General features: G+C 69.4%; 115 protein-coding genes, 2 tRNA genes and 2 pseudogenes (2 of these 119 running past the window's edge). 49 read left to right on the forward strand and 70 right to left on the reverse strand.

Features of this window, described 5'->3' with window-relative positions; genetic code table 11:
• Both dapA and KBZ08_RS05110 read right to left on the reverse strand, forming a co-directional pair.
• Window positions 1–775, reverse strand: partial view of a 4-hydroxy-tetrahydrodipicolinate synthase gene (gene dapA / locus KBZ08_RS05105; RefSeq protein ID WP_106222103.1) — the 5' portion only. 155 nt of this gene lie to the left of the window's left edge; 775 of the gene's 930 nt are visible here — the first part of the coding sequence; the start codon lies at window positions 773–775; its stop codon lies beyond the left edge, outside the window.
• Window positions 772–1,854, reverse strand: a complete 1,083-nt coding sequence (locus KBZ08_RS05110; RefSeq protein WP_254971873.1) for an aspartate-semialdehyde dehydrogenase — start codon at window positions 1,852–1,854, stop codon at window positions 772–774. The genes dapA and KBZ08_RS05110 overlap by 4 nt, the downstream gene beginning before the upstream one ends.
• 269 nt (window positions 1,855–2,123) lie before the next feature.
• Here KBZ08_RS05110 and tig point away from each other — a divergent pair, with 269 nt between their 5' ends.
• The 5 genes from tig (at window position 2,124) to KBZ08_RS05135 (ending at window position 7,687) form a co-directional block, all read left to right on the forward strand.
• Window positions 2,124–3,578 (forward strand): trigger factor, encoded by a 1,455-nt coding sequence (gene tig / locus KBZ08_RS05115; RefSeq protein ID WP_254971875.1) that lies wholly within the window; start codon window positions 2,124–2,126, stop codon window positions 3,576–3,578.
• Window positions 3,579–3,719: 141 nt separating this feature from the next.
• Complete coding sequence (gene clpP / locus KBZ08_RS05120; RefSeq protein WP_106222299.1) at window positions 3,720–4,361, forward strand: ATP-dependent Clp endopeptidase proteolytic subunit ClpP; 642 nt, start codon at window positions 3,720–3,722, stop codon at window positions 4,359–4,361.
• 143 nt (window positions 4,362–4,504) lie between these two features.
• Window positions 4,505–5,878 (forward strand): ATP-dependent protease ATP-binding subunit ClpX, encoded by a 1,374-nt coding sequence (gene clpX / locus KBZ08_RS05125; RefSeq protein ID WP_106222109.1) that lies wholly within the window; start codon window positions 4,505–4,507, stop codon window positions 5,876–5,878.
• Between the two features lie 9 nt (window positions 5,879–5,887).
• The gene (locus KBZ08_RS05130) at window positions 5,888–6,910 is read left to right on the forward strand and encodes a hypothetical protein (protein WP_254971879.1); all 1,023 of its coding nucleotides are present in this window, start codon (window positions 5,888–5,890) and stop codon (window positions 6,908–6,910) included.
• A 39-nt stretch (window positions 6,911–6,949) separates the two neighbouring features.
• Window positions 6,950–7,687 carry a lecithin retinol acyltransferase family protein gene (locus KBZ08_RS05135; protein WP_106222113.1) on the forward strand — a complete coding sequence of 246 codons (738 nt, stop codon included), beginning with the start codon at window positions 6,950–6,952 and terminating at the stop codon, window positions 7,685–7,687.
• Here KBZ08_RS05135 and KBZ08_RS05140 read toward each other — a convergent pair.
• Window positions 7,678–8,391: a hypothetical protein gene (locus KBZ08_RS05140; RefSeq protein WP_254971881.1), complete on the reverse strand. Its 714-nt coding sequence runs from the start codon at window positions 8,389–8,391 to the stop codon at window positions 7,678–7,680. The genes KBZ08_RS05135 and KBZ08_RS05140 overlap by 10 nt on opposite strands.
• A 192-nt stretch (window positions 8,392–8,583) precedes the next feature.
• On the opposite strand from KBZ08_RS05140, the gene KBZ08_RS05145 reads away from it, so the two are divergent.
• Window positions 8,584–9,522 carry a hypothetical protein gene (locus KBZ08_RS05145; protein WP_254971882.1) on the forward strand — a complete coding sequence of 313 codons (939 nt, stop codon included), beginning with the start codon at window positions 8,584–8,586 and terminating at the stop codon, window positions 9,520–9,522.
• Between the two features lie 65 nt (window positions 9,523–9,587).
• The gene (locus KBZ08_RS05150; RefSeq protein WP_254971883.1) at window positions 9,588–11,507 is read left to right on the forward strand and encodes a DNA polymerase III subunit gamma/tau; all 1,920 of its coding nucleotides are present in this window, start codon (window positions 9,588–9,590) and stop codon (window positions 11,505–11,507) included.
• 36 nt (window positions 11,508–11,543) lie between these two features.
• Here the strand turns inward: KBZ08_RS05150 and KBZ08_RS05155 are convergent, their stop codons facing one another.
• The 3 genes from KBZ08_RS05155 to KBZ08_RS05165 form a co-directional block, all read right to left on the reverse strand.
• Window positions 11,544–12,482: a glycosyltransferase gene (locus tag KBZ08_RS05155; protein WP_254971884.1), complete on the reverse strand. Its 939-nt coding sequence runs from the start codon at window positions 12,480–12,482 to the stop codon at window positions 11,544–11,546.
• A 99-nt stretch (window positions 12,483–12,581) separates the two neighbouring features.
• Window positions 12,582–14,000, reverse strand: coding sequence for a glycosyltransferase family 2 protein (locus KBZ08_RS05160; RefSeq protein WP_254971885.1), 1,419 nt, complete (start codon window positions 13,998–14,000; stop codon window positions 12,582–12,584).
• A 25-nt stretch (window positions 14,001–14,025) separates the two neighbouring features.
• Window positions 14,026–15,615, reverse strand: coding sequence for a SpoIID/LytB domain-containing protein (locus tag KBZ08_RS05165; RefSeq protein ID WP_254971887.1), 1,590 nt, complete (start codon window positions 15,613–15,615; stop codon window positions 14,026–14,028).
• 71 nt (window positions 15,616–15,686) lie between these two features.
• Here KBZ08_RS05165 and rpmI point away from each other — a divergent pair, with 71 nt between their 5' ends.
• The 3 genes from rpmI (at window position 15,687) to KBZ08_RS05180 (ending at window position 16,910) form a co-directional block, all read left to right on the forward strand.
• On the forward strand, window positions 15,687–15,887 hold the full coding sequence (gene rpmI / locus KBZ08_RS05170; protein WP_015109851.1) for a 50S ribosomal protein L35: 201 nt from the start codon (window positions 15,687–15,689) through the stop codon (window positions 15,885–15,887).
• A gap of 74 nt (window positions 15,888–15,961) precedes the next feature.
• Complete coding sequence (gene rplT, locus KBZ08_RS05175) at window positions 15,962–16,309, forward strand: 50S ribosomal protein L20 (protein ID WP_015109852.1); 348 nt, start codon at window positions 15,962–15,964, stop codon at window positions 16,307–16,309.
• A gap of 37 nt (window positions 16,310–16,346) precedes the next feature.
• Window positions 16,347–16,910, forward strand: coding sequence for a tetratricopeptide repeat protein (locus KBZ08_RS05180; RefSeq protein ID WP_106222125.1), 564 nt, complete (start codon window positions 16,347–16,349; stop codon window positions 16,908–16,910).
• 64 nt (window positions 16,911–16,974) lie between these two features.
• Here the strand turns inward: KBZ08_RS05180 and KBZ08_RS05185 are convergent, their stop codons facing one another.
• Window positions 16,975–17,562: a hypothetical protein gene (locus KBZ08_RS05185; protein WP_254971890.1), complete on the reverse strand. Its 588-nt coding sequence runs from the start codon at window positions 17,560–17,562 to the stop codon at window positions 16,975–16,977.
• Window positions 17,563–17,628: 66 nt separating this feature from the next.
• On the opposite strand from KBZ08_RS05185, the gene KBZ08_RS05190 reads away from it, so the two are divergent.
• From KBZ08_RS05190 to KBZ08_RS05205, 4 genes are all read left to right on the forward strand, one after another.
• Window positions 17,629–18,450, forward strand: a complete 822-nt coding sequence (locus KBZ08_RS05190) for a thiazole synthase (protein WP_396103676.1) — start codon at window positions 17,629–17,631, stop codon at window positions 18,448–18,450.
• A 57-nt stretch (window positions 18,451–18,507) separates the two neighbouring features.
• Window positions 18,508–18,672: a photosystem II assembly protein Psb34 gene (gene psb34, locus KBZ08_RS05195; protein ID WP_106222129.1), complete on the forward strand. Its 165-nt coding sequence runs from the start codon at window positions 18,508–18,510 to the stop codon at window positions 18,670–18,672.
• A gap of 65 nt (window positions 18,673–18,737) precedes the next feature.
• Entirely contained in the window at window positions 18,738–19,934 is a 1,197-nt protein-coding gene (locus KBZ08_RS05200; protein WP_106222131.1) for an NAD-dependent epimerase/dehydratase family protein, read from the forward strand.
• A 10-nt stretch (window positions 19,935–19,944) separates the two neighbouring features.
• Window positions 19,945–21,081 (forward strand): glycosyltransferase family 1 protein, encoded by a 1,137-nt coding sequence (locus KBZ08_RS05205; RefSeq protein WP_106222133.1) that lies wholly within the window; start codon window positions 19,945–19,947, stop codon window positions 21,079–21,081.
• A 6-nt stretch (window positions 21,082–21,087) separates the two neighbouring features.
• Here the strand turns inward: KBZ08_RS05205 and mrdA are convergent, their stop codons facing one another.
• The 5 genes from mrdA to cbiD form a co-directional block, all read right to left on the reverse strand.
• Window positions 21,088–22,869 carry a penicillin-binding protein 2 gene (gene mrdA / locus KBZ08_RS05210; RefSeq protein WP_254971894.1) on the reverse strand — a complete coding sequence of 594 codons (1,782 nt, stop codon included), beginning with the start codon at window positions 22,867–22,869 and terminating at the stop codon, window positions 21,088–21,090.
• A complete protein-coding gene (locus KBZ08_RS05215) occupies window positions 22,869–23,279 on the reverse strand; it encodes a hypothetical protein (protein WP_106222137.1) in 411 nt (136 codons plus the stop codon). The genes mrdA and KBZ08_RS05215 overlap by 1 nt, the downstream gene beginning before the upstream one ends.
• 52 nt (window positions 23,280–23,331) lie before the next feature.
• Window positions 23,332–23,913, reverse strand: coding sequence for a hypothetical protein (locus KBZ08_RS05220; RefSeq protein ID WP_254972346.1), 582 nt, complete (start codon window positions 23,911–23,913; stop codon window positions 23,332–23,334).
• Between the two features lie 125 nt (window positions 23,914–24,038).
• Window positions 24,039–25,658, reverse strand: coding sequence for a glutamine-hydrolyzing GMP synthase (guaA, locus tag KBZ08_RS05225; protein ID WP_254971896.1), 1,620 nt, complete (start codon window positions 25,656–25,658; stop codon window positions 24,039–24,041).
• 48 nt (window positions 25,659–25,706) lie between these two features.
• Window positions 25,707–26,831: a cobalt-precorrin-5B (C(1))-methyltransferase CbiD gene (gene cbiD, locus KBZ08_RS05230; RefSeq protein ID WP_254972347.1), complete on the reverse strand. Its 1,125-nt coding sequence runs from the start codon at window positions 26,829–26,831 to the stop codon at window positions 25,707–25,709.
• A gap of 89 nt (window positions 26,832–26,920) precedes the next feature.
• On the opposite strand from cbiD, the gene KBZ08_RS05235 reads away from it, so the two are divergent.
• On the forward strand, window positions 26,921–28,072 hold the full coding sequence (locus KBZ08_RS05235) for an alanine--glyoxylate aminotransferase family protein (RefSeq protein ID WP_254971897.1): 1,152 nt from the start codon (window positions 26,921–26,923) through the stop codon (window positions 28,070–28,072).
• Between the two features lie 134 nt (window positions 28,073–28,206).
• Window positions 28,207–28,278, forward strand: a tRNA-Gly gene (locus KBZ08_RS05240).
• Between the two features lie 182 nt (window positions 28,279–28,460).
• On the opposite strand, the gene KBZ08_RS05245 is transcribed toward KBZ08_RS05240, so the two are convergent.
• The 3 genes from KBZ08_RS05245 to KBZ08_RS05255 all read right to left on the reverse strand — a co-directional run bounded on the left by KBZ08_RS05245 (window position 28,461) and on the right by KBZ08_RS05255 (window position 29,524).
• Window positions 28,461–28,658, reverse strand: a complete 198-nt coding sequence (locus KBZ08_RS05245) for a hypothetical protein (protein WP_106222146.1) — start codon at window positions 28,656–28,658, stop codon at window positions 28,461–28,463.
• Between the two features lie 264 nt (window positions 28,659–28,922).
• Window positions 28,923–29,174 carry a hypothetical protein gene (locus KBZ08_RS05250; protein WP_106222148.1) on the reverse strand — a complete coding sequence of 84 codons (252 nt, stop codon included), beginning with the start codon at window positions 29,172–29,174 and terminating at the stop codon, window positions 28,923–28,925.
• A gap of 47 nt (window positions 29,175–29,221) precedes the next feature.
• Window positions 29,222–29,524: a hypothetical protein gene (locus KBZ08_RS05255; protein WP_106222150.1), complete on the reverse strand. Its 303-nt coding sequence runs from the start codon at window positions 29,522–29,524 to the stop codon at window positions 29,222–29,224.
• A gap of 28 nt (window positions 29,525–29,552) precedes the next feature.
• On the opposite strand from KBZ08_RS05255, the gene KBZ08_RS05260 reads away from it, so the two are divergent.
• The 3 genes from KBZ08_RS05260 to KBZ08_RS05270 all read left to right on the forward strand — a co-directional run bounded on the left by KBZ08_RS05260 (window position 29,553) and on the right by KBZ08_RS05270 (window position 31,059).
• Entirely contained in the window at window positions 29,553–30,158 is a 606-nt protein-coding gene (locus KBZ08_RS05260) for an AbrB family transcriptional regulator (RefSeq protein WP_106222152.1), read from the forward strand.
• Between the two features lie 63 nt (window positions 30,159–30,221).
• Window positions 30,222–30,674: a DUF6554 family protein gene (locus tag KBZ08_RS05265; RefSeq protein WP_254971902.1), complete on the forward strand. Its 453-nt coding sequence runs from the start codon at window positions 30,222–30,224 to the stop codon at window positions 30,672–30,674.
• Window positions 30,658–31,059 (forward strand): hypothetical protein, encoded by a 402-nt coding sequence (locus tag KBZ08_RS05270; protein ID WP_106222156.1) that lies wholly within the window; start codon window positions 30,658–30,660, stop codon window positions 31,057–31,059. Before KBZ08_RS05265 ends, KBZ08_RS05270 begins: the two co-directional genes overlap by 17 nt.
• A gap of 14 nt (window positions 31,060–31,073) precedes the next feature.
• On the opposite strand, the gene KBZ08_RS05275 is transcribed toward KBZ08_RS05270, so the two are convergent.
• A complete protein-coding gene (locus KBZ08_RS05275; protein WP_106222302.1) occupies window positions 31,074–32,660 on the reverse strand; it encodes a DEAD/DEAH box helicase in 1,587 nt (528 codons plus the stop codon).
• Between the two features lie 96 nt (window positions 32,661–32,756).
• Between KBZ08_RS05275 and KBZ08_RS05280 the strand changes: the two genes are divergently transcribed.
• On the forward strand, window positions 32,757–33,194 hold the full coding sequence (locus KBZ08_RS05280; RefSeq protein WP_094587030.1) for an HNH endonuclease: 438 nt from the start codon (window positions 32,757–32,759) through the stop codon (window positions 33,192–33,194).
• Here KBZ08_RS05280 and KBZ08_RS05285 read toward each other — a convergent pair.
• Window positions 33,140–33,403: a hypothetical protein gene (locus KBZ08_RS05285; RefSeq protein ID WP_254971904.1), complete on the reverse strand. Its 264-nt coding sequence runs from the start codon at window positions 33,401–33,403 to the stop codon at window positions 33,140–33,142. The two genes, KBZ08_RS05280 and KBZ08_RS05285, sit on opposite strands and share 55 nt — an antisense overlap.
• A 35-nt stretch (window positions 33,404–33,438) precedes the next feature.
• Here KBZ08_RS05285 and KBZ08_RS05290 point away from each other — a divergent pair, with 35 nt between their 5' ends.
• A complete protein-coding gene (locus tag KBZ08_RS05290; protein WP_254971907.1) occupies window positions 33,439–34,374 on the forward strand; it encodes an SDR family NAD(P)-dependent oxidoreductase in 936 nt (311 codons plus the stop codon).
• On the opposite strand, the gene KBZ08_RS05295 is transcribed toward KBZ08_RS05290, so the two are convergent.
• Complete coding sequence (locus tag KBZ08_RS05295; protein WP_106222162.1) at window positions 34,332–34,514, reverse strand: hypothetical protein; 183 nt, start codon at window positions 34,512–34,514, stop codon at window positions 34,332–34,334. The two genes, KBZ08_RS05290 and KBZ08_RS05295, sit on opposite strands and share 43 nt — an antisense overlap.
• Before the next feature lie 27 nt (window positions 34,515–34,541).
• Between KBZ08_RS05295 and pdxA the strand changes: the two genes are divergently transcribed.
• Window positions 34,542–35,570, forward strand: a complete 1,029-nt coding sequence (pdxA, locus tag KBZ08_RS05300; RefSeq protein ID WP_254971909.1) for a 4-hydroxythreonine-4-phosphate dehydrogenase PdxA — start codon at window positions 34,542–34,544, stop codon at window positions 35,568–35,570.
• Here pdxA and accB read toward each other — a convergent pair.
• Both accB and efp read right to left on the reverse strand, forming a co-directional pair.
• Window positions 35,557–36,051, reverse strand: coding sequence for an acetyl-CoA carboxylase biotin carboxyl carrier protein (gene accB, locus KBZ08_RS05305; protein ID WP_254971911.1), 495 nt, complete (start codon window positions 36,049–36,051; stop codon window positions 35,557–35,559). The two genes, pdxA and accB, sit on opposite strands and share 14 nt — an antisense overlap.
• A gap of 5 nt (window positions 36,052–36,056) precedes the next feature.
• The gene (efp, locus tag KBZ08_RS05310) at window positions 36,057–36,617 is read right to left on the reverse strand and encodes an elongation factor P (RefSeq protein WP_015109877.1); all 561 of its coding nucleotides are present in this window, start codon (window positions 36,615–36,617) and stop codon (window positions 36,057–36,059) included.
• 111 nt (window positions 36,618–36,728) lie between these two features.
• On the opposite strand from efp, the gene KBZ08_RS05315 reads away from it, so the two are divergent.
• Window positions 36,729–37,832: a peptidylprolyl isomerase gene (locus KBZ08_RS05315; protein ID WP_254971914.1), complete on the forward strand. Its 1,104-nt coding sequence runs from the start codon at window positions 36,729–36,731 to the stop codon at window positions 37,830–37,832.
• Window positions 37,825–38,844 (forward strand): thiamine-phosphate kinase, encoded by a 1,020-nt coding sequence (thiL, locus tag KBZ08_RS05320; RefSeq protein ID WP_254971917.1) that lies wholly within the window; start codon window positions 37,825–37,827, stop codon window positions 38,842–38,844. The genes KBZ08_RS05315 and thiL overlap by 8 nt, the downstream gene beginning before the upstream one ends.
• Before the next feature lie 41 nt (window positions 38,845–38,885).
• Here thiL and KBZ08_RS05325 read toward each other — a convergent pair whose 3' ends face one another.
• Complete coding sequence (locus tag KBZ08_RS05325; RefSeq protein WP_106222171.1) at window positions 38,886–39,908, reverse strand: type I glyceraldehyde-3-phosphate dehydrogenase; 1,023 nt, start codon at window positions 39,906–39,908, stop codon at window positions 38,886–38,888.
• A 182-nt stretch (window positions 39,909–40,090) separates the two neighbouring features.
• Here KBZ08_RS05325 and murC point away from each other — a divergent pair, with 182 nt between their 5' ends.
• The 3 genes from murC to KBZ08_RS05340 are packed head-to-tail and all read left to right on the forward strand — an operon-like array spanning window position 40,091 to window position 42,806.
• A complete protein-coding gene (gene murC / locus KBZ08_RS05330; RefSeq protein WP_254972349.1) occupies window positions 40,091–41,539 on the forward strand; it encodes a UDP-N-acetylmuramate--L-alanine ligase in 1,449 nt (482 codons plus the stop codon).
• A 4-nt stretch (window positions 41,540–41,543) separates the two neighbouring features.
• Window positions 41,544–42,437 (forward strand): UDP-N-acetylmuramate dehydrogenase, encoded by an 894-nt coding sequence (murB, locus tag KBZ08_RS05335; RefSeq protein WP_254971918.1) that lies wholly within the window; start codon window positions 41,544–41,546, stop codon window positions 42,435–42,437.
• A gap of 27 nt (window positions 42,438–42,464) precedes the next feature.
• Entirely contained in the window at window positions 42,465–42,806 is a 342-nt protein-coding gene (locus KBZ08_RS05340) for a YbaB/EbfC family nucleoid-associated protein (RefSeq protein WP_094587050.1), read from the forward strand.
• Between the two features lie 133 nt (window positions 42,807–42,939).
• Here KBZ08_RS05340 and rsgA read toward each other — a convergent pair.
• From rsgA to grpE, 4 genes and pseudogenes are all read right to left on the reverse strand, one after another.
• Window positions 42,940–43,851, reverse strand: a pseudogene (gene rsgA, locus KBZ08_RS05345) (ribosome small subunit-dependent GTPase A); the annotation flags it as partial.
• Window positions 43,841–44,089 carry a sulfurtransferase TusA family protein gene (locus KBZ08_RS05350; RefSeq protein ID WP_106222177.1) on the reverse strand — a complete coding sequence of 83 codons (249 nt, stop codon included), beginning with the start codon at window positions 44,087–44,089 and terminating at the stop codon, window positions 43,841–43,843. The pseudogene rsgA and the gene KBZ08_RS05350, both read right to left, overlap by 11 nt.
• A gap of 5 nt (window positions 44,090–44,094) precedes the next feature.
• The gene (gene dnaJ / locus KBZ08_RS05355; RefSeq protein WP_254971921.1) at window positions 44,095–45,219 is read right to left on the reverse strand and encodes a molecular chaperone DnaJ; all 1,125 of its coding nucleotides are present in this window, start codon (window positions 45,217–45,219) and stop codon (window positions 44,095–44,097) included.
• Window positions 45,219–45,953, reverse strand: coding sequence for a nucleotide exchange factor GrpE (grpE, locus tag KBZ08_RS05360; protein ID WP_254971923.1), 735 nt, complete (start codon window positions 45,951–45,953; stop codon window positions 45,219–45,221). The genes dnaJ and grpE overlap by 1 nt, the downstream gene beginning before the upstream one ends.
• A gap of 14 nt (window positions 45,954–45,967) precedes the next feature.
• On the opposite strand from grpE, the gene KBZ08_RS05365 reads away from it, so the two are divergent.
• From KBZ08_RS05365 to KBZ08_RS05375, 3 genes are read left to right on the forward strand one after another with little or no spacing between them, the layout of a single operon-like run.
• Complete coding sequence (locus tag KBZ08_RS05365; RefSeq protein WP_219904360.1) at window positions 45,968–47,560, forward strand: GspE/PulE family protein; 1,593 nt, start codon at window positions 45,968–45,970, stop codon at window positions 47,558–47,560.
• A gap of 5 nt (window positions 47,561–47,565) precedes the next feature.
• Complete coding sequence (locus tag KBZ08_RS05370) at window positions 47,566–48,645, forward strand: type IV pilus twitching motility protein PilT (RefSeq protein WP_254971926.1); 1,080 nt, start codon at window positions 47,566–47,568, stop codon at window positions 48,643–48,645.
• An 8-nt stretch (window positions 48,646–48,653) separates the two neighbouring features.
• Window positions 48,654–49,904 carry a type II secretion system F family protein gene (locus KBZ08_RS05375; RefSeq protein WP_106222187.1) on the forward strand — a complete coding sequence of 417 codons (1,251 nt, stop codon included), beginning with the start codon at window positions 48,654–48,656 and terminating at the stop codon, window positions 49,902–49,904.
• 3 nt (window positions 49,905–49,907) lie between these two features.
• On the opposite strand, the gene KBZ08_RS05380 is transcribed toward KBZ08_RS05375, so the two are convergent.
• On the reverse strand, window positions 49,908–51,218 hold the full coding sequence (locus tag KBZ08_RS05380) for an NAD(P)/FAD-dependent oxidoreductase (RefSeq protein ID WP_254971929.1): 1,311 nt from the start codon (window positions 51,216–51,218) through the stop codon (window positions 49,908–49,910).
• A gap of 6 nt (window positions 51,219–51,224) precedes the next feature.
• Here KBZ08_RS05380 and dusA point away from each other — a divergent pair, with 6 nt between their 5' ends.
• Window positions 51,225–52,247, forward strand: coding sequence for a tRNA dihydrouridine(20/20a) synthase DusA (dusA, locus tag KBZ08_RS05385; RefSeq protein ID WP_254971931.1), 1,023 nt, complete (start codon window positions 51,225–51,227; stop codon window positions 52,245–52,247).
• Between the two features lie 43 nt (window positions 52,248–52,290).
• Here the strand turns inward: dusA and KBZ08_RS05390 are convergent, their stop codons facing one another.
• The 7 genes from KBZ08_RS05390 to KBZ08_RS05420 all read right to left on the reverse strand — a co-directional run bounded on the left by KBZ08_RS05390 (window position 52,291) and on the right by KBZ08_RS05420 (window position 59,492).
• The gene (locus KBZ08_RS05390) at window positions 52,291–52,845 is read right to left on the reverse strand and encodes an RNA-binding protein (protein WP_254971933.1); all 555 of its coding nucleotides are present in this window, start codon (window positions 52,843–52,845) and stop codon (window positions 52,291–52,293) included.
• Window positions 52,846–52,938: 93 nt separating this feature from the next.
• Window positions 52,939–54,339 carry an argininosuccinate lyase gene (gene argH / locus KBZ08_RS05395; protein WP_254971935.1) on the reverse strand — a complete coding sequence of 467 codons (1,401 nt, stop codon included), beginning with the start codon at window positions 54,337–54,339 and terminating at the stop codon, window positions 52,939–52,941.
• 38 nt (window positions 54,340–54,377) lie between these two features.
• Window positions 54,378–55,811 carry a PP2C family protein-serine/threonine phosphatase gene (locus KBZ08_RS05400; RefSeq protein WP_396122372.1) on the reverse strand — a complete coding sequence of 478 codons (1,434 nt, stop codon included), beginning with the start codon at window positions 55,809–55,811 and terminating at the stop codon, window positions 54,378–54,380.
• 20 nt (window positions 55,812–55,831) lie between these two features.
• Window positions 55,832–57,421: a signal recognition particle-docking protein FtsY gene (gene ftsY / locus KBZ08_RS05405; RefSeq protein WP_254971936.1), complete on the reverse strand. Its 1,590-nt coding sequence runs from the start codon at window positions 57,419–57,421 to the stop codon at window positions 55,832–55,834.
• 11 nt (window positions 57,422–57,432) lie between these two features.
• Window positions 57,433–58,059: a transcription antitermination factor NusB gene (gene nusB / locus KBZ08_RS05410; RefSeq protein ID WP_015109896.1), complete on the reverse strand. Its 627-nt coding sequence runs from the start codon at window positions 58,057–58,059 to the stop codon at window positions 57,433–57,435.
• Complete coding sequence (locus KBZ08_RS05415; RefSeq protein WP_015109897.1) at window positions 58,059–58,790, reverse strand: DUF502 domain-containing protein; 732 nt, start codon at window positions 58,788–58,790, stop codon at window positions 58,059–58,061. Before KBZ08_RS05415 ends, nusB begins: the two co-directional genes overlap by 1 nt.
• Before the next feature lie 51 nt (window positions 58,791–58,841).
• Complete coding sequence (locus KBZ08_RS05420) at window positions 58,842–59,492, reverse strand: HpsJ family protein (RefSeq protein WP_219904361.1); 651 nt, start codon at window positions 59,490–59,492, stop codon at window positions 58,842–58,844.
• Window positions 59,493–59,531: 39 nt separating this feature from the next.
• On the opposite strand from KBZ08_RS05420, the gene queG reads away from it, so the two are divergent.
• The 3 genes from queG (at window position 59,532) to KBZ08_RS05435 (ending at window position 63,975) form a co-directional block, all read left to right on the forward strand.
• Window positions 59,532–60,503 (forward strand): tRNA epoxyqueuosine(34) reductase QueG, encoded by a 972-nt coding sequence (queG, locus tag KBZ08_RS05425; RefSeq protein ID WP_254971937.1) that lies wholly within the window; start codon window positions 59,532–59,534, stop codon window positions 60,501–60,503.
• Window positions 60,504–60,527: 24 nt separating this feature from the next.
• A complete protein-coding gene (locus KBZ08_RS05430; protein WP_106222203.1) occupies window positions 60,528–61,442 on the forward strand; it encodes a tetratricopeptide repeat protein in 915 nt (304 codons plus the stop codon).
• Window positions 61,443–61,506: 64 nt separating this feature from the next.
• A complete protein-coding gene (locus KBZ08_RS05435) occupies window positions 61,507–63,975 on the forward strand; it encodes a DNA topoisomerase (ATP-hydrolyzing) subunit A (RefSeq protein ID WP_254971938.1) in 2,469 nt (822 codons plus the stop codon).
• On the opposite strand, the gene KBZ08_RS05440 is transcribed toward KBZ08_RS05435, so the two are convergent.
• The 8 genes from KBZ08_RS05440 to KBZ08_RS05475 form a co-directional block, all read right to left on the reverse strand.
• The gene (locus KBZ08_RS05440; protein ID WP_094586332.1) at window positions 63,972–64,154 is read right to left on the reverse strand and encodes a DUF4177 domain-containing protein; all 183 of its coding nucleotides are present in this window, start codon (window positions 64,152–64,154) and stop codon (window positions 63,972–63,974) included. The genes KBZ08_RS05435 and KBZ08_RS05440 overlap by 4 nt on opposite strands.
• 78 nt (window positions 64,155–64,232) lie before the next feature.
• Complete coding sequence (locus KBZ08_RS05445) at window positions 64,233–64,721, reverse strand: GNAT family N-acetyltransferase (protein WP_106222207.1); 489 nt, start codon at window positions 64,719–64,721, stop codon at window positions 64,233–64,235.
• Window positions 64,722–64,757: 36 nt separating this feature from the next.
• Window positions 64,758–66,038 carry a 4Fe-4S dicluster domain-containing protein gene (locus KBZ08_RS05450; RefSeq protein ID WP_254971939.1) on the reverse strand — a complete coding sequence of 427 codons (1,281 nt, stop codon included), beginning with the start codon at window positions 66,036–66,038 and terminating at the stop codon, window positions 64,758–64,760.
• A gap of 5 nt (window positions 66,039–66,043) precedes the next feature.
• Window positions 66,044–66,682, reverse strand: a complete 639-nt coding sequence (locus KBZ08_RS05455; protein WP_254971940.1) for a TetR/AcrR family transcriptional regulator — start codon at window positions 66,680–66,682, stop codon at window positions 66,044–66,046.
• Window positions 66,683–66,798: 116 nt separating this feature from the next.
• Window positions 66,799–67,014 carry a 4-oxalocrotonate tautomerase family protein gene (locus KBZ08_RS05460; RefSeq protein WP_254971941.1) on the reverse strand — a complete coding sequence of 72 codons (216 nt, stop codon included), beginning with the start codon at window positions 67,012–67,014 and terminating at the stop codon, window positions 66,799–66,801.
• 49 nt (window positions 67,015–67,063) lie between these two features.
• Entirely contained in the window at window positions 67,064–67,372 is a 309-nt protein-coding gene (locus KBZ08_RS05465) for an NIPSNAP family protein (protein WP_254971942.1), read from the reverse strand.
• Between the two features lie 90 nt (window positions 67,373–67,462).
• Window positions 67,463–68,095, reverse strand: coding sequence for an NAD(P)H-dependent oxidoreductase (locus KBZ08_RS05470; protein ID WP_315861247.1), 633 nt, complete (start codon window positions 68,093–68,095; stop codon window positions 67,463–67,465).
• 245 nt (window positions 68,096–68,340) lie between these two features.
• Window positions 68,341–68,919, reverse strand: a complete 579-nt coding sequence (locus tag KBZ08_RS05475; protein WP_254971944.1) for an O-methyltransferase — start codon at window positions 68,917–68,919, stop codon at window positions 68,341–68,343.
• Window positions 68,920–69,150: 231 nt separating this feature from the next.
• Here KBZ08_RS05475 and KBZ08_RS05480 point away from each other — a divergent pair, with 231 nt between their 5' ends.
• Window positions 69,151–69,690: a DUF3592 domain-containing protein gene (locus KBZ08_RS05480; protein WP_216915689.1), complete on the forward strand. Its 540-nt coding sequence runs from the start codon at window positions 69,151–69,153 to the stop codon at window positions 69,688–69,690.
• Between the two features lie 45 nt (window positions 69,691–69,735).
• Here the strand turns inward: KBZ08_RS05480 and KBZ08_RS05485 are convergent, their stop codons facing one another.
• From KBZ08_RS05485 to KBZ08_RS05505, 5 genes are all read right to left on the reverse strand, one after another.
• Window positions 69,736–70,041, reverse strand: a complete 306-nt coding sequence (locus KBZ08_RS05485; protein WP_106222222.1) for a hypothetical protein — start codon at window positions 70,039–70,041, stop codon at window positions 69,736–69,738.
• Window positions 70,041–71,102, reverse strand: coding sequence for a dihydrofolate reductase family protein (locus KBZ08_RS05490; RefSeq protein ID WP_254971947.1), 1,062 nt, complete (start codon window positions 71,100–71,102; stop codon window positions 70,041–70,043). Before KBZ08_RS05490 ends, KBZ08_RS05485 begins: the two co-directional genes overlap by 1 nt.
• A gap of 107 nt (window positions 71,103–71,209) precedes the next feature.
• Window positions 71,210–71,800: a GrpB family protein gene (locus KBZ08_RS05495; protein WP_254971950.1), complete on the reverse strand. Its 591-nt coding sequence runs from the start codon at window positions 71,798–71,800 to the stop codon at window positions 71,210–71,212.
• 21 nt (window positions 71,801–71,821) lie between these two features.
• The gene (locus KBZ08_RS16590) at window positions 71,822–72,370 is read right to left on the reverse strand and encodes a GNAT family N-acetyltransferase (protein ID WP_396103738.1); all 549 of its coding nucleotides are present in this window, start codon (window positions 72,368–72,370) and stop codon (window positions 71,822–71,824) included.
• Window positions 72,371–72,385: 15 nt separating this feature from the next.
• Window positions 72,386–72,886, reverse strand: a complete 501-nt coding sequence (locus tag KBZ08_RS05505) for a MarR family winged helix-turn-helix transcriptional regulator (RefSeq protein ID WP_106222223.1) — start codon at window positions 72,884–72,886, stop codon at window positions 72,386–72,388.
• Window positions 72,887–72,953: 67 nt separating this feature from the next.
• Between KBZ08_RS05505 and KBZ08_RS05510 the strand changes: the two genes are divergently transcribed.
• The 5 genes from KBZ08_RS05510 to KBZ08_RS05530 are packed head-to-tail and all read left to right on the forward strand — an operon-like array spanning window position 72,954 to window position 76,046.
• Window positions 72,954–73,457, forward strand: coding sequence for a DMT family transporter (locus KBZ08_RS05510; RefSeq protein ID WP_254971953.1), 504 nt, complete (start codon window positions 72,954–72,956; stop codon window positions 73,455–73,457).
• The gene (locus KBZ08_RS05515; RefSeq protein ID WP_254971955.1) at window positions 73,454–73,903 is read left to right on the forward strand and encodes a DMT family transporter; all 450 of its coding nucleotides are present in this window, start codon (window positions 73,454–73,456) and stop codon (window positions 73,901–73,903) included. Before KBZ08_RS05510 ends, KBZ08_RS05515 begins: the two co-directional genes overlap by 4 nt.
• The gene (locus tag KBZ08_RS05520; RefSeq protein ID WP_254971957.1) at window positions 73,896–75,050 is read left to right on the forward strand and encodes a sugar MFS transporter; all 1,155 of its coding nucleotides are present in this window, start codon (window positions 73,896–73,898) and stop codon (window positions 75,048–75,050) included. Before KBZ08_RS05515 ends, KBZ08_RS05520 begins: the two co-directional genes overlap by 8 nt.
• Window positions 75,043–75,465 (forward strand): VOC family protein, encoded by a 423-nt coding sequence (locus KBZ08_RS05525; RefSeq protein ID WP_254971958.1) that lies wholly within the window; start codon window positions 75,043–75,045, stop codon window positions 75,463–75,465. The genes KBZ08_RS05520 and KBZ08_RS05525 overlap by 8 nt, the downstream gene beginning before the upstream one ends.
• A complete protein-coding gene (locus KBZ08_RS05530; protein WP_254971960.1) occupies window positions 75,462–76,046 on the forward strand; it encodes a DUF1349 domain-containing protein in 585 nt (194 codons plus the stop codon). The genes KBZ08_RS05525 and KBZ08_RS05530 overlap by 4 nt, the downstream gene beginning before the upstream one ends.
• On the opposite strand, the gene KBZ08_RS05535 is transcribed toward KBZ08_RS05530, so the two are convergent.
• From KBZ08_RS05535 to KBZ08_RS16600, 12 genes and pseudogenes are all read right to left on the reverse strand, one after another.
• Window positions 76,022–76,486 (reverse strand): AAC(3)-I family aminoglycoside N-acetyltransferase, encoded by a 465-nt coding sequence (locus KBZ08_RS05535; protein WP_254971962.1) that lies wholly within the window; start codon window positions 76,484–76,486, stop codon window positions 76,022–76,024. The two genes, KBZ08_RS05530 and KBZ08_RS05535, sit on opposite strands and share 25 nt — an antisense overlap.
• Window positions 76,483–77,259: a DUF3592 domain-containing protein gene (locus KBZ08_RS16475; protein ID WP_315861244.1), complete on the reverse strand. Its 777-nt coding sequence runs from the start codon at window positions 77,257–77,259 to the stop codon at window positions 76,483–76,485. The genes KBZ08_RS05535 and KBZ08_RS16475 overlap by 4 nt, the downstream gene beginning before the upstream one ends.
• 55 nt (window positions 77,260–77,314) lie before the next feature.
• Window positions 77,315–77,893 carry a GNAT family N-acetyltransferase gene (locus tag KBZ08_RS05545; RefSeq protein ID WP_254971966.1) on the reverse strand — a complete coding sequence of 193 codons (579 nt, stop codon included), beginning with the start codon at window positions 77,891–77,893 and terminating at the stop codon, window positions 77,315–77,317.
• A 45-nt stretch (window positions 77,894–77,938) separates the two neighbouring features.
• Window positions 77,939–78,307, reverse strand: coding sequence for a bleomycin resistance protein (locus KBZ08_RS16595; protein ID WP_396122373.1), 369 nt, complete (start codon window positions 78,305–78,307; stop codon window positions 77,939–77,941).
• A 107-nt stretch (window positions 78,308–78,414) separates the two neighbouring features.
• On the reverse strand, window positions 78,415–79,170 hold the full coding sequence (locus KBZ08_RS05550; protein ID WP_254971969.1) for a UPF0489 family protein: 756 nt from the start codon (window positions 79,168–79,170) through the stop codon (window positions 78,415–78,417).
• Between the two features lie 224 nt (window positions 79,171–79,394).
• Window positions 79,395–79,498: transfer RNA gene (locus KBZ08_RS05555), tRNA-OTHER, on the reverse strand.
• Window positions 79,477–80,298 carry a hypothetical protein gene (locus KBZ08_RS05560; RefSeq protein WP_254971971.1) on the reverse strand — a complete coding sequence of 274 codons (822 nt, stop codon included), beginning with the start codon at window positions 80,296–80,298 and terminating at the stop codon, window positions 79,477–79,479. The genes KBZ08_RS05555 and KBZ08_RS05560 overlap by 22 nt, the downstream gene beginning before the upstream one ends.
• 120 nt (window positions 80,299–80,418) lie before the next feature.
• Window positions 80,419–81,561: an abortive infection family protein gene (locus KBZ08_RS16480; protein WP_254971973.1), complete on the reverse strand. Its 1,143-nt coding sequence runs from the start codon at window positions 81,559–81,561 to the stop codon at window positions 80,419–80,421.
• Window positions 81,562–81,728: 167 nt separating this feature from the next.
• Complete coding sequence (locus tag KBZ08_RS05570) at window positions 81,729–82,280, reverse strand: hypothetical protein (RefSeq protein ID WP_254971974.1); 552 nt, start codon at window positions 82,278–82,280, stop codon at window positions 81,729–81,731.
• A 154-nt stretch (window positions 82,281–82,434) separates the two neighbouring features.
• Window positions 82,435–82,845 (reverse strand): hypothetical protein, encoded by a 411-nt coding sequence (locus KBZ08_RS05575; RefSeq protein WP_254971976.1) that lies wholly within the window; start codon window positions 82,843–82,845, stop codon window positions 82,435–82,437.
• A gap of 187 nt (window positions 82,846–83,032) precedes the next feature.
• Window positions 83,033–83,179: a tyrosine-type recombinase/integrase gene (locus KBZ08_RS05580; protein ID WP_396122374.1), complete on the reverse strand. Its 147-nt coding sequence runs from the start codon at window positions 83,177–83,179 to the stop codon at window positions 83,033–83,035.
• Between the two features lie 22 nt (window positions 83,180–83,201).
• Window positions 83,202–83,282, reverse strand: a pseudogene (locus KBZ08_RS16600) (hypothetical protein); the annotation flags it as partial.
• Between the two features lie 131 nt (window positions 83,283–83,413).
• Between KBZ08_RS16600 and KBZ08_RS05585 the strand changes: the two are divergent.
• The 4 genes from KBZ08_RS05585 to KBZ08_RS05600 are packed head-to-tail and all read left to right on the forward strand — an operon-like array spanning window position 83,414 to window position 85,701.
• On the forward strand, window positions 83,414–83,668 hold the full coding sequence (locus KBZ08_RS05585; RefSeq protein ID WP_254971978.1) for a type II toxin-antitoxin system Phd/YefM family antitoxin: 255 nt from the start codon (window positions 83,414–83,416) through the stop codon (window positions 83,666–83,668).
• Window positions 83,622–84,053, forward strand: coding sequence for a type II toxin-antitoxin system VapC family toxin (locus KBZ08_RS05590; protein WP_254971980.1), 432 nt, complete (start codon window positions 83,622–83,624; stop codon window positions 84,051–84,053). The genes KBZ08_RS05585 and KBZ08_RS05590 overlap by 47 nt, the downstream gene beginning before the upstream one ends.
• Window positions 84,050–84,934, forward strand: coding sequence for a GNAT family N-acetyltransferase (locus KBZ08_RS05595; protein WP_254971982.1), 885 nt, complete (start codon window positions 84,050–84,052; stop codon window positions 84,932–84,934). The genes KBZ08_RS05590 and KBZ08_RS05595 overlap by 4 nt, the downstream gene beginning before the upstream one ends.
• 38 nt (window positions 84,935–84,972) lie before the next feature.
• Window positions 84,973–85,701: a phytochelatin synthase family protein gene (locus KBZ08_RS05600; RefSeq protein WP_254971984.1), complete on the forward strand. Its 729-nt coding sequence runs from the start codon at window positions 84,973–84,975 to the stop codon at window positions 85,699–85,701.
• Between the two features lie 48 nt (window positions 85,702–85,749).
• Here the strand turns inward: KBZ08_RS05600 and KBZ08_RS05605 are convergent, their stop codons facing one another.
• From KBZ08_RS05605 to KBZ08_RS05650, 10 genes are all read right to left on the reverse strand, one after another.
• Window positions 85,750–86,697, reverse strand: a complete 948-nt coding sequence (locus KBZ08_RS05605; protein WP_254971986.1) for a glycosyltransferase — start codon at window positions 86,695–86,697, stop codon at window positions 85,750–85,752.
• Window positions 86,698–86,701: 4 nt separating this feature from the next.
• The gene (locus KBZ08_RS05610) at window positions 86,702–88,315 is read right to left on the reverse strand and encodes an alkaline phosphatase family protein (RefSeq protein ID WP_254971988.1); all 1,614 of its coding nucleotides are present in this window, start codon (window positions 88,313–88,315) and stop codon (window positions 86,702–86,704) included.
• Window positions 88,316–88,456: 141 nt separating this feature from the next.
• On the reverse strand, window positions 88,457–89,572 hold the full coding sequence (locus KBZ08_RS05615) for a glycosyltransferase family 4 protein (protein WP_254971990.1): 1,116 nt from the start codon (window positions 89,570–89,572) through the stop codon (window positions 88,457–88,459).
• A gap of 20 nt (window positions 89,573–89,592) precedes the next feature.
• Window positions 89,593–91,152: an amidophosphoribosyltransferase gene (purF, locus tag KBZ08_RS05620; RefSeq protein WP_254971991.1), complete on the reverse strand. Its 1,560-nt coding sequence runs from the start codon at window positions 91,150–91,152 to the stop codon at window positions 89,593–89,595.
• A complete protein-coding gene (gene purL, locus KBZ08_RS05625; protein ID WP_254971992.1) occupies window positions 91,152–93,512 on the reverse strand; it encodes a phosphoribosylformylglycinamidine synthase subunit PurL in 2,361 nt (786 codons plus the stop codon). Before purL ends, purF begins: the two co-directional genes overlap by 1 nt.
• Window positions 93,513–93,549: 37 nt before the next feature.
• Window positions 93,550–94,452, reverse strand: coding sequence for an RNA methyltransferase (locus KBZ08_RS05630; protein WP_094586275.1), 903 nt, complete (start codon window positions 94,450–94,452; stop codon window positions 93,550–93,552).
• Window positions 94,453–94,456: 4 nt separating this feature from the next.
• Complete coding sequence (gene dnaN / locus KBZ08_RS05635) at window positions 94,457–95,614, reverse strand: DNA polymerase III subunit beta (RefSeq protein ID WP_106222261.1); 1,158 nt, start codon at window positions 95,612–95,614, stop codon at window positions 94,457–94,459.
• A 394-nt stretch (window positions 95,615–96,008) separates the two neighbouring features.
• The gene (thrC, locus tag KBZ08_RS05640; RefSeq protein ID WP_254972352.1) at window positions 96,009–97,067 is read right to left on the reverse strand and encodes a threonine synthase; all 1,059 of its coding nucleotides are present in this window, start codon (window positions 97,065–97,067) and stop codon (window positions 96,009–96,011) included.
• A gap of 94 nt (window positions 97,068–97,161) precedes the next feature.
• The gene (locus tag KBZ08_RS05645) at window positions 97,162–97,776 is read right to left on the reverse strand and encodes an alpha/beta hydrolase (protein ID WP_254971993.1); all 615 of its coding nucleotides are present in this window, start codon (window positions 97,774–97,776) and stop codon (window positions 97,162–97,164) included.
• 37 nt (window positions 97,777–97,813) lie between these two features.
• Window positions 97,814–99,706, reverse strand: coding sequence for an AarF/ABC1/UbiB kinase family protein (locus KBZ08_RS05650; protein ID WP_254972353.1), 1,893 nt, complete (start codon window positions 99,704–99,706; stop codon window positions 97,814–97,816).
• A 164-nt stretch (window positions 99,707–99,870) separates the two neighbouring features.
• On the opposite strand from KBZ08_RS05650, the gene recN reads away from it, so the two are divergent.
• Window positions 99,871–101,595 (forward strand): DNA repair protein RecN, encoded by a 1,725-nt coding sequence (gene recN, locus KBZ08_RS05655; RefSeq protein ID WP_254971994.1) that lies wholly within the window; start codon window positions 99,871–99,873, stop codon window positions 101,593–101,595.
• On the opposite strand, the gene KBZ08_RS05660 is transcribed toward recN, so the two are convergent.
• Complete coding sequence (locus KBZ08_RS05660; RefSeq protein WP_254971995.1) at window positions 101,561–102,958, reverse strand: glutamate decarboxylase; 1,398 nt, start codon at window positions 102,956–102,958, stop codon at window positions 101,561–101,563. The genes recN and KBZ08_RS05660 overlap by 35 nt on opposite strands.
• A gap of 71 nt (window positions 102,959–103,029) precedes the next feature.
• Window positions 103,030–104,661, reverse strand: coding sequence for an autotransporter outer membrane beta-barrel domain-containing protein (locus tag KBZ08_RS05665; RefSeq protein ID WP_254971996.1), 1,632 nt, complete (start codon window positions 104,659–104,661; stop codon window positions 103,030–103,032).
• A gap of 257 nt (window positions 104,662–104,918) precedes the next feature.
• Between KBZ08_RS05665 and KBZ08_RS05670 the strand changes: the two genes are divergently transcribed.
• The 4 genes in view from KBZ08_RS05670 to uvrA are tightly spaced (at most 51 nt apart) and all read left to right on the forward strand, a layout consistent with a single transcriptional unit that may run on beyond the window.
• Window positions 104,919–105,872 (forward strand): helix-turn-helix domain-containing protein, encoded by a 954-nt coding sequence (locus KBZ08_RS05670; RefSeq protein WP_254971997.1) that lies wholly within the window; start codon window positions 104,919–104,921, stop codon window positions 105,870–105,872.
• 38 nt (window positions 105,873–105,910) lie between these two features.
• Entirely contained in the window at window positions 105,911–106,465 is a 555-nt protein-coding gene (locus KBZ08_RS05675; protein ID WP_254971998.1) for a DUF4334 domain-containing protein, read from the forward strand.
• 37 nt (window positions 106,466–106,502) lie between these two features.
• On the forward strand, window positions 106,503–107,438 hold the full coding sequence (locus tag KBZ08_RS05680) for an oxidoreductase (protein WP_254971999.1): 936 nt from the start codon (window positions 106,503–106,505) through the stop codon (window positions 107,436–107,438).
• Window positions 107,439–107,489: 51 nt separating this feature from the next.
• Window positions 107,490–109,570, forward strand: the 5' portion of a protein-coding gene (uvrA, locus tag KBZ08_RS05685) for an excinuclease ABC subunit UvrA (RefSeq protein ID WP_254972000.1). The gene runs 946 nt beyond the window's last position; 2,081 of the gene's 3,027 nt are visible here — the first part of the coding sequence; it begins with the start codon at window positions 107,490–107,492; its stop codon lies off the right edge, out of view.

Consider the following 109,570-nt stretch of genomic DNA (forward strand, 5'->3'; position numbering starts at 1 on the left):
TGCACAGGGGCAGCAGCTGCTGGTGCTCGTCGAGGGCGGTGGCGACGTCGCCGCTCAGGAAGGCCTGGAGCATGGCCCGGATCCTGGGGCCCACCAGATGGCTGGCCACGCTGACCACGCCCACCGCACCCACCGCCAGCATCGGCAGGGTGAGGGCATCGTCACCGCTGTAGATAGCCAGGCGATCGCCACAGAGCTCCCGCAGCCGGCTGACCTCTTCGGTGGTGCCGCTGGCGGCCTTGAAGCCCACCACGTTGGCCTCATCGAGCAGGCGGGCCGTGGTGTCCGGGGCCAGGCTGCAGCCGGTGCGACCGGGGATGTTGTACAGCATCAGGGGCAGCTCAGGAGCGGCCTGGGCCACGGCCCGGAAATGGGCTTCGAGGCCCTCCTGGGGCGGCTTGTTGTAGTAGGGCACCACCACCAGGGCACCGTCGGCACCGAGGGCGGCGGCCTCGCCGGTGGCTTCCACGGCTTCGGCGGTGCAGTTGCTGCCGCTGCCGGCCAGCAGGGTGGCGCGGCTGCCCACCGCCCCCTTCACGGCGGCGAAGAGCTCGTGCTGCTCCCGCCAGGTGAGGGTCGGGGACTCGCCGGTGGTGCCGCACAGCACGAGGCCATCGGAGCCGTGGCGGACCAGATGGTCCGCCAGCCGCGCCGCCAGCTCCAGATCGACGGCCCCGTCCGGCTGGAAGGGGGTCACCATGGCCGTGAGCACCCGCCCGAAGGGCGCCTCGGGGGAGGGGGCCGTGCTCGGCGCCGGCAGGGTGGCCGTGCTCAAGCGGCACCTCCGGCGGCGGCATCGGGCGCGGCGGGATCCCGCAGCAGTTCGGCGATCTGGATGGCGTTGAGGGCGGCACCCTTGCGGATCTGGTCACCGCAGAGCCAGAGCTCCAGGGCGCAGGGATCGCTGAGGTCCTGGCGGATGCGGCCCACGGCCACCGGATCCCGACCGGTGACGTCGGTGGGCATGGGGAAGCGATTGGTCTCGAAGTTCTCGATCAGCTCGACCCCGGGGGCGGCCGCCAGCAGCTCGCGGGCCTCCGCCACGGGGAAGGGCTCCTCGAACGCGATGTTGACGGCCTCGGAGTGGGCCCGCAGGACCGGCACCCGCACGCAGGTGGCCGTCAGGCGCAGTTCGGGCAGACCCATGATCTTGCGGGTCTCGTGGAGCATCTTGAGCTCCTCCTCGCAGTAGCCGTTCGGCTGCAGGGGCGAGTTGTGCAGGAAGAGGTTGAAGGCCAGCGAATGGGGCAGCACCGCGCTCACCGGCTCACCCCCCTCCAGCACCGTTCGGCTCAGGTCGCGCAGTTCCTCCATGGCCCGGGCCCCGGCGCCGCTGGCCGACTGGTAGGTGCTGACCACCACGCGGCGGAGCGGCCGCCGGGCCGCCAGGGGGGCCAGGGCCAGGGTCAGCAGGATGGTGGTGCAGTTGGGATTGGCGATGATCCCGCTGTGGGAGAAGGCGGCCTGGGGGTTGACCTCGGGCACCACCAGGGGCACGGCCGGATCCATCCGGAAGGCACTGGAGTTGTCGATCACCACCGCGCCGGCGGCCACGGCCACCGGCGCCCACTGCCGGGAGACCGAACCGCCGGCCGAGGCCAGCACCAGGTCGATGCCCTCGAAGGCGTCGGCGCCGACGGGCTGGACCTGCAGCCGCTCACCCTGCCAGTCCAGGCCCTGGCCCGCCGACCGCGGCGAGGCCAGCGGCCGCAGCTCCGCCACCGGAAAGCCCCGCTCCTGGAGAAGCACCAGGAGTTCCTGGCCCACGGCTCCGGTGGCGCCGAGGATGGCGATGCGCAACGGCCGTGAAGGCAGGTGGCGCGGAGGGGAGGGAAGGGTCGCTGAGACGGTCAACGGGGGGAAACGGGACAGGTGGCGGGGCGGGAGCGGGCCTGCTGACTGGAGACGGGGCCCGGAGGGAAACCCTGGGAAGGGATCGTGGAACGGATGGGGCTGGAGGCTCCGGGAACGGGAGACTGAGACAAAACCTCCAGCCTGGGGGCCGGACGGAACTCTTCAGTTGGAGATATGGGCGCGCCGGTGCGTCGATCGCACAATACGTGGCGGAGGCCCGGAACGGCCAGTTTCTAGGATGGGGGGCTGCCCCGAGCGAGCCCCGTTTCATGAGCCCTGCCGCCAGCACCGAAGCCAACCTCCGGGTGAGCACCTCCCCGCGCCCCGGAAGCCGTCTGGCGGTGGAGGTCGCCGTGCCTGCGGGGCGCAGCCAGAAGAGCTACGAGGCCGCCCTCGAGAAGCTGAGCCGCAGCGTCAAGCTGCCCGGCTTCCGCAAGGGACGGGTGCCCCGGCCGGTGCTCCTGCAGCAGATCGGCCCGCTGCGGATCCGCGCCACCGCCCTTGAGGACCTGGTCGATGCGGTCGTGCGGGAGGCGATGCAGCAGGAGGCCATCGAGGCCATCGGCCGGCCCGAACTCAGCGAAGCCTTCGAACGGGTTCTGGAGCGCTTCACGCCCGGGGAGGAGCTCACCATCACCCTGGAGATGGACGTGGAGCCCACCCCCATCCTGCGCAGCACCAAGGGCTTCAAGGCCGAGGCGGAGCCCGTCCCCTTCGACCCGGCCCGGGTCGACGAACTGATCGAGCAGTCGCGCCGCCAGCTGGCCACCCTGGTGCCGGTGGAGGACCGGCCCGCCGCCGAGGGTGACGTGGCCCAGATCGCCTTCCGCGGCACCTTCGTCGACACCGGCGAAGCCATCGAGGGCGGCAGCAGCGACGGGATGGAAGTGGAGCTGGAGGAGGGCCGCATGATCCCCGGCTTCGTGGCCGGCATCATCGGCATGGCCGTCGGGGACAGCCGCGACGTCTCCTGCCGCTTCCCCGACAGCTACCCCCAGGAGACGGCGGCGGGCCGGGAGGCCCTCTTCGCCATCACCCTGCTGGAACTGAAGACCCGGGAGCTGCCGGCCCTCGACGACGCCTTCGCCCAGCAGGCCAGCGACAAGCCGACCCTCGCCGAGCTGCGGGCCGACCTGGAGACGCGCCTGCGGGAGGACGCCGAGCGCCGCCATCGCGCCAACCGCCATGAGGCCCTGCTGGCGGTCCTGGTGGAGGAGCTGGAGGTGGAGCTGCCCGAGACCCTCATCCAGCAGGAGGTGCGCAACCTGATCGAACAGACCGCCGGTCAGATCTCCCAGCAGGGCATGGACGTCAAGAAGCTGTTCACCCCCGACCTGGTGCGCAGCCTCATGGACACCTCCCGGCCCGAGGCCGAGCAGCGGCTGCGGCGCAGCCTGGCGCTCAAGGCCCTGGCCGCGGCCGAGAAGATCGACGTAGCCGCCGCCGACCTGGAGGCCAGGCTGGCCGAGATTCGCAAGGGCCTGAGCGACAGTGCCGCCATCGACCCGGAGCGGCTGCGGCTGGCGGTGGCCGAGGACCTGCTGAAGGAGAAGCTGCTGGAGTGGCTCGAGGCCAACAGCACCATCACCGACAAGGCCCCGGCCGCGGACGAGCCCGAGGCGGCGCCGGCCACCAGCGAAGAGCCGCCGAAGCCGGCCAGGGCCGCCAAGGCGAAGAAGGCCGCCGCGGGAGCCGATGCCCGGGAGGACGACGCCCAGCCATAGATTGAGGCCACTCCCCCCGTCCGCCAGCGAAACCGCGTGATCGACGCCCGACCGCCCCTGATCCCCGACGGGCTGCCCGCCGCCCTGGCGGGCCCGTCGGGGGCTCGGCCCCACCCCGTGAACAACCTCTGGCAGGGGCCGATGCCCTGGAACGGCCTGGGGGACTGGATGCCCTCGGCGGCTCCGGGGGTGCTGCCCACCGTGGTGGAGCAATCGGGCCGCGGCGACCGGGCCTTCGACATCTATTCCCGGTTGCTGCGGGAGCGGATCATCTTCCTCGGCACCGGCATCGATGACCAGGTCGCCGATTCCCTGGTGGCCCAGCTGCTCTTCCTGGAGGCCGAGGACCCCGAGAAGGACATCCAGATCTACATCAACTCCCCGGGCGGATCGGTGACCTCCGGCCTGGCCATCTACGACACCATGCAGCAGGTGGCGCCGGACGTGGTCACGATCTGCTACGGGCTGGCCGCCAGCATGGGGGCCTTCCTGCTCACCGGCGGGGCGCCCGGCAAGCGGATGGCCCTCCCCAATGCCCGGATCATGATCCACCAGCCCCTGGGGGGCGCCCAGGGCCAGGCGGTGGACATCGAGATCCAGGCCCGGGAGATCCTGTTCCTCAAGGACACCCTCAACGGCCTGATGGCGGAACACACCGGCCAGCCGCTGGACAAGATCGCTGAAGATACGGACAGGGACTACTTCCTTTCCCCGGCGGAGGCGGTTGAATACGGACTCATCGACCGGGTGGTCGATGACGCCCCAGCCCCCGTCGTCCCTTAGCGCCTCTGGCCAGGACGTCACCGATCACCGCTCCGAACTTCAGGAACGACTGACAAATCGACGGCTGGGGTCGATCCTGGGGGCAGGTCCTGCCTGCCGCCACTCCCAGGGCGACCACCGCCGCTCCCGCCGCCTCCTTGCCGATGGCCAAGTTCGACGCCCATCTGAAGTGCTCCTTCTGCGGCAAGTCCCAGGAACAGGTGCGCAAGCTGATCGCCGGGCCTGGCGTCTACATCTGCGACGAGTGCATCGATCTCTGCAACGAGATCCTCGACGAGGAACTGGTCGAGCACCACGGCCATGGCCCTCCGGGCCGGCCCATGGCCGATGGGGGCCGCAAGGCCCCGGCCAAGAAATCGGCCCGGCCCGCCCCCACCCTGGCCACCATCCCCAGGCCCCAGGAGATCAAGAGCTTCCTCGACCAGCAGGTGGTGGGCCAGGAGGAGGCCAAGAAGGTGCTGGCCGTGGCTGTCTACAACCACTACAAGCGGCTCGCCTGGCAGGGGGACGGCAAGGGCGAGACGGACCAGACGGCCACCCGCCTGCACAAGTCGAACATCCTCCTGATCGGCCCCACCGGCTGCGGCAAGACCCTCCTGGCCCAGTCCCTGGCGGAGATGCTGGATGTGCCCTTCGCGGTGGCCGATGCCACCACCCTCACCGAGGCGGGCTACGTGGGCGAGGACGTGGAGAACATCCTGCTGCGCCTGCTGCAGAAGGCTGATCTGGACGTCGAACAGGCCCAGCGGGGCATCATCTACATCGACGAGATCGACAAGATCGCCCGCAAGAGCGAGAACCCCTCGATCACCCGCGACGTCTCCGGTGAGGGGGTGCAGCAGGCCCTGCTGAAGATGCTCGAGGGCACCGTCGCCAACGTGCCCCCCCAGGGCGGCCGCAAGCACCCCTACCAGGACTGCATCCAGATCGACACCAGCCAGGTGCTGTTCATCTGCGGCGGCGCCTTCGTGGGACTGGAGGACCTGGTCCAGAAGCGGATGGGCCGCAACGCGATCGGCTTCCTGCCGGCCGATGGACGCAGCCGGGTGCGCGCCGGCAAGGAGAAACAGTCCAGCGAAGTGATGCGCCATCTCGAACCGGAGGATCTGGTGCGCTACGGCCTGATTCCCGAGTTCATCGGCCGGCTGCCGGTGAGCGCGGTGCTCGAACCCCTCGACACCAGCGCCCTGGAGGCGATCCTCACCGAACCGCGGGACGCCCTGGTGAAACAGTTCCAGACGCTGCTGAGCATGGACAACGTGCGGCTCGAGTTCGAACCGGGGGCCGTCGAGGCCATCGCCGCCGAAGCCCACCGCCGCAAGACCGGAGCCCGGGCCCTGCGGGGCATCGTCGAGGAGCTGATGCTCGACGTGATGTACGACCTGCCCTCCCGCCGCGATGTGCAGACCTTCACCATCACCCGGGAGCTGGTGGAGCAGCGCAGCAAGGCCAAGGTGCTGCCGATCAGCGCCGCCGCCGACCTCGACGGCCACCGGGGCGAACAGGCCACGGCCTGACACGGGGGCGTGCTCAATCAGGCGGTCTACCTCCTCACGGTGGGCGAAGGGTCGGAGGTCTACGCCGATAGGGCGCTGGTCTCGATTCTGTCGCTGAAGATCACCAACCCCTCCCTCCCCGTCCGCCTGGTCTGTGACAGCGAGAGCTCACGGCGACTTCAGGAGAGCGGCCATCGCCTGCCGGGGCTCTGCGACAGCCTCGAGGCGGTGGAGACGCCGGAGGGATCGCTGGTTTACCGCCATCGCTGGATCAAGACCCAGCTGCCCCGCTTCCTCGGTGGAGGCGGCATCCACCTCGACGCCGACACCCTCGTCCGGGGCTCCCTCACGGCCCTGCCCCAGGGCGACTGGGACTTTGCTGCCGTTCCCGACTACAACCGCTGGGACATGGCCGAGCATCTCCGGACCCTCCCCCATGTGATCCAGGCCCTGGAGCTGGGCTGGCCGCTGGACCTGACGCGGTACTTCAACAGCGGCGTCTTCTGCTGGAAGGACACCCCCGCCGTCCATGCCTTCTTTGCCGCCTGGCATCGGCTCTGGCAGGAGGGGGTGCGGGGCGGGGGGCTGCTGCAGGATCAGCCCTCCTTCAACACCACCCTGCAACGCGGCCTGGTGAGCCAGGCCACGCTGCCGAACGCCTTCAACACCATGGTCCTGCCGGCCTGGGACCTTTCTCCGGAGGCCGTGGTCTGGCATTTCTGGTCGGCGGGGGGCTGGAAGGGCCACTCCTTCGCCCAGCTGGTGGAGCAGGCGAAGCGCCTGGGCACGGAGCGGCTGACGGCGAACGTGCGGCGGGCGATCCGCTTTTCGAGGCCATGGCCGAACTCCGGCCGCGGTCTGGCCCGCCTGCTCGACTGGCGCGGCCACCGCTACGGCGGCTACCGGACGGCGGAGCGGCTCTGGCTCTCCGGGCAGCGGCGGGCCACCCTCCTCCACCTCCTCAGGCGCGTGCAGGGAGCCGCCAAGCGCAGCGGCCCACCCGGGCGAGCGGCTATCCCCACTCCCGGAGGGAATCCCCGGCCGCACCGGTGACGCGATGCTGAGCGGAGTCCCCCTGTTCCGCCCCACGCCTTGGCCGCCGCCGACCACCTGCAGGCCCCCCGCCAGCACGGCCTGTTCCTGCACCACGGCATCGACCTGGGGGACGGCACCGTGGCCCACTACCTGGAGGGCCGGGAAATCCTGCGCAGCCCCCTGCAGGAGTTCAGCCGCGGGGAGTCCGTCAGCGCCGTGACCTATCCGGAGGGGGCCTGCTCGCCGGTGGGGGTGACCCTGCGGCGGGCCATGGGCCGCATCGGGGAGCAGCGCTACAACCTGCTGTTCAACAACTGCGAGCATTTCGCCCACTGGTGCAAGACCGGTCGGCATCGCAGCGCCCAGGTGGAGGACTGGCTGCACACCGGCAGCCTCGGCGCCCTGGCCCTGGGCCAGTTCGTGCCGGCCGCCCTGCTCACCGGGGCGCGGGTGCTGCTGCGCCAGGGCCAGTCCCTCGCCGAGACCCTGGCCAGCGGCCTCGATCCCGAGCAGCTGGCCCGGGGTCGGGAGCTGGCCCGCCGCAGCCTGGAGCAGCTCGATGGCCTGCGGCAGCGACTGCAGGAGCGTCTGGAGGAGGAGCTGGCCCGGGCCGAACGGCGCTGGGGCGAAGGGGATCGGGATGGCAGCCTCGCCACCGGCAGCGACCCCTACGAGCGGCTGCGCCTGGCGGGGCAGAGCCTGGCCGACCAGCTGGCGGCGGTGGAGGAGATGGAGGACCGGCTGCAGCGCCTGCTGGAGCCGGGGGTGCCTGCCGAGGGCCCGGATCAGTCGTAACCCAGCGTCGCGAAATCCACCGCCCACAGCTGCCTCACGCGCGCCTCGGCCTCCGGCTCGAAGGCCTCGCCGGGCGGCAGGTGATCGGTGGCGTTCAGGTGCGGCAGGGTCAGCTGGCAGCCGAGGCGGCGGCTGACGCTCTCGAAGTCGGCCGCGAGGGTTTCGAAGCGGCCGATAAAGTCCACGATCACTTCGCCGTCGGGACTGCAGACGTAGGAGGTCTGGAACAGGGTCGGGGCCATCGGCAGTCCCCGATAGCGGTGCAGCTGGCCGTGGAGAAGGTTGACGTCCTCCAGCGTGAAGCGTCTACGGGCGACGGGCGGAGGCGGCTGGGCCGGGAGCGGGGTCGCCGGGCGATCGACCCGCCGGCCCGCCAGGCGCCGCAGCACCGACCTGGCCCTCCCGGGGGGCTCCACCGCCGGGGGCGAACCGCAGCGCGGCGCCAGGTTGTAGGCGAACTGGGAGGTGAACCAGTCGAGGGGATGGCGCACGAAGACGAACTTGAAGCAGGACTCCCAGACAGGGCCGGGCAGCAGGGCGCGCAGAACTGCCGGCGGCATGTGCTTGTTGGCCCAGAGACCCGGCAGACCGGTGTTGAGCCCATCCACATCACCGTAGGGGCCCAACTGATTCTCGATGGATGTTGTTCCGGTCTTGCCGTTGGAGATGAAGATGAACTTCTTTTCCAGGGAAATGATCGCCACCGGGAAAGACTCTGTCGGCCAAATGTCTCCGCCACCCTACAGGATCGGCCCGGTTCCGTCGGCCCTTTCTGTCGGCACCCATGGCAACGCCCCCGGCACAGAACGGTGGCCGCCAAAGTGAGAACACCCCCATGGATGCGGCCCGATTGCGAATGCGATGTAGGATCAAAGAAGGACCATCCTTTCGGATGCGTGAAGAATCTCATCATCACCTCTTCCTTCGGTTATCACCCTGTCCAGCTGATCCCGTTCCTGGAGTCAGCACAGCGGGCCTGCAAGGAAGCCGAGGTGACGATCATCACCTCACCGTCCGATGCGGTGCGCTACGCCATCCTCAACGAGCGCTATCCCAACCTCCGTTTCTTCCAGATCCCCGAAAGGAAGCGATCACGCCGGCCGGCAGAGAACGGAACGCCAAGCCAGGTCCGGCAACGTCTGAAGAAGGCCAAGCTCATCGCCCTGCTGCTGCTCAAGAGCAAGCTCGGCCTGCGGCCGATCATCCGCCACGACCGGCCGTCCGTTCTCGGCCTCAGCCTGCTCAACGTCCATGTCTGCCTGCGGCGTTACTTCGCCGCCCGGGACCTGCTGGCTGAGCGCGACAACGGGGACATGGGCTCCGTCCTGCTGGCCGATGTGCGTGATGTGATCTTTCAATCCGACCCGTTTGCCCATGTGGGTTCCGGTCGCTACACGGGGGACGAGATCCTCAAGGTCAGGGACTGCCACTCCAACGCGGTCTGGATCAAGGCGGCCTACGGCGAGGAGATCTTCCAGCAGCTCGCCGACAGGGTCTCCGTCTGCTCGGGGGTTTCGATCGGCACCATCGGGTCGATGCGGGAGTATCTCGACGCCTTCTGCCGGGAAACCATCCGGGTGATGCAGGACAAATGCCTCGACACCCTGCCGGTCTGGGATCAGGCCTTTCACATCAAGATGCTTCTCCTCGACGGCTTCCCCTTCCAGACGGTGCCGTGGAACGGCTTCGTCGCCACCGTCGCCCAGGCGGGGGGGGAGCACCTGCGGGTCAATGGCGACGGGCTCGTGGAGGTGGATGGTCGGGTCCCGGCGATCCTGCATCAGTACGACCGACATCCGCCGATCCAGGAGCACATCCACGCCACCTACCGCTGAGCAGCCCCGCCGATCCGCCCGAAGGCGGTCCGCCTTAGGCTCCCTGTCCGGTCAGGGCAGGGTGCATGGTCCAGGCCTACGAGCCCCTTCATCACAAGTACCGGCCCCAGCGCTTTGACCAGCTGGTGGGCCAGAAGGCGGTGGCCGACACCCTCAGCCAGGCCCTGCTCCAGAACCGGATCGCCCCCGCCTACCTGTTCAGCGGGCCCCGCGGCACGGGCAAGACCTCCAGCGCCCGAATCCTGGCTCGCTCGCTCAACTGTCTGGCCAGCCCGGGCCCGACCCCGGAGCCCTGCGGGCGCTGTCAGCTGTGCCTGGACATCGCCGCCGGCAACGCCCTTGATGTGATCGAGATCGACGCCGCCTCCAACACCGGCGTCGACAACATCCGGGAGCTGATCGAACGCTCCCGCTTCGCCCCGGTCCAGGCGCGCTGGAAGGTCTATGTGGTGGACGAGTGCCACATGCTCTCCACCGCCGCCTTCAACGCCCTGCTCAAGACCCTGGAGGAACCGCCGCCACGGGTGGTGTTCGTGCTGGCCACCACCGACCCCCAGCGGGTGCTGCCTACCATCCTGAGCCGCTGCCAGCGCTTCGATTTCCGCCGGATCCCCCTGGAGGCCCTGGTGGGGCATCTGGAGTGGATCGCCGCCGAGGAGTCCATCGGCATCACCCCGGAGGCCCTGCACCTGGTGGCCCAGCGCTCCCAGGGGGGTCTGCGGGACGCCGAGAGCCTGCTCGACCAGCTCAGCCTGCTGCCGGCGCCGATCGCCGCCGCCGCGGTGTGGGACCTGCTGGGCGCGGTGCCGGAAGTGGAACTGCTGCAGCTGGCCGAGGCCATGGCGGCGGCGGATCCCCTCCAGGTGGTGGAGGGCTGCCGGGAACTGCTGGACCGGGGGCGGGAACCGGCCGCCGTGCTGCAGGGGCTGGTCAGCCTGCTGCGGGATCTGCTGCTGGCGGGGGTGGCGCCCGACCGGCTGGAGCTCACGAGCGTGACACCCGAGCTGCGGCCGCGGCTGCCGGAGGTGGCGCGCCGGATCGGCAAGGCCCGCCTGCTGCGGTGGCAGTCCCAGCTCAAGGGCAGCGAACAGCTGCTGCGCCACAGCGTCCAGCCGCGGCTATGGCTGGAGGTGCTGCTGCTGGGCCTGCTCGCCGAACCGGCCGCCGTGGCCGCCGCACCCGCCGCCGCCCCGGCGGGACCGCAGCCGCCCGTCGAAGGCCAGCGGGTCAGCCGCAGCCCGGAGCCCGTGCCGGCCGCTTCCTCCCCACCACCGCCGGCACCCCCGGATCCGACCCCGGCCATGGCCCCGGCGGCCACCGCCGGGACCGTGCCGGCCGCTCCCCCACCGGATCCGGCGACCGCCCCGGAGGGACCGGCGCCCGCCGGCGAGGATCTGGCCGAACTGTGGCAGCAGATCCTCGCCGGGCTGGAACTCCCCTCCACCCGGATGCTGCTCTCCCAGCAGGCCCAGCTGCTGCGGCTGGATGAGCGGCGGGCGGTGGTGCGGGTGGCCGGAACCTGGATGGCCATGGTTCAGAGCCGCCTGCCCCTGCTGGAGAAAGCGGTGGCCAGCGCCCTGGGAAGCCCGCGCCAGCTGACCCTGGAGGCGGGGAGCGACGCCCCCGGCGCCCGGCCGACCAGCCCCCAGGCTCCACCGGCCCCGGCCCGCCCACCCGTGGCCTCCTCCGCCCGGCCCACCACAGCCACAGCCGCAGCCACGACCACAGCCAGCGTTGCTCCGGCCACCGCCGCTCCGGCCGCCGCCAGGCCCTCCACCCCCAGCCCCCCGGCGGCCGATCACCGGCCTGCCCCCCCGGCGACGCCGCCCCCGGCGGCCAGGGAACAGCCCGACGAACCCAGGGCCGCCACGGCGGCCGTGCCGGCGCCCATGCCCGCAGCCATCGATGCCCAGGCCACGCGTCTGGCCGAGTTCTTCAACGGTGAGGTGATCAGCGGCCTCAACGGCGATGCCGGACTGCTCTGATCACGAACGGCCGCACCGGCCCGGAACCTGAGGGCCTCAGGGCGACATCCGGCCACCCCGCAGCCGCCGTGGGACGTGGCCGGCCCAGCGCGCCACCTTGCCGGCGAGCAGCAGCAGGCGCACGACCGGGTTGATGGTGATCGGCGGGTTGCCGTAGACGTGCCCGGCCGGATCCCAGAGATACTCGACGATCATCAGTCGAATCGTCTCGCAGAGAGACAGAAACACCCTGGCCGCCAGCACGGGCTGCTCCAGTCGGGCCAGCAGGGCCAGCTTGAACTCCAGCAGGGCGAACAGCCGCCGCAGCTTGTGCCTGGCGAAGGCGGTGGTCTTGGAATCGGAATGGACCCGATAGCCGGTGAGGGGCTGGTCCAGATACAGAAAGCGCCCCCGCTGGGCCAGCAGAGCCCAGCACAGCCAGTCGCCGAAGCCCAGCACCAGATTCGTCGCCCAGGAGATCGATCGCAGGGCCTCCGCCCTGACGAGAACCGAGGAATTGCAGATCCTGTTTCTGATCAGATACTCGGAGAGATGGGAGAAGCGATAGGGCCCGTCCGGGTTGTTGTTGAAGTGGGACTGGAAGTAGCTGGACCGGCTGGTGTCACCCACCACCTCCACCGCCGTATGGCAGAGCACGACATCGGGGTGCTGGCCAAGGGCCTGCAGCTGACGCTCCAGCTTCCCAGGCCGAAACAGGTCGTCGGCATCGAGCACCGCGATGAACTGGCCCGACGCCCTGCCCAGCGCCAGGGCCCGGGCGATCGTTTCGCCCCGGTTCTCACGACCCGGGTGACACAGAACCAGCAGCTCCGGAAACGTGGTGGCCTGAAGCTGCTCCAGCAGCTCCCACGAACCGTCCGTCGAGCCGTCATCGACGACGATCACCTCCAGGGGCCGGTGCGCCTGCGCATAGACGGAGGCAATGGTGTCCTGGATGTAGCGAATCGCGTTGTAACTGGGGATGATCACGGACACCAGCGGTGCCGATGACGGCGGGGTCGGACTCTCCTTCCGCTCGCCGGGCCCCCGACCGCGGCTCATGGCGACCCGCCCGGCCAGCGGGCTGCCGCGCCCTCAGACATGGCTGGCTTCCGAGGCGAGCTCGGGATCGGAATCCACCGCCCCCTCGCCGGGGTCGGCCGGGGCCAGCGGATCGCCATGGTCCTGTCCCAGGTGCAGGGTCTTGACCCAGACCAGCTTCTTGGGCAGCAGGGCCATCTTCAGGGTCACCCAGGGGATCACCAGGAACCAGTGGACCAGGTAGAGGATGCCGAGCCCGGCACTGAGGGGGTTCATCGCCGGCAGGGGGGGACCCTCCGACGGCCGGCGGCAGCCCGTGGCGATCGCCATGCCCGAGAGGGCCAGGGCCACGATCGAGAACGGCCACATGGTGGGGGCCGTGCGGGTGAGCAGGGTGCCGATCAGGTCGGCGCTGGCCACCACCGGCAGCACGTACTGCAGCAGGAAGAAGCAGGTGAGATCGAGTTTCTGGCTGAACCCGAGCCGGTCGGACAGCAGGCCGGGGCCGTAGTCGAAGAAGCGCTGCAGACCGCCCTCGGCCCAGCGCTGGCGCTGGCGCCAGAGGGCCGGCAGGGTCAGCACGGCCTCCTCCTGCACCGGCGGATCCCAGAGCACGCCGATCGGCAGACCCTCGAGCAGCAGACGGAAGCTCAGGTCGAGATCGTCCGTCACCGTGTCCTCGTTGAAGCCGCCGACCGTCAGCAGCGCCTCCCGTGACAGCAGCTGGCCGTTGCCCCGCAGTTCGGCCACGCCGCCATTGGCCAGACGCCCCTCCTGGATCATGGCGTCGAAGGCCATCTCCATCGCCTGGGCGGTGGTGAGCAGGTTGGTCTGGGCATTGGCCACCGCCTTGCGCAGCTGCACCGCCGCCCAGCCCCCGGCCTCCGCCCAGGGCACGAGGCGCTCCAGCAGATCCGGCTGCAGATCGGCGTCGGCGTCGAGCACGAGCATCCAGCGGCCGCCCAGCTGCTGCAGCACCAGGTTCAGGGCCCCCGACTTGCCGCCGCCCGCATCCCGGGGCCGGCGCAGCACCCGCAGGAAAGGATGGCGTCCCTGGAGATCGGCCAGCAGCTCGGGCGTGCGATCGTCGCTGCCGTCATCCACCACCCACAGGGTCAGCTGCCCCTGGGGCCAGCGCAGGGCGGCGATGCGCTCCACGAGCCGGGCGATCACCGCCTGCTCATCACGGGCGGCCACCACCACATCGACGGCCGGGCCGTCCGCCGTCAGGGCCGCCGCCGCGGGAGCCACGCTGGGACTGCGGCGGAAGGCCTGCAGCAGAACGGTCCTGAGGCTGTAACCCCCGAGCAGGGTCGCCAGGGTGAGGGCCGGCACCAGGCTGCGGCCCGGCGGCAACCAGTGGGGGGCGATCCCCACCAGGCCGCAGCAGGCGAGGAACAGGGCCGCCTTGGCACGGCGTTGATCGCTGCCACTGCCGCTGTCACTGCCGCTGTCACTGCCGCCGGCAGCCATGGTGAACCTCACGCAGGCGGTGACTCTAGGGGGAATCGCCGCCGGCACCCAGGGGCTGCAGCGAGGTGCCGGGGTAGTAGTGCGCCAGGATCCGCCGGGCACTCCAGCCGCGACCGGCCAGATCGATCGCCCCCGCCTGGGAGAGCCCGGCCCCGTGGCCGAAGCCCCCGCCGGACAGCTGCCAGACCCCCTCGCCCGCCGGCCGCAGGGTGAACAGGGTGCTGGGCAGGGTGCGCAGGGTGCGCCGGATCGCATCCAGCCGCAGCACCGTGCGGCCCCCGGTTCCCTGCACTTCCAGGGCCAGCACCCGGCCGCTGGGGCCCCGCGCCAGCACCTTCAGGGCTGTGGGACGGCCCACCGCCCGCCCCGGCCCGAGGGCGGCGGCGATCTGGGCAGCCGTGAGCCGCCGCTGCCAGCGGAAGACGGGATGGTCGGCCCCCCAGGCCGCCTGGCCGTCCCGCAGCAGGGTCGGCAGGGCGGCGGCCGCCAGGGGCACCGGGAAGCGGGCCTGGAAGGGGGCAGGCCCATCGGGGAAGGGATTCAGGTACGGGACCGGCGGCCCGCTCCAGGCCTCCTGGTAGCCGGCGCTGATGCCGCCGTTGCTGGCGTGGTAGACGGCGTGGATGGGTCCATCGGCACCCATCAGCACGGCCAGCCGGGTGGCGGCGATGGCCTGGCGCACGGCGGCGCCGGCATCGCGCGGGTCGCTGTACACCTGGCACTGGGTGTCGGCGCAGAGGTGGTAGCCGTCCGCCGCGAAGCGGTGCTGGTTGCGCACCGCCCAGGTGCGGGCCAGCACGGCCTGGGCTTCCAGGGCCGCCGCCGGCACCCCGGCCCCGATCTCGTGGGGCACCACACCCTCCAGGTAGCGCTCCAGGGGGACCTGCTCCACCAGGCTCCAGCCGCCGTGGGCGTCACTCAGCAGCTGGAAGGGGCCGGCGTACACCCCCTGGTTCCAAAGCAGGCCGCCGGGGGCCTCGACCCGGATCGGCCCGGCCAGGGGCACCACCCCCTGGGCCCGGCGCAGCTCCAGGCCGACGCGCTCGCTGACCGTCCGTTCGTACGCCTGCAGGCGCAGCCCCTCGGGCAGCGCAGCGGGGTCGGGGGCCCCGACCGGGGCCCACACCTCCCACTCGCGGGGCCGGGCGATCACGGCCGCCACCCCCACCGAACGCCACAACCCGGCCGCCTGCTCGGCGCTCTCGAAGCTGGCGAACGGACCCAGCACCCGGCGCCGCAGCGCCACGGGCCCTGGCAGCGACTCCCGGCGCCAGTGCAGCACCAGGGAGGGCGCCTGGAAGCGCTGGCCATTGGCGTCGATCAGGGTGAGCAGGCCCTCGTTGCTGCGCAGGCGCAGGGGCGCCGCGGCGGGGGCGTCTCCTGCCGCCGGACCCAGGCGGGCCGCCAGGGCCACCGCCAGCACCGGACGGGCCGCCGTGACCGGTTCCGGCCGGGCCACCGGCCAGTGCATCAGGCTGGTCTCCCCAGGGGACCGGGCGTCCGGAGGGGGTGGCGGCGTCAGGGCGGGCGGCCCCTGCTCGGCCCGGCAGCCGACCGGGAACAGGAGCGCCGCCGCCAGCAGCAGCCGGGGCAGGACGCGGGGACGCAGCGACATCGACGGGCAGGGGGGTTGGAGGAGGGTTCACCCGCGTCGTAGTGTGCTTGTTTGTGCCTGCGCCTACCGAGATGCCGAAGCTCAAGACCCGCAAAGCGGCCGCGAAGCGGTTCAAGGCCACCGGCACCGGCAAGTTCATGCGCCGGCGTGCCTTCCTCAACCACCTGCTCGATCACAAGAGCCCCAAGCGCAAGCGCTACCTGGGGACGATGGCGGTGGTTGACGATCGTGACCACGACAACGTGGCCCGGATGCTGCCCTACGCCGGCTGAGTCCGGTCGGACTGCCTTCGGAGCGTCCGCCTTCCTGTTTCTCCACCCCGTTTCCTACCCCAAGCTCACCTCCCATGGCCCGCGTCAAGAGGGGCAACGTCGCCCGCAAACGCCGCAACAAGATCCTTCGCCTCGCCCGCGGCTTCCAGGGGAGCAACGGCAGCCTGTTCCGCACCGCCAACCAGCGGGTCATGAAGGCCCTCTGCAATGCCTACCGCGACCGTCGCCGCCGCAAGCGTGACTTCCGCCGCCTCTGGATCGCCCGGATCAACGCCGCTGCCCGCATGAACGGACTCAGCTACAGCAAGCTGATCGGTGGGCTCAAGCGGGCCGACGTGCGCCTGAACCGCAAGATGCTGGCCCAGCTGGCCGTGGCCGATCCCGCCAGCTTCACCGCCGTGGCCACCGCGGCAGGCCACTGACGCCGTCCCCCCAGCCCCGACCGTCCGGCCGGCACCGATGACCGATCTGCTGCCCCAGGCCTACCTGCTCGGCCTGATCGCCCTCCTGGGCGTGGCCGCCATCGTGGTCGGCCGCCAGATCCTGCGGGTGCGGCGGGATGAGCTTGCGCTGGCCCGCCTCGGAGGCAACGACAAGGCCGCTGGCGGCCCCAGGGATGCCTCCACCCTCTATGAGCTTGCCTCGGTGCAGCTGCGCAAGCGCCTCTACACCGAGGCCCAGGGCAACCTCAAGCAGGCCCTGAAGCTGGCCGACGCCGAGAAGGTCCCTGCCGAGGCGCGGGCCCTGATGGAGAACGCCCTCGGCTTCACCCTGGCGGCCCAGAACAACTACAGCGCCGCCGTGCGTCACTACCGGGCGGCCCTGCGGGCCAAGGCCGACTACCCGGTGGCCCTCAACAATCTGGCCTTCGCCCTCGAGAAGCAGTCGAAGGCCGACGAGGCCCGCAGCCTCTACGAGAAGGTGCTGGAGCTGGAGGCCACCAACAAGACGGCCCGCAAGCGGCTCGCGATCCTGGAACGGCGCAGTGGCCGGGAGGAGGGCGAGAAGGGCAAGGCCTCCTGACGCCCACCGGCCGGACTGGCTGCCGCCGCCATGGCCGGCCCGGTGGCCGGCGCCACGGCTTGGATCACCAGAGGCCGCGCACCGGGGCGGGATCGGCAGTGGCTGGGGCCTGGGCCGTGCGCTCCGGCACCAGCTGCAGCCGGCCGCCTGGGGTGGTCAGACGGGGCGCGCGCCAGCCGCTCAGCGACAGGCCCTGCACGCTCTGAAAGGCGCCACCGGGCTCCAGGGCGCCGCCGAGGGGGTCCCCCAGCAGCAGCAGGTCGAGCTGATCCGACTTGGCGTTGAGGTTGCCCTGCACCGGGGATTCGACCCCGCCGACGGCCATCGCCCCCCGCAGATCCACCATCTGGCCCATCGGGGTGGCCCCGTCGATCCGCAGCTGGACGGGCACGGCGGGCCCGCCGCTGAAGGACTGGTAGCGGCCGCTCCAGCGGCGGGGCATCTGCTCGGCGATCAGCCGGGCCCGGGCGATCGGATCGAAGGTCTCGACTTCGCCGTTGGTGCCGCCGTCCTGGTTGATGGCCTGGATCTCGGGGGCCGTGAAGGGCACGAATCCATCCGCCGGCAGGGGGCTGGCGGCAAGCACCGGGCTGGCGGCGAAGACCGGGCTGGCGGCGAGCAGCAGGGGCACGGCGGCCAGGGGCACCGGCATGGCGTGGGTCTCAGTGGCAGAAGGCAGACTAATCGGGATGCGCCCGTCCGCCGCAGGCCCCCGACCGTGACCGCCATCGCCCCCCTGACCTCCCGTGACGATCTGGTGATCGCCGGCCGCCACTTCCGCAGCCGCCTGATGACCGGCACCGGCAAGTACCCGAGCCTGGAGACGATGCAGGCCAGCCTGGAGGCCAGTGGCTGCGAGATCGTCACCGTGGCGGTGCGGCGGGTGCAGAGCGGCGCCCCGGGCCACGGCGGCCTGATGGAGGCGATCGACTGGAACCGCATCTGGATGCTGCCCAACACAGCCGGCTGCGCCACCGCCGAGGAGGCCGTGCGGGTGGCGCGGCTGGGCCGGGAGCTGGCGCGGCTGGCGGGCCAGGAGGACAACAATTTCGTCAAGCTGGAGGTGATCCCCGACTCCCGCCACCTGCTCCCGGATCCCTTCGGCACCCTCGAGGCGGCCGAGCAGCTGGTGAAAGAAGGCTTCGCCGTGCTGCCCTACATCAACGCCGATCCACTGCTGGCCAAGCGGCTGGAGGAGGCCGGCTGCGCCACGGTGATGCCGCTGGGGTCGCCGATCGGTTCGGGCCAGGGCATCCGCAACGCCGCCAACATCGCCCTGATCATCGAGAACGCCGGCGTGCCGGTGGTGGTGGATGCGGGGCTGGGGGTGCCCAGTGAGGCCGCCCAGGCCATGGAGATGGGCGCCGACGCCCTGCTGATCAACAGCGCCATCGCCCTGGCGGGGGACCCGCCGGCGATGGCACGGGCGATGGCCCTGGCCACCGAAGCCGGTCGCACCGCCCTGCTGGCGGGCCGGCTGCCGCAGCGGGCCGAGGCCCGGGCCAGTTCTCCCCTGGAGGGGCGTGTGACGAACCATTGACGATCGGGCCGATCGCCGGCCCGCTCCATAGGGTTTGCCGCAAACCGATCCCCAGCCATGCAGGTCACCGAAGAAGACGGCGGCAAGCTCAACGCCTTCGCCAAGGAGCCCCGCATGGTGCTCCAGGAGGCGGGGGAGACCAGCGGCGCCAACCGGATGCTGCTGATCGGCGGCCTGGTGCTGGTGGCCGTGATGGTGGCGGTGGCGGCCGGCATCAGCTGAGGGCTGGGCCTCTGAGGCCTGTAGTAGCTTGCCCGTCTGAGCAACTGCTCGTTCAGGAGTCTGGGGTGAAGGTTCTCGTTCTCGGCGGCGACGGCTTCTGTGGTTGGCCCTGTGCCGTGAACCTGGCGGAAGCCGGACACGACGTCGTCATTGTCGACAACCTGAGTCGTCGCAAGATCGACATCGACCTGGGCGTCGAGTCGCTGACGCCCATCGCCACGATCCAGGACCGCCTGCGGGCCTGGGAACAGGTGGGCGGCCGGGCCATGACCTTCGTGCACCTCGACATCGCCCGGGAGTACGACCGGCTGCTGGAACTGCTGCGCAGCGAGCGCCCGGCGGCGATCGTCCACTTCGCCGAGCAGCGGGCCGCCCCCTACTCGATGAAGAGCAGCGCCACCAAGCGCTACACCGTCGACAACAACGTCAACGGCACCCACAACCTGCTGGCGGCCATCGTCGACAGCGGCCTCGACGTCCACATCGTGCACCTGGGCACCATGGGCGTCTATGGCTACGGGTCCCACCGGGGCGCCACGATCCCGGAGGGCTACCTGACGGTGGAAGTGCCCCAGCCGGACGGCACCTGCTTCACCGAGAAGATCCTGCACCCCACGGATCCCGGCAGCGTCTACCACATGACCAAGACGCTGGATCAGCTGCTGTTCTTCTACTACAACAAGAACGACGCGATCCGGGTCACCGACCTGCACCAAGGGATCGTCTGGGGCACCAACACCGAGCTCACCCAGCGGGATCCCCGGCTCACCAATCGCTTCGACTACGACGGCGACTACGGCACCGTCCTCAACCGCTTCCTGATGCAGGCGGCGATCGGCTACCCCCTCACCGTCCACGGCACCGGCGGCCAGACCCGGGCCTTCATCCACATCCGCGATTCGGTGCGCTGTGTCCAGCTGGCGCTGGAGCACCCCCCCGAGCCGGGCGAGAAGGTGAAGATCTTCAACCAGATGACCGAGAGCCACCAGGTGGGCGAACTGGCCCGCAAGGTGGCGGCCCTCACCGGCGCCGAGATCAACTACCTCCCCAACCCCCGCAAGGAGGCGATCGAGAACGATCTGATCGTCGACAACCGCTGCTTCATCGAGCTGGGCCTCAAGCCCACCACGCTCGATGACGGCCTGCTGGCCGAGGTGGTGGACGTGGCCCGACGCTGGGCCGACCGTTGCGACCGCTCCAAGATCCCCTGCCTCTCCGCCTGGACCCAGCGTCAGGCCGAAGCGATCAAGGCCTTCGCCTGATCTCCCCCCCGTGAAGATCGCCTTTTTCACCGAAACCTTCCTGCCGAAGGTCGACGGCATCGTCACGCGGCTCACCAAGACGGTGCAGCAGCTGGTGCTGGCCGGCGACGAGGTGCTGATCTTCTGCCCCGAGGGCGCTCCCGATGGCTACATGGGGGCCCGGGTGGTGGGGGTGCCGGCCATGCCGCTGCCGCTCTATCCCGAACTGAAGCTGGCCCTGCCGCGGCCGGCGGTCTCGGAGGCCCTGGACCGCTTCGGCCCCGATCTGGTGCACGTCGTCAATCCGGCCGTGCTGGGGCTGGGCGGCATCTGGCTGGCCCGCAGCCGCGGCCTGCCCCTGGTGGCCAGCTACCACACCCATCTGCCCAAGTACCTGGAGCACTACGGCATGGGGATGCTGGAGCCCCTGCTGTGGGAACTGCTCAAGGCCGCCCACAACCAGGCCCAGCTCAACCTCTGCACCTCCACCGCCATGGTCGATGAGCTGGCGGCCCGGGGCATCCAGCACACGGCCCTCTGGCAGCGGGGCGTCGACACCGACCTGTTCCGCCCCGAACTGGCCTCCGGCGCCATGCGTGAGCGGCTCCACGGCGGCCACGACGACACCGGCCATCTGCTCCTGTACATCGGCCGGCTCTCGGCGGAGAAGCAGATCGAACGGATCCGGCCGGTGCTCGAAGCCATGCCCCAGGCCAGGCTTGCCCTGGTGGGGGACGGTCCCCACCGTCAGCAGCTGGAGCGCCATTTCGACGGCACCGCCACCACCTTCGTGGGCTATCTGGCCGGCCAGGAGCTGGCTTCGGCCTACGCCAGCGGCGACGCCTTCCTGTTCCCCTCCAGCACCGAAACCCTCGGTCTGGTGCTGCTGGAGGCGATGGCCGCCGGCTGCCCGGTGGTGGGGGCCAACCGGGGCGGCATCCCCGACATCGTCAGCGACGGCGTCAACGGCTGCCTCTACGACCCCGACCAGCCCGCCAGCCTGACCACGGCCGTGCAGCGTCTGCTGGGGGATCCGGCGGCCCGCCGCCAGCTGCGTCTGGCCGCCCGTGAGGAGGCCGAACGCTGGGGCTGGGCCGGGGCCACCGCCCAGCTGCAGGGCTACTACCGCCAGGTGCTCCAGCAGGGCCGTTTGCCCCAGGCCGCCTGAGGGTCCTCAGCCCGGCCGGGCCACCACCGGCGGCTTGACGCCGCGGAACCAGACGGTCATCAGGGCCTTCACCATCGGAGCGGCCACGGTGCCGCCGTAGCCGCCGGAGTTCTCGCCGAAGGCGACGATCACCAGGGTGGGCTTACCGGTGGCCGGGGCGTAGCCGCCGAACCAGGCATGGTCGGGACGGGGCGGATCCTCGGCGGTGCCGGTCTTGCCGGCCACGGGCGGCAGGCTGGGGTCGTTGAGGATGGTGGCCGTGCCGCTGGTGACCGCCTGGCGCAGACCGGCATGCAGCACCCGCAGGGTGGCCGGTTTCAGGCCGATCCACGTCCGGGGGTAGTCGCGTTCCACCAGGTGGGGGGTGACCAGCCAACCGCCGTTGGCCACGGCGGCATAGAGGCGGGCCATCTGGATCGGCGTCACGGTCACCGCCCCCTGGCCGATCGAGGAGGTGATCGTGTCGACCGGCGTCCAGGGTTCGCCCAGCACCTCCTTCTTCCAGGCCGGGTCTCCGAGCAGTCCCGGGGATTCCTCGGCGGACAGCTCGCTGCCGGTGCGGCGGCCGAAACCCATGCGCCGGGCGGCCTTGAACATCTCATCGGGGCCCACCATCAGCCCCACCTTGTAGAAGAAGCTGTTGCTGCTCACCCCGAGGGCGAAGGGGAAGCCGATGCTGCCGAAGGAGCCGTGGTCGGCGTAGCACTGGCCGTAGTAGCAGAAGGAGCCCACCGTCGGCACGGTGGACGTTTCGTTGAGCTTGCCGGACTCGATGCCGGCGATCGTGGTGATGACCTTGAAGGTGCTGGCCGGCGGGAAGCCCTGGAAGGCCCGGTTCAGCATCGGCGCCTCCGGCCGGTTGAGGGCGTTCCACTGGGCGGTGGTGGGGCCGTCGGAGAAGATGTTGGGATCGAAGTTGGGCCGGCTGGCCATCGCCCGCACGGCGCCGGTCTGGGGGTCCATGGCCACGATCGCCCCCTTGCGCACCCCATCGAGGGCCTTCTCCGCCGCCCGTTGCAGGTCAAGGTCGAGGGTGAGGCGCAGATCCTTGCCGGCCTTGGCGGGCTTGTCCCCCAGCACCCGCTGCACCTGGCCTTCGGCGTTGACCTCCAGCTGCTGGCCGCCCCATTCGCCGCGCAGGTGGGTTTCGTAGACCTTCTCCAGCCCGCTGCGGCCGATGCGATCGCTGATGCGGTACCCGTGGTCCTTGAGGGCGGCGTACTCCTCCTCGGTGATGCTGCTCGTGTAACCCATCACATGGGCCCCCAGGCTGCCGTCGGGATAGGCCCGCAGCACGTCCTCGGACACCTCCGCCCCCTGCAGCGACCCGGCCTGCTCCCGGAAGCGCAGCACCTGCACCGGCGTGAGCGAGAGGGCCAGGGGAATCCGGAACCCCTGGGCGTTGGCGCCGCGCTTCCGCGCGGCCTCAAGCCGGTCGGCGGGGATCGCCAGCAGGCCGGCCAGCCGGTCGCGCAGCCCGGGCCAGCCACGGTCGTCCACCTGGAGGGGCTGGAGGTAGAGGTTGTAGGTGAGCCGGTTGGTGGCCAGCACCCGCCCCTTGCGATCCAGCAGGCGGCCCCGCACCGGATTGCGCGGCAGCAGGCGGATCCGGTTCTCGTCCGCCATCGCCCGGTTCTCGGCCCCATGCAGCAGCTGGAGCCAGGCGAGGCGCCCGAGGATCGCCGCCAGCACCAGCAGCATGAACGTGAGCAGCAGGGCGGCCTGGTGGCCGGTTCCTGTGTGGCGGGTGGAGCCGGCCCCGACCCCGCCGCCGGCAGCGCGCACCATCAGCCGAGTCGGCTCTGGAGTAGGGCCAGGCGCGTCTCGATGCGCTCCAGGGCCGCCAGCAGCTCGGCCGGATCCGCCGGGTTGGGTGGCGGGGGGGCGTCCCAGGCGGCTGGGGCGGCCCCGGGGAACGGGCCAGCGGAGCCCTCTTCGGGGCCGACGTCGCGGACCTCCACCTTCATCACGGGGTTGCCCAGGCCGGGCTGGAAACGATCCAGGTTCTCCCTCACCTGGCTGGCCGCGGGCTCCCCCTCCTGGCGCAGCTGACCGAGGGGATCGGCACTGGTGCCGTCGAAGGCGGCGAGCACCTCGGCCGGGCCCCCCTTGCGGACCCGCTCCACCACCGCCAGTCCCACCGGCAGCACGTCCTGCATCAGGGCCAGGCGCAGGGAATCAAGGGGATCGGCAGCCATGACGTCGGAACCCGGACCGGGCTTTCCAGTCTGACGTGTGGGACGGCCCCGCTCAGGGTGCGGGTCGCTGCACCCCGGGATCGACGATCACCTGGCCGCAGAAGCGGGTGCTGCCCAGCCACCAGCCGCCACCGACGGCCAGCACCAGCAGCACGCTGAAGGGCAGCAGCGCCTGGCGGGTGCCCTCGAGGGACAGCCATTCCATCCAGCCCCGCAGCCAGCGGTCGCGGTCGAAGCGGCGCCGCTCCCTGAGGCTCTCCTTGCCGCGGCGGTCGAGGGCCCGGGCCACCCAGCGCTCGAAGGCCTTCTTCTTGGTGACGGCCATCTTGCGCTCCACCTCGAGCAGGTGGCCGGCGCTGAGGTCGGGGTTGAAGGTGCTGATCAGCTCCAGGCTCTTGAGAAACATCTCCACCGCCCCTTCCTTGATCGCCAGGTCGGCCGGATCGAGGGCGTCCCAGTCGACCTCGGGGTAGAAGCGCAACCGGTTGCTGCGGATCTGCTCCTCCGGCAGCTGGCCGGGTTCCCGCAGCCAGCGGTCGGTGTTGGCATCGAAACGACGCCAGTAGAGGAAAGGGTTGAGAAAGATGGTCTTGCCGGCCAGCACGATGCTGTCCTGCTGCAGGCGGCGGTGCATCTGGGGGTCCTGCTCAGCCCCGGCAGGGCTGCCAGCGACGGCGGGGGAGACGGGAGGCACGGAGCGAACGGCCGGGTGCCGAGATTATCGAAGCCGGCCCCTGCGGGCCAGCCCGGCACTCCCGCCTACTCCCACTCGATCGTGCCGGGGGGCTTGCTGGTGATGTCGAGCACCACCCGGTTCACCCCCCGCACTTCGTTGACGATGCGGTTGGAGATCAGCTCCAGCAGGTCGTAGGGCAGCCGCGACCAGTCGGCGGTCATACCGTCCTCGGAGGAGACGCAGCGCAGCACGATCGGGTAGGCGTAGGTGCGCTTGTCGCCCATCACCCCGACGCTGCGCACGGGCAGCAGCACGGCGAAGGCCTGCCAGATCTCGTTGTAGAGGCCGGCATCGCGCACCTCCTCCCGCACGATCAGGTCAGCGTCCCGCAGGATGTCGAGCTTGTCGTCGGTGACCTCCCCCAGGATGCGGATCGCCAGGCCGGGGCCTGGGAAGGGATGGCGGCCGACGATCTCCTGGGGCAGCCCGAGGCTGCGGCCCACCTTGCGCACCTCGTCCTTGAACAGACGCCGCAGCGGCTCCACCAGCTTGAACTGCAGGTCCTTCGGCAGCCCGCCCACGTTGTGGTGGCTCTTGATCTTCACCGCCACCCGCTCGCCCGTCTTGGGGTCCACGTTGGTGCCGGCGCTCTCGATCACATCCGGGTAGAGGGTGCCCTGGGCGAGGTAGTCGAAGGGGCCAAGGCGGCGGCTCTCCTCCTCGAACACGCGGATGAACTCGGTGCCGATGATCTTGCGCTTCTCCTCCGGATCGGTGATGCCGGCAAGCTTGGAGATGAAGCGCTCACGGGCATTGATGTACTCCACATTGATGTGGAACTGGCGATCGAAGAAATCCATCAGGAACTCCGGCTCGCCTTTGCGCATGAAGCCCTGGTCGATGAACATGCAGGTGAGGCGATCGCCGATCGCCTGGTGCAGCAGGAAGGCCAGGGTGGAGGAATCCACCCCGCCCGAGAGGGCCAGCAGCACCCGTTTCTCGCCCACCTGGGCACGCACCTCGCCGATGGCCTCATCGATGAAGGCGGCCGTGGTCCAGTCGGGGATGCAGCCGCAGATGTGGTAAACGAAATTGCGGATCATCACCATGCCGCAGGTGGAATGCACCACCTCGGGATGGAACTGCACCCCGTACAGGCGGCGGGCATGGTCGGCCACCGCGGCCTCGGGGGTGTTGTCGGTGTGGGCGAGGCGCACGAAGCCCTCCGGCAGCGACTCCACCGAATCGCCGTGGCTCATCCACATCGTCGAGCCCTCCTCGACGTTGGTGAGCAGGTCGACCGGGTCGTCGACGTGCAGCGGCGCCTTGCCGTACTCGGCCCGGCCGGCGGCCACCACCGATCCCCCCAGCTGCTGCACCATCAGCTGCATGCCGTAGCAGACCCCCAGCACCGGGATGCCCAGGTCCCAGAGGCCGGGGTCGCAGGTGGGGGCCCCCTCCTCGTAGACGGAGCTGGGGCCGCCGCTGAGGATGATTCCCTTCGGCTGGAGGGCCTTCAGTTCCGCGGCGCTGGTGGTGTAGCCCATCACCAGGGAGAAGACCTCCGTTTCCCGCACCCGACGGGCGATCAGCTCGGAGTACTGGGAGCCGAAATCCAGGATGACGATGGCCGGGTGACGGCGGGAACCGCTGGCGTGGTCCCGTTCCGAACCCGGTGGTGCGGTCTGCGTCGTTTGGGACATCGGCTCGAAGGAGGCCTGGGCCTGGGCCCGGTGATCGGTGCCAGCACCCTAGGTCGCGCCCCTGAAGCGTTCCATCAGCGCCTCCCCCACCGGCCCGCAGACCCGCAGCCGGCGCTGACGGTCGAACAGGGCCGCCCCCACGGCGGCCGGCGGGGCGCCATGGCTGGCCAGGTAGGCCCGGCAGCGGCTCTCGATGGCGGCGGCGATCCGGGCCCGCAGGCGTCCGGCCAGGTCGGGATCGGCCTGCTCCAGCCCGGCCAGGGCGGCCTCCACCGTGGCGGCCCCGTGCAGGGCCGCGAGGGTGGCGCCACCGGCCCCTTCCAGGGCGGCCAGGGCGGTGAGCACCTCGGCACGGCCGTCGGCCAGGTGGTGGTGGGTGTGGAAGATGCCGCCGGCCAGCTTGATCAGCTTGCCCTGGTAGCCGAACAGCAACAGCCGCTCCACCCCCGCCTCGGCGGCCGCCACCAACACGGGGCCGAGCCAGTTGCCCGCCTTGATCAGCAGCTCCGGCGGCAGGCCCAGCCGGGGGGCCAGATCGAGGCCGTTCTCGCCGATCACCAGCACCAGATCGCCGCCGGCCCCCGGCGCCGTCATGCGCTCGGCGAGGGCCGCCAGGGTGCGGGCCAGCTGGTCCGGGTCGGCGCCGGCCTGCACCTCGGCCTGGGTGCCGATCAGGGCCAGCCCGTCCACCACCCCGAAGGCGGCATTGCTGGTGCGCTCCGCCAGGCGGCGGCCGTCGGGGAGCACCAGAGTCAGCCCCAGGCGGCGACCGCCGGGCACCAGGGGCCGCAGGTTGGCCTCCAGTAGGCGCCGGGCATAGGCCGACAGGCAGGCCTCCCCGGTCGCCGCGTGGACCCCCACCCCCTCGCCGGGCTCCAGCTGCAGCCAGGGCCCGTCACCGGGGAGCCAGCGGGCCAGCACCCACACCACCAGGCCGCGGGTGAGGTCCAGCCCCTCGCCCGGATCACAGCAGCTTTCCCCCAGGGCCAGACCGTCCCCCAGCGGCGCGGCGGCTCGCACCGGGATCGGAACCACCCCCGGCGGCTGCAGGAGTTCCAGGGACACGGCGGCGTTGAAGGGCTCCCCTTGCAGAGCCCCGAGGGCGGCGCGGGCCGCGGCCGCCAGCCACACCGGCAGGGTGAAGCCCCGCGGGGCCGCGGAGGGGGGGCGCAGGGAATCGATGGCCGGCGGGAACGCTGTTTTTTATGGTGGTCGATCGCCTTGCCTTCGCCGGGCCCGCGCTCCTTCGTTCCCCACCGCTCATGCAGGACAAGCTCACTCTGATGATCCCCGGCCCCACCCCGGTGCCGGAGACCGTCCTGCAGGCCATGGCCCGCCATCCGATCGGCCACCGCAGCGGCGATTTCCAGAAGATCGTGCGCCGCACCACCGAGCAGCTGCAGTGGCTGCACCAGACGAAGGGCCACGTGCTGGTGATCACCGGCAGCGGCACCGCGGCGATGGAGGCGGCGATCGTCAACACCCTCAGCCACGGCGACAAGGTGCTCTGCGGCGACAACGGCAAGTTCGGCGAACGCTGGGTGAAGGTGGCGAAGGCCTACGGGCTGACCGTGGAGGTGATCAAGGCGGAGTGGGGCCAGCCCCTTGATCCGGAGGCCTTCCGCGCCGCCCTCGAGGCCGACACCGCCAAGGAGATCCGGGGGGTGATCCTCACCCACTCGGAAACCTCCACCGGGGTGATCAACGACCTGCAGGCCATCGCCGGCCATGTGAAGGCCCACGGCACGGCCCTCACCATCGCCGACTGCGTCACCAGCCTGGGGGCCTGCGACGTGCCCATGGACGCCTGGGGCGTGGACGTGGTGGGCTCCGGCTCCCAGAAGGGCTACATGATGCCGCCGGGCCTGAGCTTCGTGGCCATGAGCGAGCGGGCCTGGACGGCCTACGAGCGCTCCGATCTGCCGAAGTTCTATCTGGATCTGGGCAAGTACCGCAAGGCGGCCGACGACGACAGCAACCCCTTCACCCCGGCGATCAACCTCTACTTCGCCCTCGAGGCCGCCCTGGGGATGATGCAGAAGGAGGGCCTGGAGGCGATCTTCGCCCGCCACGAGCGCCATCGCCGGGCCACCCAGGCGGCGATGAAGGCCATCGGCCTGCCCCTGTATGCGGCCGAGGGTCACGGCAGCCCGGCGATCACGGCGGTGGCGCCGGAGGGCATCGATGCCGAGGCCCTGCGCAAGCAGGTGAAGGAACGGTTCGACATCCTGCTGGCCGGCGGCCAGGACCACCTCAAGGGCAAGGTGTTCCGCATCGGCCACCTGGGCTTCGTCTGTGACCGCGACGTGCTCACCGCCGTGGCGGCCATCGAGGCCACCCTGAAGGACCTTGGGCTGGCCAAGGCTCCGATCGGCGCCGGGGTGGCGGCGGCGGCGGCGGCGCTGGCCGGCTGAGCCGCTGGCCAACGGGGCGGGGGGGCTTGGCGGCGGGGTTCGTGCCCGCCCATCCCTGACCAGCCTTCTCCGGGGCTCCGGACCCCGGGGTGGTGACCGGAGCCTTGCTAAGGTCAAGCTGGGAGTGAAATAACGCGGGTGTAATTCAGTGGTAGAATGTCAGCTTCCCAAGCTGAACGTCGCCGGTTCGAGTCCGGTCACCCGCTTGATCAGCCAGTTCAGGATTTAACGCTCAAGCCTGACATCTGGCCCACTCTTTTCACTCCGGGCTTACCGGGCCTCAGCTTTGCTTGTGCGGCTTTGGCCTCTTTTGCTGGAGCCCAGGGATGGAGACCAACGGCAGAGGTGAACCCTGCCCTCCTTGGCCATCCCATCCCGGGGTCGGGAATCAGGCCCGGGGCTTGATCAGCTGCAGCACCTGCAGTCCAAGACCGCCGGCCCGGCGCTCGCAGTCGAGGGCCTGCAGAATCGCCCGGGCGGACCCTTCAATATCCCCTTCGCTGGCGGCCACACGGGCCTGCTCATTCAGTGCCGCCGCCTGCAGCAGCAGACGCTGACGCGCGGCCGGATCGGACAGGGGTGACACGCCGGACCTTGGCCGTGCGGGCGTTTCCAGCGTCAAGGTGACTGGGGTCGGTGGGCTGGCAACGATCATGACCGGCGAGGATTTCGCAGCTTCGAAAACAGGTAAAAAGGGCCTGTCGGCATCCAACGGCCCCTTTGCTGTTTACATCTTACGGGAAACAGTAACAGTCTGTCCCGCGGGGGCAGAAGAGCGGGGGAAAAGAGACGATCTCTCCGCACCCAGCGACGGATCGTTGATGGCGCTCGGCGCCGGCGGTCGGCCGGCTCAGGTGCCCGGCTCCTCCCGATTGCCGCCCAGGGCGGCGATCTGGGAGCGCAGCTGGTCGGAGCGCTGCAGGTCGCCCCGGGTGAGGGCGACGGCGAGGGCGAATTCCAGCTTCTCGAGCTGGTGATCGCCCTCTTCCTGGGAATGGGTGCGGAGCTGGCAGTGGGGCGCCGGGGTGGAGGCCCGTGGGGCGGCTCCCTGGCCGTGCAGAGCGGCTGAGGATGACTGGTAAGGGGAAGTGGGGAAGGCCATGACCCGCTTTCTTTTCATTTTGACACCCTTGACCAGGGGGCCGCGATTCAGGCCGCGGTGGGGTAAGCGACGTCCTCCTGGCTGTCGAACGCGGTGGGCGCCTCGGAGGCGGTGGGCGCTTCGGAAGGGGCACCGATCTCCAGCAGGTGGCGGCAGTCCTGCAGCAGCCGCTCAACGTTGTCGAGGCTGGCCAGCTCCTGGGGGTCCGGCCTGGCCTGGTTGGAGGCCTGCAGTTCCACCGCCGCCAGGCGCTGCTCCAGGGTCACCAGACGCTGGGAGAGGGCATGGATGGTTTCGGCGAGATCTTCGGCATTGCGGCTGATGCGGAACGACACCGAGGCGGGGGCCATGGCGGGGAAAGCGACTGGGCTGTGCCGCATGACAACACACCCGGAGCACCCCCTCAAGCACCTGTGGCACGGATCTCCCAGAGTGGGCCCTGTGGATCGGGCCCAACGTCGGATGAACCATGCCTGGCATCTGCTGATGTACGCGCTGGCGGGGCTTGCCGGCGGTCTGCTGGCCCTGCGCACCGGCATCCCGGCGGCCCCCCTTGCCGGCGCCCTGCTGGGGGCCGCCCTGGTCAGCGTCACGGGGCGGCTGGAGGTGGCCCAGTGGCCGGTCGGCACCCGCACCCTGCTGGAGATCGGCATCGGCACCGTGATCGGCACGGGCCTCACCGGCACGGCCCTGCTGGAACTGCGCCAGCTGTGGCGACCGGCCCTTCTGATCACGGTCACCCTGGTGCTCACCGGGCTGGTGGTGGGGCTGGGCTGCAGCCGGCTGATGGGCGTCAATCCGGTGGTGGCCCTGCTGGGGGCGGCCCCGGGGGGCATCAGCGGTATGAGCCTGGTCGGCGCCGAGTTCGGCGTCGGGGCGGCCGTGGCCACCCTCCACGCCGTGCGTCTGATCACGGTGCTGGTGATCCTCCCCCTGGTGGTGCGGCTGGTGCTGCCGGCGACCGCCACCCCACCGGGCGGCTGACCGCCCTGGACAGAGCCGCTGGGGTCGATACGTTGGGCCATCTCGTTCTTCCCTTCCGGTCCGATGGCCACACGCCACTCTCTCCATCACCGACTGGGCCCGATCGTCCTGGCGGCGGCGGCCGTCCTGCTGGGCGGTGCCGGCACCGCCCAGAGCGCCCGCGCCGGCAATGACATCGAGGGTCCCGGGGGCAAGGGGGCCCAGGTGTACTGCTTCATGCGCAACAACGGCAACGTCCACGAGGTGAGCTGGAACGCCGCCTATGCCCTGATCAAGCGCCAGAGCGCCGGCCTGTTCAAGACCTCTCCCGAACACGCGGCGGTGATGATCACCGAGGCCGTGGTCCAGAACCCCGGCACCTTCCCCGACTGCGGCCGCTTCCTGGGAGAACTGTTTACGCCGCGCACCTCCGGCAGCACCGCGGCCAGCCCGGAACCCGGCCCCACCTCCATCTCGGTCGTCGGCGGTGGTAAGGCTGGTGGCAGCGGCATGACCCGGAGTGAGCGTTACAACTGAGCGGGCCCGCCTGCAAGCCGCCGCCCGTCCCCTGGGCCTGCTGCTGATCCTGCTGCTGGGCGGCTGTGCCGAGGAGCCCCTTCCCCAGCGGCCGATCACCCGGGAGGACTGCCTGCGGACCGTGAAGCTGGAGGACCTGCCCGGGGCCCTGAGCCAGTGCGATCGGGTGGTGGCGGCCTTCCCCAAGGATCCCGGGCCCCTCAACGAGCGCTTCCTGCTGCATACCCTGGCCGGCAACACCACCGCGGCCTGCCGGGACATCGCCCGGGCCAAGGTTCTGGCCGCCGGGGTACCGAAGGGCAAGCTGGATCCGATCCTGCGCCAGGACCTGGAGGTGCGCAGCAGCAGCTGTGCTGACGACACCCCCGCCCGCCCGGGGGGCTGAGGGCCGGCTGCGACTCAACCGCTCTCCAGCCACTGGCGCACCAGCGCCGGCAGGGCCCGCTGGCGACGCAGGCTGTCCTGGCCCTGCAGCAGCAAGGAGATCCGCTCGGCCTTGCTGGCGATCAGGTCGTCCACCAGCCGGTCGGCCACACCCAGCTGCAGCCAGTGGCTGGTGAGCGCGGCCCCCATGCCGATCCGGTGGCAGCGGTCCTCCGCCTGCTCGGCGTCGCCCGGGGTCCAGGGCCGCTCCACCAGCACCACATGCCGGGCCCGGTGCAGGGTGAAGCCGAGGCCGCCGGTGCCATAGGTGGCGATCAGCACGGGGTTCCGGCCCGCCTGAAAGGCATCCACCAGCTGCTGCCGCCGCCGCGGCGGCACGGCGCCCACCAGGGGGCCCCCGTCCCCCGGCCGGCCGAGCTGCCGGTGCAGCGCCAGGGCGGTGGCCACAAAGGCCGTGAACACCACCACCGGCTCGCCGGCCGCCACCAGGTCGGCCACCAGCGAGACGGTGGCGTCCAGCTTGTGGTGCGAGGCGATCTGGCGCAGGGCCGTGAACACGGCCAGGGCCTCGGCGTCGCGGCGCACCTCGCCGGCCATGGCCCGGCGGCGGTAGTCGTCGATCCGCCCCTGCAGGGCCCGCTCGAAGGCTTCGGCGCCGGCAGGATCGAGGCTGACGGGCCGCTCGAGCCGCCGCTTCGGGGGCAGGTCCAGGCACTGGCCCTTGCGGCGATGCAGCACCAGGGGCCGCACCAGCCGCTGCAGCTCCTCCAGCTGGCTGGCGCCGCTGGCCTGCCAGATCCGCCGCCCCCCCTGCTCCCGCCAGTGCCCCTGGCAGTAGCGCTCCTCGAAGTGGCGCTGGTCGGCCGCCAGGGGATGGCCGATGGCGGCCAGCAGGGGAAAGAGCTGGACCGGCCGGCCGTTCTTCATCGGCGTGCCGGTGAGCAGCCAGATCGCCCGCAGGCGCGGATGGCGGGCCAGGCGCAGGAAGGCCTGGGTGCGAGCGGCCTGGAGCGACTGGGCGAAATGGGCCTCGTCGGCGATCAGCACCGTGCCGGCGGCCGGCAGTTCGGCCGGCAGCCGGGCCCAGCTGTGCAGCTCCAGGCGCAGTCCCAGGGCCGCCGCCTCCTGGCGCCAGTGGTGATGCAGCCCCGCCGGGGCCACCACCACCAGCCGGCAGTCGGCCAGGCGCACCAGGGCGCGGCCGGCCACCAGGGCACTGAGGGTCTTGCCGAGACCCATGGCATCGGCCAGCACGGCGCCGCGGCGGGCCAGAAGCCAGCGCACCGCCAGCCGCTGGTGGCGGAACAGCCGGCGGCCGTCGGGGAGTTCATCGGCGGCGGCCGCCGCCGCCACCAGGGCCCGGTGGGGGGGCAGCGGCGGCAGGGGCTGGCCCAGCCAGCCGAACCAGCGGGCCAGCTCCGGGGTGAGCGGGAAGCGGCCGGCGCACTGCTGCTGCAGCGCCGCGGCCGCCTCGAGGGGGAACTGCCAGCAGCCGCGGCGGCTGAGCCACTGGCCCCGGGGGCGGATGGCCCGCAACTGCGCCTGGGTGACCGCGTCGAACGGACTGACCACCTCGATCAGACCCGAGGCGCCCAGGCGCATCTGCACCAGGGGGGTGGCCAATGCGGCAAAAAGCAATCATGAACACATTGACACCCGGGACGCTGAGGGCAAACTTCCGCCAACCGAGGCGCGCTGATGCAGGCCAGGGATGGAGTCTTTCTCGAAGACCTCTGCCCCAAGCTGCGAGCGCGTCGATGGCGACAGTCGCTGCACCGGATGACGGGCCGCCGCTGCCTCTACTGCGGTGAGGCGTCGGAATCCATCGACCACGTGCATCCGCTCAGCCGCGGCGGCCAGAGCATCACCGAGAACTGCGTGCCGGCCTGCCTGGGCTGCAACGGCCGCAAGGGGGACAGCGATGCGTTCGTCTGGTACCGGAGCCAGCCCTTCTACGACCCGCGCCGGGCGATGGCCCTGCGGGCCTGGACCGACGGCGATCTGCGCCTGGCCCTGCGCCTGCTCCAGTGGGTGGCTCCCGCCGAACCGGAGACGGCCACGGCCGCCGAAGCGGAGGTGACTCACCAGACGCGGCAGGCCTCCACACCGTTGTGGCGGTGGCAGATGGCCTCCTGATCGAGGGGCTGCTCCGGCGCCAGCACCACGGCCCCCAGCATCAGCGCCACGGCCAGCAGCAGCGGGGCGGCGGCGCGGTGGTGGCGCGCCGGGGCCCGATGGCCGCGGCCGGCGAACGGCTGGTCGAGGGCCCGCTCGAAGGGGCGACAGAGGGGGCGGGAGGGCGCGGGGCCGACAGGGAGACTGGCACCGAACGACGAGGTGGTCACGGGATGGAGAAACGGATAGTGATACAGATGTACTGATGACGGTAGATTCTGTCAACCCGGGGGTCGACGGCGGCCGGATCGACCACCCGGCCCTGCCCGGGGCTGCCGCCGCCATCGACCGGATGCTGGTGCTCGGCGGCGGCTACACCGGCCGCCGCCTCGCCCTGGCGCTGGAGGCGGCCGGCGCGCCGGTGCTGCTCAGCCATCGCCAGCCGGCCCCGCCGGGCGACGACCGGGGCTGGCTGCACTTCGATCCCGACCAGGGCGCCCTGCCCAGCCAGGCGGACCTGGCCGGGGTCAGCCACGTGCTGGTGACGATCCCGCCCGATGCCGGCGGCCGCGATCCGGTGCTGGAGTCCCTCGAGACCCGCCTGCGTCAGCTGTCACCGGTCTGGGTGGGCTATCTCTCCACCACCGGGGTCTACGGCGACACCGGCGGCGCCTGGGTGGACGAGACCAGCCCCACCCGGCCGCTGCTGGAGCGCAGCCAGGCCCGGCTGACCTGCGAGCAGGCCTGGCGCCGCAGCGGCCTGCCGGTGCAGCTGCTGCGGCTGCCCGCCATCTACGGCCCCGGTCGCAACCCGATGGTGAGCCTGCGCAACGGCACGGCCCGGCTCATCCACAAGCCCGGCCAGGTGTTCTCGCGGGTGCACGTCGACGACATCGTCGGCGCGGTGCTGCACACCATCGCCCTGTCCCCCGAGGCCAGGCCCGACACCCTGATCCTGGCGGACACCTTCCCCTGCCCCTCCAGCGAGATCCTGGGCCTGGCCGCCCATCTGCTGGGCTGCCGGCTGCCGGACGTGCAGCGCTTCGACGACGTGGCCGCGGCGATGGGACCCATGGCCCGCAGCTTCTGGAGCGAGAATCGACGGGCCAGCAGCCGGAGGCTCAGGGACGACCTCGGCTACCGACTGCTCTACCCCACTTACCGGGAGGGGTTGGCGTCCTGCAGCGGCGACTTCTTCTGAGCGCCGAAGATCGAAGGATCGATCAGGGAGGACAGGCCCGTGTCCTTGCCCATCTTCTCCCAATCCACCACGACCCAGCTGTTCCGGAAGGCGAGTCCCCCACCCAGCAGCAACAGGCCCAGCACCAGCAAGCGGACCATGAACCGACCCCGACAGCGCCCGTTGGCATGAAAACTACTGCGGATCGCCTCGTCATCGCCCTGGGGGATCCCGCCGGCATCGGCGCCGAGGTGACCCTCAAGGCCCTTGCCCGGCCCCGGCCCGCCGGCCAGGAGGTGGTGCTGGTGGGCTGCGGTCGCTGGCTGCGGGAGTGCCACCGCCAGCTGCTGGCCCGCAGCGACGCGCCCCTGGCTGACCCGGAGGCGTTCGCCCTGGTGGACATCCCCCTGGAGCAGCCGGTGGTCCCGGGGGTGAGCAGCCCCGCCGCCGGTGCCGCCAGCTTCGCCTGGCTGAGCGAGGCCGTGGCGCTGGTGGGCGCCGGCGGCGGTCGGGCCCTGGTGACGGCCCCGATCGCCAAGGCCAGCTGGCAGGCGGCGGGCCATGCCTACCCGGGCCAGACCGAGCGGCTGGCGGAACTGACCGGCGCCAGCGACGCCGGGATGTTGTTCACCGCCGTGGCTCCCGCCGGCGGCTGGCGGCTCAACACGCTCCTGGCCACCACCCACATCCCCCTGGCGGACGTGAGCGCCCGGCTCGGCCCGGAGCTGGTGCACCAGCGGCTGGAGGCCCTGCTGGCCTTCTGCCGCCGCTTCCGCAGCCGCCCGCGGCTGGTGGTGGCGGGCCTGAACCCCCATGCGGGGGAGGTGGGCCACCTGGGGCGCGAGGAGCAGGACTGGCTGATTCCCGCCCTGCAGGAGTGGCAGGGCCGGCATCCGGAGGTGCGCCTGGAGGGGCCGGTGCCGCCGGACACCTGCTGGCTGGAGGCGGCCGCCGCCTGGAGGGGCCAGGGCGAAGGGGCGGACGGCTACCTGGCGCTCTACCACGACCAGGGGCTGATCCCGGTGAAGCTGCTGGCCTTCGACGCCGCCGTCAACACCACCCTGGGCCTGCCGTTCCTGCGCACCTCCCCCGACCACGGCACCGCCTTCGCCATCGCCGGCCGGGGCATCGCCAGGGCCGACAGCATGGCGGCGGCGATCCAGACCGCCTGGGAGCTGGGCCCGCCCCCGGAGGCGTTCGCCCTCAGCCGGCCTTGATCCGCATCAGCACCTGGCCGAATTCCACCGGCGTGCCGTTCTCCACCAGGATTTCCACCACCTCGCCGCTGAACTCGCACTCCAGCTCGTTCATCAGCTTCATCGCCTCAAGAATGCAGACGGGCTGGCCGGCGCTGATGCGGCTGCCCACCTCCACGAAGGGGGCCTCCCCCGGAGCCGAGGAGCGGTAGAAGGTGCCCACCATCGGCGCCGTGACGGCCTGCAGATCACTGCGCACGGAAGCGGCGGGCGGCGGGGGCGCCGAAGGCCCCGGGGCAGGCGCGACCGCGGCCGCAGGGGCGGGAGCCGGCGGTGGGGCCCCGGCGGGAGCCTGCACCATGGTGACCGTCGCCGGCGCGGGGGCCGGCAGGTTGCGGCGCACCTCGAGACGGAAGTCGTCGCCCTCGAGCTTCAGTTCCTGGATGTCGCTGTCCCCGAGCAGGGCCAGCAGCTGGCGCAGTTGGTCGTGATCGAGCTGCATGGCGATCAGGACTCCCGGCCCAGATAGCTGTCGGTGCGGGTGTCGACCTTGATCTTCTCGCCGATCGTGATGAACAGGGGCACCATCACCTGGGCACCGGTCTCGACGATGGCCGGCTTGGTGCCGCCGGTGGCGGTGTCGCCCTTGACGCCGGGGTCGGTCTGGGTGACCTCGAGCACCACTGAATTGGGCAGCTCCACCTCCAGGGGCTTGCCGTTCCAGGAGACGACGCTCACCTCCATGCCTTCCTTGAGGTACTTGCGGCCGTCACCGATCTGCTTGGCGGTCAGGCGGGTCTCCTCGTAGGAGGCCATGTCCATGAAGACGTAGTCATCGCCTTCCATGTAGGTGTGCTGGAGGGTCGACTTCTCCAGCAGGGCCTGGGGCATGGTCTCCCCGGCGCGGAAGGTCTTCTCCACCACGTTGCCGCTCTGGACGCCCTTGAGCTTGGTGCGCACGAAGGCCGAGCCCTTGCCGGGCTTGACGTGAAGGAATTCGACGACGCGCCAGACCTGGCCATCCAGCTCAATCGTTGTGCCGGTGCGAAAGTCGTTGCTGGAGATCATTCCGGCGGATCGGATCGGGGGATTGTACGTCTGGCTACAGGCCCACCCGCAGACCGCATCGCCGGAGGCCCGGGCCGGTTGTGCCAAAGTCCAGGCAGTCACAGGGGAAGCATGGACCGGCGACGCAGGCGCATCGGGTTCACCACCACGCTGGCCGCCCGGCTGGGGGCCGCCCTGACCCTCGTGCTGACCCTGCTGCTGGCGGTCCCCGCCGCCTGGGCCTACCTGCCCCAGGGCAATGCCGTCAGTGATCCCACCGCCCTGCTGCGCAACGCCCTTCCCATGGAGCAGGGCGACCTGCAGGGGCTCCAGCACCGCCTCGAGGACACCAGCGACGACCTGCGGGCCAAGCGCTGGAGCAGCCTCACCGGCTCCGTGCGCCGGGCCCAGTCCCAGCTGGGCGGCAGCCGGGAGCGGATCCTGGCCAGCTTCGATCCCGCCGACCGGCCCACCGCGGAAGCCCTGCTGGCCGACACGGAGGTGCATCTGCAGGAGCTGGCGGCCGCCGGCGAGGCCCAGGACCGGGACCGCTTCCTGACGGCCCGCCGGGAAGCCCTCGCGGACATCGGCGAGGCCGAGGCGCTGCTGGTGGGTCCCTTCCCGTTCACGATCCCGTCCGAGTTCGACGCCCTCCCCCGGCTGCTGGGCCGCGCCACGGTCCGGCTGACCACCACCAAAGGTGACCTGATCGCCGTCGTGGACGGCTACAACGCTCCGCTGACCGCCGGCGCCTTCGTGGATCTGGTGCAGCGGGGCTTCTACGACGGCCTGCCCTTCAACCGCGCCGAGGACTTCTACGTCCTCCAGACCGGCGACCCCGCCGGCCCGGCGACCGGCTACATGGACCCGGTCAGCAAGCAGGAGCGCACCGTGCCCCTGGAGATCATGGTGCCCGGCCAGGAGGCTCCCTTCTACAACCAGACCTTCGAAGATCTGGGGATGTTCAAGGCCGAACCGGTGCTGCCCTTCGCCAGCAAGGGCACCCTGGGCTGGGCCCACTCCGACGAGGCCCTCGGCGACGGCTCCTCCCAGTTCTTCCTGTTCCTGTTCGAGCCGGAGCTCACCCCGGCGGGCCTCAACCTCATCGACGGGCGCTATGCCGCCTTCGGCTATGTGGTGGACGGCTTCGACGTGCTCGAGGAGCTCACCGCCGACGACGGCATCGTCAAGGCGACGGTGGTCGAGGGGGCCGACAACCTGCGCCCCCATGCCTGAGGGGCCCACCCTGGCGCAGCTGGGGGAAGGGGAGCTGATCCGGCGCCTCGGCGCCTTCGCCCCCCCGGGGCAGTTCGACGATGACGCCGCCCTTCTGGGAGCGGCCCAGCTGGGAGCGCACCCGGCGGGGGATCCGCCGCTGGTGCTGAACACCGACGTGCTGGTGGAGGACGTCCACTTCAGTGCGACGACGATGGGGGCCGCCGATGTGGGCTGGCGGGCGGCGGCGGCCAACCTCTCCGATCTGGCGGCCATGGGCTGCCGCGGCGCCGTGGGCATCACCGTGGCCCTGGTGGCCCCTGGGGACACGCCCTGGGCCTGGGTGGAGGGGGCCTACGGCGGCATGACGGAGCTGCTGGCGGCCCATGGCGGCGTGCTGCTCGGGGGCGACTGCAGCGGCGGCCGCCAGCGCCTGCTGGCCGTCACCGCCCTGGGCCGGCTCCCGGCGGGGGGCGGCCCGATCCGCCGCGGGGACGGCCGGCCGGGCGATGTGGTGGTCAGCACCGGCCCCCATGGGCTCAGCCGCCTGGGCCTGGCCCTGCTGCGGGGCGAGGCGCTGCCGGACCTGCCCGCGTCCGGCCGGGAGCGGGCCATCCGTGCCCACCGCAGGCCCGTGCCCCGGTTCGATGCGGTGGCGGCCCTGGGGGCCTGTCGCCCGGCGGCCCTGGACTGGCGGGTGGCCGGCTGCGACAGCAGTGACGGCCTGGCGGCCGCGGCCTCCTGCCTGGCCGCCGCCAGCGGCTGCACGGCCCTGCTGTTCCGGGAAGCCCTGCCCCTGGCGGCGGAACTGGAGGGCCAGGACACCGGCGAGGACTGGTGCCTCTGGGGAGGTGAAGATTTCGAACTGGTGCTGGCCGTGGAGCCGACCTGGGCCGAGGCCCTGGTGGAACGGCTGGCGGGCGCCCGCCGGATCGGCCGGCTGGTGGAACCCCAGCCCTGCGGAGCCCTGGGATGGGCGGAGGGGGGGGACCCTGTCGCCCCCCCGGCCGCCGCTTTCCGCCATTTCGGCTGACGGAATCAGCGGACGGATTCAGCCGCCGGCAGGCCGCCGGTTCACTTCCAGTTGCGGGCCACCACCTCGGCCAGGTCGACGACGCGCTGGCTGTAGCCCCACTCGTTGTCGTACCAGGCGATGACCTTGACCATGTTGTCGCCCATCACCAGGGTGAGATCCGAATCGACGATCGCCGACTCGTCGGTGCCGGCGTGGTCGGTGGAGACCAGGGGCAGGTCGCAGTACTTGATGATCCCCTTCATGCCGTTCTCGGAGGCGGCCTTGAGGGTGGCGTTCACCTCCTCCTTGGTGGTGCCGCGGCTCACTTCGAGCACCAGATCGACCACCGAGACGTTGGGGGTGGGCACCCGCAGGGCGATGCCGTTGAGCTTGCCCTTCATCGGCGGGTACACCAGAGCCACCGCCTTGGCGGCGCCGGTGGAGGTGGGAACGATGTTGACGGCGGCAGCCCGGGCGCGGCGCAGATCGCGGTGGCTGGCGTCGAGGATGCGCTGGTCCCCGGTGTAGCTGTGGGTGGTGGTCATCGTGCCCTTGACGATGCCGAAGGCCTGGTCGAGCACCTTCACCACCGGCGCCATGCAGTTGGTGGTGCAGCTGGCGTTGCTGATGATGGCGAAGTCATCGTGGCGGTACTGATCGGCGTTGACGCCGACCACGAAGGTGCCGACGCCGTCGCCCTTGCCGGGGGCCGTGATCAGAACCTTGCTGGCACCGGCTTCGATGTGCTTGCCGGCCCCCTTTTCATCAATGAAGACGCCGGTGGCCTCGATCACCAGGTCGACGCCCCACTCCTTCCAGGGGAGGTTGAGGGGATTGCGGTCGGAGAAGCACTTGATGTGCTTGCCGTTGACCACGATGGTGTCGTCGGTGTGGCTCACTTCCGCATTGCGGATGTGGCCGAGCATCGTGTCGTACTGGAGCAGGTGGGCGTTGGTCTTCGGATCGGAGGTGTCGTTCAGGCCCACCACTTCGATGCCGGTGTTCTCACCGCGGCTCAGCCAGCAGCGCATGAAATTCCGACCGATTCGGCCAAATCCATTGATCGCAACGCGCAAGGTCATGGCAGAAAGCGGTGGAACCCGCTAGCAAGGAGGGATTTTGGCTGCCGATCATACAGAAATGGGGGTCCTGCTCTTTCCCGCAGCCACAGGCCCCGGATCGGACGGTCGGCAAAGCGAAGTATCCCGCAGAGGGGGGAGGGCCGATCTGCCGTTATTTTCGGCGTGGCCTGGAGTCCCCCTTGATCCCGAAGCTCGATCGCCGTCAGCCGCTCCATTTCATCGGGGCCGGGGGGATCGGCATGTCCGCCCTGGCAGGGATCCTGGCGGAGAGGGGCTTCCTGGTGAGTGGCTCCGACCCCCGTCCCAGTCCGGTGCTGGAGCGGCTGGGATCCGCCGGGGTGCGGGTGTTCCAGGAGCAGACCGCCGCGACGATCACCGCGGTGCTCGCCGGTCTCGACGGGACGGTGGCGGATCCCTTGGTGGTGATCAGCTCGGCGGTGCCCGCTGCCAACGAGGAGCTGGCCGAGGCCCGGCGGCGCGGGCTGGCGATCGTGCACCGCTCCGACGTGCTGGCGGCCCTGATCAATGCCCAGCCGTCGATCGCGGTGGCCGGCAGCCACGGCAAGACCACCACCAGCACCCTGATCGCCACGCTCCTGGAGGCCGTCGGCGAGGACCCCACCGCCGTGATCGGGGGGATCGTGCCCGCCTTCGGCAGCAACGGCCGCCATGGCCGGGGCCGGCTGCTGGTGGCCGAGGCCGACGAATCGGACGGCTCCCTGGTGAAGTTCCGGCCCCGGCTGGGGGTGCTCACCAATGTGGAGCTCGACCACACCGACCACTACCCGGATCTGGCCGCCCTGGTGGCCACCCTGCAGCACTTCGCCGACGGCTGCACCACCCTGCTGGCCAACCGCGACTGTCCGGTGCTGCGGGAGCACTTCCAGGCCGCCAGCTGGTGGTCGACCTGCAGCAGCGAAGGCGTCGACTTCGCCGCCATCCCCTTGGAGGAGCGGGGTGACGGCACCCTGGCCACCTGGTACGAGCAAGGGGAGGCGCTCGGCACCCTGGAGGTGCCCCTGCCCGGCCGCCACAACCTGAGCAACACCGTGGCCGCCATGGCGGCCTGCCGGCTGGAGGGCGTGCCCTTCGAGGACCTGCGGCTCGCGGTGGCCGGGCTGCGCCCCCCCGGCCGCCGCTTCGACTGCCGAGGCCTCTGGCAGGGCCGGGCGATCGTCGACGATTACGCCCACCATCCCAGCGAAGTGGCCGCCACCATCGCCATGGCCCGGCTGATGGTGGAGAGCGGCCGCAGCCCGCTGCCGCTGGTGCCGCGGCGGCTGGTGGCGGTGTTCCAGCCCCACCGCTACACCCGCACCGCCCAGTTCCTGGACGATTTCGCCGCGGCCCTCACCGAGGCCGACGCCGTGCTGCTGGCGCCCCTGTACGCGGCCGGCGAGGCCCCGGTGGCGGGGATCTCCAGCCAGGCCCTGGCGGAGTCGGTGCGCTCCCTCGCCCCCGACCTGCCGGTGGCGGTGGCGGCCAGCATGGAGGCCCTGGCGGAGCTGGTGGCCGGCGGCACCGGCCCGGGCGACCTGGTGCTGGCGATGGGGGCCGGCGACGTCAACAGCCTCTGGGAGCGCCTGGGGGCCCTCGACGAACGGGGTCGCCCCACCGCGCTGGTGGCCTGAGGGGATGGCGACGGCCCCGCTCAGCCAGCCCCGGGCAGGGGTCGCCCTGCGGGACTACACCACCTGGAAGGTCGGCGGGCCCGCCGCCTGGTTCGCCGAACCCGCCGACCAGGGGGAGCTGATCGCCCACGCCGCCTGGGCGGCGGCCTCGGGTCTTCCCTTCCGCTGCATCGGCGCAGGCTCCAACCTGCTGATCGCCGACGGCGGCCTGGACGGCCTCACCCTCTGCAACCGGCGGCTGCAGGGCAGCCGCCTGGATCCGGGCGAGGGCTGGGTGGAGGCCGAGGCGGGGGAACCGATCCCCACCCTGGCCCGCAAGGCGGCCCGCCGCGGCCTGCGGGGGCTGGAGTGGGCCGTCGGCATCCCCGGCACGGTGGGTGGCGCGGTGGTGATGAACGCCGGCGCCCAGGGGGGCTGCACCGCCGAGTGGCTGGTGTCGGTGCGGGTGCTGGATCCGCGCCGGCCCGACGCCCCCTTCGAGCTGGCCGCCGCTGACCTGGCCTTCGCCTACCGCCACAGCCGCCTGCAGGAGGAGCCACTGCTGGTGCTTTCGGCCCGCTTCCGGCTGGAGCCCGGCCACGACCCGGCGGTGCTCAGCGCCCGCACCAGCGCCAACCTGCAGAGCCGCACCAGCACCCAGCCCTACCAGCAACCCAGCTGCGGCAGCGTGTTCCGCAATCCCGAACCGCTCAAGGCCGGCCAGCTGATCGAATCCCTCGGCCTCAAGGGACTCGCCATCGGCGATGCCCAGGTGTCCCCGATCCACGCCAACTTCATCGTCAACACCGGGGCCGCCACCGCCTCCGACATCGACGCCCTGATCCGGCTGGTGCAGCAGCGGGTGCTGGAGAGCCGCGGGGTGCGGCTGCACCCGGAGGTCCAGCGGCTGGGGTTCTAGCCTGCCCCCAGACGACGATCCCCTGGCATGGCCGGCTTCGGACTTCCCAATTTCGGACAGCTGACCGAGGCCTTCCGCAAGGCCCAGCAGATTCAGCAGGACGCCCAGAAGCTCCAGGAGGAGCTCGACGCGATGGAACTGCAGGGCAGCGACCCCGAGGGCCGCGCCAGCGTCTGGCTCTCCGGCAACCAGCAGCCCCTGCGGGTCGAGCTGAGCCCGGAGCTGCTCGCCGAACCCGTGGAGACGGTCGAGGCGGCCGTGCTGGCGGCCCTCTGCAAGGCCTACGAGGTCTCCACCGGCACCATGCGCGAGCGCATGGAAACCCTCACCGGGGGTCTGGATCTGAATCTTCCCGGTCTGGGGAACTGAGGTCCCCCTCCAGTCCCGGCAGGTCCTGCTCCAGCCCCTGACGCCGGGTGCTGCGGGAGGACCGGCGCAGCTGGGGGTCGAGCAGGGGTTCGAGGCGGTCGCCCCGCTGACGCAGGCCCCGCTCCCCCTGGCGCCCCTGGCCGCTGCGGGAACGGGCCGCCGCGGCCTCCACCTCCTCGAGGCAGCGGCCGTAGATCAGCTGGCGGTCCCAGCCGTCCCCCATGGCACAGCCCGGGTCGCCCAGGTGGCGGCAGTTGGCGAAACGGCAGGGGATGGCCCTGAGGCGGGCCAGCAGCTCCGGGAAGGCCGCCGCCAGGATCTGGGGGTCGTCGGGGAGGGCGGGGGTGTTGAAGCCGGGGGAATCGGCCACCAGGGCCCCCGGCGCCACGGAGAACAATTCGACATGCCGGGTCGTGTGGCGTCCGCGGCGCAACCGGCCGGAGACGGCGGCGACGCGCAGCTCCAGGGCCGGGGCCAGGGCGTTGAGCAGGCTGCTCTTGCCCACGCCGGAGGGGCCGCAGAGCACGGCGATGCCCGGCGCGGCCAGCTGGTGGCGCAGGGTCTCGAGACCCTCACCGCTGCGGGTCGAAACCGCCACGGTGCCGTAGCCCCAGCCCTCCAGCCGCCGGCACCAGGCCCCCACCTCGTCCGCCGGCAGCAGGTCGGCCTTGCTGAGCACCACCTGCACCGGCTGGTCCGTGGCCTCGGCGGTGATCAGGAACCGGGTCAGCTGCAGGGGGTCAAGGCCGGGTTCGGCCACGGCCACCACCACCACCACCCGGTTCACGTTGGCGACCGCCGGCCGCTCCAGCAGGCTGTGGCGGGGTTCGAGGCCCACCACCGCCCCCCGCCGCGCCCGCCAGTCGACGGCGGCCACCGTCACCCGATCACCCACGCACACCTGCAGGCCGCTCTTGTCGAGGCGGGTGCGGCGGGTGCACAGCAGGCGGCCGTCGTCACCGAGCTCCGAGGGGCCATCGAGGCTCACCAGGCAGTAGTTGGCCTGCAGGGCCACCACCCGACCCGGCAGCGGCTCAGCCCCCATCCCGTCGCACCAGCAGCCGCACCCCCTCACCGGGGGCGAACGGCGACGGGTCGACCCGTTGCACCTCGTGCCCCTCGTTGCGCAGGCCCTCGCTCACCATCTGCTCCGGTTCCCCCCCGTCCAGGTCGATCCGCAGCCAGCTCCCCGGCGGCAGGGGCTCGAGGGCCAGGCGGGCCCGGATGAAGTTGACCGGGCAAGGCGTTCCCCGCAGATCGAGGACCGCCGGCGAGCCGCCCATGACGCTCAACCGAACAGGCCGCCGAACAGGCCGCTCTTGTGGTGGTGGCGCTGGCCCTTGCTGGTGTGGTGTCCGGCCAGCTGCTCGAGCAGCTGGCGCTCCTCGCCGTTGAGCTTGGTGGGCAACTGCACCTTGATGGTGAACTGGTGGTTGCCGCGGGCCACCGGATTGCCGAGCCGGGGCACCCCCTTGCCCTGGAGGGTGATGACGGCCCCGGGCTGGGTGCCGGCGGGAATCTCCAGCGGCTCGTGGCCGTCGACGGTCTCGACCTCGATCGTGTCGCCCAGGATCGCCTGGAGGTAGTTGAGCGACACCTCGGAATGCACCGTGACCCCATCCCGCCGCAGGTGGGGGTGGGACTGGACGGTGAGGAAGACGTAGAGATCCCCGGCCGGCCCGCCCCGCTGGCCGGCGTTGCCCTCCTGGCCCACCCGCAGGCGGGTGCCGGTGTCGACGCCGGCGGGAATGTTGATGCGCAGCTTCTTGCGCACCTGCTGCAGGCCCTGGCCGCCGCAGGCGTTGCAGGGGTCGGCGATCACCTGGCCGGTGCCGTCGCAGGTGGGGCAGGGCGCCACCTGGGTGAAGCTGCCGAAGGGGGTGCGGGTGGCGCGGCGCACCTGGCCGGCGCCGCCGCAGGTGCCGCAGGTGGTGGGGCCGCTGCCCGCCTTGGCGCCGGAACCGCTGCAGGTGGTGCAGGTCTCGAGGTGGCGGATCTGGACGTCCTTCTCGCTGCCGAAGACGGCCTCGCTGAAGCTGATGGTGAGATCCAGGCGCAGGTCGTCGCCCTGGCGGGGGCCGCGGCGGCGTGCCCCGGCCGCGGCGCCACCGCTGGCCCCGCCGAAACCGCTGAAGAAGGTCTCGAAGAGGTCGGCAAAACCGCCCATGTCGCCCATGTCGGGCATGCCGCCGCCGCCGCCCAGGCCGGCCTCGCCGAACTGGTCGTAGCGGGCCCGGGCCTGGGGATCGCTGAGCACCTCATAGGCCCGGCCGATCTCCTTGAAGCGGTCCTCCGCGGCCGGGTCCTTGTTGACGTCCGGGTGGTACTGGCGGGCCAGGCGCCGGTAGGCCTTCTTGAGGCTGTCGGCATCCACGTCCCGGCTGACACCGAGCAGCTCGTAGTAATCGGCCATCAGTCGGATGTCCCTTCGCTGGGTGGCGCCGATGCATCGGAACGGGACCCACCGGCCGGGCCGGGACCCATCGACACCTTGACCAGGGCATGCCGCAGCACGCGGCCGTCGAGGTGGTAGCCCCGCTGCAGCTCCTCGATCACCACGTCCTCCGGATGCTCCTCACTGGGTTCGCGCAGCACGGCCTCATGAAGCGAGGGGTCGAAGGGTTCACCCTCCACCCGCATCGGCGACACTCCCAGCTGCTTGAACACATCAACCAGCTGTTTATAGAGGTTCTGGTAACTGCGATGCAGGCTCTGGGCCTCCTCGCTCTGGGGGTTGAGCTGCTGGCGGGCCCGGTCGAAGTTGTCGACCACCGGCAGGATCTCGGTGAGGGTGGTGCAGGTGATGTGCAGGCGCTGGTCCTCCTTGTCACGGGACTGGCGCTTGCGGAAGTTGTCGAAATCGGCGGCGATGCGCATGTACTGGCCCTTCAGGGACTCGTTCTCGCTGCGCAGGGCCGCCAGCTCGGCCTCCAGCTGGCTGACGCGGTCAGTGCCGCTGTCGGCGGCCTCCGGCGCGGCGCCGGCGGCGTCCGGGGCCCCGGTGCCCTCGGCGGGGGGCGTGACGTCCGGGCCGACGTCGGGATTCACCGGCAGGGTCTCGAGGAGCTCCTCCACCCGGGCTGCGTCGACCGCGCCCTCCCGGGGATCGATCCGTTCCTCATGGGGGGGAGTGTTGTCGCCGGTCATGCGTTCTGGCAGGGATGTCAGATGCCGTTATGTTGAAGGTCGAGGAGCCCTCTCCACAAGCGGTGGAAGCCCGCACCTCAGCCACGCTCCACTCCAAGGCTCCACCCAAAGGCTCCACAGCCAGGCTTCGCTTCCGATCCTTCCCGTCGATGCCATCAGAAGGTCTCACCCAGCGCCCGCAGGTCACCGGTGCGGAGCACACCTCCCTCTTCCGGGACCTTGACCTGGGTCAGGCCGCCACCCCCCAGGGGCCGAGCACACCGGAAACCGAGGACCTGGAAGCCAGCAGCTCGGGCGAGGGGATCTCGCCGGTGATGAGCCTGGTGGATCGGATCCTGATCGAGTCGCTCACCAGCGGCGCCAGCGACATCCACGTGGAACCCCAGGAGGACGGGCTGCTGGTCCGCTTCCGCCAGGACGGCGTGCTGCGCAGCATCGACAAGCTGCCCCGCACCCTGATCCCCGCGGTCACCTCCCGCTTCAAGATCATGGCCGACCTGGACATCGCCGAACGGCGGATGCCCCAGGACGGCCGGATCCGCCGCAACTTCCGCGGCCGCACCATGGACTTCCGGGTCAGCACCCTGCCCGGCCGCTACGGCGAGAAGGTGGTGCTGCGGCTGCTCGACAGCGGCGCCACCCAGCTGGGTCTGGACACCCTGATCACCGACGAGGAAGCCCGCTCCACCCTGCGGGACATCGGCTCCAAACCCTTCGGCATGATCCTGGTCACCGGGCCGACGGGTTCCGGCAAGTCGACCACCCTCTACGCCCTGCTCTCGGAGCGCAACGACCCCTCGATCAACATCTCCACGGTCGAGGATCCGATCGAATACACCCTCCAGGGCATCACCCAGACCCAGGTGAACCGGGAGAAGGGCTACGACTTCAGCTCCGCGCTGCGCGCCTTCATGCGCCAGGACCCGGACGTGCTGCTGGTGGGGGAGACCCGCGACCTGGAGACCGCCCGCACCGCCATCGAGGCGGCCCTGACCGGCCACCTGGTGCTGACCACCCTGCACTGCAACGACGCCGCCAGCGCCTTCGCCCGGCTCGATGAGATGGGCATGGAGCCCTTCCTGGTCAGCGCCTCGCTGCTGGGGATCGTCTCCCAGCGTCTGCTGCGCCGCCTGTGCAGCGAGTGCCGGATCCCCTACCACCCGAACCACAGCGAACTGGCCCGTTTCGGCCTGGTGGCCTCCGACGAGACCGACATCTCCTTCTACCGGGCCAACACGGTCCTGCCGGGCTCGGAGGGCTGCTGCAGCGCCTGCCAGGGGCGGGGCTACAAGGGCCGGGTGGGGGTCTACGAGATCCTGCGCATGAACGAGACCCTCTCCGCCGCCGTGGCCAAGCGGGCGACGACCGAGGAGCTGCGGCGCCTGGCCCTGGAAAGTGGCATGAAAACGCTGCTCGGCTACGGCCTTGATCTGGTGCGGGAGGGGCTGACCACCCTGGAGGAGGTGGAGCGCATGTTGCTCACCGACACGGGCCTGGAATCGGAACGGCGCGCCCGGGCCCTGAGCACCCTCACCTGCCGCAGCTGCGGAGCGGGGCTGGAGGACGAATGGTTGGAATGTCCCTACTGTCTGTGCGTTCGGAGCTGAGCAGGATGGATCTCCTCATCGAAGACCTGATGCAGGAACTGGTGAAGGCCGGAGGCAGCGACCTGCACCTGTCCGCGGGCAAACCTCCCTACGGCCGCTTCAGCGGCCAGCTGCGGCCCATCATCCAGGACACCCAGCTCACCGAGGAGAGCTGCAACCGACTGATCTTCTCCCTGCTCAACAACGCCCAGCGCAAGAACCTGGAGCAGAACTGGGAACTCGACTGTTCCTACGGCCTCAAGGGCGTGGCCCGGTTCCGGATCAACGTGTACCGCCAGCGGGGCACCTACGCGGCCTGCCTGCGGGCGCTCGGCAACTCCATCCCCAGCCTCGAGAAACTCGGACTGCCCCCCATCGTCGAGGAGATCAGCAGCAAGCCCAAGGGGCTGGTCCTGGTCACCGGACCGACGGGCTCCGGCAAGACGACCACACTGGCGGCGCTGATCGAGCACATCAACGCCACCCGTTCGGAGCACATTCTGACCATCGAGGATCCGATCGAGTTCACCTACAGGAACGACAAATCAATCATTCACCAGCGCGAACTGAATGAGGACACCCGCAGCTTCTCCAACGCCCTGCGAGCGGCCCTGCGGGAAGATCCGGATGTGATCCTGGTGGGGGAACTGCGCGACCTGGAGACGATCCAGCTGGCGATCACCGCCGCCGAGACCGGCCACCTCGTCTTCGGCACCCTGCACACCAGCTCCGCCGGCCAGACCGTCGACCGGATGGTGGATGTGTTCCCGGCGGGCCAGCAGACCCAGATCCGGGTGCAGCTGAGCGGCAGCCTGCTGGCGGTCTTCTCCCAGACCCTCTGCAAGAGCGCCGTACCCGCCGGCAACGGCGCCTTCGGCCGGGTGATGGCCCAGGAAATCATGATCAACACCCCCGCCATCGCCAACCTGATCCGGGAAGGCAAGAGCTCCCAGCTCTATTCCCAGATCCAGACCGGCGCCAGCCAGGGCATGCAGACCCTCGAGCGGGCACTCGCCAACCTGGTGGAGGAGGGCAGGGTCACCCGCGAGGAGGCCCTGCTCAAGACCACCAAGCCGGAAGAGCTCCTCCGGCTGCTCGACCGCTGAGGCCCGCCATGACCGCCTTCGTCGTCACTTACACCACCAAGTCCGGCCAGCGCCGGGAGATGACGCTGAACGCCGACAGCCCCTCGGTCGCCCGGCGGGAACTGCGCCGCCGCGGCATCCTGGCCAACACCCTGGTGCGCAAGGAGACCCCCAAGGTCCCCCAGGCGGCCCCCAAGAAGACGTCCTCCTCCTTCAGCGGCCTGTCTGACCTGCTCGAGGGGCCGGTGACCATCCGCGACAAGGCCCTGTTCGCCAACAAGCTCTCCGCCCTGGTGGATGCGGGCGTGCCGATCCTGCGCAGCCTCGACCTGATGCGGGTCCAGCAGCGCTCCAACAAGATGCGCCAGGCCCTGGCGGGCATGACCCAGGACGTCAACCAGGGCGACAGTCTGGGCAACGCCATGCGCCGCTGGCCGAAGGTGTTCGACAACCTCAGCATCGCCCTGGTGGAGGCGGGTGAGGCGGGTGGCGTCCTCGACGACACCCTCAAGCGCCTGGCCAAGCTGCTGGAGGACAACGCCAAGCTCCAGAACCAGATCAAGGGGGCGATGAGCTATCCGGTCACGGTGCTGGTGATCGCCATCGCCGTGTTCCTGGGCATGACGATCTTCCTGATCCCCACCTTCTCCAGCGTCTTCGAACAGCTGGGGGCGGAACTGCCCCTGTTCACCCAGATGATGCTGAATCTGAGTGAGTTCCTGCGCTCCTGGAAGGCCCTGATCCTGCTGGCGGCCCTGGTGGGCTTCGCGTTCTGGGTGGTGTCCACCTACAACACACCGATGGGCCGCCGCCAGATCGACGGCCTGCTGCTGAAGCTGCCCCTGTTCGGTGAGTTGCTGCAGAAGTCAGCCAGTGCCCAGTTCTGCCGCACCCTGAGCTCCCTCTCCAAGGCGGGGGTGCCGATCCTGCTGTCCCTGGAGATCGTGAGGGAGACGGCCACCAATTCCGTGATCTCCGATGCCATCATCTCCTCCAAGAATGAGGTGAGTGAGGGCATGCCCCTCAGCGCGGCCCTGCGGCTGAAGAACGTGTTTCCGGAGATGTGCGTCAACATGCTCGCCATCGGCGAGGAAACCGGCGAAATGGACGCCATGCTCTCCAAGGTGGCCGACTTCTACGAAGACGAGGTCAGCACGATGGTGAAGGCCATGACCTCCATGCTGGAGCCGGCGATGATCGTGCTGGTGGGCATCATCGTGGGCTCGGTGCTGCTGGCCATGTATCTGCCGATGTTCTCGATCTACGAGCACGTGCGCTGAGCCCTAGGCGCCCGTGATCTGAGCCGCCAGGGCCTGGCCCGCCAGCCAGCCCGAGCTCCAGCAGTGCTGGAAGTTGAAGCCGCCCGTCACCCCGTCCACGTCCAGCAGTTCCCCCACCAGGAACAGGCCCGGCTGCAGGCGGCTCTCCATCGTGGCCAGGTTGACCTCCGCCAGGGGGATGCCGCCGGCGGTGACAAACTCCTCGCCGAAGGGGCCGCGGCCGGAGACCCGGTAACGGCTGTCCCGCAGGGCCGTGACCAGGGCCTGCTCCCCGCGGCGGGGGAGATCGGCCCAGCGCAGGCTGGCGTCGAGCCCCGCCAGGGCCAGCAGGTGCAGCCAGAGGCGGCGGCTGAGGTCGGGCCAGGGCCGCCAGTTGCCCAGCTGACGCCGGGCCTGCTCGCGGCGCGCCGCGGCGAACCAGCCCTCCAGCTCCGCCGGCTTGCGGCCGCCGGTCCAGTCGACCCGGAGCTCGGCCCGGTAGCGGCGCTCCCGCAGGGCCCGGGCGGCGAAGGCCGTGAGCCGCAGGGTGGCCGGCCCGCTGAGGCCCCAGTGGGTGATCAGTACCGGCCCCCGCTGCCGCTGGGGCTTGCCGGGGGCGCCAGGGGCCGAGGCGGTGGCGGCCGCTCCGGTGTCCGCCAGGGGCGTCAGCAGCAGCTCCAGCTGCACCGGGTCCATCGCCACCCCGGCGAGGGCCAGCAGGGGGTGGTCGGCCAGGGTGAGGGTGAACAGGGAGGGCACCGGGGCCACCAGGCCATGGCCCAGGGAGGCGGCGATGCGGTGGCCGCTGGGGTGGCTGCCCGTCGCCAGCACGAGGCGATCGGCGAGCAGCTCGGCCCCCGAGCGCAGCCGCAGCCGGAACCCGCCACCGGGCAGGGCCTCCGCCGCCTGCCCCGCCTCGGCCGTGTGCACCGCCACCCCGGCGGCGGTCGCCGCCCGGCGCAGGGTATCGATCACCGAGGAGGAACGGTTGGAGCGGGGGAACAGCCGCCCGTCGGGCTCCTCCACCAGCTGCAGGCCATGGGCCTGGAACCAGGCCACCGTGTCACCGGGGGCGAAGCGGGAGAAAGGGCCCCGCAGGGCCTTGCCGCCGCGCGGGTAGTGATCCACCAGCAGCCGCGGATCCCAGCAGGCGTGGGTGACGTTGCAGCGGCCGCCGCCGCTGATCAGCACCTTGTGCAGCGGTACGGGGGTGGACTCCAGCAGCAGCAACCCCCCGCGGAGCTGGCCGGCGGCCGCTTCGGCGGCGGCGATGGCGGCCATGAAGCCCGCCGGGCCCCCTCCCACCACCACCACGGAGGCACGGCTGGGCAGCATGGGGCGATGGAGCACAACTACCGCTTCAGTGTGGCGCCCATGCTGGACTGCACCGATCGGCACTTCCGGGTGCTGATGCGGCAGGTCAGCCGGCACTGCCTGCTCTACTCCGAGATGGTGGTGGCCCGGGCCCTGCACCACATCGCCCAGGAGGGCTCCCCCTCCCGGATGGGGGAGAAGCAGCAGCGGCTCGAACGGCTGCTGGGGTTCGACCCGGGCGAACACCCCCTGGCCCTGCAGCTCGGCGGCGACGACCCGGAGCTGCTGGCGGAGGCCGCCCGGATGGGGGCCGACTGGGGCTACGACGAGATCAACCTCAACGTGGGCTGTCCCAGCGAGAAGGTGCAGCAGGGCCGCTTCGGGGCCTGCCTGATGGCGGAGCCGGAGCGGGTGGCCCGCTGCGTGGCGGCGATGGCGGCGGCCACGCCCCTGCCGGTGACGGTGAAGCACCGCATCGGCATCGACGAGCGGGACTCCTACGAGGAACTGCTGGCCTTCGTCGACAGCCTGGCGGCGGCCGGCGCCGCCCGCTTCGCCGTCCACGCCCGCAAGGCCTGGCTGAACGGGCTCGATCCGAAGCAGAACCGCACCGTGCCGCCCCTGCGCTGGGACCTGGTGCACCGCCTCAAACGGGAGCGGCCGCAGCTGACGATCGAACTGAACGGCGGCCTGGAGGACCTGGACCCCTGCCAGGAGCAGCTGGCCCTGGTGGACGGGGTGATGGTGGGGCGGGCCGCCTACGCCCATCCCCTGCGCTGGGCGGGGGTGGACCGCCGGATCTTCGGGGACGCCGGCGGCGCCGAGCCACGGGCCTCGACGGTGCTGAGGGGGGTGCTGCCCCATGCCGAACGCTGGTGCGCCTCGGGGGGACGGCTCTGGCCGATCGCCCGGCACCTGGTGCACGTGGTGGAGGGGGTCAGCGGGGCCCGCCACTGGCGCGGCTGGCTGACCCGGGAGGCCGGCCAGGCGGGGGCTGGCCCCGCCGTGCTGGAGGCCGCCGCCCGCCAGCTGGAGGAACGGGGCCTCTGAGAGGGCTCAGGCCCCGTCCGGGGGCGCCTCAGACCTTGGCGCCTCAGACCTCGGCGCCGCCGTAGTCACCGCCGCCGTAGTCACCACCGCCACCGCCGCTGCGGCGCCGGCGGGAGCGGCCCGCCTTGAAGGCATCGGGGGCAGCTCCGCCGCCACCAGCTCCACCGCCGCCGTAGCTGCGGTCCTCCCAGCCCCTGGCCCCGGAGCCGCGGTCGGCGCCATAGCCGCCGCCACCCCCGCCATAGCCACCGCCGCCACCTCCGTAGCCACCACCGCCGCCGCCATAGCCGCCACCACCACCGCCGCCGTAGCCGCCGCCGCCGCGGCGCGGACCACCGCCACCACCACCACCGCCGCTGCGGGGTTCCGCCTTGTTGATGCGCAGGGGACGACCCATCAGCTCGGCCCCCTGCAGGGCGTCGATGGCCCTGGTCTCGGTGTCGGCATCCGCCATCTCGATGAAAGCGAAGCCGCGCTTGCGGCCGGTGTCGCGCTCCAGCGGCAGGGAGCAGTTGACCACTTCGCCGAAGGGCGCGAACAGTTCAGCCACGTCTTCCTGCTCGGCGCGGAAGGGAAGATTGCCGACGAAAATACTCACTGACCGATGAGGGGGAACCGATGGGGCGCACGGGCGCCCGAGACCCCCCAAGATTAGACGTAGACCCGCGATTCCAACGCCCGCCGGAGAAGCTCAGGGGGTGCGATCGAGGCGCTCCCGCGCCAGACGCAGCTGCTCGGCCACCCGCTCGAAGCCCGTGCCGCCCTCACTGCGGCGGGCCGCCACCACCTGCCGCGGGGCGATCACCGCATGGATGTCCGCTTCGAAGGCGGGATGGAGCTGCTGCCAGCGCTCGAGGGGCAGATCGGCCAGCAGCCGCTGCTCCAGCAGGCAGGCCTTCACCAGCCCGCCGACCAGCTGGTAGGCCTCCCGGAACGGCACCCCGCGGGCCACCAGATAGTCGGCCACATCGGTGGCATTGGAGTAATCGGCGGCCACGGCGGCCTCCAGCCGGGCGGGGCGGAAGTCGAGCCCCTCCTCAAACAGCACGGCCATCGCCTCCAGGCAGTCAAGGCAGGTGCGCACCCCGTCGAAGAGGGCTTCCTTGTCCTCCTGGAAGTCCTTGTTGTAGGCGAGGGGCAGACCCTTGATCATCGTCAGCAGCCCCATCAGGTGGCCGAACACCCGGCCGCTCTTGCCGCGCACCAGTTCGGGCACATCGGGATTCTTCTTCTGGGGCATCAGGCTGCTGCCGGTGGCGCAGCGGTCGGTGAGCCCCACGAAGCCGAACTCCTCGCTGGCCCAGAGGATCACCTCCTCCGCCAGGCGGCTCAGGTGGGCCATCACCAACGACAGCGCCGCCATCGTCTCGACGGCGAAGTCGCGGTCGCTGACCGCATCGAGGCTGTTGGCGTAGATCGCCTCGAAGCCGAGCTCGTCGGCGGTCTGGCGGCGGTCGATCGGCACCGGCGTCCCCGCCAGGGCGGCCGCCCCGAGGGGGCAGATGTTGACGCGGCGGCGCACGTCGGCCAGGCGTTGGCGGTCGCGCTCGGCCATCTCGACGTAGGCGAGCAGGTGGTGGGCCAGGCAGACCGGCTGGGCCCGCTGCAGGTGGGTGTAACCGGGGATCAGGGTGTCGGGGTGGGCCTCGGCCCTCACCAGCAGGGCCCGCTCGAAACGCACCAGGGCGGCGTCGATGGCATCGATGCGGCGCCGCAGCCAGAGACGCAGGTCGGTGCCCACCTGGTCGTTGCGGCTGCGGCCGGTGTGCAGCTTCTTGCCGAGGGGGCCGAGCCGTTCGATCAGGCGCCGTTCCACGGCGAAATGCACGTCCTCCGCCTCCAGACCTGGGGTGAACTGCCCGGCGGCCGCCTCGGCGCGGATGGCCTCGAGCCCCTCGATCAGGCGCTCCGCCTCCGGCTCGCTGATCACCCCGCAGCGGCCCAGCATGCGGGCGTGGGCGATGGAACCGTCGAGATCCTCCTGGAGCAGGGCGATGTCGAAACCGATCGAGGCGTTGAAGCGCTCGATCGCCGGATGCAGACCCTGCTCGAAGCGATCGCTCCAGGTGGTGGGGGAGGGGTCGGCGACCATCAGGGCATTCCGCTCAGCCCCTCAGCTTGCCATTCGTCTCAGGTGGCGGGCAGGGTGGGCAGCACCACCCCGTCCCTTACCTTCAGCACCACCATCGAGGCGTCGTCCTCGAGCCGGCGGTCGCTGCCGACGAAACGGTCGAGGCGCTCGAACAGCCGGTCCAGGATCGCCTTGGCGTCGTGGACGGCCCGGCAGGCGCCCTGGAAGGCCTTCACCAGCCGCTCCTCGTCGAAGCGCTCGCCGCTGAAGCCGCTGGCCTCGGTGACGCCATCGGTGTAATAGAGGATCACGTCGCCGGGCTCCAGCTGCAGCTCACCGCAGCCGTACTCGGCCTCGCTCTGCAGGCCGATCAGCAGGCCGGGGGTGTCGAGCCGCTCCACCCGGCCCGAGTGGCGCCGCCAGACCAGGGGCGGGTTGTGGGCCGCGTTGGCGTAACGCAGCAGGCGGGTGCGGGGGTCGTAGTCGGAATAGAAGAGGGTGACGAAGCGGTGCGAGTGGGCCAGGTCCTCCTGGGCCAGCTGGTTGAGGTCGTGGAGGATGCGGTCGGGCGGCAGTCCGCTGAGCACCTCGGCCCGCAGCATGCCCCGCAGCAGGGTCATCAGCAGGCCGGCCGGCACCCCCTTGCCCATGACGTCGCCCATCACCAGCGCCCAGGGGGCCTGCTCGCGCCGGTGGCCGCTGAGCTGGGGCTGGGTGGGGATGAAGTCGTAGTAGTCGCCGCCCACCTGGAAGGCGGGGCGGCAGAGCGCCGCCAGCTCGACGCCGTCGATCACGGGGCAGTGGTCGGGCAGCAGCTGGGACTGGACCTCGGCGCCGATGCTCAGCTGGCGGTCAAGCCGCTCATGGCGGCGCCGGTCCTGCTGCAGCAGCTCGTTCTCCAGGGCCACGCCGGTGAGGTCGGCCACCAGCTGCAGGTGGCGGCGACGCACATCGCTCCAGCTGAAGCCGCGTCGGTCACTGAACACGTAGAGCCGGCCCCGCTGGCGGCTGCGGGCCACCACGGAGGTGGCGAACACCTGGTGGGCGCCGAGCAGGCGCTGGATCAGGGGGTCGAGCAGCACCGCGACGGCCTCGTCGCCCTCCTGGTTCTGGAGCTGCCCATCGGGCAGGGCCGCCAGCTGGCGCAGCACCTCGGCGCTGCGCTCACCGGGGGTGGCCTGGAGCTGCTCGCGCCAGAGGCGGCCATCGGCGTGGAACACCACGAGCAGGCTGCCCTCCCCCTCCACCAGGCGCGCCGCCACCAGGGGCACCAGTTCGAGGAAGCGCTTGAGGTTGGTGTAGCTGCGCAGGGCGAAGGAGAGGGACGCCAGCAGCTCCAGGTTGCGGCGCTGCTCCCGGCCGAGGCTGTCGAGCAGCTGGCGCAGCGAGGCCGCGACGGACAGCCCCTGGCCGGGACGGGACGCCGTGGTGGGGGTGGGATGGGGCTGCGGGGGCGGCGTGCTGCTCACCGAGCGGCCGCAAAGGACACGCAAGGTAGCAGCGGCAGGCGGCTTCAGGAGGCGAGCAGGGCCTCGACGAACTCGAAGCTGTTGAAGGGCCGCAGGTCGCGGATGCCCTCACCGGCCCCGATGAAGCGGATCGGCAGCCCCGCCTCCGAGGCCACCGCCAGAGCGACGCCGCCGCGGGCGCTGCCGTCCAGCTTGGTGAGCACCACCCCGGTGAGACCGGCGGCACTGGCGAAGGCCATGGCCTGGCGCAGGCCGTTCTGGCCCTGGCTGGCATCGAGCACCAGCAGCGATTCCACCGCCGCCTCCGGCGCCAGCCTGGTGATCGTGCGCCGCACCTTGCCCAGCTCCTCCATCAGGTTGTGCTTGGTCTGCAGCCGGCCGGCCGTGTCCACCAGCACCAGCTCGGTGCCCTTGGAGCGGGCGGCGCCGATGGCGTCGAAGACGACGGCCGCCGGGTCGGCGTTGGCGCTGGGGTTGGCCACCACGGGCACGCCGCTGCGCTCCCCCCAGACGCTCACCTGCTGGACCGCCGCGGCCCGGAAGGTGTCGGCGGCGGCGATCAGGCAGCTGTAGCCGCTGCGCACCGCCAGGTTGGCCAGCTTGCCGAGGGTGGTGGTCTTGCCGACCCCGTTGACGCCGACCAGCAGCCAAACGTTGAGCCGGTCGCGCTGGGGGGCCAGCAGGGCGGTGCCGCCGGCGCGGATCGGCTCCTCCAGCAGGCCGCGCAGCTGCTCCTTCAGGAAGCGGAGCCCCTCGGCCGGGTCGACCACCTCCTCGTTGAGGCGGCGGCGCAGGGCTTCGAGCACCTGGTCGGTGGCCTTCACGCCCACGTCGGCGCGCAGCAGGGTGGACTCAAGGTCGTCGAGCACCGCCGGGGTGAGGGGGTCGTCGCCGAGGTTCTCCAGCAGCTGGGTGACGAAACCCTTGCGGGTCTTCTCGAGGCCGCGCCGCAGCCGGCCCAGCCAGTCGATCTCCTCGAGGGACACGTCCTCGACGCTGCGTCCCTGGGCCGCCAGCACCTCGGCCGACCAGGTGAAGGTGTCATCGAAGGCGCCGAGGCTGGGGTCGGCGGCATCGGCGTCCGCGGCCTGGGGGGTCGCTGCGGCGGCCGGCGGCGCGGCCGGGGCAGGCTCGGCGGGGGCGGTGATCTCTTGGAGACGCTGCTGGCGCTGGGCGGCGGCCTGCTCCAGCAGGGAAAGGCCGTTCGCCACGGGCGGGGCGGCGGGTTCGGGGGCCGGCGGCGCTTCGGGAGCGGCGTCGGGAGCGGGTGGTGCCTCGGCTGCCGGTGCCGGTGCCGGTGTGGGGGCAGGGGCCGGCGCGGGCGCCGCGGGCTGGCTGGCCGCCTCCTGCTGGGCCTTCAGCCGGGCGTAGGCCTGGCGGGCCCAGGCCAGGGCGTCCTCATCAACCCCCGGGGCGGCGGGGGCGGCGGGGGCGGCGGAATCGGCAACAGCGGGCGCGACCTCCGCCGGGGGCACGGCCACCGGGGCCACGGCTTCAGGGGCGGCCGGAACCGCGGTGGCCTCCGCCTCGGCGGGGGACTCGGTCTCCGGCTCCGGCACGGGCGCCACGGCGGGTTCGGGCTCAGGCGTCGGGGCGGGTTGGGCCAGGGCCCGTTTGAACCAATCGAAGACCATCGCGTTCCTGGTCAGACCCGGGCGGCGGTGAAGCGCCGCAGCACACCGTTGATCATGCGTCGCCCCTGCTCATCGCTGTAGCGGTTGGCGAGCTCCACCGCCTCACTGCAGGCCACGGCGGCGGGGGTGCCGAAATCCTCCAGATCCACCACCGCCAGCCGCAGGATGTCCCGGTCGACCCGGGGCAGGCGGGTGAGGCGCCAGCCCTCCATCACCGCATCGATGCGGCCGTCGAGGGCTTCGCGGTCGCGCAGCACCGCCCGGATGCGGCCGATGGCATCACGCTGCACCGCCTCCTGGTCGGCGAGCAGCAGCAGGCGCGGCAGCTCCAGGCTGGCGGAGAGGCGGTTGAGGGCGTGCTCGGCGTGGGTGAGGCCCTCCTGCAGGTGGCGCCGCACCGTCGGCAGCTGCTTCTCGCCCTGGTCCTGGAGCTCGCTGTCCAGCAGCCGCTGCTGGGCCTGCTGGAGATCCTCGGCGGAACGGTCGAGGGCCTCGCGCACGTGCTGGCTGAGGCTGGTGACGGCCTGCTGAAGCAGCAGGTCGAAGGAGCCGGAGGGGGCCTCGGCGCCGCTGCCGCGGTCACTGACCTGACCCAGCATCAGCAGGGCCAGTTCACGGGCAAGGGTGCGACTCTGCATCAGGAGGGTTGGGGGGCGCGCAGCTGGGCCAGGAGGCTGGCGAAGCTGCGGTTGGAGGTGGGTTCCCGCTCGTCGGGGCTGACGATGCCGGCGGAGATGATCGTGCGGAAGGCATCCTCGACGCTCAGCTCGATGTCCTTCACCAGGCGCTCGGGCACCACCGCATACCAGCCGGTGGTGGGGTTGGGGGCGGTGGGAATGAAGACGCTGAGCATGGTCTCGCCGAAATCGGCCTGGATGGCCGTGCCCAGCACCCCGGTGACGAAGCCGACGGCGTAGAGCCCCTCGCGGGGGTATTCGACCAGCACCACCCGCCGGAAGCGGGCGGAATTGCCCTGGAGGAAGGTTTCCAGGAGCTGCTTGAGGGTCTTGTAGACGGAGCCCGCCAGGGGGATGCGCAGCAGGGTGCCCTCACCGAACTCCAGCAGCCAGCGGCCGACGATGTTGCGGGCCATCAGACCGATCAGCAGGATGCCCAGGAGCGGCACCAGCAGTCCCACCCCCAGGTTGATCAGGTCCTGGAGGAGGGGGTTGAGGGTGTTGAACGGGTTGAACTGCTTGGGGATCGACGTCAGGAAGGCCAGAACGAAGCGGCTCACCGTGGTGGCGAGCCAGATCGTGGTGGCCAGCGGAATGACCACCAGCAGACCGGCGATCAGATCGTTCTTGAGATCCTGCTGCAGCCGGTTGCCCAGGGGCTGATCGGAACTGGGACTACTGGATGGGACCAATGGATGGGGTCCGGAGGGGCGAAACCCTAACGGTAACGATCCACGGGGGTCTTACAGGACACTGCCGAGGCAAAGGATCGTGAAGGCGATGATCAGCACCACCGCGCCGAGGGATCCCCCGTAGCGGCGCTGGCTGAGGGTGACCTTGCTGGTCTGCTCGGTCTGCTTGAACTGGGTCTCGAGCTGGTCGAGCTGGCGATCGACGAACGCCCGGGCCGACTGGGTCTTCTGCTCCTCGGTGGCGCCCGGGGGCACCTGGCCGGTGGCCTCGGCCTGCTTGATCAGCTGCTGGAGCAGGGCGGGATCCTTGCTCTGCTGCCGGGCCATCTCCAGCTGGCCGCGCTTGGCGGCGAGCTGCTGGTCGGCCTGCTGCTGCATCTGCTGGTCACCGCCGAAGGTGATCGGCAGCGAGGCGGTCAGCAGCACGGCCAGCAGACCGCTGATGATGCAGACGGTCCAGAGGACGGGGGTGCGCTCCTCCGACGGGTCTTCCAGACGGGAGGAGAGGTACATGAGCAGCAGCCCGATCAGTCCCATCGGGGCCTGGCCGATCAGTCGCTCCACCACCAGCTGGCGGAAGGCCTCCTCCTGCCAGTCCCAGAGGGTGAGCACCGCGACCAGCTGCAGGACGAGCAGCACCACCAGGGTGAGGCCCATCCAGCGCAGCAGGGGACTGAAGCGGGAGGAGGAACTGGCTGCCACACAGGGGAGGTCGGATTCGTGGGACTCTACCGGCAGCCCTTGACCGATCCCGGCTCCCTTAGCGTACTGGCGGCGGCACTGCGGGCCCGGGCCGAAGGGCTCGGCTTCGCTCCGGTGGGGCTGGCGGCGGTGCCGGGAAGCAGGCGGCTGCCCCTGCGCACGGCCGCCCTGGAGCGGTGGCTGGCGGCGGGCCACCAGGCGGGGATGGGCTGGATGGAGGACCCCCGCCGTCGCCGGATCGAGGCCCTGCTGCCGGGGGTGCGCAGCGTGCTGGCGGTGGGCTGGAGTTACCACGTGGCCCACAGGCGGGCGCCGGGCAGCCTGCGGGTGGCCCGCTACGGCTGGGGGCGCGATTACCACCGGGTGATCGACGGCCGCCTGCGGCAGCTGGGGCGCTGGCTGGAGCAGGCGGCGCCGGGCAGCACCTGGCGCGCCTGCGTCGACAGCGCCCCCCTGCTCGACAAGGCCTGGGCGGAGGAGGCGGGCCTGGGCTGGATCGGCAAGAACGGCAACCTGATCCATCGCCGCCGGGGCTCCTGGATGCTGCTGGGCCACCTGCTCACCAGCCTCGATCTGCCCCCCGATCGCCCGGCCGAGCCCCTGTGCGGCGCCTGCACGGCCTGCATCGACGCCTGCCCCACCGGCGCCCTCGACGAGCCGTTCGTGGTCGATGCCCGCCGCTGCATCGCTTACCACACGATCGAGAACCGCCAGGAGGCGCTGCCGGCGGCGATCGCCGGGCGACTGGAGGGCTGGGTGGCCGGCTGCGACATCTGCCAGGAGGTCTGCCCCTGGAACCGGCGGCCCCTGCCCGTCGCCACCGACGCCGACGTGCAGCCCCGCCCGTGGCTGCTGGATCTGCGCGGCGCGGAGGCGCTGGGCTGGAGCGACGGCGACTGGGACGAGCGGCTGCGGGCCTCGGCCCTGCGGCGGATCCGGCCGGCCATGTGGCGGCGCAACATCCGGGCGGCGCTGGCGGGCGGCTGGGGACAACGGGGGACGGCTCCCTAGGCTGGGGCGATTCGGGGTGATTCCGTGGGCCGGCGGTTCTGGCGACTGTTCTCCTCCCTCTGCCTGGCCATGCCGCTGACGGCCACCCCCCTGGTGGGCTACGCCCTGCCGGCGCGGGCCCTGGTGCCGTTCGTGTACCTGCCGCAGGAGAAGGAGCTGGAGGGGGCCGGGCTGGGCATTGCCCAGGCGGCGGCGCGCCTGCTGCGCCTCGGCCAGGCGGAGGATGCGGCCCGGCTGGCGGAACTGACCGTGCGGCTGCTGCCGCAGGACCCCCGTGGCTGGGTGCTGCTGGCGGAGGCGGAGCTGCGCAGCAACCAGGTGGAGAAGGCCAAGGTGGCCCTGGCCCGGGCCAAGGAGCTGGATCCCAACAACGCCGGCATCTGGTTCGCCGAGGGTTCGCTGGCGCTGCGGGACGGCAAGCCCCAGGACGCCATCGGCCTGCTGCGGCGGGGGCTGGAGCTGGACAGCAGGAACGCCGGTGCCTACTTCGACCTGGGCAATGCCCAGATCCTGCTGGGCAACACCCAGGAGGCCCTGGGGTCGTTCGAGCGGGCCGCGGGGCTGCGCAAGGACTTCTGGGAGGCGATCAACAACCAGGGGCTGGTGCTGTACGAGAGCGGCCGCGTCAACGACGCCATCGGCCGCTGGCAGCGGGTGCTGAAGATCAAGCCGGACATCGCTGAGACCTCCCTGGCCCTGGCGGCGGCCCTGTTCGAGCGGGGGCCGGCGGAGCGGGCCCAGGCCCTGAAGCTGGCCGAGACCGCCCTGGCGGAGGAGCCCAACTACGTGAAAGAGAAGTTCCAGAAGGAGCAGCTGTGGGGGCCGAAGCTGCGGGCGGTGACCGCCCAGCTGCTGGCCCTGCCGGAGCTGAAGGCGGCGGTGGAGCGGGCCCTGGCCAATGCCACCGACGGGGACGGGGTCAGCAGCGACGAGTCCTGAGCCCGGGGGGGCCCGGGCACCATCTGTAGGCTGAGCGCCCTGAGCCGCTGCCCCAAAGGACCGGATGCCGGACGAGCGCGTCCAACCGATCGCCCTGCATCAGGAGATGCAGCGCTCCTACCTCGAGTACGCGATGAGCGTGATCGTGGGAAGGGCCCTGCCGGATGTGCGCGACGGGCTCAAACCGGTGCAGCGGCGCATCCTCTATGCGATGCACGAGCTGGGGCTGACCCCGGACCGGCCCTACCGCAAGTGCGCCCGCGTGGTGGGCGACGTGCTCGGCAAATACCACCCCCACGGCGACCAGGCCGTCTACGACGCCCTGGTGCGGCTGGTGCAGACCTTCGCCAGCCGCCACCCGCTGCTGGACGGCCACGGCAACTTCGGCTCGGTGGACGACGACCCGCCGGCCGCGATGCGGTACACGGAAACCCGGCTGGCGCCGATCGCCAACGAGGCGATGCTCGATGAGATCGGCAGCGACACGGTCGATTTCGCCCCCAACTTCGACGGCTCCCAGCAGGAGCCGACGGTGCTGCCGGCCCAGCTGCCCTTCCTGCTGCTCAACGGCTGCACCGGCATCGCCGTGGGCATGGCCACCAGCATCCCGCCCCACAACCTCGGCGAGGTGGTGGAGGCCCTGATCGCCCTGATCCGCAAACCCGACCTGCCGGAGGAGAAGCTGCTGGCGATGGTGCCGGGCCCGGATTTCCCCACCGGCGGCGAGGTGCTGCTGGGCAGCGGCGTGCGCGACACCTACGCCACCGGCCGGGGCAGCATCCCGATGCGGGGCGTGGCCCACATCGAGGAGGTGCAGCCCGGCAAGGGGCGCCACCGCCGCGGCGCCGTGGTGGTGACGGAACTGCCGTACCAGCTGAGCAAGGCGGGCTGGATCGAGAAGCTGGCCGAGCAGGTGAACGACGGCAAGATCGGCGGCATCGCCGACATCCGTGACGAGAGCGACCGCGAGGGGATGCGGGTGGTGATCGAGCTGCGGCGCGACGCCGAACCGCAGAAGGTGCTGGAGGAACTGCAGCGCCGCACGGCCCTGCAGAGCAACTTCGGCGCCATCCTGCTGACGCTGGTGAACGGCCAGCCCCAGCAGCTGAACCTGCGCCAGATGCTGCAGCAGTTCCTGGAGTACCGGGAGCTGACGATCATCCGGCGCACCAACCATGCGCTGAAGCGCTGCGAAGACCGGCTGGAGGTGGTGCAGGGGCTGATCAAGGCCCTCGACGACCTCAAGCGGGTGATCGAGATGATCAGCGAGGCGCGGGATGCCGCCACGGCCCGGGCCAGCCTCCAGGTGCACCTGGATCTGAGCGAGCGCCAGGCCGATGCGGTGCTGGCCATGCCCCTGCGGCGGCTCACGGGCCTGGAGCAGGAGGGGCTGCGCAAGGAGGCGGCCGACCTGGAGCAGGAGCGCACCCGGCTGCGGCACCTGCTCAACGACCGCGACACCCTGCTCGACACGATGGTCAGCGAGCTCAAGGGGCTGAAGAAGCGTTACGCCACCCCCCGCCGCACCCGGCTGGTGGAAGGGGGCGACGCCCTGGTGGCCCAGCGGGCGGCGGCGGTGCGGCCCAACACCGAACTGCAGCGGCAGCAGGCCTTCGAGGCCCTGGCCGGCGATGGCCGCCTGCTGATCCAGACCGACGGGGCGGTGCGGATCGTCACGCCCCAGATGCTGGGCCGGCTGCACCTGGATCAGGCAGCCGAGCTGGGGGAGCTGCCGCCGCCGGCGCGGCTGATCCTGCCGGTGGCCGAGCAGCCGGCGTTGCTGGCCTTCAGCGCCGGCGGCAAGGTGGCCCTGCTGCGCTGGGAGTTCGCCGGCCAGAACCCCGGCAGGCTGGAGCGCTTCCTGCCCGACAGCCTCCACGGGGAGACGGTGGTGCAGGTGCTGCCGCTACCGCAGCCGCCGTCGGGAAGCATCGGGCTGCTGAGCACCGATGGGCGCTTCAAGCGGCTGCCGATCGAGGACTTCCTTGAGCTCTCGGGCCGGCCCGCCACGGTGCTGAAGCTGAAGGAGGGGGTGGCCCTGCAACGGGTGGTGCCCTGTCGGGAGGGGGAGGATCTGGTGGTGGCCACCAGCACCGGACGGATGCTGCGGCTGGCGATCAACGACACCAACCTGCCGGTGCTGGGCCGCACCGCCCAGGGGCCGATGCTGCTGCGGCTGCTGCCCGGCGAACGGGTGGTGGGGGCGGCGCGGGCGGCGGCGGGCGGCAACGTGCTGCTGGCCAGCCGCCGCGGCCAGGTGAAGCGGCTGCACCTTGACAGCCTGCGGCCCTGCCAGCGGGGCGCCATGGGCCAGATCGGCCTGCGCTTCCTGGAGCGCGACGATGCCCTGGTGGACCTGCAGGCGGGTGAGGCCGGCGTGATCGGCGTGACCCTGGAGGGCGGCGAGGGCCGCAGCCTGCGGCTGGGCGCCGACCAGCTGCCAGCGGAGGACTGCGGCGGTTCCGGCGTGGCACTGGAGCTGAAGGCCGGCGATGCGGTGCGGGAACTGGTGCCGCTGCTCGGGGGGCCCTAGGCCGGCCGGCGGAAGATCAGCACGTGCTCGCTGGCCATGGCGGCGGGGTTCTCCACGAAGATCTGAACCAGATCCCAGCCACGGGCGGCCTGGTCATGGATGGCCTGTTCGTACGGGGACGGATCGATCTGGCCGGCGGTGTAGGCCACCGGGACCCTCAGGAAGGTGTAGGTGTTCATGGAGAAGCCAGCCGAGCGAGCTGTTCGGCCATGGTGGCGGTGCGGCCGTCAGCGCTGATGTCTGCAGCGATGCCGCTTTCACCCCTCCAGTTCGATCCGCATCTCCACCATGGTGGGGCGCAGTCCGGCGCCCTCGAACAGGTGCCGGGCGGCGGCATTCTGTGACGATGCACTGAGCATCAGGCTGCCGGAGCCCAGGGCGATGGCGGCCTCCTTGGCCGCCGCGAGCAGCCGGCGGCCGATCCCGCCGCTCCTGGCCTCGGGATCCACGTAGATGTCGTGCAGCCAGGCTCCGGCTCCGCGCAGCTCCACCAGGCTCATCGGCTCCATCCGCACGAAGGCGTAGCCCACCGGTTGGGTACCGGCCTCGGCGATCAGCAGCACCACCTCCGGACGCTGGAGCTCCGCCTGGAAGAACGCCGCATAGGCGCCCTCGCCACCCGGCGGCACGGCGAAACGGTCGGCATCAAAGCCGACATGCAGGCGTGCGAGGGCGACGCCATAGCGGGCCAGCACCGGCACGTCCGTGGCCGTCGCCCGGCGCACCGTCAGGAGCGGTTCGTGCACACCACCTCACCACAACACCGGCCAACGTGGCACACGTCAGGTCCGGGCGGCTCCCCCGGGCCCCTGCCGACGTTCGAGCAGGGTGCGCATCAGCTCCTGGCCCTTGCCGGGTGTGCTCCAGGGGCAGACCTCGATGCAGATGCCGCAGCCGCGGGTTTCAGCGAAGTAGGGAGCGCACTTATCGAAATTCACATACCAGCGCCGCTGGCCACGCACCAGCTGCTTCTCCGGGAACAGCGCGTGCGGGGGGCAGTTGGTTTCACAGATGCGGCAGTGGGCGCAGAGGTCGTCCACACCGATGTCCCTCGGCTGATCGACGGCCAGGGGCAGATCCGTGAGCACGGTGGCCAGACGGACATTCGAGCCGTATTCGGGCGTGATCATCGAGCCGTGCTTGCCCAGCTGGCCAAGGCCGGCCGCGATGGCGATGGGCACATGCAGCACCTCCGTGCTGGAACCCGGCGCCAGATTGGTGGACGCCTGGGCCGGATAGCCCAGGGCACGGATGGCGTGGGCCAACCGGATCGCCACCCGGTTCACGTCCAGGTAGGTCCGCATGATCTGTTGATTGGAGCGCTCACTGGGGGTGTGCAGCATCTCCTCCCGATCCATCGGCACGCCGACCGCAATGGCGTAGGCGAAGTCAGGGTTGGAGTCGTGGTAGCAGAACTCCGGACGCAGGTGGGTGATGCCCACCGATCCGGCGCCGATCCGGATGGCCAGGGCCTTGATGTGGGCGGAGGCCTCTTCGGGGGTGCCGAGGGTGGTGACACCGGGCGCCACAGGCCCGACCCGGGCCCGGTCCTGCCAGAACATCCGCACGATCAGCCGATGAATGGCGGTGGGCTCCATCACCTGGAAGTACCAGTCGAGCTTTCCCCAGGCCCGCCTGTAGGAATCACCGAAGAACACGTGGTCGGGCCGGCGGGGGCGCTCCTCCCCCAGGCCATTGATGGCATTCCCGGAGATGGGTGGCTGGCGAAAGGCGAAGGGATAGGCGGCGGCGGGATACTCCACCTTCATGAACCGCGCCCGTTTGCGGACCGGACCGGGGTTGGGGGTGATGTCAGCCGGCACAAAGGCCAGATGGTCGAAGCGCTGGCTCTGGGGTGGCCCGGGCATGTCCTCCAGCCAGATCACATCGCCGCGGTGAATCCGGCGCTGCTGCATCCAGCGCAGCAGGGGAAACACGGTGTGGGTGGCGATCGCCACCGCGATGCTGAAGGCCAGGCGACTGGCCCCCAGGATCCAGAGCCGGCGGCGATCGGCGAGGACGTCCCCGGGACCTGTGGGTGGAACGAACTTGTGCATGGCCATGGCGCTCAGGGGTCCGCTCGGGAAGGGGTGGGGTCGTCGCCCTGCGGCGGGGCGGAAGCCTGGCCCGCCAGAAAGGTGCCCACGCAGGCCTCGCTCCAGGTCCCGGGGTCGGGGAACGGTTGCGGGGTGAGGCCGAGCAGGGCACGGATGAAGCCGAAGCCCTCCCACAGACCCAGCAGTTGCTCGGCCAGCTCCGCGGCCGGGTGGCTGGAGCGCAGGTCGCCGCGGTCGAGCCCCTGCTGGATCAGCTGGGCCAGGTCGTTCTGGGTGCGCCCGTAGGCGGAGTCGTAGAAGTCGCCGGCCAGTCCCCTGTTGCCGCGCGCCTCCTCGAACATCAGCTGGGCGAACCGGATGATGTCGGGGTGGTTGAGGAAGTCGAGCAGGTTGGTGCCGTACTGCACCAGAGCGGCTCGGAACGCTGCCGCGGTGGCAACGGTGATGGGGACGCCCCGCTCGAACCCATCCACCTCACGCTCGACAACGGCCCGAAGCACGGCCTCCATGCTGGGGAAATGCTTGTAGAGCGTGGCCTTCGAAACCGACGCTGCCTTCGCCAGGGCATCGGTGGAGACCCTGGCGAAACCCTGCTGAAAGAACAGCTCCCGGGCGGCCGAGAGGAGGCGGTCTCGGGGTGGGGCGGCCATGGACAGGGGGCGTCCGACGCAAGATACGGTACCGTACCGTACTACTCAGACGGAGTTGAAGGGCGCCTCGGGGCAAGCGACCCTCCATGGTCGGGGCGTGGCCTTGGGACCAGGTGTCAGGCCTGATCGGCCCGGCCCTGGCCGGCCTTCCAGTCGTCGGTCAGCACGCCGGCGAATCCCCAGTCTTCTTCGTCGATCTCCTGAATGACGACATGGGTGTGTTCGGGCTTCTTCGCCAGGACCGTGACGAGGGACGCCGTGATCTCCTTCACCAGCTGGGCCTTCTGCGCCCGGGTGGCCCCACGGGTGATCTGCACATTGACGTAGGGCATGGCGTTTCGAAAGCGGAGAGAAATCGGGAAGACAAGGCCGCCGACAGACTCAGTCGCCGAAGACGGGGCGAAAGAAGCTGCGCTCGTAGCTGATGATGCAGCGGGTATCCTCCGCATACTGAAAGGCCGCCTGACACTCCGGATCGTCCAGTGACCTGGCGCGATAGGTCTCGTAGGTGGCCAGACTTGGGAACGAGAACAGGGCCAGGGCGACATTGCTGGCACCCTCCGAGGGGAGGAAGTAGCCGTGATGCTGGCCCCCATACTTCTCGACGAGCGGAATCCAGCTCTTGCCGTAATGCTCGAAATCCTTGAGCTTGTAGGGATCGATGATGTAGCGGAGCGAACAGGTGATCATCAACGGTGCAGAGCACAACAGGGGCCACCCCAGCAAGACTAGGCGCTCAGGCTTGAACCTTCACAGAATCGAGGTGGTGCCTCGCTGGCGCTACCAACTGGACACCAGTTCCCGGAGCCTTGACTGTGCGGTGTCCAACCCCCTTCTCTCGGCATCGTCACCAAGATCCAACCCGTTGGCCTGGATGAATTGAAAATCCTTCACACCCATGAATCGAAACGCATAGCGCAGCCCAGGCTCCAGGCAATCCCACCCTTCAAAGGGCGAGCCAGGGCCGTACTCGACACCGCGGGTCGTGATGAAAAGCACCTTCTTGCCCTCGGCCAGCCCGCTGAACTGGCCGTTCTCAAGGAGGAACGTGCGTCCCACGCGAACCACCTGATCAATGTAGGCTTTGAAGTTGGATGGCATACCAAAGTTGTGCATGGGCACGCTGAAGACACAATGATCCGCCGCCAGAAACTCATTGACCAGCTCATCGGAAAAGGCCAGCAGCTCAGCCATGTCACCTGTCAGGGCTTCCGGGGGTGTGAAGTCGGCGGCGATCCACTCTTCGGTGATGTGGGGAACAGGTGTCAGGCGTAAGTCCCGATACGTCACGGCGTCATCAGGATGGCTGTTCCGCCAGGCATCCATGAACTCCCGCGCCAATCTTCGAGACCTGGATCGTTCACTCCGTGGGCTGGAGTCAACATGCAGGATGTTTGCCATCGCGTCAGCCATGTTGTTGGTCAACAGCCAGCGACTAAGCCGGTCACTCGCTGGCGTAAAGTAGCAACCAAAAGGTCACTCTTTACCAAAAGGAAACCAGTCCATCCCCATAACTGAGCCCAAGTCCTGTCCGCTGGAAAGCCTGCTGAAAAATATCTCCGGCCAATGGACGGTCTCTATCCTCTGGATTCTTGAGACCAATGGTGCCCTTCGCATTGGGGAACTGGGACGCGAGGCGAATCCATCCATACGAAACCTCAAAGCCGAGTGGCAACGATGATGCCACTCGCCCATGACAGCTTGGTCACGTGGAATCTGGTGTCGGAGACGAGCTGATGGATTAAGTCGTCGACTTTGGAGGCATGGCCATCAGGCCAGTTGGCCTGCGGAAGCATATCGTCAATGATGTAGAGGCCACCCTTGCTGAGCAACTGTAGGGTTTGATCAAGCAACCGATACTTGCCTGACCATGTGTCCGCAAAGATGAAGTCGTACTGGGCACCCCCCTGCGACTGCAGGAACGCATCGCCATCGGCGCAGACGATCTCCAGCCGAGGATCCGAGCCAAGGTGCTTGTCGAGTATCCCCAGGAAGGACGCGTCATTGTCCACGGTCGTCAAAGACGAAGTCCGATCCATCCCATCAAGAATCCATGCCGTCGAAAGACCCGTTCCCGAGCCCAGCTCCAGAAAGCGACCGGACGGCTTTGAAGCGGCCAGGGTCCTCAACAGCGAGCAGGTCAATGGGTCTGAAGCCATCGAAAAACCTGACGCCACCGTGTCATGCCACAGGCCCTCCATGGCCCTGGGTTGGTTCAGCTTCTCCTGGTCGTTCATCGCATGACCTTAATCGATGGCTACCGATGGGGTCATCCAAGGTCTTCGCGTGATTGCGTCGGATGGGACTGGGCCTGGATTGCAGCGATACCTTCAAGGTCAACGATGAACACCGCTGATCCAACCATCCTCGACGACCGGGAAAACCGGCTGGTCGGCATCTGCTTCTCAGCAGTCACCTGGACGGAGAGTCAGGCCAGGCGGGGGTGGTTCAGCTAGGCTCCCACCATCATGCGTGTGCTGCAGGCTGCATTCATTGCGGTGGTTCTTGGCTTGATCCTCGCCACCACTCTCGGGGGCGGGGGATTCTTACTGGTGCGCAACGTGCCGATGATCGTCGAGGGATGGCAATCACGGTCCTGGCCTGCGGTGGTGGGGGAAGTGAAGAAATCGGAGGCGGTGGCTAAGCCCATCATCATCGATTCAAGGCGGGGCGCTGTAGGAACCCATGTCGTGCGGCTGCACTACGCGTTTACCGTATGGGGGCGCACGTACTCAGGCACGCGCCAAAGCCTTGACGACGTGGGAATCATCAAGAGCGCTGAGGTGGCTCAACGCGAGGCTGAGTCCTTACCCGTAGGTCGCCCTGTACCCATCTTCTACGATCCCCGCGACCCCAGCAGGTCGCTGCTGAAACCGGGGGTACCGGTTTCCGGCGTTCTGGGAAGCCTCTTCGGCGCCATGCTGGTGGCCACCGGTATGGCGCTGGTCGCGATCGGACTGCATCTGCACTCGTACCATGCCAGGCGTCGCAGAAAGCGGCAGGCCTGAGGCCAGCTTTTCAAGGGCCTCACCCCCGATTCGCTCAAGTTCCCCTCACCTGGGCCTGGTCCCCGTGACCACCCTTCGACCCACCACCACGGTGACGAAAAGTAGGAAGGCAGCCAGCAGAGCGTTGAGCAGGAAGAAAAAGAAGAACGCGATCGGATTCGCGCTGATCGTGTAGGCACTGCTGGACACGTGATAGCCCCTGGAGACGATGCTGATTTCACCACGCACCAGTGCATGGCAGAGGAGGAAGACAAACCCGCCCGACGTCGCCAGGAGTGGTACGAGCAGGACGCCGCCTAGCCAACGGCGCCATCGCTCGATCGGAATGCGCGAGTGATCCTCAGGGACCATCACAGCGGCTGTGCTTCGAGGGTCGGCATTGAAGGCGAGGCCTGCTGGCACAGCGCATAGTGACACTGAACGAAACCGAACGGAAAGGCTCTGGATGACAACAGACGCAGGTTCGTGTCGGCTGGCAGATCACCAAACAGCTTGATCCCTGAGCCCAGCAGCAGCGGGATGAGCGTGATCGTCAGCTCGGTGATCAGCCCAGCTTTCAGGAAGCCCTGGATGGTGCGTCCGCCATCGATGTAGAGATGGTGGTGGCCCGCTGCAGCGGCCCGGTCCACGACCTCGTGGGGCGAGGCAGAAAGCACCTGGACCGAGTCCGGCACTCCGGCGGGACGGCTTCGCAAGGTGGTGCTGAGCACATAAACCGGCAGGCTGCCATAGGGCCATTCGGGAAAGCTGAGGACCTTCTCGAAGGTGGCCCGTCCCATGACGATCGCATCGACCGTCTGCATGAAGTCGGCGTAGCCGCAATCTTCACCGGCGGGCACGGCGGCGTTGGCGCGCTCCAGCCAATCGATGGAGCCGTCGCTGCGGGCGATACAGCCATCGAGACTGGTGGCGATATAGACGGAGCACCGGGTGGATGCATACGCTTCAGGATGGCAGAATTCCCGCTTCTTCCCCTCAAAGGATTCATACAGGGCCCGGTGCCTGGCGAGTCCGTATTCATCGGATCGGGTTTCGTAGGAGCCAACCCACTGCAGGAGGTTGTCGAGATTCGCGTCCTGTTCATCGCGGGAGCTGAATTTCTCGGGCTCCCAGGGCCTGGAGCGGCAGTGGGCCAGGCAGGCCTCGACGCCGGGATTCAGAAAGATCAGTTCATCGGCACTGGCCAGGACGGGCTCCAGGATGTCTGCGTAACAGCCTTCGATGATCCAGCTGTCCTGCTCGGAGATCCAACGCCTCACGTCCTCGACACTCTCGTGAAGGGGACGCCGTTCGGTGCCGCACTGGAAGGCGACCTCATCCAGCGATAACCGGGCGGCCGGCTGCCTGGCGATCAGCTTCCTGGCCAGGGTGCTCTTGCCGGCCCCGGCATTGCCAAGAATGATGACCTTCATCGATCAACTGACGCAGGGAACAAAGAGTTAAACAGGCTATCTCATCCGTCGGTAAGCCCAAGAGGCAACCAAAGTCCTGATCGACAGCTCTGAGTTACAACCCAGATCTACTGCCCTCTTTGCAGGAACCAGGCCATCGCCTTCCCCTGATGCTCACGGATGAAATCCGCCTTGAAGCTGTTGTAGTCAAGTGGGTCCTCGAAATCCATTTTCGCAATCCTGAGTTTCAAGCTCTCATACGCAAGTCTCACCTCAGAATGCGCCCGTAGGTAGTCACGGAAGGCGATGTGTCGCCTCCAGTGATCAGTCCCGCGCTCCATCACATGAATGTTCGCGATGGAGTCGTAATCACGGCCGAAGGCCAGCGCATCTGCTGGACCGATGACGCGAGGCAGGGGCCCGGCCGACAGAGCCTGGAGACGGACGAAGAAGCGCCTGTACGGCATGGCGCCCGTGAACGCTTCCACATAGGTGTAGCCGGCGGCCAGCAGGGGATCGATCACCGCATCCAGTGGGGATGGATCCGGCAGGCCGACAAGGATGTCGATGATCGGCTTGGCGCTGATGTCGCCCAGGGAGGTACTGCCGATGTGATCGACGAAAAGCCCCGCTATCGGCAGGGCTTCCAGGAGGTGTTCCCTGTGCCGTTCGAAGGCCTCCGTCCAGGCCGGGTTGGGGGATTCGAGCCTGATCTTCATGGTCGTGTCGGGCGCTTTCGCTCAGCGGCAAGGTGAGCCCTGCTGGGCTGCCACGGCATGGGCGGCCGGCGCCTGAAGATCACGACGCAACAGCCAGACGGGGCTTTCCAGCTTGCCGGCTGTGGCCATCATCTCCCTCTCCACGGTGAATCCCTGCCGCTCCCAGAACCGACGAGCCCGGGGATTCTGTTGTTGGACGATGAGTCGCACCGTGGTGGCCCCCTCCTGGGTCATCTGTTGCCGCAGGTGTTCCCAGATGGCCGTTCCGGCTCCCGCACCGCGCCGCTCGGGATGAAGCAGCAGCAGACCGACGTACCACTCCTGCGGCCCAGGGAAACCAGCCAACAGCTCCACCACCCCGACCAGTTCATGGCCGAACTCCACGCCAACGAGGCTTTTCTCTCCGCTGCCCACGTCCGGCGCGAGGGGACCAAGCAGCTCGGCTGCCGTTTCATGGCCACCGGGCTGAGCTTCGATGCACTCGAAGAAGTCGCTGCAGGTGATGCACAGGCTCTCGAGGCGCTGGCGATCAGCCTGCGTGAGGGGCCTGAAGGAGAGTGCTGAAGCCATGGTGCTGGGGAGGCTTCAGTCGCCGCCGTCCAGGGCCAGGAGCTGGCGGCGCAGCAGCCCGGCCAGGAGCTCACGCTCCTCGGAGGTGGTGCAGTGCTCCAGCCGTTCCCGCTCGCTGCCAACGACCACAGGCAGCACCGTCTCCACCAGCTGGGCGCCCCTGGCCGTGAGCCGCACCAGGACGCTGCGCCGGTCGGTCGTTTCACGGTGTCTCTCCACCAGGCCGTCGGCCTCGAGGCGATCGATCCGGTTGGTCATGGCGCCGGAGGACAGCATCAAGGCGCCGTAGAGCTCGGTGGGGGTGAGCTGGTGCGGTGGGGGCTGGCGCCGGAGGGTGGCCAGCACATCGAAGGACCAGAGGCTGAGCCCATGGGGAGCCAGCAGGGCTTCGCGCTGGCGCTCCAGCAGCCGGGCGATGCGCAGGATCCGCCCCACCACGGCCAGGGCGGAGACATCCAGGTCCGGGGAGGCCTGCTGCCATTGGCCCTGGATCAGGTCGATGCGGTCGGAGGCCATGGCCCGAGGATAGCTTGACGTCAAGACAACTCACCCCTAGCTTCGGATCAAGTCTCTTGATGTCGAGATGTCTTGCCTGTCCCTGCCCCGCTCGCGGGCGCCCGTCGTCCCCGTCTCCTCGGCCATGGCGATCGCCCTGGCCCTGCTGGCCGGTGCCCTGCTGCCGGTGCAGGCGGCCATGAACGCCCGGCTGGCCCAGTCGCTCCAGTCCGTTCCCCTCGCCGCCCTCCACTCCTACCTGCTGGGTTCGCTCACCCTGATCGGGCTGCTGCTCAGCGGCCTGCTGCCGGCCCCCGACTGGCGGGCGATCGGCACGGCGCCACGCTGGACCCTGCTGGCCGGGGTGCTCGGCGCCTGGTACGTGAGCTCCAGCACCCTGGTGATCCCCCGTCTCGGCGCCACCCTCACCCTCGGGCTGGTGGTGGCCGGCCAGGCGGTCGCCGGCCTCGTGATGGATCACCACGGCTGGCTGGGGGTGCGCCGCCAGCGCCTCGGCACCCGGGGCTGGGCGGCGATGGCGCTGTTCCTGGCGGCCATGGTCCTGCTCACCCAGTCGGGGGGTGGGCGATGAACCCCCTCTCCGCCGTGCTCTGTGCCTTCTCGGCGGGCAGCCTGCTGTCGCTGGGCGGGGCCGCCAATGCGCGCCTGGGCGGCACGCTGCGCTCCGCCGTGGCCGCCGCCACGGTCAACTTCCTGGTGGGTGCCGCCGCCCTCGGGCTGCTGCTGGGCCTGGGGGGTTTCCGTGCCGGCCCCATCGAGCGGCTCGCCGCTGTCCCGCCCTGGGCCCTGGGCGGCGGCATGCTCGGCGCCCTCTACGTCACCCTCTCCACCCTGGTGATTCCCCGGCTCGGGCTCACCGCCACCACCATGACGGTGGTCTGCAGCCAGCTGGTCGGCTCGCTGCTGATCGATCACTGGGGCTGGCTGGGGGTCCCCCAGCAGCCGAACGGGCCCGCCCGCTGGCTGGCGGTGCTGCTGCTGCTGGTCGCCGTCGCCTTGCGCCGCCGTGATGGCTGACACAGCGAGCGACCTGCGGATGGGGGTGGCCTGCGCCGCCTTTGTGGTGATCGGCGCGGTGGAGGCGGCCCTCGGCGTGCTGGTGCCCTCCCTGCTGGACACCTTCACGCTGAGCACCGGATCGGTGACGCTGCTGCTGGTCAGCCAGATCGTTGGCTATCTGCTGGCGGCCCTGCTGAACGGCATGGTGAGCAGCCGGCTGGGGCTGGACCGGCTGCTGCTGGTGGCCTTCACGCTGCTGGCCTCGGCCCTGCTGCTCTACGCCCTCACCCCCCGCTGGGACCTGATGGTGGCCACGGGGGTGGCGGTGGGCCTGGGCATCGGCCTGGTCGACGCCGGCCTCAACACGGCCGTGGCGCAGCACGCGGCCGGCGCCCGGCTGATCGGCCCGCTGCATGGCTTCTACGGCGTCGGCGCCGTCACGGGGCCGACGATCGCCACCACGGTGCTGGCCCTGGGGGGCGGCTGGCGCCAGGTGTATCTGGTGCTGGCCGGCCTGGGCGGCCTGGTGCTGCTATGGCTCTGGCAGCAACGGCGGGCCGGCCCGGGGCCGCGTCCCGCCGGGGCCGCCGGTGGCGACTGGCGGGTGCTGGGGCAGGCCCTGCGGCGGCCGGCCGTGGGGCTGAGCGGGCTGGTGCTGCTGGCGGCGGTGGGCCTCGAGGCCTCGATCGGCACCTGGGCCTTCAGCGTTCAGCACCTGGGCCGCTCCCAGGCCGCAGTGGCAGCCGGCATCGGCGTCAGTCTCTACTGGCTGGGGCTGACGGCGGGCCGCTTCGGTTTCGGCGGGCTGGTGGGGCGGCTGGGGGTGATCCGGTGGATCAGCGGCTCGCTGGCCCTGCTGCTGGCGGCCCTGATCGGCTGGTCCGGTGGGGCCGCGCCCTGGCTGGCCCTGCCGCTGGCGGGGTTCGGCCTGGCCGGGATCTTTCCCGCCACGATCCTGCTGATCCCGCGGCGCCTGCCCGTCGCCCTGGTGCCGGCCGCCGTCGGCCTGGCCACCAGTGCCGCCAGCGCCGGTGCCGTGGCCGTGCCCACCTCGCTGGGCTGGATCGCCGCTGACATGGGGCTGGCCGCCGTGCCCGCCCTGCTGATCCCCGTGGGGCTGGCCCTGGCCGGCCTCCATGTCCTTCTCCTGCTTCGCCATGGTTGACATCGGACTGACCCATGTGGCCCTGCCCGTCACGGATCTGGAGCGGAGCCTGGCCTTCTATGCCACCTACACCGGCCTGCGTCCCGTCCACCGGCGGGACGGCGGGACGGGGCTGCGCGTCGCCTGGATCAGCGACGGCACCCGGCCCTTCGTCGTGGTGCTGAGCGAGAGCGGCGTGGTGGAGGCGCCGTTGCGGCCTCTGGGCCATCTCGGGGTGGGCTGCGCCAGTCCGGAGCGACTGCTGGAGCTCTGCGCGATGGCCCGCAACGAGGGGGTGCTGATCGCAGATCCCCGGGACGATGGCCCGCCCGTGGGGCTCTGGGCCTTCCTGAGGGATCCCGACGGCCACACCCTGGAGCTCTCCTACGGCCAGGAGATCGGCCTCGCCTCCACCCCCACCCCTGAGACACCATGAACCTCGACAACGACCTGCAGTGGCTGAACGAACCGCCGCGATGGGAGCGGGAGGCCGCCACCGGCCGCCTGCGGCTCTGGACGGCGGGCCGCACCGACTTCTGGCAGCGCACCCACTACGGCTTCGAGGCCGACAACGGCCATGCCCTGCTGCGGGAGATGGACGGTGATGGGGTGCTCTCCTGCCGGGTGACGGCCCATGCGCGCCACCGCTACGACCAGGCCGGACTGCTGCTGCGGCTGTCGCCGGCCTGCTGGATCAAGACCTCGGTGGAATTCGAACCGGACGGCCCCAACCGGCTCGGCGCGGTGGTGACCAACGCCCAGGCCTCCGACTGGTCGACCCAGCCCCTGGCCCGGGAGATCAGCACGGTGTGGTTCCGGCTGCGCCGCGAGGGCCGCGATGTGATAGCCGACGCCAGCCTGGATGGGGAGGACTGGCAGCAACTGCGGATGGCCCGGCTGCAGGAGCTGGGCGAGACGGGACCGGCACAGGTGGGGCTGTATGCCTGCAGCCCAACGGCGGCGGGATTCCAGGCGGAATTCGATCACGTCGCCTACGCGCCGGGAAGAATGTCGTAGTGCATGACGTCTTCCCGGGTGCCGAGCTTGGTGTAGAGCGCGACCGCTGGGTCATCGCCGTAGTCGGCCTGGACGTAGATCACATGGATGCCGCGCTGCTGGGCGATGCGCCTGATGGTGTTGATGAGTGCGGTGGCGATGCCCCGGCGCCTGAACTCCTCCGCGACGGCCAGGTCGTAGATGTAGAACTCGCTGCGCTCCTGCTCGAACTTGGGAAGGACGTAACCGGCCAGGCCGCCGACCATCTGGTCTGCCGCAAAGGCGGCGACGGCCATGAAGGTGTCACTGGCCAGGAGCCTGGTGAGGTAGGCATCACTGGGTTGATGGTGGAGGTAGGACGCGGGGTCGTCGAAGGCGTCGCTGAAGAGGCCCAGCATCTGGCGAAGCGCCGGGGCATCCGTGGGGCCGAGGACCCGGATCGAAGCGGGGCGGTGGCTCATCGCAGGGCCAGATAGCCAGCGAGGACCAGGAAGCCGACACCAAACGACAACCAATAGGGCCAATCCGACGGTGCGGTGTTGTCGAGGACGGCGGATGCCGGATGCCTTGGGTTGTAGTAGACCCTGACCCTGCTTCCCTGGGGGTAGGGCTTGATGACCGCCTCCATCGCCGCTCGGCTGACACCGTACCCGGAGAACGAAGCACGAAAGCCAACGTAGGTTTGGCCGCCAACGTCATAGCAATAGCGCAGGATGGGCTTCGTCGTTTCCAGGCGTGCGTCGTCCACGCGAGATTCGGTGACGCGACCCATGACGCTGGGCCACTGCAGGCACTGCTGGGAGCGGAGCTTCAACCACACAGACAACCACACCAGGGCCACACCAGCGAGGAGCGATAACGCTGCGAACACCATGCGTAAAGATGCGAAGCCAGCTCTTGAGGTTACGCAGAAGCGGGTTATGCCGTACTGCCTGGAGCAGACGGGATGCAGCTGGCTACCTCGGCCTGAGCGTCGCAGAGACCATCGAGCGGCACCGCTCTCAGGCAGAGCTTCTGAAGCAAGGCGAGAACGTGATTGACGTTGAGCGGATCCATCGACCCCCAGCGCATGGGCGACCAGAAACGCAGCAAGAATCCCGCGCGGCGCGTTGCTGATGAGATCCGAGCCTGACCATGTCCAGAACTCCTGAAAGGCGACGCCTAGGGGGATGCCATTCGCGTATAGGGGCTGTGAACCGCTCTTGCGCTGAGTTTCGAGTCGCTCGTGGTTCATCGTCAATCGCCTCTTGTCTGCCTAACGTTTGCTTCTGCTGCAGCAGCAAGCGGCGTCATACCGCACCCGAGTCGGCGCGCCCGCTGAGCGGCCGGGCGTACACGAGGAACTCTCGGGTTCCGTCGCGGAAGTCGCGGCTCGGCACCCGCTCGAACTGGAGCCGGTGGTAGAGGCGCTGGGCGCTGGTCATCGCGGCTTGCGTCCACAGCCAGGCAACGGTGGCGCGCTGCGCCTCAGGGGCGTCGAGGAGGGCGGTGACCAACGCTTCGCCGACGCCACGACCGCGGGCGTCGGCTCGCACGGCCAAGAGATGCACCTCGAGCTCATGTGCGCCGGCGATCCGGCACGCGGGCCCGCCACCGGGGACGAGGGTGACGGTGCCGAGGAGCGTGCCCGACGCATCGTGTGCGCCGAACGTGAACCCACGCGCATGGACCGCGTCCGCTCGGAAGAGCGCGGTGGCGCGGGCCGCCTCCGTGAAGCCCGCGGGGACGTAGGCGTCGTGGAGCAGTTGCTCAAGCGCCGCGTCGTGGCGCGGGCTGCGGACAAGCGGCTGGATAATGAACTCGTCGATCACGCGCGTCGGTATAACGTTCGAGTCAACCGACCCGCCGTAGCGGGTCCGGTGGTTCAACGGGGGGTTAGGCGGCGCTGTGTCCGGCAAGGCGTGCACCTGGCCTTAGATGACTTGACCAATGCGCAGGAGATTGCCGTCAGGATCGACGATGGCAAACTCTCGGAGACCCCACGGCTTGTCTTCGAGTCTGTCCATGCGTGGGATACCTGTACGTGGTAACCCAAGGGCTGAGCACGCATTGTAGAAAGTATCTACGTCTTGAACTCTGATATAGCAGCCAGCTGAGGACTCTGCAGGTTGGAGATCCATGTGCGTGAAGAAATGCAGTTCGACTGCACCACGCCTGAAGATAGCGTAATTGCTATTGAAGGGGTGCGCTCCGCCTTCGAAGCCGAGTCGTCGATAGAACTCTGTAGTCGAGGCGACTGAGCGAGATGGCAGCGTAGGGATGGCGAGATCGTAGTTCTGCATCGTGGTGGGACTCTCTTCGGTTGCGCCGCCTAACGCTCGCCATCACCCGCCCGAAGCCACTTCTGCTGTTGGCAGGCTCCTCAGGCCGGGTCGGGTGAATGAAGTTGTTAGATGATTTGTATATACTCTTGGAAGATTGGCAAAAGCAAATCAGATTCAATAGGCGTGAACTCAGGTGATCTTGCGAAGAATACGTAGTCAAAGGGTTCTTCACAACTGTAGTCCAAGCAACTGATTTTCTGAAAGGGTAGTGTCGGCCCTCTTTGCTCCACGCCAAAATTCAGATAGGATGGCTCGGAAACGAGGAGGCGCCTCAGGCGTTCCAGGGGACATCGCTTCAATTCGATTTCGTTTGAGGCAACGTCAAAATCTCTAAAGTGGTAATGCATAAGATCATTGCCGCCTTGCGGATGGTGTACATATGTCAGCCTAGAAAGCCAGCCACATGCTGCAGCAAATGCCAGATAGTTGCCGGCATTCATGTACTCCCAACCGACCTTTGGATTAGTCCTCTCGCCAATTGGCAAGTGAAGCAGTTCGCCCATAAGATATACCCAGCCAGGATCACCAAACCCTAGGTCCGCATGTGAATCAGGGTGAACAACCTCGAACGGAGTCTCTACTTTCCTTGACTCGACTAACTTACGCCATATATGAAAGACTTCGTGATGATGCTCAACAATACGACCAGGAATCTGATTAGTTTTTCTAAGCCCGCAGGCGCCCTCGAGGAATGATCTTATCTCTGTTTCGCTCCAAGTCCGGTATTCATCGCTTGAGAGCCTCTCACCAGCCTCACACCAATAAGCGGGTTTATTGACGAATAGGTCAATGTCGATGTCAAGAATATGTGATGGTGTCATCTAACGCCAAGATCGGAAGCGGGCACTATCTCTGGCAGTGGCAATCATCTACTCTCCCGTCTTCTGCGTCTTGATGTTGGGCAGTGATTTCAGCATCAAAGGTGACGTCGGCTGAAATCGTTACCATTTTAGAAGTTATATGTGCGCGAGATAGGGTTTATCAAAAGAATTATGCTTTAAGGCTTTTTTAGCTTCGCACTGAAGTTTGCCAAAGTCATAAGCTGTGTGCCCGCCGAGGATTCGAACCTAGACCTTCCCCTTCGACAACCTACTGCAGCAATAAGTCGGCTGTTGGAGGGGGATGCTCTACCGTTGAGCTAACGGGCACAGCCTTAATATAGCAGCACTGAGGTCATCTGCACAACTAGGCAAGCCATAGTACCGGCGAAGGTACGATGCAAGTTTTTTCTGCACTCGCTCCGGATTTTGATTCACCCTACGAAGTGCTCTACGAAGCGGTACGTCCACTTCTAGCAACGCTGCGAACTCCTGAGCAGTTGGGCAGGTCGCTGCACAAAGAGAGCGGGCAAAATTCTTCAAAGCTCTCGAAAAAAGAATAAAGTCATCGAAACCAAGCGTTGTGAGCATGCAGGGCGCATCAAGCTTGGCATAAACTGAATTCGCCGTGCGCTCATTTATGCTCTCACACTGGCTTATGTGTTTCTTGGCTTGTTGCTCTGTGGGTTTATGCATAATGTGATTTCGGACAAGCCTGTAATAGTCTAAGATTTCATATTCGAGAACCCCGACATTTTGTTTTGAGACGTTATACGCGTTGAGTGTATAGGCAAGAGGGTCTTCACCCTTGTTCTTTGATCGTACTTTTCGCGGATGCTCGTCGCGGAATTCGAGAAGGAACCACTCTAGCTTCTGATAAACAGAGAGGACTTGTAAACTCGCCCATTGGACCGGCAGATCATTAAAGTCAATCAGATTTACCTTAATCCCATGCCAAGCAGCAAGTTCGCAGGCTTTGGAGGTGCCCTCATTGTCGTTAACTTGCTTGAGGTGACGAACCGCCACTTCTATCCACTCGACAGTCGCATCTGAACGGCCAAGGAGATCATTAAGGCCGCCTAAGCAACGCGGGCGGTATTCAGGGAGCGGTGTTTTCGATACATTGCTCACGGGTTGGCAAGACTCATGTGATTTGAGAGTACTTCACTATGAGCCCAACGCTCCGGTTCAGCGGCGGGCGGCGAAGCGAGCCCAGCGCTACAACCGGTTGTTGGGTGGTAGCCGCATCTTCTATCCCGCAGGTTTCCCATGGCGATGAACCTTGTCATCGACATAGTGGAGAATTGAGCGTGCCGCATTAATGGCGAGCATTGCTTCGGGCTCTTGCAGAAGTTCCGGGTTTGCGTGGGCAAAGCTTGCTTTGTTCCTGAGCGTGTTCAATGAGTCCAGAATAGTTGCAAGGGCTCTAAGGACGCGAAGGATGTCCTCACTGCGCGGGCCCATTTCCTGGAAAGCTGAGTGGCCTTCTCGGACCTGTTTGAACATGTCAGTCAGCGATGCGCCCTCTGAGGTCTGAAGTCCTACGCCCCCACAGACTTCGCGCAGATAGCCATGGAGCGCGGTGTGCAGCCTGTCAACTCCGCTCGTGGCACCTGTAGAGAGGAGTAACTCCTGGGCATCGAGTAAAGCGCGTTCAACCACATCGCTCGTGATGCGCAGAGCCGGCTGCTCGACTTGTGGACCCGTTCGGAGGCGCATTATCCAGCTGCGAATTTCTGCTGCTGTTTCTTCCGTGCGGATCTCACTGCTACTCACTGGGAACCGGGCCAATACGCCCTCAATGATGTGCGCCTGCACATTGGGGGCCGATTCGTTCAGAATCTTGATGAACCGCTCACGAGTAGTCCCGTCATACTTGTACGGATCGATGTCCAGGTCCAGCTCTGCGTAAAACTCGTGATGGCTGCGATAGGTTAAGTCGCCGAGGTAGCCACCGGATACCCCAATGTACTTGGAGACGAGCTTATTGATCTCCGATTGCCTCAGGCCAAGTCCGCGCTGAACATCGGGATGAACGGGATGCTCAAGCACGAGGTCGATAGCGATGAAACGGATGGATGTACCAAGCTCTGTAAGGACCTGGGCGATTTGTTCATATGCCTGCTCATCCCCAGTAGCCGGGCTTCGCCTGAGCCGCTCGTACTCGGTAAGCGGCACTTCGGCGTGGAGAATCGAGAACTCGTCGTTGAAGTGGTTAGTGGCGTCAACTACCCGGAACGGCACCGACCGTAGGATTTCTGCAGCTCGCGCTTGGGAGCGCGTGGTTAAAAGACGGGCCGCATTCTCGAACAGGACGCGGCATTTATCGTGGGACAGCCCCTCCTGCAGGATGGTAATGTCGCTCGCTCCCCCGGTTTCGTAGAGCTGAATCACCGCTGCACCATGCCCTGAGTGTTCTCCAAGTCATATTCGGCCAACGCCAAGAAACACTTGTACGCTGGGTAACTGAGCGTAGGCCAATTTTTGGGAGCGGTGACACCTTGGTTGCGTGATAGGTTCATCCTGATTTTTAGCAGGCTGACTTGAAAAGCCATCAAGCCTTATAGATCAGAAGCGTATCCCCTAAGCACGATTTTATAGGCATTGATGGCATTGTCAAATCTAGTCAGCGCATCTGACATCTGTTTTAGATGCTCAGGACTCTCGGTCACACCAGTCTTGTAGAGCTGCTTGAAGTCAGAATTGATTCTAGAGACCTCATCCGCCCTACTCCTGACATCAAGCAGCCTGTCATGGCCACTGTGAAAATAGAGCTCGGCAAGGGTGAATAGCCTGTCCGATTCGAGTGAAATGCGATTTGCCGCAGACATATCAAGTGCCTGGTTGTAAGTCAGGTCACCCTTCATTACTGACATGAATGGGAGGAAGAAGTTAAGCATTTCCTTGGCCCATCGTGTAACAAGTGAATAAAGTTCTTCAAGGCGTTCTCTACGCGCTTCAAGACGGTCTCTCTCATTTTCATGTCTGAGCTTTAGTGATAGCTGCTTAGTGGATGCTCTAGAAGCCAGAGACGCACTTAAGACCGCAAAGAAGCCAGTGACAATTGCACCACCCCACGCAAGGATAGACGGAAGGTTCTTGTCCCAGTCCATGATTAATAGAAAGGGTGGCTTCTGCCACTGTAAGGAGTGCCTGCGAGTTTAAGCCCTCCCAACGCCCTAGATCAGAAGCGGGCAGGTCCATAGAGCCATTAACACTACTCTCTGCGCCCGTCTTCTGCATCTGGAATGTTAAGCAACCCAAGCATCACCGAGCTTCTCTCTCAAGCTGTGCAAGATGCCACTGCATTTCTTTAATGAGCACTTCAATGTCGAATGCAGGCTTCTCAGTATCAGACAGATCAAGAAAGTGACAAACCAGCTCTTTTACGCGTGGACTACCGCGAAGTGAGATCTGGGCAAACACATTTCCACGTGTTGTCTTTTCTGGGTGTCCTCCGCGCTGCATATTCATCACGACATTCAACGCATGCTCGTAGGCATCTGCAACACTTGCCAACGACTCCTTGCGTAGAGTTCGTCGAAAAGAGCGTGTCTCATGCCTTGCCGTGACGATCGCGGCAATTATCTGAACTGTTACGGCCGACCCAGCGCCAATAAGAGCACCGTATAGGCCTGCAACGCCAGGATCTAGAGGATTTGGAAGCATCAGTCGCATGCTTGAGATTGCCTAACTCTTTATTGGACGGTTCCGTGAAACACAAAACTTCCTGCGCCCCATTCCGTGAACCACAGCTGTTGCCAATCGGCCATCGGTCGAAAATCCTTTCCTGCACATCGATCTTAGTTCCAAGGCCAATTCCTTGGCAGTGGTTCACGGGTCCGATAACCACATGTAGCCATGGCTACATCATGTCTGCTGGGCTGCAGACACCGAGCGGCCCACGGTTCAGCACATGGGTGTAGATCATGGTGGTGCTCACGTCCTGATGTCCCAGCAGCTCCTGAATCGTGCGGATGTCCTGCCCCTCGTTCCAGCAGGTGGGTAGCAAAGGAGTGGCGGAAGGTGTGCCAACTGGCCGCCTTCGTGAGTCCCGCCTCGGCCACCGCCCGCTTCACCGCCTTCTGCACCAGGTACGCATCTGCCAGGCCCACTCCCGATCGGCCCTCGGATACTTCCTCGCCAGGGCGTAGGGCGTAACCACCCGGCCCCAGCCCGCCACCAGATCACCCCGATACAGTTAGCGCAGCCTAATCTGTACAGACCCCATGTACAGACGCCCTCCATGGCGCGCGTCTCCGTAACCCACCTGCGCCAGAACCTGCCGGCCTGGCTCAAGCGGGTTCAGGCCGGGGAAGCCATTCAGGTCACCTCCCACGGCCGGGTGATTGCCCGTATCGAGCCGGAACAGGACCCGGCCGAGGAGGCGCGCCGCTGGCTGGAGGGGCTGGCGAGCGGCGTCACGCTGGGGGATGTGCTCGCCTCGATCGCCGATGGCGACGCCGATCTCGAAGGCGCCGGTGATGCTGACCATCTGTGACACCCATGTCCTGCTGTTCTGGGCCCATGAACCGGCCCGGCTCTCCCGTCGCGCCGCGGCGGCCGTGGAGCAGGGGCGCGCCCAGGGCCAGCTGGCCATCGCCGACATAAGCCTCTGGGAGCTGGCCCTGCTCCACGAACGCGGACGCCTGAGCCTGCCGGACGCCGTGCCCCCGGCGCTCTACCTGCGCCGGCTGCTCGAAGCCCTGCGGCTGGAGGTGCTGCCGATCACCGCCGAGATCGCCCTGCTCTCCAGTGGCCCCCAGTTCCGCCATGGCGATCCGGCCGACCGCCTCATCGCCGCCACGGCCCTGCAGGGCCGGCGGCCCCTGATCAGCGCCGACGAGAAGCTCCACGCCATTCCCGAGCTGGAGACGATCTGGTGAGCGCCCCCCTCGTCATCCGCCCCCTGCAGAGCGCCGACATTCCCACCATCACCGGCTGGGCCCGCCAGGAGGGCTTCGCGCCGGGCGTGGGCGATGTGGCCATCTACCGCCAGACCGACCGCCAGGGGCTCTGGGTGGGCTGGCTCGGCGACGAGCCGGTGGGGTGCATCGCCGGGGTCCGCTACAACGCCTCCTACGGCTTCATCGGCCTGTTCCTGGTGGTGCCGGCCCAGCGGGGTCGGGGCTACGGGGTGCAGCTGTGGAAACAGGCGCTGGCCCATCTGGCCGACGTGCCCTGCATCGGCCTGGAGGCCGCCCCCGACCGGATCGACGACTACGCCGGCTGGGGCTTCGCGGCCGCCTCCCCCACCACCCGCTGGCAGCGGCTCCACGCGGGCGAGAAACCAGCCCCGCCAACCGCCGCGCCGGAGCCCCCCTGGTGCCTGTTGGAGGGCGGCGCCATCCCGGCGACCGCCGTGCAGCGCTTCGATGCCGAGCGGGAACCCTCGCCCCGCCCTCACTTCCTGCGCCACTGGCTGCGGCATCCGGCCGGCACGGTGCTGGCCCTGGTGGACCGGGCCGGCGCCTGCCACGGCTTCGGGCGGGTGCGGCCCTGCCTGCTGGCCGACGGCGACGGCTGGCGCCTCGGGCCCCTGGTGGCGGACAGTCCCGCCGCCGCCCGGGCCCTGCTGGAGGGCCTGCTGCAGCGCCATCCCGGCACGGTGCTGATCGATGCCCCCGGCGCCAATGCCGCCGCCGCGCCGCTGCTGGCATCCCTGGGGTTCAGCCCGGCCTCCCGCACCCTGCGCATGTACCGGGGCGTGCCGCCGGCGGTGTCGCTGGCGGACGTGTACGGGCTGGCCTGCCTGGAGCTCGGCTGAGCCCCCAGCACCGCGATGGCTCCCCTACCTTCGGTGCCATGGCGTCGCGCCCCACCACCCCACTCCCCGGCCTGGTGCTGCTGTCGCTGGCCCTGGCGGCGCCGCTGGCGGCCGGGCGCCTGCGGGCCGCGCCGATCCCCCTGATGGAGCCGGCAGGCATGGACCTGCTGGTGGCCAGCGGCGAGCGGGCCGACTACGGCCCCCTGGCCGAGCAGTTCCTCACCCAGGCCAACCTCGCCTACTGCGGTGTGGCCAGTGCCGCCATGGTGCTCAACAGCCTGGCCGTGCCCGCCCCCGCCGTGCCGGGTTACGGGCGTTACCGCTTCTGGACCCAGGAGAACGTCTTCGAGGTGCCCGCCGGCCGCACGGTGGTGAGTGCCGAGGTGGTGCGGCGCCAGGGCATGACCCTGGCCGAGCTGGCCGGCCTGCTGGCGGCCCACGGGGTGGCGGCCGAAGCGATCCACGGCGACCAGCTCAGCCTGGAGCAGTTCCGCACCCTGCTGCGCGCCAACCTCAGCCAGCCCGGCGACCGCCTTCTGGCCAACTACCTGCGCCCCTCCCTCGGCCAGGCCGGCGGCGGCCACATCGCCCCGCTGGCCGCCTTCCACGCCCCCTCCGACCGGGTGCTGATCCTCGATGTGGCCCGCTATCGCTACCCCTCGGTATGGGTCCCCGTCGCCGACCTCTGGCGCGCCATCCGCACCCTTGATTCCACCTCGGGCCGCAGCCGCGGCCTGGTCACGATCCGGCGAACATCCGGCGCGTGATCCCGATCAGGAGACGTCAGAGCGGCGCCCACGGAATCGACAAACGACTCAGGAACTGGAAGAAAAAAGACTGTTCCAACGACGCGAAAGTCTTCTGGAGATCTGGCTCGTCCCTTTGGAAAGCGCCCGAAGCGGATAGCCATTCAAGGCGGCCAACAGGCAGCACCGGAGCCCATGGAAAAGATCATTGTTGTTGAAGTAAGATGCGGCGAATCTAAGCTGATTGGTTCCATTGACCCTACGGATCGGTGGAACAAGATCCCGCATCGCTGCGCCATAGCGTGAGTAAAAGCCTTCCACGCGGGACATCACACTTCGTTCCCTGAGCCGAAGATTCCTGGGACTGGTCAGCTGATCAGCCGATCCCTCATTCTTGATCACCAGGGGCAGCTCGGTGAAGACCGTGGTGAATCCGGCTCCTAGGCAACGCAGATACAGATCAATGTCACCGCCAACCCGGTGCCGCTCCTCGAAGAGACCGACGTCGTCAAAGACACGACGGCAGAGCAGCAGGGCCGAGGGACCGGAGCGCAGAAAATGCCTGCCGATGAGCAACGTTTGATGCATCGGCGACATGTAGCGATCCAGATCAGGTGTCTGGGAATCAAACTCCGATTGACCGTTCCAGCGCACCTCCACGCCGCTGAGGGCCATCGAATGGCCTGGCTGCCTCTGCAGCGATGAGATCTGAACCTTCAAGTAGTCAGGTCTCCAGAGATCATCGGAATCAAGAAAGGCAATGTATTGCCCCCGAGCAACGCGAAGGCCATGATTTCGTGCGGCACCATGGCCAACGTTGGTGTTCAGGCTGATCAGTCGCACATACGGATAGTTCTGCTGAACAAAGTTGACGGTATCGTCCTGCGAACAATCATCAACAACGATGATTTCCACGGTGCCGTCATACGTTTGAGCACAAACAGATTGCAGTGCCTCATTCAGCTTGTGGGCGCGATTGTATGTGGGCAGAATGACAGTGACATCGATATCAGCCATTCGTCTACGTGTTTCTGGTTTGCTGACCCTCTTGTCTGGAGTCCAATGGCTCCAGAGCTGAGGCTGTGATCGCCTTCTGGATGCACGGCATGCAGGCTCCCTCGGCCCCAGGCCAATGGACATTCAGCAGGCGGGCCAAGGTAGGTGCGAAATCGAGGGCTGAGATGGGTTGACTGATGGCTCCCGATGACACTCCCGGCCCCGTCACAAAGACAATGCCTTCCGGCTTGTGATCTCCGGTACGGACACCGGAATAGGCATTGTGGAGCCGACCGATCTTCGCGGACTCAATCGAACGCGGGGACTCCTTTCGATTCCACTCCACGATCAGATCCGGGAGATCGGCGAGGTGATGGCCCTGGTAATGGTGGGAGGTGCGCAGGACCTCCTTCACCACAGGCTCGCCTGTTTCAACAAAAACAATCGCCTTCAGATCCTCCACCAGCTGCTGGCAGACCTGCTCATACTGCTCACCTATTGACACCTTTCCCCGCGGCTCTCTGCCAACCACATTGATGCGGATCGCTCCACAGGCGTCGTTGTTGCTCAGCATGAAGTACCGGCGGTCCTCCACATGAAGCGTTACTGCCGCGAAGTCGGGCACGGGAAACTCCAGGCCTGGGTCCAGGAACTTTCTGAATCGCCACCACAGCAGCTCGGGGCTTCTTGCATAGGTCCGAAGCTTCCTGGCAAGGCGATCAGCCAGGCTCGTCGGTGCTGGTGTGGGCCGCTTGGCTGCATCGTGGTGATCCAGACGCAGGAGGATGCGCTCCAGGAAGGAATTCACCCCATCCTGCGGGCCCATGCCATGACTGCTGTAGACAAAGACGTAGCTGTCCTTGTCCACTTCCGAAATCAGGCGTCCGATGGAAGCATCCAGCGCCCTGTAGCCCGCCAGCAGGGGATCTCCAAGCGACGCAGCCAGGAGCGGATCATGATCAGCATGCCTGGAATCATGGAGATGCCAGCATTGATGGCCCACACAATGGGGCTCGGTGAAGACGGTGAGAAACAGATCCCAAGGTCCCTGTCGTAAATACTTGGCCGAGAGTTTTTCCTTGGAATTGGTTCGCGCGATCATGGCCTCCACGAACTGCTGGAAGCCCTCGGGCGTTCGTTCAATGTCGTTGCACCGGGGAATCGGATTTCTTCCAAACTCAGCTTCCACCTCGGAGGCCAACTTGGCAGGGTAGGCGTGGAAGACATCCTGCTGGTTGGCTTTGTGCACGCCCCAGTCCGTGATCTGCATGCCATTGAGCCGCTCCGACGGGGGTGTCAGGGGGACATCGATGATGGCCACCCGTTTGCCTGCTGAACTCAGAACATCCCAGAACCGCTCACCCTCAAGATCAAAGCTGTTGTGGCGGTAGGTTTCATAGGTTCCAGTTCGTAGCTGGCTGAAGTTGTAGCGGCCATGGCGGGCAGCTGAGACACCTGTGGCGAACGACGGCCACACGGCACCCACATAGAAGCCGACAGGCGTGGTGGTGACACCCCAGGCCGATTGTTCCAGCAAGTGTGAAAAGGTCGGCAGCAGGCCCATGGACGACCACTGCAGGATCAGATCTTTATCTGCCGAATCGATGCCAATGAACAGAATCCGGGTGGGGCTGGCCACGGCAGATCAGAGGCGAACGTCCACGTGAAGCGTTCAGGCCAGCCTAGGGCTGGACAGGATGGCTTCAACGTGCTGGGCCCCGTTGCACTGATTTCCTGCGATCAGGAAACCATGGGGCGAACAAGCATTCCGGCACCCGGATCAGCGTGGCTCCCGTGTCGGCGCCAGCGCAGGGTCAACCGCCTCCAGGAACCGTTCCGCCACCCGGTCCCAGCGGAAGGGCGCCACGTGCCCGCGGCCGTGGGCGCGGCAGCTGTGCTGAAGCTCGCTATCGGTGAGCAGCTTGAGCAGGGCCTCGGCCAGGGCCGCCGGATCCCGCGGCGGCACCAGCAGCCCGGCCCGGCCGTGGGGCACCACCTCGGGGATCGCCGTGGCCGTGGTGCTCACCACCGGCAGCCCGCTGGCCATCGCCTCGAGGAACACGATGCCGAAGCCCTCCTGGATCGACGGCAGGCAGAACACCGCGCTGCGGCGGTACCAGTCCCGCACCGCACCGTCGTCGGGTAGGGCCCCCAGCAGCTGCACCACCGCCCCCAGCTCCAGCCGCTCCACCAGCTCCCGCAGGGCCCCGTGCTCCGGCCCGTCGCCGATCACCACCAGCCGGGCCGTCGGCAGCCGCTGGTGCACGGCCGCGAACGCCGTGATCAGATCGGCCACCCGCTTGCGGGGGTACTGGCGCGCCACGCACAGCACCGTGTGGGGCTCGCGGGCCCCATCCAGGACGGCCAGGGCGGCAGGGTCTTCAGCCGCGGGATTCCAGAGCACGGTGTCGATGCCCTCCGGCACGAGTCGCAGCCGCTCGGCCGGCACGCCGTAGTGGGCTTCGATGCGCTCGCAGCAGTAGCGGCTGGTGGAGAGCACCAGGGGCGCCCGGCGGGCGTTGAGGCGCTCCAGCCTGGAGAGGCCCCAGAGCATCACTCGCGGCCAGCCGCTCTCGCAGCGCGACTCCTCCGCCAGCACCCCCTTGATGCAGCACACGTAGGGCACCGGGCAGCGGTTCGCCACCCGGAAGCCGTCGATGTCGAAGCCCACCACCAGGTCGTAGCGGCCCTCGGCGGCGGCCAGGCGCCGGGGCAGGGTGAGGTTGAACCAGAGGCGGCGCAGCAGCAGATTCCGCGGCCAGGCCCCCTCGGGCACCAGCCGCTCCACCGTGTGGCCCCGGGCGATCAGGGCACCGGCCAGGCCGCCGATCGCCGCCGCCGTGCCGCTGCCCTCGGCCACGTCCTGCAGCCAGGAATCGAGAAAGGCGATGCGCATGCTGGGGCCGGCCGACGGGCCTACACCCGCGCCGCCAGGCCGGTGGGCTCGAGCATCAGCTTGCTGTTGCGCACCTCGTCATCCATCTCGATCGGGTACTGGCCGTCGAAGCAGGCGGTGCAGAAATGGCTCGAGTGGGCCTGGGCCGCCTCCACCATGCCGCCCTTGGTGAGGTAGGCGAGCGAATCCACCCCCAGGTGCCGCTCGATCTCCTCCAGCGTCAGCCGCGCCGCGATCAGGTGGTCCTGGGTGTCGGTGTCGATGCCGTAGAAGCAGGGGTGGGTGACGGGCGGTGAGCTGATCCGCATGTGCACCTCGGTGGCGCCGGCGTCCCGCAGGGCCTGCACCAGCTTGCGGCTGGTGGTGCCGCGCACGATCGAGTCGTCGATCACCACCACCCGCTTGCCGAAGAGCACATCGGGCAGGGGGTTGAGCTTCACCCGGATGCCCGCCTCCCGCATCGCCTGGGTGGGCTGGATGAAGGTGCGGCCCACGTAGCGGTTCTTGATCAGGCCATCGGCGAAGGGGATGCCACTCACGTGCGAATAACCGATCGCCGCCGGGATGCCCGAATCGGGCACGCCAATCACGATGTCGGCCTCCACGGGCGTTTCCCGGGCCAGCACCTCACCGATCCGCACCCGGTAGCTGTAGAGCGACTCGCCGAAGAAGCGGCTGTCCGGCCGGGCGAAGTAGATCATCTCGAAGACGCACAGCTTGGGCGGCTCCTCGCACCAGCGCTGTCGCTCGGGGATCGGATCGGCCTGGCGGAAGTGGATCAGTTCGCCGGGCTGCACGTCATCCACGAAGCTGGCGCCGATGATGTCGAGGCCGCAGGTCTCGCTGCTGGCCACCCACTGGCCCTGCTCCGGTTCGCCCAGCAGGCCGAACACCAGGGGCCGGATGCCGTGGCCGTCGCGCAGGGCGAACAGGCCGTCGGGGGTGCCGATCACCAGGCTGAAGGCGCCGCGGCAGCGGCCGGCGGCCTTGCGGATCGCCGCGTTCCAGCCCAGGCCGGAATCCACCGCCTCCTGCAGCGCGAAGGCGATCAGCTCCGAGTCGGTGGTGGAGGTGAACTCTCCAGCCATGTGCGCGAGCGAGTCCCGCAGCTCTGCCGCATTCACCAGGTTGCCGTTGTGGGCCAGGGCCAGGGGCCCCAGGCGCGTCATCAGCACCACGGGCTGGGCATTGCAGACCTTGCTGCTGCCGGTGGTGGAATAGCGGTTGTGGCCGATCGCCAGCTGGCCCGGCATCCGCTCCAGCACCTCCTGGTCGAACACCTGGCTCACCAGGCCCATGTCCTTGTGCAGCCGCACCTTCACATCGTCGAAGACGGCGATGCCCGCCGACTCCTGGCCGCGGTGCTGCAGGGCGTAGAGCCCGAAGTAGGTGAGGTTGGCCACCGCCTGACCCGACGCCAGCACGGCGAACACGCCGCAGGCCTCCTCCGGCTTGTCGGGGCGCTCACTGGCGAGGTCGTCCTGGCCTTCGGCGGTGCTGGTCAGGGAAGCGTGCGCATCGCGGTGATCGGCGAAGGGCACGGGAGGTTCAGACCAAGGACCGGCTTCATCTTGGCCCATTACCTGTCGGGTGGGGGGCCGGCCTTGCCCAGGCGGGCGGGGATCGCCTGCTCGTAGGTGTGGCGCAGCGGCTCCACCGCCAGCGCCAGCAGGGGCTCGCCGCCCCGGGCCACCACCAGGCGGGAATCCGCCGAAACCGTGCCCAGGCGCTCGGCCGGCACGGGCTCACCCGCCTCGGCCAGGGCGGCCCGCCAGGCGGCCTCCTGCTCCGGCGCCACGCTCACCAGCACCCGGGCCCCGCCTTCGGCGAACAGCAGCCGGTCGGTGCGTCCCGCGCCGGCGGGCAGATCCACTGCGGCCCCCAGGCCGGAGGCGATGCAGCTCTCCGCCAGCGCCACCGCCAGGCCGCCGTCGGAGAGGTCGTGGGCGGAGCGCACCAGACCCGCGGCGATGGCCTGGCGCAGGAAGCCCTGCACCCGCCCCTCCAGGGCCAGATCCGTCAGCGGCGGGCGGCCCGTGAGCCGGCCGTGCACCACCTCCAGGTAGCTGCTGCCCCCCAGCCCCAGGCGCTCGTCACCGTTCTCATCCAGCGGTACCCCCAGCAGCCAGATGGCATCGCCGGCCTGGCGCCAGGCCAGCCCCGTCACGTGGGCCAGGTCGTGCACCAGCCCGACCATGCCCACCACCGGGGTGGGGTGGATGGGCTGCATGCGGCCGTCCGGCAGGCGGGTCTCGTTGTACAGCGAGACGTTGCCGCCGGTGACCGGGGTGGCCAGGGCGCTGCAGGCCGCCGAGAGGCCCCGGCAGGCCATCGCCAGCTGCCAGTAGCCGGTGGCGGTGTCGGGGGAGGGGAAGTTGAGGTTGTCGGTGACCGCCAGGGGTTCGGCGCCCGTGCAGGAGAGGTTCCGGGCCGCCTCCGCCACCGCCGCCATCGCGCCCCGCTCCGGATCGAGGGCCACCCAGCGGTTGGGGCAGTCCACCGTGGCCGCCACCCCCCGGGTCGCCGCCTCCATGGCCCCGGGCCCCTGCTGGGGCCGCAGCCGCACCACCGCCGCGTCGGCCCCACCGGGCAGCACCACGGTGTTGGCCTGCACCTGGTGGTCGTACTGGCGGTACACCCAGCGCTTGCTGGCGATGGTGGGGTCATCCAGCAGGCGCAGCAGCGCGTCGCCCCAGCCCAGCGCTCCGTCGGCCAGCTCCAGGCCACCGGCATTCGAGGCCGCCGGCAGCTGGGCCTCGCTCCAGGTCCAGTGGGCCTGGATCTCGGCCGGGGGTTCGGCCAGCAGTTCGTGGTGGTTGATCGGCGTGTCGTCCGCCAGGGCGCTGGCGGGCACCTCGGCCGCCACCTCTCCGTGCTGCAGGACCCGCACCACGTTCTCCTCCAGCACCCGGCCCACCACCGCCGCCTGCAGGCCCCAGCGGCGGAAGCGCTCCATCAGCGGCTCCTCCCGCCCGGCCGCCACCACGAACAGCATCCGCTCCTGGGATTCGCTCAGCAGGAACTCGTAGGCGCTCATGCCGGCCTCGCGGGCGGGCACCCGGTCGAGATCCAGTTCGATGCCCAGGCCCCCCTTGGCGGCCATCTCCGAGCAGCTGCAGGTGAGGCCGGCGGCGCCCATGTCCTGGGCCGCCACCACATCGCCGCTCTGGAAGGCCTCCAGGCAGGCCTCGATCAGCCCCTTCTCCAGGAACGGGTCGCCCACCTGCACGGCGGGCCGGTCGTCGAGGGAGGCCTCGGTGAGCTCGGCGCTGGCGAAGCTGGCGCCGCCCATGCCGTCGCGGCCGGTGGTGCTGCCCACGTACACCACCGGATTGCCCACGCCCACCGCCCCGGAGCAGACGATGTCGTCGGTCTCCATCAGGCCCAGGGCCATGGCGTTCACCAGCGGGTTGCCGCCGTAGCTGGGGTCGAACGCCACCTCCCCGCCCACCGTCGGCACGCCGACGCAGTTGCCGTAGTGGGCGATGCCGGCCACCACCCCCTCCATCAGGCCCACGTTGCGCTCGTCCTCCAGGGGCCCGAAGCGCAGGGCGTTGAGCAGGGCGATCGGGCGCGCCCCCATGGTGAAGATGTCCCGCAGGATGCCCCCCACCCCGGTGGCCGCCCCCTGGAAGGGCTCCACCGCCGAGGGGTGGTTGTGGCTCTCGATCTTGAAGGCCAGCCGCTGGCCCTCGCCCAGGTCGACCACGCCGGCGTTCTCGCCCGGCCCCACCAGGATGCGGGGGCCGCTGGTGGGGAACTGGCCCAGCAGGGGGCGGGAGTTGCGGTAGCAGCAGTGCTCCGACCACATCACCCCGAACATGCCCAGCTCGGCCCGGTTGGGGGGTCGGCCGAGGCGACGCACAATCTCGTCGTAGTCGCCCTGGCTCAGGCCCTCCTTGCGCAGGGCCTCGGGCACCGAGAAGGACGGGGTCGACACAGGAACCACCGGGGGGCGCGGCAACGGCCCTCCAGTATCAGATCCAGGGGTCGTCGTCCCCGTGGGGCTCCCGGCCCCGGTAACGGTCGCGGCGCGGCGCCGGCTCCACCGGGGGCGCTTCCCGGGTCTCCCGGAACTCCCGGGGCGGTGCCTGGGGCTCCTCCTCCTCGGGCCAGTCCTCGAGGGGGTCGGGTTCGTCCGGCTCGCCGGCGTAGCGCTCCTGGGGATAGGGGTCGGCCCCGGCGGGGTCATCGTCGTAGGGGTCGCGGCGCTCCCGCGCAGGGTCTGGGTCCAGGTCGGGCCAGGGCCGCTCCTCGCGGAAGGCATCCGGCCAGGGGGGCTCCTCCAGCCAGCCCTCCAGCCGCTCCTCAACGCGGCCGCCCACCTCCTGCACCTGCTCCTTCCAGCGCCGCGAGCGGCGCAGCAGCTGCTGGCGCACGCTGGCGCGGGCCACCGGCAGGTCGTCGAGACCCCGCAGGGCGGTGAACACCCGGCCGGGCTGCTGGTCGACGATCCGGTCGGGGCTCAGGCGCCAGCGGCTGGTGCCCGGCAGCCGCGGGTCGCTGCGGGCCACCAGGTAATGCAGGATGCGGCCGCTGCGCAGCTCCACGGCGGCGTCGGCCACCAGCCCCAGGGGCACGTCATCGGCGCCGGTGAGGGCCGCATCGATCAGGGTGGGCAGCCGCTCCAGGGTGGCGGCGTCGGTCTCCGCCGGCTCCCCCTTCACGAACACCTCCTGCTCCCCCAGCCCCCGCAGCTGGTCCAGCCGCCAGACGAGCCGCTTCTGGGCGAAGGCCGAGGGCCGGCTGGCCCAGCCCAGCAGCCGGTGCACCGGCGGGTGCATCCAGGCCAGCACCCCGGCCCCCCGCTCGAGGCCCTGATCGCACCGCACCTGCCGCCGCAGCAGATCGCTCAGCAGCAGCTGGTCGGGAAGACCCACGGGCTCAGCTGGTGCGGATCTGGACGGGCATCACCAGGTAGGTGAACGCCTCATCGGCCCCCACCGGCGCCAGCACGGCCGGGGTGGTGGCGGCGTTGCACTGCAGCACCACCTGGTCGGAGCCCATGGCCTTGAGGCCATCGAGCAGGTAGCGGACGTTGAAGGCGATCTCGATCGCCTCCCCCTCGATCGTGGCCGCCAGCGATTCCGAGCCGCTGCCCACGTCCTGGGCGTCGGCCCGGATCGTGGCCGTGCCGGCGCCCGGGTCGGCGCTGATCTTGACCACGTTGTTGTGCTGGTCGGCCAGCACCGCCACCCGCTCGAGGGCGGCGATGAAGGCGCGGCGGTCGAGCACCATGCGGCGCTGGAAGGAGGCCGGGATCAGCTGGCGGTAGTTGGGGTAGGTGCCGTCGAGGCTGCGGCTGGTGAGCACCTGGTCGGCGGAGAGCACCACCACCTGGCCGCGCTCGCAGAACAGGCTCAGGGGCTCCTGGGAGCCGCGGCCCGAGAGGATCCGCTCCAGCTCCCGCAGGGATCGGGCCGGCACGGTGACGGCGAAATCCTCGCCATCGGCGGCCGGCTGGTCGGTGGCCTCCACCGCGTGAGAGAGGCGCTGCACCGCCAGGCGGTGGCCGTCGGTGGCGGCGCACTCCAGGCCTTCGCCGTCCAGGCGCAGGTGGACCCCCGTCAGCAGCTGCTTGTTCTCATCGGGGCTGCTGGCGAACAGGGTGGCCCGCAGGCCCTTCACCAGGGCCTCGGCGTGGAAGCGGATCGGCGTGCCGCTCTGGGCCAGGGGCAGGTCCGGGTAGTCGTCGGCGGGCATGCCCCGCATCCGGTAGCTGCCGGAGAGGTTGGTCAGCTCCAGCTGCTCCTCGCCCTCGGGGCAGCTGAGGCTGATGGGGCTGTCGGTGGCCAGGCGGGCCACGATCTCGCCAAACATCTTCGCCGGCAGGGTGATGGCGCCGCTGGTCTCGACGGCGGCGGGCAGGCTCGTCTGGATGCCGAGGCTGAGGTCGAAGCCGGTGAGGCTGAGGCGGCCGGTGCCCGCGTCGGCGGTGAGCAGCACGTTGGCCAGCACCGGATGGGTGGGGCGGGTCGCCACCGCCCGGCTGACCAGCTGGAGGCTGGCGCTGAGTTCAGCCTGGGAGCAGACCAGCTTCATGGCGGGGGCCGGCGAGGGCGGCACGGCGTTCGTGAGGCCCCACGGTTTCACAGGGCGCGCCAAAGCGCAACGGGTGGTCTCCCGACTGTTCAGAGGATCAATCAAGGATTGAGAAGAAGAAAAACAGCCCGTCGCAGTAGGAGCGGGGGAAAACGGGTAAACAGGCTGTCTTCCCTTGGCACCACTGGTGTCTGCTGGGCGGATGGCTGGGGAATGGGGCGCAGAAATGGGCGATTTCGAGGGGTTTTCCACCGATTCCCGGGCCTGGGGAAACCGTGGACCGGCCACGGGGGATGTCCCTCCCCACCCTCTCCCGGCCGGTGGTGGGGAATGTCCCAGGATTTCCCCAGACGGTTGGCCCGGCGTCAGCGCCCGTGAGCGCGGCGTCAGGCGATCAGAAGCCCATCACCTTGGCGACGGTCTCGGTTTCGGGGGCGATGCCGGTGTGGAAGGTGGCGTCGTTGTTCTCGATCGCCGTCGTCGGGTCCTTGAGGCCGTTGCCGGTGAGCACGCACACCACCGTGGCGCCGGCCGGCACCTCCTCCCGCCGCTTGATCAGGCCCGCCACCGAGGCGGCGCTGGCGGGCTCGCAGAACACCCCTTCCCCCTGGCCCAGCAGCTTGTAGGCCTCGATGATCTCGGCGTCCGTCACCGCCATGAAGTCGCCGTTGCTTTCGCGGCGGGCGTTGAGGGCGTTCTCCTTGTTCACCGGATTGCCGATCCGGATCGCCGTGGCGATCGTGTCGGGCTGCTCCACCGTATGCCCCAGCACCATCGGTGCGGCGCCGGCGGCCTGGAAGCCCATCATCCGCGGCAGCACCGTGCTGTGGCCCGCCTGGCGGTACTCCTTGAAGCCCATCCAGTAGGCGCTGATGTTGCCGGCGTTGCCCACCGGGATGCAGAGCCAGTCGGGGGCCTCGCCGAGGGCGTCGATCACCTCGAAGGCGGCCGTCTTCTGGCCCTGCAGCCGGTAGGGGTTGAGGGAATTGACCAGGGTGACCGGGTAGCGGTCGGCCACGTCGCGCACGATCGCCAGGGCCCGGTCGAAGTTGCCCTGCACCGCCAGCACCTCGGCCCCGTAGAGCAGGGCCTGGGCGAGCTTGCCCTGGGCCACGTAGCCGTCGGGGATCAGCACGAAGGCCCGCATCCCGCCCCGGCGCGCGTAGGCCGCCGCCGCCGCCGACGTGTTGCCGGTGCTGGCGCAGATCACCGCCTCCGAGCCCGCCTCCTTGGCCTTGCTGATGGCCATCGTCATGCCCCGGTCCTTGAAGGAGCCGGTGGGGTTGAGGCCGTCGTACTTGAGGAACACCTTGACGCCGCGGCCCACCCGTTCGGCGATCACCGGCGCCGGAATCAGGGGGGTGGCCCCCTCCCGCAGGGTCACCACCGGCGTGGCGTCACTCACGGGCAGCCAGCTGCGGTACGCCTCGATCAGTCCCGGCCAGTCCTGCATGGTGGGCTGCCGGCCCAGGCGTCGCAGGGCTCGTAGCAGGGGCACGGGGGACAGCGGCGTGGCTGACGTCAATGTAGGGCTCCGGTCTGGGGCGTCAGGGGGCGGGGGCGGCCGGCGCCGGCGTGGCGGGTGCCGGCGCCGGGGTCGCCTGGGGTTCGCTGCCCCGCAGCCCGTCCAGCGGCGACTCGGAGAAGAAGCGCACCAGTTCGCTGATCGAGGAGGCCTTGGACGCCAGCGCCATCAGGGCCGGGATGCTCACCTCCAGCTCCCGGGTCGGGTAGGCCCGCAGGAAGGTGATGGCCGACAGCGACCCCTTGCCTTCGTAGGTGCCCAGCACCATGGCGGAGCGCAGGGCGGGCACGCCGGCTTCCGGGGCCCGCAGGGGGAACAGGATCCGGGCCAGGCGGGCCAGGATCGCCTCACCGATGCGGGTGTTGAGCAGGCGGCTCATCAGCACGATCGGCAGCTTCACCGATTCGTTCAGAAGCTTGCTGACCTGCTTGGGGTCCTGGCGGCCGAGCCGCAGCACGTCGGCCAGCAGGCCGCGGGCCTCACCGGTGGTGGCCAGGTGCTCCAGGTCGGCCACCGGGATCGAGCGCCGGAAGGCCCCGCTGGTGAACACCAGGTTCTCGGTGGCCATGGCCGCGGGAGTCGCGCAGCACAGTCCCAGACCCAGGACAGCGGCCAGGAGCCTTCGCCGCTTGTTCACGCTTGTCTCCCTGTGGGTGCCGTTGACTCTACGGATCTCAGGCGCCGGAGACACCGGCGGCCTGACGCACCGCCGGCGTCACCAGCACATCGCGCAGCAGGTGCACCACGCCCCGCTCCGCCAGACCCTTCGCCACCTGCAGCCCCATGCGGCGCAGATCCGGTTCCCCCAGCACCCGGGGCAGGCGCTTCAGCAGCAGCGATGGCTCGAAGCCGGGCAGGTCGCGCAGGATCGCCAGCAGCTCCTGGATCGGCTCCAGATCCAGCAGCGGTGGGCCCGCCGGGGTGGGCGGCAGGGTCCGCAGCCCCGGCGGCAGCAGGCGGGTGGGCAGCCGCCGGCCGAGCCGCAGGGTGGTGTTCCAGGCCAGGGCATCCATCTGCTGCACCAGCGCATCGACGAGCTGCTGGCGCAGCAGCCCGCCGTTGGGGGAGAAGAGGAAATCCAGCACCTGGTCGAGCAGGCCGTCGAGGTCGAGCTGGTTCTGCAGCGAGGCACTGGCCACCAGGCTCTCCAGCCGCTGCCAGCGGAACTCGTCGCCGTCGTAGAGCATCTCCCGCAGGCTGCGCCGCAGGTCGGGATCGGGATCCTCCATCAGCCGGCGGGCGAAGTAGGGGTAGGCGGCGCCGAGGATCTTGAAGTCCGGGTCGACGCTCAGGGCGATGCCCTCGAGGGTGACCAGGGAGCGGATGATCAGGGCGTAGTACGGCGGCACCTGGAAGGGGAAGCGGTACATCACCCCGGAGAGGTCGTCGGTGACCGCCTTGAAGTCCATGCGGCTCACCCCCATCTCCAGGGCCTGGCCGAAGACCGTCTCGAAGGCCGGCACGATCGGCTCGAGATCCACCGCTTCCCCCAGGAAGCCCAGATGCACGAAATCCTTCGAGAGGGCGCCGAAGTTGCGGTTCACCAGGTGCACCACCGCCTGGATCAGCCCGGTGCGCGCCTCCCGCGACACCTCGCTCATCATGCCGAAATCCAGGTAGGCCAGGCGGCCGTCGGGCAGGGCCAGCAGGTTGCCGGGGTGGGGATCGGCGTGGAAGAAACCATCCTCCAGCAGCTGCTTCAGGCTGCAGTTGACGCCCACCTCCACCATGTCGTCGGGGTCGACCCCCAGGGCCCGGACCGCGTCGAGGTTGGTGAGCTTGACGCCATCGATCCACTCCATCGTCAGCACCCGGCGGCTGGTGGCCTGGCGGTAGATGGCGGGGACGGCGATGCGGGGGTTGTGGCTGTGCAGGCGGGCGAAGGTCTCGGCGTTGGTGGCCTCGTTGATGTAATCCATCTCCTCGAAGACCCGCTTGCCGAGTTCATCGATCAGACCCACCAGGTCGCTCTTGATCACCCCCACATTCCGGTTCAGCCAGGCGGCGATGTTGCGGACGATGTAGAGGTCGAGGGTGATCTGCTCCCGCAGGCCGGGGCGCTGCACCTTCACCGCCACCCGTTCGCCGCTCATCAGCACGCCCCGGTGCACCTGGCCGAGGGAGGCGGCGGAGATCGGCTCCTTCTCCAGGGAGGCGAAGATCGTCTCCACCGGAGCGCCGAGGTCCTCCTCGATGCAGGCCATGGCCAGGGCGCTGTCGAAGCCCGGCAGCTGGTCCTGCAGCTGGGCCAGCTCCTCGAGCAGCACCGGAGGAATGATGTCGGGCCGGGTGGAGAGGGCCTGGCCCGCCTTGATGAAGGCGGGGCCGAGGGCCACCAGCAGCTCGGCGCACTCCCGGGCCCGTTCGCGCGCCCGGGCGGGGTTGGCCAGCTGGCCGGTGAACCAGTCGACGCCCACCCCCAGCAGGTAGAGGCCGATCGGCACCAGCGTCTGCCAGACCCGCCGGGCCAGGCGCATCGGGTGGCCGGCGTAGATGCGGGTGATGGCGGCCGGGTCGTAGCTGAGCAGGCCGGCCGCCTCCAGGAAGTCCCCCATCTCGACGCCCATCTCGACGGTGGCGCCCGGGCGCTCGGGGGTCGCGGCGGGGGCGGGGGGTGAGGAGACCATGGCTGGGGGGCACTGCCGCGGCGCCGGCAGGCGGAACCCCCTTCTAAACGAAAGTCACAGCCGCTACGGTCGGGCCACGTACCGATCGCTCGCCGGAGGCCTGGGTGCTCACGGGTCTGCGCCTCGAGAACATCGCCCTGATCGAGCGCCTGGAGCTGGTGTTCTCGGCCGGCTTCACCGTGCTCACCGGCGAGACCGGCGCCGGCAAGTCGATCCTCCTCGATGCCCTCGACGCCCTGCTCGGCGGTGCCCAGGGCAGCCAGGGGGCCCGCCTGCTGCGCCGCGGCGCCGAGCGGGGCCGTATCGAGGCCAGTTTCAGCCTGGCGGCCCCGGTGCGCGACTGGCTGGAGCGCCAGGAGCTCGAGGCCGAGGACGATGAGCTCCTGCTCAGCCGCGACTGGCGCCTGCAGGACGACCGTCTCACCAGCCGCCACCGGCTCAACGGGGTGGTGGTGAGCCGCAGCCAGGTGCTGGAGCTGCGCCCCCTGCTGCTCGACCTCACCGTGCAGGGCCAGACCCAGCAGCTGGGTCGCCCCGGCCAGCAGCGCCGCTGGCTGGATCGCTTCGCCGGCGAGGAGCTGGCCGCGCTTCTGGAGGCCACCCGCTCCGCCTGGCAGCTCTGGAAGGGGGAGGCCGACGCCCTGGCGCGGGCCCGTGCCGACCGGGAGCGCTTCGCCCGGGATCGGGAACGGCAGGAGGAGCTGCTGGCGGAACTGGAGGCGGCGGAACTGGACGACCCCGCCGAGCGCCAGCGGCTCCAGGGCGAGCAGGACCGGCTCGCCCACGGGGTGCGCCTGCAGGAGGGGGTGATGACCCTGATCGGCCGGCTGGTGGAGGGGGCCGAGGGGGCCCCCTCGGTGCTGGATCACCTGGCGGCCTGCGACCAGGAGCTGCAGACCATGGCCGGCCTCGACGCCGGTGTGGCACCGCTGCACGGGGCCTGCGCCGAAGCTCTGGCCAGCCTGCAGGATCTGGCCCGGGATCTGGATCGCTACGGCTCCCTGCTGGAGAGCGATCCCGACAGCCTGGCCCTGCTGCAGGAGCGCATGGCCCAGCTCAAGGCCCTGGAGCGCCGCCATGGCCAGACCCTGGCCGAACTGATGGCCCGGCGCGACGAACTGCGCGACCAGCTGGCCGGGGCGGATGCCGAGGCGGCCCTGGCGGGCCTGGAGGCCGCCGAAGCCGCCGCCCGCCAGCGGCGCGACCGGGCCAATGCCGTCCTCACCCAGGCCCGCAGCGCCGCCGCCCGCCTGCTGGAGGACCAGCTGATGGCGGCCCTGCGCCCCATGGGACTGGCCAATGTGCGCTTCAGCGTGGCCCTCGGCGCCGCCGAGCCCGGCGAGGAGGGGGCCGATGCGGTGCAGTTCCTCTTCTCCGCCAACCCGGGCCAGCCGCCGGCACCCCTGGCGGAGGTGGCCTCGGGTGGGGAGATGAGCCGCTTCCTGCTGGCGCTGAAAACCTGCCTGGCCGCGGCCGACCCCCACGTCACCCTGCTGTTCGATGAGATCGATGCGGGGGTGAGCGGCCGCGTCAGTGGTGCCATGGCCCAGCTGCTGCGGCGCCTCGCCGAGCAGCGCCAGGTGTTCTGCATCACCCACCAGCCCCTGGTGGCCGCCGCGGCCCAGCACCACTTCCGGGTCAGCAAGAGCGTCGAGGCCGGCCTCACCCACACGCGGGTGTCCCACCTGCGGAACACTCAGGAGCGCCAGGCGGAGCTGGCGGAACTGGCCGGCGGCGACTCCGGCGAGGCCCACAGCTATGCGGCCAGCCTGCTGGGGTCAGGGGCGGCGGCGATCAGTGGTGGAACCCCGAGGCCGTCGCTTCGCTGAGGGCGTTGTGGCCGGGGTGGCTGGCGAAGAAGTCGAGCGACTGGCGGATGTTCTCCAGCAGCAGATCGGCCAGATCGCGGCTGACGCCATGGCGTACCAGGATCCGTTGCACCGTGATGTCCTGGCAGTGGGCCGGCAGGCTGTAGGCCGGCACCTGCCAGCCGCGCACCCGCAGGCGATCGGCGAGGGCGTAGAGGTTGAAGGTCACCTCGCTTCCCTCCCGGATCCTCCAGGTGAGAGCGGGAATGCCCGTCTGGTCGTCGCCGCCGAACAGGATCTCGAACGGCCCCAGCCTGCCGATCTCCGCCGCCAGGTACTGGGCGGTGGCATAGCAGGCGGCATGCACCTTGCGGTAGCCCTCCCGGCCCAGGCGCAGGAAGTTGTAGTACTGACACACCACCTGCCCCCCCGGCCTGGAGAAGTTGAGGGTGAGATCGCGCATGTTGCCGCCCAGGTAGTTCACCCAGAACACCATCTCCTCGGGAAGATCGGCGGCCTGCCGCCACAGCACCCAGCCCACGCCCAGGGGCGCCAGGCCGAACTTGTGGCCGGAGGCATTGATCGAGCACACCCGCGGCAGCCGGAAGTCCCAGACCAGATCGGGGGCGCAGAAGGGGGCCAGGAAGCCGCCGCTGGCGGCGTCCACGTGGATGGGGATGTCGAGGCCGGTGCGGGCCTCCAGGTCATCGAGGGCGGCCGCCAGGGCCTCCACCGGTTCGTACTGGCCGGTGAAGGTGACCCCCAGGGTGGGCACCACACCGATGGTGTTCTCGTCGCAGTAGCCCAGTGCCGCCTCGGGGCTGAGGATCAGCTGGTCGGGCTGCATTGGGATCTCGCGGTGCTCGATGTCCCAGTAGCGGCAGAACTTGTGCCAGCAGATCTGCACCGGCCCGGTCACCAGGTTGGGCCTGTGGCTGGGTTTCCCCTCCCCCTGGCGCCGGGCCTCCCAGCGGCGCTTCATCGCCAGGCCCCCGAGCATGGCGGCCTCGCTGGAGCCGGTGGTGGAGCAGCCGATGGCGCCGTCGACCGAGGGGGCATGCCAGAGATCGGCCACCATGCGGGCGCAGCGGGCTTCGATCTCAGCGGTCTGGGGATATTCGTCCTTGTCCTCGATGTTCTTGTCGATGCACAGATCCATCAGGGCATGGACTTCGTCCTCCACCCAGGTCTGGCAGAAGGTGGCCAGGTTCTGGCGGGAATTGCCATCCAGCATCAGCTCGTCGCGGATCGCGGCGAACACGGCGCGGGGATTGTGCTCCTGCCTCGGAAAATGGCTCTTGGGCAGGGTGACCGAGAGATCGGAGGAGGAGTAGATGTCGTCCTCCAGCGAGTACCGGGCTGCCGCTCTGTCGTGGAGGGTCATCAATCGCACCGGCGCTCACCTGGCCCGTTCAGGCTAGGAGCGCGCTGGGCCCGTGCCGCCCGCGTCGCCCCTCAGGGGGAAACGGCGCCGCCCTCGCCGGCAGGCGCTCCCCCGAACCGCCACCGCACACCACCCCCATAGGAGATCTCGTTGCCGTTGCTCCAGAAGGAGCCGCCCACATCGGCGTACAGCGACAGGCTTTCTGACGCTTCGTACTCGACATTCAGGCCCACATCCAGGGCACTGGCGCCGCGGTTCTGACCCAGGAGGGTGAGCGATCCGGGTTCCGGAACCTGGGCGAAGGAGGCCGTGAGCTGGTGCTCCTCGTCGGCGTTTCCCATCACGTCGTACGCGTAACCGATGCTGAGTCGTGGAATCAGCCGCGACTGCTTCGACAGCCTGATCGGCACTTCCAGGGTTCCCCCGAGGCCCAGCACGAGCGAATCGGCCGTGTGACTGTTGACCGCCAGATTCAGGGAATCGGCGCCGGTTTCGTTGATGGCACCCTGGCTGTATCTGGCGTAGGACACGAGAGCCCGCGGCTTGAGCCGGATGGCGTCGCGCTGGGGGGCCGGTGGGCTGTCACGGTCACCGGCGGCGGGCTTGGCGGGGTTCAGAACCCAGTCGTATTCCGACGTCAGGGCCAGGGTGAGGCCGTTGCCGGCCCAGCGCGCCTGGGCGGTGCGATCAATCGTTCCGAACTGAATCGGACGATTGGATCGGTTCTGGAAACTGCTGTACCCGGCCAGGGCGGCAATCTTCCAGGCCGGTCCAGGGGAGTAGAGGCCATAGACGGCCCCTGAGTAGGTGTCCGCATCGATGCGGACGTTGCTGAACTGGTAGTTGGAAAGCCCGCTGGTTCCGTAGCCGAAGACGCCACCCACCCGCCAGTCGCTGGAGAGCCGGTACTCCAGCCCGTAGGTGGACTGGAAGATCCTGTAATCCAGCGAGGCCAGGCCGCCGGTGCCCCTCAGTGACGCCTGGGTGTTGGAGGCCTCCAGCATCAGGGCCCAGCGGCGGCTGTCACCCTCGGAGCCGAAGGACAGCTTCCGGGTGGACAGGGCCAGGTCCAGGGCGTCCCGGCGGAAGCGCTCCAGGGTCTCCAGCCCGATCGACACCTGGCTGGCGTAGGGCTCGGCGATCACCTGCTGGAAGGACTGGTTGACCGCCGCCTGGGTGGGAAGCGCGTTCACCGCCGCCAGCACCCCATTGAAGTCGGCATTGCTGGTGGCTCCGATCACCGTCGGCACACCCGCCGAGCCCGTGACGACATAGGCGGCCACGCCCTGGCCGAGCCCCGCGGCGGCGGGCTGCTGGGGGCCAGGGGAATTGGCCAGGATGCTGGAGGCGGCGCTGCTGACGTTCGGATTCTGGGATGTGGGGACAGCCTGATAGTTGAGGATCAGAAGATCGGTCGTTCGGCCGATGCAGCGTGTGCCTGCATTGGCCCCATCCCAGTAGCAGAGATCCCAGGTGCCGCGCACCTGAAGGGGCCTGTAGCCATAGGCAGCCCCAAGCGGGGACTGCAGCAGGGCCGCCGCGGCATCGGCGTTCGGCTGACTTCCCCACCAGGCCGTGCTCTTCACCCTGGGATCGATGCCCGACGGCAGATCCGGTGCCTGGAAGAAATCGAAGTCGATCTGATACTGAACGCCATTGGCGCCGATGGTTGTGGTGGTGTCAGCCCTGGCAGGCAAGCCCATGCCGGCCAGCGGAAGGATGCTCAGCAGGCCATGAACAATCCATGGGGAAATCCCCAGCATCTTGCCGAGCATGACATCCGTAACCACCGCGAGAAACTCTATCGAGAGGACACTGGATGGACAGGAATGTAACGGAGTTCTGTTTCCTTCTCATGGCTAAATGTGGATGCCGATGTGAGAAAAACGCAAGTTTCATCATGGGCAAGCGGGACGCCCTGGGCTGGTCGCTGTAGAACGGAGTCATCTGCACCAGCGCCTTGGCCGGTCTGCAACCGCGGCAGCTGCTGGAGGCACCGGGTCTGCACACGGTTCTGCACACCGGGGCGTTCGGCCGGTGGGACAGCCTGGTGGCCCGCACCCTTGGCCATCACCGCAGCCGGCTGTTGCCCGGCTCGCCGCCGTTCGAGGCCCAGATCCGCTGCGGCGCCGTGGAGGAGTTCCAGGTGCTGCTGCTGCGCGGTTGCGGCCGGCTGGAACTGGAGCGGGAGCAGTGCGGCCACGGGGTGCTCTGGATCCCGCTCCAGGGGCTGACCCAGGAGTGGGTCAACGGTGTCGAGCGGGTGGCGGAACCGGGCATGGCCCTGCTGTTCCGCCCCGGGGATGCCATGCGGGGGTGCACCAGCGATGCCATCACCGGCCTCTCGATCCTGATTCCCGAGTCCTGTCTCCGGGGTGCAATGGCGCCTTCTCCCCTGCTCGACCAGGGCCACGCCAGCCGGCAGCTGATCGCGGCCGGGCTTCAGCTGGCCCGGGCCGCCGCCTGGGAGCTGGGGGGCTCGGAGCATGCCGCCGCGGCCCTGGCGGAGGCCCTGCAGCAGTGGGGCCACCCCCTCGACCGTGACCGGGGTCCTGAACGCATCACGGCCCGGCGCCGACGCCAGGCCGTGGCTGAGGCCCGCGACTGGATGCGGGAGCACCTGGCCCACCGCTTCCGCATCGAGGAGCTGGGCCGGGCCATGGGCCTCTCGGTCCGGACCCTGCAGTACGGCTTCCAGGAGGAACTGGGGCGCTCGCCGATGGCGGAGGCCAGGCGCCTGCGCCTCTCCCGTCTGCGCCAGCTTCTGCTGGAGTCCGGCCAGGACCACCGCAGCATCGCCGAGCTGATGCAGGCCGCCGGACTCCTGGCCTGCGGCGCCACTGCCGCGGACTACCGCAGCCGCTGGGGCGAATCGCTGCGCTGCACCCGTCGGCGACGGAGCCTGGAGCCGTGATGCCGGAACCCGCCATCAGTCCGCCCTCCGCAGCCCCGATGACCACGGAGGGGGCCTTTGCCCGCTTCGATGCCCTGCCGGCGGTGGAGATCGACGACCTGCTGGGGGCCTGGAGGGGGGAGAGCGTCCCCACCGGTCATCCGCTCGACGGTGCCCTGGAGGCCTTGCACTGGCATGGGAAGCGTTTCGACAGCGCCGAGGAGGTCCATCCGCTGGTGTTCCGCAGCCTCGGCGGCGGCCGCACCTGCCTGGAGCCGAGGGCCATGGGGCCCGGGCTGCGCCTCAGCGGGCGCGTGCCGATCCCGACCTCGCCGCTGGCCGGCCGCCTGTTCCAGCTGCTGCTGCCCCTGCTCAGCACCCGCCGCTCCCGGGCCCGGCTGCGGATGACCCGCTACCGCGGTGTTGTGAGCGCGACCATGCAGTACGACCACCTCCCCATCAACGATGTCTTCCGCAAGGTGGACGACGACACCGTGCTGGGGGTGATGGACCTCAAGGGCATGGAGACGCCCTTTTTCTTCCTGCTGCGCCGGGAAGGACCGCAGCCGTCACATTCCGTTACGATTTCAGCGGCGAAGGCCGTCTCCGGCTGATGGCTCTCCCCCGAACGCTTCTCGCTTCCTGATCACCATGCGCTGGACCGTCGCCGACATCCCTGACCAGTCCGGCCGCATCGCCCTGGTCACCGGGGCCAACAGTGGCCTTGGCCTGGAAACCGCCCGGGCCCTGGCGGCCCGGGGCGCCACCGTGCTGCTGGCCTGCCGTTCCCTCGCCAGGGCGGAGCAGGCCCGCGAGCAGCTGCTCACCGCCGCAGCCTCCACCGGCGCCCTCGACCTGCTGCCCCTGGATCTGGCCGATCTGGCCAGCGTGGCCGCCGCCGCCGCCACCGTCGCCGAGCGCTACGGCCGCCTCGACCTGCTGATCAACAACGCCGGCGTCATGGCGCCGCCCCGGACCCTCACCCGCCAGGGTTTCGAGCTCCAGTTCGGCACCAACCACCTGGGCCACGTCGCCCTCACCCTCGCCCTGCTGCCCCTGCTGCGCGACCGGCCCGGCGCCCGGGTGGTCACCGTCACCTCCGGGGCCCAGTACTTCGGTCGCATCGCCTTCGACGATCTCCAGGGCGAGCGCCGCTACGACCGCTGGCGGGCCTACGGCCAGAGCAAGCTGGCCAATGTGATGTTCGCCCTGGAGCTGCAGCGGCGCCTCGCCGAGCAGGGCAGCCCCGTCCTGTCGCTGGCGGCCCACCCCGGCTTCGCCCGCACCAACCTCCAGCCCGCCTCGATCGCCGCCACCGGCTCCTGGATCGAGCCCCTGGCCTACCGGCTGATGGATCCGCTGTTCCAGAGCGCCGCCATGGGGGCCCTGCCCCAGCTGTTCGCCGCAACGGCCCCCGAGGCCAGGCCGGGTGGCCACTACGGCCCCGACCAGTGGGGCGGCCTGCGGGGCTGGCCCACGGAGGTGCGCATCGCCCCGGCCGCCCTCGATGCCGACCAGTGCCGGCGCCTCTGGGACGTGAGCCTGGAGCTCTGCGCCGCCGCCGCCCCCTTGCCGGCCCTGGCCTGAGCCTGTCCCAGGGCCATCCCCCGTAGACTCATCGGCTGCCGACCGCCCCCCATGCCCCGTGCCCGCGTCGGATCCTCCAGCAAGAGCGCGGCTCCCGGCAACGGCACCTCCGGCAAGCTCCCGGAGGATGCCGCCCCCTCTCCCGACATCGCCCTGCGCACCCTCACCGGCGGCAGCCTCGAGGACGTGATCCGGGTCCGCGGGGCCCGGCAGCACAACCTGCGCAACGTCGATCTCACCATCCCGCGCAACCGGATGGTGGTGTTCACCGGCGTGAGCGGCAGCGGCAAGAGCTCCCTCGCCTTCGACACGATCTTCGCCGAGGGCCAGCGGCGCTACGTGGAGAGCCTCTCCGCCTACGCCCGCCAGTTCCTCGGCCAGGTGGACAAGCCGGACGTGGATGCGATCGAGGGGCTCTCGCCCGCCATCTCGATCGACCAGAAGTCCACCAGCCACAACCCCCGCTCCACCGTCGGCACGGTCACGGAGATCCAGGACTATCTGCGCCTCCTCTACGGCCGCGCCGGCGAACCCCACTGCCCCCAGTGCGACCGCTCGATCAAGCCCCAGTCCATCGATGAGATGGTGGACCAGATCCTCACCCTGCCGGAGGGCACCCGCTACCAGCTGCTGGCGCCGGTGGTGCGGGGCAAGAAGGGCACCCACGTGAAGCTGCTGGCCGGCCTGGTGGCCGAGGGCTTCGCCCGGGTGCGGATCAACGGCGAGGTGCGCGAGCTGGCCGACAACATCGAGCTCGACAAGAACCACGCCCACCACATCGAGGTGGTGGTCGACCGGCTGGTGGCCCGCGAGGGCATCAACGAGCGGCTCACCGATTCCCTGCGCACCGCCCTCAAGCGGGGCGAGGGCCTGGCCCTGGTGGAGGTGGTGCCCAAGGCCGACGAACCCCTGCCCGAGGGGGTGGAGCGCGAGCGGCTCTACTCCGAGAACTTCGCCTGCCCCGTGCACGGGGCGGTGATGGAAGAGCTCTCGCCCCGCCTGTTCTCCTTCAACAGCCCCTACGGCGCCTGCCCCGACTGCCACGGCATCGGCCACCTGCGCAAGTTCACGGTGGAGCGGGTGGTGCCCGATCCCTCCCTGCCGGTGTACGCCGCCATCGCCCCCTGGAGCGACAAGGAGAACAGCTACTACTTCTCCCTGCTGTTCAGCGTCGGCGAGGCCTTCGGCTTCGAACTCAAGACCCCCTGGAATCAGCTCACCGACGCCCAGCGCACGGTGCTGCTGCACGGCAGCCAGGAGCCGATCGCCATCAAGGCCGACAGCCGCTACCGCAAGAGCGAGGGCTATGTGCGGCCCTTCGAGGGGATCCTGCCGATCCTGGAGCGCCAGCTGCGCGATGCCAGCGGCGAATCCATGCGCCAGAAGCTGGAGAAGTACCTGGAGCTGGTGCCCTGCGCCAGCTGCCACGGCCTGCGGCTGCGCCCCGAAGCCCTGGCGGTGCGGGTGGGCCCCTATGCCATCCATGAACTCACCGCTGTGAGCGTGGCCGACAGCCTGGAGCGGATCGAGGCCCTGATGGGGGTGGGTGCCCATGAAGGGGCCGAGCCCCTGCTCAGCAGCCGCCAGATCCAGATCGGCGACCTGGTGCTGCGGGAGATCCGCATGCGGCTGAAGTTCCTGCTCGATGTCGGCCTGGATTACCTGAGCCTGGATCGGCCCGCCATGACCCTCTCCGGCGGGGAGGCCCAGCGGATCCGCCTGGCCACCCAGATCGGTGCCGGCCTCACCGGCGTTCTGTACGTGCTCGACGAGCCCAGCATCGGCCTGCACCAGCGCGACAACGACCGCCTGCTGGCCACCCTCACCAAGCTGCGCGACCTGGGCAACACCCTGATCGTGGTGGAGCACGACGAGGACACGATCCGCGCCGCCGATTACCTGGTGGACATCGGTCCCGGCGCCGGCGTCCATGGCGGCCACATCGTGGCCGAGGGCACCCTCGAGAACCTGCTGGCCGCCGAGGCTTCCCTCACCGGGGCCTACCTGAGCGGTCGCCGCTCCATCCCCACCCCCGCCGAGCGCCGCGATGCCGGCAGCCGCCGGCTCACCCTGGTGAACTGCAGCCGCAACAACCTCCAGGGCATCGACGTGGAGATCCCCCTCGGCCGGCT

The organism is Cyanobium sp. Candia 9D4 (assembly GCF_024346155.1).
GTDB lineage: Bacteria > Cyanobacteriota > Cyanobacteriia > PCC-6307 > Cyanobiaceae > Cyanobium > Cyanobium minutissimum.

Bases quoted from the DNA above. Each gene is read 5' to 3' on its own strand.
- KBZ08_RS05315 (WP_254971914.1), top strand. From the start codon at position 36,729: ATGGACCGGCGACGCAGGCGCATCGGGTTCACCACCACGCTGGCCGCC.
- KBZ08_RS05350 (WP_106222177.1), bottom strand. From the start codon at position 44,089: ATGGGCGGCTCGCCGGCGGTCCTCGATCTGCGGGGAACGCCTTGCCCG.
- clpP (WP_106222299.1), top strand. From the start codon at position 3,720: ATGCCCTGGAACGGCCTGGGGGACTGGATGCCCTCGGCGGCTCCGGGG.
- KBZ08_RS05525 (WP_254971958.1), top strand. From the start codon at position 75,043: ATGGTTGACATCGGACTGACCCATGTGGCCCTGCCCGTCACGGATCTG.
- KBZ08_RS05160 (WP_254971885.1), bottom strand. From the start codon at position 14,000: ATGGCTGCCGGCGGCAGTGACAGCGGCAGTGACAGCGGCAGTGGCAGC.
- KBZ08_RS05675 (WP_254971998.1), top strand. From the start codon at position 105,911: ATGACCACGGAGGGGGCCTTTGCCCGCTTCGATGCCCTGCCGGCGGTG.
- KBZ08_RS05215 (WP_106222137.1), bottom strand. From the start codon at position 23,279: ATGGCTGCCGATCCCCTTGATTCCCTGCGCCTGGCCCTGATGCAGGAC.
- KBZ08_RS05485 (WP_106222222.1), bottom strand. From the start codon at position 70,041: ATGGTCCCTGAGGATCACTCGCGCATTCCGATCGAGCGATGGCGCCGT.
- KBZ08_RS05325 (WP_106222171.1), bottom strand. From the start codon at position 39,908: ATGACCTTGCGCGTTGCGATCAATGGATTTGGCCGAATCGGTCGGAAT.
- dusA (WP_254971931.1), top strand. From the start codon at position 51,225: ATGGAGCACAACTACCGCTTCAGTGTGGCGCCCATGCTGGACTGCACC.
- clpX (WP_106222109.1), top strand. From the start codon at position 4,505: ATGGCCAAGTTCGACGCCCATCTGAAGTGCTCCTTCTGCGGCAAGTCC.
- KBZ08_RS05375 (WP_106222187.1), top strand. From the start codon at position 48,654: ATGACCGCCTTCGTCGTCACTTACACCACCAAGTCCGGCCAGCGCCGG.
- KBZ08_RS05340 (WP_094587050.1), top strand. From the start codon at position 42,465: ATGGCCGGCTTCGGACTTCCCAATTTCGGACAGCTGACCGAGGCCTTC.
- KBZ08_RS05470 (WP_315861247.1), bottom strand. From the start codon at position 68,095: ATGGCTGACGCGATGGCAAACATCCTGCATGTTGACTCCAGCCCACGG.
- KBZ08_RS05255 (WP_106222150.1), bottom strand. From the start codon at position 29,524: ATGGCCCCCGCCTCGGTGTCGTTCCGCATCAGCCGCAATGCCGAAGAT.
- KBZ08_RS05600 (WP_254971984.1), top strand. From the start codon at position 84,973: ATGGCGTCGCGCCCCACCACCCCACTCCCCGGCCTGGTGCTGCTGTCG.
- KBZ08_RS05365 (WP_219904360.1), top strand. From the start codon at position 45,968: ATGTCAGATGCCGTTATGTTGAAGGTCGAGGAGCCCTCTCCACAAGCG.
- KBZ08_RS05180 (WP_106222125.1), top strand. From the start codon at position 16,347: ATGACCGATCTGCTGCCCCAGGCCTACCTGCTCGGCCTGATCGCCCTC.
- KBZ08_RS05535 (WP_254971962.1), bottom strand. From the start codon at position 76,486: ATGAGCCACCGCCCCGCTTCGATCCGGGTCCTCGGCCCCACGGATGCC.
- dnaJ (WP_254971921.1), bottom strand. From the start codon at position 45,219: ATGGCCGATTACTACGAGCTGCTCGGTGTCAGCCGGGACGTGGATGCC.
- ftsY (WP_254971936.1), bottom strand. From the start codon at position 57,421: ATGGTCTTCGATTGGTTCAAACGGGCCCTGGCCCAACCCGCCCCGACG.
- KBZ08_RS05455 (WP_254971940.1), bottom strand. From the start codon at position 66,682: ATGGCCGCCCCACCCCGAGACCGCCTCCTCTCGGCCGCCCGGGAGCTG.
- KBZ08_RS05440 (WP_094586332.1), bottom strand. From the start codon at position 64,154: ATGAACACCTACACCTTCCTGAGGGTCCCGGTGGCCTACACCGCCGGC.
- KBZ08_RS05465 (WP_254971942.1), bottom strand. From the start codon at position 67,372: ATGATCACCTGTTCGCTCCGCTACATCATCGATCCCTACAAGCTCAAG.
- KBZ08_RS05615 (WP_254971990.1), bottom strand. From the start codon at position 89,572: ATGCGCATCGCCTTTCTCGATTCCTGGCTGCAGGACGTGGCCGAGGGC.
- KBZ08_RS05450 (WP_254971939.1), bottom strand. From the start codon at position 66,038: ATGGCCATGCACAAGTTCGTTCCACCCACAGGTCCCGGGGACGTCCTC.
- KBZ08_RS05460 (WP_254971941.1), bottom strand. From the start codon at position 67,014: ATGCCCTACGTCAATGTGCAGATCACCCGTGGGGCCACCCGGGCGCAG.
- KBZ08_RS05380 (WP_254971929.1), bottom strand. From the start codon at position 51,218: ATGCTGCCCAGCCGTGCCTCCGTGGTGGTGGTGGGAGGGGGCCCGGCG.
- KBZ08_RS05585 (WP_254971978.1), top strand. From the start codon at position 83,414: ATGGCGCGCGTCTCCGTAACCCACCTGCGCCAGAACCTGCCGGCCTGG.
- KBZ08_RS05260 (WP_106222152.1), top strand. From the start codon at position 29,553: ATGACAACACACCCGGAGCACCCCCTCAAGCACCTGTGGCACGGATCT.
- KBZ08_RS05515 (WP_254971955.1), top strand. From the start codon at position 73,454: ATGAACCCCCTCTCCGCCGTGCTCTGTGCCTTCTCGGCGGGCAGCCTG.
- KBZ08_RS05665 (WP_254971996.1), bottom strand. From the start codon at position 104,661: ATGGGCTTGCCTGCCAGGGCTGACACCACCACAACCATCGGCGCCAAT.
- thiL (WP_254971917.1), top strand. From the start codon at position 37,825: ATGCCTGAGGGGCCCACCCTGGCGCAGCTGGGGGAAGGGGAGCTGATC.
- KBZ08_RS05235 (WP_254971897.1), top strand. From the start codon at position 26,921: ATGCAGGACAAGCTCACTCTGATGATCCCCGGCCCCACCCCGGTGCCG.
- KBZ08_RS05575 (WP_254971976.1), bottom strand. From the start codon at position 82,845: ATGCGACTGATGCTTCCAAATCCTCTAGATCCTGGCGTTGCAGGCCTA.
- KBZ08_RS16595 (WP_396122373.1), bottom strand. From the start codon at position 78,307: ATGCAGAACTACGATCTCGCCATCCCTACGCTGCCATCTCGCTCAGTC.
- rplT (WP_015109852.1), top strand. From the start codon at position 15,962: ATGGCCCGCGTCAAGAGGGGCAACGTCGCCCGCAAACGCCGCAACAAG.
- accB (WP_254971911.1), bottom strand. From the start codon at position 36,051: ATGCAGCTCGATCACGACCAACTGCGCCAGCTGCTGGCCCTGCTCGGG.
- KBZ08_RS05275 (WP_106222302.1), bottom strand. From the start codon at position 32,660: ATGCGCCTGGGCGCCTCGGGTCTGATCGAGGTGGTCAGTCCGTTCGAC.
- KBZ08_RS16475 (WP_315861244.1), bottom strand. From the start codon at position 77,259: ATGAACCACGAGCGACTCGAAACTCAGCGCAAGAGCGGTTCACAGCCC.
- KBZ08_RS05185 (WP_254971890.1), bottom strand. From the start codon at position 17,562: ATGCCGGTGCCCCTGGCCGCCGTGCCCCTGCTGCTCGCCGCCAGCCCG.
- KBZ08_RS16590 (WP_396103738.1), bottom strand. From the start codon at position 72,370: ATGGCTTCAGCACTCTCCTTCAGGCCCCTCACGCAGGCTGATCGCCAG.
- KBZ08_RS05480 (WP_216915689.1), top strand. From the start codon at position 69,151: ATGCGTGTGCTGCAGGCTGCATTCATTGCGGTGGTTCTTGGCTTGATC.
- KBZ08_RS05475 (WP_254971944.1), bottom strand. From the start codon at position 68,919: ATGAACGACCAGGAGAAGCTGAACCAACCCAGGGCCATGGAGGGCCTG.
- KBZ08_RS05265 (WP_254971902.1), top strand. From the start codon at position 30,222: ATGGCCACACGCCACTCTCTCCATCACCGACTGGGCCCGATCGTCCTG.
- thrC (WP_254972352.1), bottom strand. From the start codon at position 97,067: ATGCAGGACTGGCCGGGACTGATCGAGGCGTACCGCAGCTGGCTGCCC.
- KBZ08_RS05510 (WP_254971953.1), top strand. From the start codon at position 72,954: ATGTCTTGCCTGTCCCTGCCCCGCTCGCGGGCGCCCGTCGTCCCCGTC.
- KBZ08_RS05295 (WP_106222162.1), bottom strand. From the start codon at position 34,514: ATGGTCCGCTTGCTGGTGCTGGGCCTGTTGCTGCTGGGTGGGGGACTC.
- dnaN (WP_106222261.1), bottom strand. From the start codon at position 95,614: ATGAAGCTGGTCTGCTCCCAGGCTGAACTCAGCGCCAGCCTCCAGCTG.
- argH (WP_254971935.1), bottom strand. From the start codon at position 54,339: ATGGTCGCCGACCCCTCCCCCACCACCTGGAGCGATCGCTTCGAGCAG.
- KBZ08_RS05490 (WP_254971947.1), bottom strand. From the start codon at position 71,102: ATGAAGGTCATCATTCTTGGCAATGCCGGGGCCGGCAAGAGCACCCTG.
- KBZ08_RS05650 (WP_254972353.1), bottom strand. From the start codon at position 99,706: ATGGGCGTCGAGATGGGGGACTTCCTGGAGGCGGCCGGCCTGCTCAGC.
- mrdA (WP_254971894.1), bottom strand. From the start codon at position 22,869: ATGGTGCGCGCTGCCGGCGGCGGGGTCGGGGCCGGCTCCACCCGCCAC.
- tig (WP_254971875.1), top strand. From the start codon at position 2,124: ATGAGCCCTGCCGCCAGCACCGAAGCCAACCTCCGGGTGAGCACCTCC.
- KBZ08_RS05495 (WP_254971950.1), bottom strand. From the start codon at position 71,800: ATGAAGATCAGGCTCGAATCCCCCAACCCGGCCTGGACGGAGGCCTTC.
- KBZ08_RS05605 (WP_254971986.1), bottom strand. From the start codon at position 86,697: ATGGCTGATATCGATGTCACTGTCATTCTGCCCACATACAATCGCGCC.
- efp (WP_015109877.1), bottom strand. From the start codon at position 36,617: ATGATCTCCAGCAACGACTTTCGCACCGGCACAACGATTGAGCTGGAT.
- KBZ08_RS05150 (WP_254971883.1), top strand. From the start codon at position 9,588: ATGGTCCAGGCCTACGAGCCCCTTCATCACAAGTACCGGCCCCAGCGC.
- KBZ08_RS05250 (WP_106222148.1), bottom strand. From the start codon at position 29,174: ATGGCCTTCCCCACTTCCCCTTACCAGTCATCCTCAGCCGCTCTGCAC.
- purF (WP_254971991.1), bottom strand. From the start codon at position 91,152: ATGGGCCAAGATGAAGCCGGTCCTTGGTCTGAACCTCCCGTGCCCTTC.
- KBZ08_RS05530 (WP_254971960.1), top strand. From the start codon at position 75,462: ATGAACCTCGACAACGACCTGCAGTGGCTGAACGAACCGCCGCGATGG.
- KBZ08_RS05590 (WP_254971980.1), top strand. From the start codon at position 83,622: ATGGCGACGCCGATCTCGAAGGCGCCGGTGATGCTGACCATCTGTGAC.
- grpE (WP_254971923.1), bottom strand. From the start codon at position 45,953: ATGACCGGCGACAACACTCCCCCCCATGAGGAACGGATCGATCCCCGG.
- KBZ08_RS05435 (WP_254971938.1), top strand. From the start codon at position 61,507: ATGCCGGACGAGCGCGTCCAACCGATCGCCCTGCATCAGGAGATGCAG.
- guaA (WP_254971896.1), bottom strand. From the start codon at position 25,658: ATGTCCCAAACGACGCAGACCGCACCACCGGGTTCGGAACGGGACCAC.
- KBZ08_RS05370 (WP_254971926.1), top strand. From the start codon at position 47,566: ATGGATCTCCTCATCGAAGACCTGATGCAGGAACTGGTGAAGGCCGGA.
- KBZ08_RS05550 (WP_254971969.1), bottom strand. From the start codon at position 79,170: ATGACACCATCACATATTCTTGACATCGACATTGACCTATTCGTCAAT.
- KBZ08_RS05165 (WP_254971887.1), bottom strand. From the start codon at position 15,615: ATGTCGCTGCGTCCCCGCGTCCTGCCCCGGCTGCTGCTGGCGGCGGCG.
- KBZ08_RS05280 (WP_094587030.1), top strand. From the start codon at position 32,757: ATGCAGGCCAGGGATGGAGTCTTTCTCGAAGACCTCTGCCCCAAGCTG.
- KBZ08_RS05660 (WP_254971995.1), bottom strand. From the start codon at position 102,958: ATGACCCTCCACGACAGAGCGGCAGCCCGGTACTCGCTGGAGGACGAC.
- pdxA (WP_254971909.1), top strand. From the start codon at position 34,542: ATGAAAACTACTGCGGATCGCCTCGTCATCGCCCTGGGGGATCCCGCC.
- murB (WP_254971918.1), top strand. From the start codon at position 41,544: ATGGCGACGGCCCCGCTCAGCCAGCCCCGGGCAGGGGTCGCCCTGCGG.
- KBZ08_RS05570 (WP_254971974.1), bottom strand. From the start codon at position 82,280: ATGGACTGGGACAAGAACCTTCCGTCTATCCTTGCGTGGGGTGGTGCA.
- KBZ08_RS05220 (WP_254972346.1), bottom strand. From the start codon at position 23,913: ATGCACCGCCGCCTGCAGCAGGACAGCATCGTGCTGGCCGGCAAGACC.
- psb34 (WP_106222129.1), top strand. From the start codon at position 18,508: ATGCAGGTCACCGAAGAAGACGGCGGCAAGCTCAACGCCTTCGCCAAG.
- KBZ08_RS05290 (WP_254971907.1), top strand. From the start codon at position 33,439: ATGACGGTAGATTCTGTCAACCCGGGGGTCGACGGCGGCCGGATCGAC.
- KBZ08_RS05680 (WP_254971999.1), top strand. From the start codon at position 106,503: ATGCGCTGGACCGTCGCCGACATCCCTGACCAGTCCGGCCGCATCGCC.
- nusB (WP_015109896.1), bottom strand. From the start codon at position 58,059: ATGCAGAGTCGCACCCTTGCCCGTGAACTGGCCCTGCTGATGCTGGGT.
- KBZ08_RS05505 (WP_106222223.1), bottom strand. From the start codon at position 72,886: ATGGCCTCCGACCGCATCGACCTGATCCAGGGCCAATGGCAGCAGGCC.
- KBZ08_RS05520 (WP_254971957.1), top strand. From the start codon at position 73,896: ATGGCTGACACAGCGAGCGACCTGCGGATGGGGGTGGCCTGCGCCGCC.
- rpmI (WP_015109851.1), top strand. From the start codon at position 15,687: ATGCCGAAGCTCAAGACCCGCAAAGCGGCCGCGAAGCGGTTCAAGGCC.